Genomic DNA, 85,216 nt, shown 5'->3' on the forward strand with positions numbered 1-85,216 from the left:
AAAATAATCGCTTGTAGCTCTTCTTTTTTCATATTATCCTCCTCTGTACTTGTCTTTATGCCATTATTTGAATGCTTTTATTACATTCCATCATGTTAAAATACCGTTGATATTGTTCACTTTATCATAAAAATTTTTTCATCATTTATGATTCATGAATAAATTTTTCAAAAAAGAGAAATTACAGTCTTGCATTATGAAAGCCCTTTTATTACAATAGGTTTATGCAAACGGTTGCACTATCTTGGAAATATAGTTTATCAAAAAATAAAATGAAAACCCATACATAGGGGAAGGGGAAAAACTATGAAAAAGTTCTTTTCATTTGATTTTTGGCAGAAATTCGGTAAGGCTTTATTAGTAGTAGTAGCGGTTATGCCCGCAGCTGGTATTATGATTTCACTTGGAAAGCTAGTTGCAATGACTGGGGGAGACATCACTGCTGTACAAACAATCGCACGCGTGATGGAAGATATAGGTTGGGGTATCATTACAAATCTTCACATCTTGTTCGCTGTTGCCATCGGGGGGTCTTGGGCTAAAGAACGTGCTGGAGGTGCATTTGCTGCACTTATTGCATTCGTTCTTATTAACCGAATTACAGGAGCTATTTTTGGAGTTCAAGCAGAAATGCTTTCAGATCCAAAAGCAACGGTTCACTCACTATTTGGACAAGAGTTAGTAGTAAAAGACTACTTCACATCTATTTTAGGAGCTCCAGCTCTTAACATGGGAGTATTCGTAGGAATTATCGCTGGTTTTTTAGGCGCAAATTTATTCAATAAATATTATAACTATGATAAATTGCCTGAAGCCCTTTCGTTTTTTAACGGCAAGCGCTTCGTACCATTTGTGGTCATCGGTGGTTCAGTTGTAACAGCACTGCTTTTATCCATTGTATGGCCGTTTATCCAAGGTTCATTAAACAGCTTCGGACAGTGGATTGCAACATCTAGAGACACAGCTCCTATTCTAGCACCATTTATTTTCGGAGCATTAGAACGTCTGCTTCTTCCATTTGGTCTTCATCATATGCTGACAGTTCCTATGAACTACACGGAGCTAGGCGGAACGTACAAAATTTTAACGGGTTCTGGAGCAGGTTCCACGGTTGCCGGTCAAGATCCTTTATGGCTTGCTTGGATTGCAGATTTAAATAACTTCCGCGCTGCAGGAGATATGGAAAGCTACAAGCAGTTATTACATGACGTTACACCTGCACGCTTTAAAGTAGGACAGATGATTTTATCTTGTGCGTCGCTAATTGGAATCGCTTTAGCAATGTATCGTAACGTAGATCCTGACAAACGTTCAAAATATCGTTCAATGTTCTTTTCAGCTGGACTAGCTGTTTTCTTAACAGGCGTAACAGAACCAATCGAATTTATGTTCATGTTCGCAGCACCTCTTTTATATGTCGTATATGCAATTATGACGGGACTGGCTTTTGCCATTGTTGATATTGTTCATGTTCGCGTACACTCATTTGGCGTAATTGAACTATTAACACGTACACCAATGATTATCAAAGCCGGACTATGGGCTGACTTAATGAACTTTGTCATCGCCTGCCTTGTATTCTTTGGCTTAAATTTTGGAGTGGCAAACTTCTTAATTAAACGTTTTAACTTCCCAACGCCGGGACGTAACGGAAACTATATTGATGAAGAAACAACTGCAGCAAGCAGCAAGCAGGTGAAAAATGATTCGCTTGCACCAGTCATTATTGGACTGCTTGGCGGAGAAAACAATATTGAAGACGTTGATGCTTGTATGACTCGCTTACGTGTAACGGTAAAAGATATACATGCCGTTGCAGGAGAAAGTGAGTGGAAACAAAACGGAGCCCTTGGTTTAATCTTGAAAGATAAAGGGGTACAAGCTATTTATGGACCTAAAGCGGATGTTTTGAAATCCGACATTCAAGATTTGTTAGGAGCTTAACATAATGAAGCTATTAACGTTAAATTGCCACTCTTGGCAAGAGGAAAATCAGCTAGACAAGTTATCTTGTCTAGCTGAAGTAATTAAAAAAGAAAAATATGATGTCATTGCTTTACAGGAAGTAAGCCAAAAAGTAGACGCACCTTATGTATATGACTACATTCGCAGCGATAATTACGCTTGGCTTTTAGCAAAAGAACTGGGTAAGCAAGGTGAAGACTATCAATTGGTATGGGATTTATCTCATATAGGCTATGAAGTGTATGAAGAAGGAATTGCCATTTTAACAAAACATCCGGTTATTGAAGAGCATTCATTTTTCGTTTCACAAACGTCAAATATTGACTACTGGAAAACGAGAAGAATTGTTGGAGCCACAATCGAATATGAAAAAGAACTTCTTACGTTTTATTCTTGTCATCTTGGCTGGTGGGATGACGAGGAAGAGCCGTTCAAGCAGCAAGTTGATACACTGCTAGCTCATGTACACAAAGATAATCCATTTTTCCTACTCGGAGACTTTAATAATGACGCTCATAGACGAAATGAAGGTTACGACTACCTGTTGAGCCAAGGCCTCTATGATACGTATACTCTATCGAACAAAAAAGACAGCGGTATTACAGTTAAAGGTAACATTGCTGGATGGGATGATAATGACCGGGCACTGCGCCTTGATCTAATTCTATCGAGTCATGCGCAGGATATTCAGTCATCAACTGTGGTGTTTAACGGCATACATTATCCCGTTGTTTCCGACCATTTTGGGGTAAGCGTTGAAGTGAAATAAGTGACATAAAGCGAACGAATAGCGTTCGCTTTTTTTCGTGTGATTATGATGATGTAAAAATCATCTTCTTTACCGCTTTATCTATCGTTTTAGAAGTGTCCGATAAACTTTCGCATTTTAAAAAGTAGGTGTGCTATAATATTGTGATGTTGGCGATATGCAACCCATTTTTGCATGTTTATCAATGAAATCGCTCAACTTAATAATAAGATGATACATGTAAGCTCTATTTAAATGAACACCCGTTGTCATTATCATAAACTAATAAAGAAAAATAGGTGTGAAACAATCATGAAAATTTTGTTGATTTCAAATATGTATCCTTCGGAAAAATTCCCGAGCTATGGTGTATTTGTTCAAAACACTGAAAAAATTTTAGTTCAACATGGTATTCAAGTTGATAAAATTGTCATGCAAAAAAAGACAAGCAAATTAAGCAAGCTTTTTAGCTATGCTTCTCATTATGCTAATGTCGTCTTGACGGGCTTGACAAAAAACTACGACTACCTTTACGTACATTATGCATCTCATAATGCTCTTCCGCTGCTGATTCTTAAAAAGCTAAAGAAGAATGTGAAGATTGTGACAAACGTGCATGGTTCAGACGTTGTACCTGAAGTACCTTCACAGGAAAAGTATCAGCCTAGAGTAAATGACTTATTGCACCATTCTACTAAAATTATTACTCCTTCTCCTTATTATAAAGGGCTCGTTGAAGAGAAATATAAGGTTCATAACCCAATCTATATTTTTCCAAGCGGAGGAGTGAATAAAGATCTGTTTCACCCTTATGCAGATAAAAGCAAAGCTTATCAAGAACTAAACTTGGACCCTACTATCCGTTATCTTGGATGTGTAAGCCGCATTGATGTGGGTAAAGGATGGGAATACTACCTGCAAGCAATTGCAAAAGCTGAACAACAAATGCCCACTTCTTACAAATACCTATACGTTGGAAGCGGAAAAGATGAAGCTGCATTTAAGGAAATGATCAAGACTCTAGGTCTAGAGGAAAAAGTCATCCATTTCCCTCTCCTTCCTCAGTCCTCTCTTGCTTACGTATATAATGCAATTGAAGCATTCGTGTTTCCGACCGTAAGAAAAGGAGAAAGTTTGGGCTTAGTCGGCCTCGAAGCTATGGCTTGCGGAGCACCCGTAATTGGGAGTCAGATTGGTGGTCTAAAAGATTACATTATAGACGGAAAAAATGGTCTATTCTTTGAGCCCAAAAATGTAGACGAACTAGCTTCACAGCTACAGGCTTTTATTAATCTTCCTGAAGATGTGAAACAGCAAATGTCTCAACAGGCGTTACAAACAGCAAACCGCTACACAGTAGATGTAATTGCTGAACAACTCCCAACAATTTTTTTTGATGAGGTGGAAAAATGAAAGTCGCAGTTTTAATTCCTTGTTATAACGAGGAAGTAACAATTGGAAAAGTAATTGACGATTTCAAACGCGAACTGCCTAGTGCAGATATTTATGTGTACGACAACAATTCAAAAGATCGCACAAGTGAAATTGCACTTGAACACGGGGCAATCGTCAAAAAAGAATTCAAGCAAGGAAAAGGAAATGTTGTACGTTCGATGTTTCAAGAAATTGATGCAGATTGTTATGTCATGGTAGATGGAGATGATACGTATCCTGCAGAATTTGTTCATCAATTAATTGAGCCTATTAGAAATCGAGAAGCTAACATGGTCATTGGAGATCGTTTATCAAACGGAACGTATCTCGAAGAAAACAAACGTGCTTTCCATAATTTTGGTAACAACTTAGTGCGTTCTTTAATTAATGGCCTGTACAAAAGCAACATTAAAGATATCATGACAGGTTATCGTGCGTACGATAAATTATTTGTAAAATCAATACCCGTGATGAGCCCGGGATTTGAAATTGAAACAGAAATGAGTCTTCACGCGTTAGATAAACGCTTCCGCCTAAAAGAAATCGCGATCGATTATCGCGATCGACCTGAAGGCAGCGAATCGAAACTTAATACGTTCTCTGATGGATTTAAAGTGTTACGAATGATTTTTACGTTATTTAAAGAGTACAAGCCGCTTCAGTTCTTCTCCATTTGGACAGTGTTATTTATTGTCGCAGGATTAGCTGTTGGTGCTCCAGTACTTTATGAATTTTTTGATACAGGCTTTATTACCAAAGTACCGTCATCTATCTTAGCAACTGGATTGATGGTGTTAGGTGTTTTATCTTTCGTCTGTGGATTAATTCTAGATACAATCGCTTCATTAAATCGCAAGCAATATGAATTAGAACTAAATAAAAAAATTGAACAGATTGAACAAGTAGGAGAATAACAATGATGAAGAATAGAAAAAGTATTTTACTGCTTACAGTAACAGCTTTAATTATTCTTATCGGTTTAAGTATTGGTAATCCAGACGGTGTTCACTATCTTTCCCTTTTTGCTGCACTTGTATTTACCAGCATAAGCTCTATTTTTATTTATAAAAATAGAGCTTATGCTTCATTTAAACCGCTAGAATGGCTATTGCTGATTGTTTTTTCGTTTATCGTACAGTTTTCACTTTTAGATAACTTACATATGACGAGCTCAACTATTTTCTTACTCGTTTTGTATGCCATCAGCCGTACTCTATTGGCAATGCTGCTGACGGCCGCTGTACTCAGCGCTATCAAACAGATAAACGATTTTCACTATACATTTGCACACCCAAAGCGTTACCTAGGAATTGTTACGATTCTTATTTTAGCTGTTAGTCTATATTACTGGTTCGCCTTTTTCCCAGCGGCCATGACTCCCGATTCATTAGCACAGTGGAGACAGGCACATAACGGAGAATTTAACGATTGGCACCCTATTATGATTACGTGGCTCATTATGCTGCTGACAAAAATATGGGATAATCCAGGCATTGTAGCGTTCACACAAATTGTTGTTGTAGTGAGCATATACGCCTATACGTTTGACTTTTTCATTAAACGCAAAGCACATCCTGTTATGATTGGACTTTTAACAGCTATTATTGTCATTATTCCAAGCTTTTTAATCTTTTCAATTATTATTTGGAAAGACATTTTATACAGTGCTTTTCTGCTGTTTTTTACGGTGAACATTGCAAAAATTTATCTGTCAAAAGGTACTTGGGTTAAAAGTAAAGCGAGCTTTTTCTTACTTTTACTTTCCGCATTTGGAGTAGCTTTCTTTAGACATAATGGTTTTCCTGTATTTGTTTTGACTTTCCTTTTAATGATCGTCTTATTCAGAAAAAATTGGAAACCTCTTGTCACGATTTTCTTAGTCGTCTTTATTTTACAAAAGATTGTTACAGGCCCTGTGTTCACGTGGCTTGATGTAAAACCTTCAGATCCAAATGAAGCTTTGTCTATTCCAACTCAACAAATTGCAAATATCATTTCAAATGATGGGGAGATGTCAAAAGAAGAGCGGGAATATTTTAATAAAGTGCTTCCTATTGAATTGTGGAAAGAAAAGTATAATCCATACAAAAGTGATCCAATTAAATTCACGTGGAAATACTATGACCGCGAATTTATTTTTAATGATTTAGGTCTTTACTTTAAGAACTATGCTAGCATTGTCATCAAAAATCCTTATCTAGCAACGGAAGGCTTTCTCAAACAAACGGCTTTAGTATGGCAAATCAATCCTTTTAAAGATGGCTACACGGATACGTATGTAACCAACATTTATTACGGCAATGATTTAGGTCTTAAAAATAAAGTAATCGAGCCGTTTATTACACATACTGCTAATGCTTACTTAGCTATTTTTAAGCACCCTGTTTTTACATTCTTATGGAAACCAGCTTTTTATCACTGTGTCATTTTATTATTTTCATTAATGCTAGTGATTCGAAGAGGAATTATGTCACTTATTATCGTCATTCCGTGGGCTCTTAACACGCTTTCTGTTCTTGCAGCATTGCCGGCTCAAGATTTCCGATATTTATTAGCAAGCGTATTTGTGTCTTTCTTCTTTATTGGTCTTCCTTTTATCCGATTTGATCAGAAAGAAAAGGATGTGACCTCCTGATGGAGAGCAATTACAACAAAAAGCTAGGAATCACACTCATTATTGTGGCTTCCCTGTTTACAGCTGTTGGACAACTTTTTTGGAAGTTGTCCGAAGCTTCATTTAACTTAAATTTAATTATTGGTTTTTTTCTTTATGGATTAGGAGCGGTGTTTATGATTGCCGCTTTTAAATTTGAAAGAGTTTCCTTGCTTCATCCATTTTTAAGCCTAGGATACGTCATCAGCATTGCTCTTGGTTTCTTTCTATTAAATGAAACCATTAGCCCTATGAAGCTGGTCGGTACTTTTATTATTATCGTAGGTGTAATTTTAGTAGGTGGCCAAGATGAATAGTATCCCACTTTTAATTATTATGACCCTTTTAGGTTCAGTTGGAGCTGTCTTTTTCAAGTATATTTCTACGTATTTAAATGAAAAAAAGATAAAGCTAGCGCTTATTTGCTTTGTAGGCGGCGGCCTTTTTTACGGGGCGGCAGCTCTGCTTAATGTGTATGTTTTAACACTGTTACCTTATTCTATTGTATTTCCGCTTACGTCTATTACGTATATTTGGACATTAACATTCGGTTACTTTTTAATTAAAGAAAAAGTTACAACAAAACAAGTTATCGGCTGTATTCTTCTAATTGTCGGATGCTTTTTTATTGCTAATAGTTGATGAGATAACTTGAAAAGGTAGGAGTTTCGCATGAAAAACTTAAAATTCGCGAGCATTTTACTGCTCATATCAACATTATTTTTGAAATTTTCTAGTATGATTCGTGATTTAGTTATTGCTAACTATTTCGGTACAAGTTATATCGTCGATTCATACAACGCAGCAATGATTATTCCAAACGCTTTTATTTTATTTATGTTAACGGGGATGAAGGATGCGTTTATTCCTAGTTATTTACGTTATGAAAAAGAAAATAAAGGAAAGGTTCATTTGACTAATATTGTTAAATCAACCTTTCTTATTTGTTTCATTATTTCGGTTCTCGGATCAATTGCCGCTTTCTTTTACTTTCCCGCTTCGTATTCTAATTTTTCCAAAGCAGCAATTGAACTAGGAATTTATACGGGCGTTATGTACTTCTTATCTCTTTCACTAGTTGGAGTGAATGCCGTATACGAAGGTGTATTTGATGCACGAAGTCAATATTCTTTCTCCGTGTTTTCTCAAACAGTTGTTGTACTATTTACGATTTTAAGTACAATCCTATTACATTCAATTATGGGCGGCTATGCAATTGCTCTTGGCTACTTTGTAGGAACAATTGCTTCTTTCTTAATTAAAGTTGTCTATTTTAAACCGCAGCATCTGCTGTTATGGAAGCAAAAAATTGACCGTGATGAAGTGGTGGCTTTTTATAAAGTATTCATCCCTGTTGGTGTGACCATTATGGTCGGTCAAATTAATTTAACTGTAAACTTCTTCTTTGCTGGCTCCTTTGGTGAAGGTGTTATTTCATACTTAAATTACGCCTTCAGACTTGTAAGTATTCCCCAGGCAATATTCGGGGTTACGGTCGCAACCATTATTTATCCGCTGATTGCAAGAGCCATTTCTGAAAAAGATGAAGAGCGCTTTAAATCAGGAATTGAAAAAGGGATTACGTTTATGCTGATGCTGCTGATTCCAACGATTGTTATCATGATCTTTTATATGAAAGACATTGTAATGATTGCTTACCAGCGCGGTGCATTTGACGCACAATCAACGTTAAAAACAACGGATGTATCTTATTATTACCTAGGTTCGGTGTTTTTCTATTCCCTGCAAGCTGTTCTTGCAAAAGGATTTTATTCTCTTCAAAAAGGTTATCTTATTATGAGAGCAGGCTTATTATCCATTGTGTTAAATATCATCTTTAACATGATTTTCACTAAATTTATGGGATACCAAGGATTAGCACTTTCCATGTCAGTAGTTGCCTTTTTCTATACGGCTATCGTATTCGTTATGCTGGCAAAACAAATCAATCACTTCCATTACGGATATCTAGTGAAAGAAACAGGAAAAATTCTTTTAGCTTCCGTACCTGTTGCGATCGTCATGTTCTTCTTAAAGGACATCGCATTTTTGAATTCATTACATGTTATCTTACGATTTGGTATTGTCTGTATTGCAGGTGGTTTAGTATACTTAATGTCGACGCTATTATGCAGAGTAGAAGGTGTTATGCTTTTAGTTAAAAGAAAACGTTAATTCACGTAAAACAGGAGAGTACTATATGAAGAACACATACTGGTTATTTTTTCTGTTCGTTGGTTTTATTTCAATTCAGCCGATTATTGATATGCTAACGACGTACATGGTTTTGAACATGGATAGTGGTCTCTCAATTGGGGTTGTTATTCGCTTTCTATATATGATTTTTGCAGGTGTCCTACTTTTAGTGTTTGCTAAACAATCAAAATGGGCTAGATATTCGATTATCTATCTTATTGTTTTTGCACTCTTTCTTGGACTCAATATCTACTTAAATCATCAATGGAAAGATCCTTATTATATTGGGCAAGAAATTAAATTTTTCAATAAGGTTGTTTATATGAACGTTACATTACTTGGAATGATTGTGATGTTTTCACATTATCGATCATCTGTGGATGTAAAAAGAATACTGAGCAAAAATTTATTGACTGCTTCACTCATCATCAGTATTGTTTTTATCGGTACAATGCTAACAGGTACAGCACTAGAGAGTTATCAGTATAATAAAATCGGATTCAAAGGCTGGTTTTATGCAGCGAATGAGCTAGGGGCAACCGTTGCTATTTTGCTTCCTCTCACACTGCTTTTAGCTTTAGATAAAGTACGTTCGTTTTCAAAAGCTTATTACTGGATTCCTTTTATCTTGTTAGCCGTTTCGTCCATCATGCTTGGAACGAAAGTAGGCTTAGGTGCCGTTATTCTTTCTTTAGTTGTAGCAACAGTTGTCTTATTTGCAAAATTATTTACGAATAAACGCAGCTTAATTAAAGCCAACTTAGTAATCTCAATTCTGCTTTTAATTGTAACCGGAGCAACTACTCCGATTTCTCCAGCTTATAAAAACACATATACGCACATCGATATGTTAGAGGCTAAAAAAGAGAAAACAGAGAAAGAAAAGCCGGAAAAGAAAGAAAAAGAAAAGCCGGCTAAAAAGAAAAAACAAAAGGAATCAAATTTAGATGACAAAGATATTCAAAATCTGATTCTAAGCAGCCGTGAGCAATTCTTAGCTCATCATAAGGAAGAGTATGCAAAAGCACCTATTGCACGAAAAATGATAGGTATGGGCTTTTCTGGTGACTATACAAAGCAGCTTCCGCCAAAGATGATTGAAATGGATTTTTATGATTTGTTTTTCTCTTTAGGTATCATCGGATTTTTACTATGGGTTCTTCCACTTCTAGTAGTTGGTTTAACCGTGTTGGTTCGATTATTTAAAGACCCATCACAGCTTCTTGATGAAAGCTTTATGATGTATAGTACAGCAATTGTATTAGCTCTTGGAATTGCTTTTGTAGCTGGGCATGTCTTCACGGCACCAGCCGTTACCATCTATTTTGCAGCAGCTGCTGCTTATCTGTTCGTCATTCATTTTAAACAAAGACAAGCATAAAAAAACAGGCCATTAAAGGCCTGTTTTTTTATCTTTTTAATGGCTGAAGGCTTAACACCGTGTCACCCGCATTAACGTTTATTTCTTGATCATGAGCAAAAAAACTCAATGCCTTTCCTTGCTTGCTCACTGCTAGTAAAAGAGAATCATCGCTTTTCTCCTCAAGATATGTTTTATACGTATATTCATCCGTAATTTTTGTATTGGAAATCGTATATCCGTGCTCCATTTTATGATGCAGAAACTCCCACGTAATTCCTTTCTTAAAGAGCATACGTCCTCTTACTGTGTGCATAATTTCATCGACATCTTCTCTTGAATCTTCTTGGTCACGAATGCTCAATTGAAAAACATTGTTCCGTCCCATATCTTGAAGAAAAGCAGTACAAACAAGCGCATTATATGCATCTAACTCAGTTGCAGCAATCACATATTCATAAGGAGTTAAATCTAGATGATATTCCGTTTGCTCAGCTAGAACTTCTCCGTGATACACATCTACTTCCGCTCTGCGCGCAACTCTTAACCGCTCCCACGAAGAATCAGCTACTAATACTGGATAGCCTAGCTGTTTTAACTTTGAAGCAAAGGCAACCGTAAAATCATTGCTTCCTACAAGCAAAATACCAGGTTCTTCTCCAATTGATAAATCAAGCTTCTTAGCTAGCCATGAAAGGGAAAAACCGTGTGCACAAACCGTAGCAAACACTAAAGCAAATGTCAGCGTTGTTAAGATCGAAGCATCTTTAAACCCTTCATCAATTAGTACTTTCGCAAAGTAGCTCGAGACCGTTAACGCCACAATTCCGCGCGGAGCAATCCAGCCAATCAGTATTTTTTCTTTTATAGATAAATCTGTCCCTACCGTTGATAAAAAGATGGAGACAGGTCTGACAATAAACAGCATAAGTAAAACAAACAAAATAATATTCCAATGAAAAATTTCAGTAATGGTCTTCATCGTCAGTCCAGCCGTTAACATGATAAAAATAGTAGAAGTCAATAGAACCGAAATGTTCTCTTTAAAATGTCGCATATCACTAATAGATGAAATATGCATATTAGCAAGGGTAATCCCCATCGCCGTTACTGCTAGAAGACCTGTTTCATGCTTAATTTCATCAGCTACTGTAAAGCAGGCAATAACAACAATAAATACGACCGGAGATTTTAAATACTCTGGAATATGCCCCTTTTGAAACATCCATCCTATTCCGCGGCCAAGAAGCCACCCTATTAAAACAGCAATAATAGAGGCTGCAAAGAAAAAGAGAATTGTTTTTCCACTCACTTCTCTAAGCACTAAAAATTGAACAATTTCAAACGAAAAAACGGCCAGCAGTGCACCGAATGGATCAACAATAATACCTTCCCATTTTAAAATCGCTGCTGGTTTTGGTTTTAATTTAGCTTGTCGTAAAAGAGGTAAAATCACGGTTGGACCCGTCACAATAAAAAGCCCTCCGATAACAATTGCCACCGCCCATGATAAATCCGCTATATAATGAGCAGCCAAGGAGCCTAAAATCCAAGCTAGCATGGCTCCGAGCGTCACAATGCGAAACACGGGCTTTTCGATTCCTCTTACCTCTCTCATGTCTAAATTCAAGCTGCCTTCAAATAAAATAACAGCTACAGCAATCGATACAAAAGGATCAAAAAGCTGAGCAAACTGTGCTTTAGGATCAATTAAACCTAAAATAGGGCCTGTTAGCAGTCCGATAATTGACATCACGACAATTGCTGGTAACTTAAATCTCCAAGCCAGCCACTGAGATAGAACTCCTAGTCCCACTACGAGCGTGATATGTATAAGCATAGGTTCCATTGTATCTTCCTTCTCTCGTTCGCATAATGTGTATATATTTTCCCTAAAATAAACCGATGTTATACAGGAAGAAACAAACACTACCTTGTTTTACCACTTTTTCAAAAATGCTAAACGCATACCCTTTCCTTTAAATACAAGCTGTTTTCTTTCGTTCGACACATATTTTACTCGTGTTTGTCGAATTTCACGTTAGTATAAAATAATAAAAAGCCTTTAGCTTCTGCTAAAGGCTTTTTGCCGGATGATCCAATTCATATAGCTTTTGATAGTGACTGTTCGTCTCAAGTAATTCGTCATGCGTTCCTCGAATGGCTATCTTCCCATCTTGCAAAAATAAGATTTCATCCATTTTTTCCATCCCAACTAAATTATGCGTAACCCAAATTAAGGTTTTGTCTTGAAGAGTTTCAAAGATAGTGGATAACAGATGCTTTTCAGTCATAGCATCCAACCCTGCAGTTGGCTCATCTAGCATAACAATTGGCGTATGCTGAAGCAGAACACGTGCTAACGCAATCCGCTGACGTTCTCCTCCCGAGAAACGCTGACCTGTTTCGAGCATCGGCGTTTGATATCCTTGGTGCAAACCTTCCACAAGGGAGTGCATATTCACTTGCTTCATGGCCTCAATTACTTCTTCTTTTGTGGCCTCTTCATTGGCTAGTAATAAATTGTTGGCTACGCTTGTATTAAATAAATAAGGATTTTGATTTAATACAGAGATGAGTTTTGGTACATCTTCACGAACTTCAGCAACAGACTGACCGTTTAGCTGAACTGTACCTTCTGTAGGTACTAAGGAGCCTTGCAGCAACTTTAATAGAGTCGATTTTCCAGCTCCACTCTTGCCAAGAATCGCAATTTTTTCCCCTTGCTCGACTTGAAATGAAAGATCATGAATTACTGACTCTTCCTCATTACTATAGCGAAAGCTTACATGCTCAACTTCTAATCTAACCGAATTCCATGAACCTTTATAAGGTAGAGAAAGAGTATGTTTTTTCTTTTCGTTCACATCTTCCCAGTTCTTTTCCATTGCCTGTACTCTATTTAATGATTCTTCAAACTGAGGAATCTTTTCTACTGCATTAGCTACTGGCAGCAGCGCTTCAGATAAAGGAAATACTACTAAAATAAAAGCAGCAATAAACACACCTGCAAGCTCTTTATCTGCAAAAAGAGAAGCCCCAAACCAAATCATTGTGACAATTAAACCTGCTACAATAAGTTGTCCAAACAATTCTCGGTAATACGTCCATAGTTTAAGCTTACGATCCATGCCGTCTAACTCATTTTCTGTTTTGTTATACGAATGAAAAAATGACTGCTGCTGACCGCTTAACACCCAATCAGCCACTCCTAAAAAGCCGTCTGTGACCTTGGCATATAACTGTGCTTTGCTTGATTTATATCGCTTATTGGCTGCCTTCATATGCCAAAGGGAAAAAAGCGGCATCACTACTACTAATAAAAATAAATAGATGGCAATCAAACATGCAAACTTTAGGCTAAAGAACCCTAAAGATACAATCGAAATAACGTATAAAATAACAGCTGAAATTGTTGGAAGAATGGTACGCAAGAACAAGTCTTGTAAACTTTCAATATCTTCCGCGAGAACTCCTAAAACATCTCCTGTTTGATAGCGAGATGTAGCAATTAACGGTTCAATCAAATGATAAAGACGTGTACGCATTTTAGCTAAAATACGAAGAATAAAATCGTGACTGACAAGACGCTCCGCATAACGGAAAGCGGCTCGGCTTAAACCAAATGTACGCACAAGTACAATTGGAACATACACCAATAAAATCGTTTCTGGCCGTAAGGAAGAAGCTGAAATCAAATAACCTGATGTGAACATTAGCGCGCCAGCAGAACCAATCGTTAACAAGCTTAGTAATAAGATAGAAAAGATACGATATTTATATGTTTTAAAGTAGGGCCATATCCAACTTTTATATTTCATCATATCTCCTCCCCTTCATGTAAAAATTGATAGTAAGCTCCTTTTTTTTGAATCAGTTCTTGATGATTACCGATTTCTGCAACCTTTCCGTCCTCTATTACAACAATGAGATCCATGTCTTTCATCCAATGCAGACGGTGCGTAGCTAAAATGAATAACTTGTCTTGAAACATCGTTAAAATATCTTGCTTTAATTCATATTCCGTTTCAATATCGACTTGCGCCGTTGGTTCATCAAGCATAATAATAGGGCGATCGCTTAGAAACGCCCTAGCTAGGGCAATCCTTTGAGCTTGGCCGCCGCTAAGCTGCCGTCCCCCATCCCCTATCATTTCATTTTCTTTCTTAGGCATCTGTTGAATCGTAGATAAAAGTCCTGCTTTCGTTAAAGCATCTTCATAATCATAAGAACCGCCTCTGTCCTGATAAAATTCAATATTTTCTTTCACTGTTCCATTAAAAATAAATGGATGCTGAGGGATATACGTAATCTGCTTTTGCCAAGCATCTGAGCGTAAATCAACCTGCACGCCGTTTACTTCAGCAGAACCTTCTGTAGATTGTACAAAGCCGCTTAGTATATCAATAAGCGTCGATTTTCCAGCTCCGCTTTTTCCGATGATTCCAATTTTTTTACTTCCTTTAACATGAAGCGACACATCTTCAAGAGAAGATGGCTGCTCTTCGTCATACTTGACGGTGATATGCCTTATTTGAAGTTCACTGCTTTCAGTCCAAGTAGGAACATCTTCTTCTTTAGCCGACGGTTTTTCAGCCTGCTTCACAACCTTAAGTAATGCATCTCCAGATTCTTTTCCGTCCAATGTTGCATGATAATCGTTTCCAACTTCTCGTATGGGCAGAAAATATTCAGGCGCCAGCAATAAAATCATAAGTGCAGGCTCTAATGTCATCGAACCATTCACCAGCCGCAAACCAAGCGTAACAGCCACGATGGCTACAGATAACATCGTAAAGAAATCGAGAGCAAACGTAGATAAAAAAGCAATTCGGAGGGTTCCCATTGTCGCTTTTCGATAACGGTCACTGACTCTCTCAATCGTTTCAGCATGTTCCTTACTTTTCCCGAGAAATGTTAAGGTTTCTAACCCTCGAAGCGAATCTACAAAGTGGTTGGACAACACGTGATATGTCTCCCATTGGCTATCTATTTTTTTTTGTGCAGCCAGTCCGAGCAAAATCATAAATAAAATTAAAATTGGCATGGTCACAAGTAAAATAATGCCTGAAAGCCGATCATGGTACCAAACGAAAGCAAGCACTAGCCAAGGTGTAACGCTAATGGCGGCCAGTTTAGGCAAAAACAGCTCGAGATAAGCGCGAAGCTTCTGTAGACCTGTGGTGATGAGCGTCACCAAGTTTCCTGTTCCTTCATCTTTGGTAAAACGCGGTCCTAATGAAAAAATGCTTTTCATGACTATCAAACGAAGTTCCTGAGTCGTTTTGACTCCAAATTGATATGCTGTTTTTTTTACTATAAAACCTACGATCTGACGAACCATAAAGGCAGACAAAAACAGTCCGATTGCTTTTGTCTGGGAAGTTAAACTTTCACCATGAAAAAGAGCGGTAATTACTTCGGCAAGCCACTTAGCTTGAAAAATAATGGCTACACTTTGAATAGTAATAAGCCCTATTAACATGGCAAGAACCATTTTTATTCCGTTGTAAACCATTAAATTTCTACCCATTAGTACTCCATATGCTCCTTATGATCTACACGTTTTCTGAAAACGTAGTAGCTCCAAATTTGATAACCTAACACAAAAGGCAGTAACGCAATAGCAGCGTAAGACATAATTTTCAAGGAATAATTCCCTGATGCTGCATTATGAATCGTTAAACTATAGCTGTCATTGATTGAACTAACCAAAACGGTTGGGAACAATCCTGCAAATATAGAGGAAATTGATAAAATTAAGATTAAGCCAGACATAGCAAATGCCCATCCGTCTTTTTTACGTGTAAGGAAAAATCCTGCTAGTAAATACACGAAAATACCGATAAAAAATGTATATAGCATCAAGCGGCTATGATTACTGAATAAATCTGTTTCAAAAAACGTCATGCCTGAAAAGATAAGAAGTAATAAGGCATTTATAGGCAGAAGCTTCATAGCAACCTTCCGTGAACGATCTCTAATATCGTCCATCGTACGGATCGTGGCAAAAATAAGTCCGTGCCATAAGCAAAGCATTGTTAACGTAACGCCGCCTGTGATGGTATATAGATTCACAATATCCGAAAAGCCGGCATTCATTTGCATGTTGCGCTCAACAGGCAATCCTTTCATTAGTGCTGAAAATAAGATGCCGAAAATGAGCGGTGGAAAAAGACTTCCAAAGAAGATAACCCAATCCCACGCATTTTTCCACGCTTGTTTTTCAACTTTTCCTCGAAATTCAAATGCTACACCGCGGCCAATCAGCGAAAGCAAAAGAAGAACAAAAAGAACATATGACCCGCTTAATAGCGTTGCATACCAGTTTGGAAAAGCGGCAAACATAGCACCGATTGCTGAAATTAGCCAAACTTCATTTGCATCCCAAAAAGGACCGATTGTATTAATAAAAGCTCGTCGCTCTAAGTCATTTCTCCCTAAAAAACGAGACACCATTCCAATACCAAAATCAAAGCCTTCTAAAAAGATAAAACCAACAAACAGAATGGATACTAGTAAATACCAGAATTCATTAAGAGAAAACATTGTATCCCTCCTTTGTAAACGGATCAGTTGATGTTACTTTTGTATGTGCTTCGTGATCGTGATCTGGACCTTTTTTAATTTCTTTAACGAACAAGAACACCATAATCACAGCTAAAATTAAATAAAAGACTGAAAACGAGATAATAGAAAACAGCAATTCACCTGCTGTGACACCAGGAGACACGGCATCTTCCGTTTTCATATAGCCAAATACAACCCAAGGCTGACGGCCAATCTCTGTCATAATCCAACCTGCTGAGCTCCCAAGGAACGGAAAGGCAATGGCAATCGTCATAATACGTAAAAATAGTTTGCTTTCTTGAAGTTTTTTACGAGAAAGCAAGTACGTGCCCCAAATGCCTAATGCACATAATACGCCACCTAGACCAGCCATAATACGGAAACTCCAAAATGTTGTCCGAACGGGTGGAATATAATTTCCTGCTCCATATTTCGCCGTATACTGCTCCTGCAGCTCGTTCATCCCAGGAACGGAGCCTGAAAATTTCCCGTATGATAAGAAGCTTAATAAATAAGGTATTTTGATTTCGCTCGTATTTTTCTTTTCATCGGGGTGAATATTTGCTGTTACCGTCCAAGCGCCTGGACTTCCGCTGTTTTCCCATAATCCTTCACTTGCGGCCATTTTCATCGGCTGTGTTTTAACTAAGTATCCAGCCTGTTCATGACCAGATAACGCAATTCCTACACCTGAAACTAACCCTACAATAATGGCAACTTGAAATGATTTTTTGGCAAAAGCCACATGTTTTTTCTTCAAGAGCATAACAGCACTGACACCCGTAATAAAAAAGGCGCCTGTTGCAAACGAACCTAAAATTGTATGAGGGAATTCAACCCACAGCTGACCGTTTGTTAACAATTTAAAGAAGTCATTCATTTCTAAACGGCCATTATTCAGCTCCATTCCGACCGGATGCTGCATAAAAGAGTTAGCCGTTAAAATAAAGAACGCTGAAAAAATAGTACCTAGACTAACAAGCCAAATACATAGACAGTGCAGCCATTTAGGCAAACGATCCCACCCGAAAATCCACAGCCCGAGGAACGTGGACTCCATAAAAAACGCTAGCAGTGCTTCAATAGCGAGCGGCGCACCGAATACATCTCCTACAAACCTTGAGTACTCTGACCAGTTCATGCCAAACTGAAATTCTTGTAAAATACCTGTTACGACTCCGACAGCAAAGTTAATCAGGAATAAGTGCCCCCAAAACTTTGCCATCTTTTTATACTGTTCATCTTTTTTTACTACGTATATCGTTTCCATGATCGCTACTAAAAAGACAAGGCCGATAGACAGCGGTACAAAGATAAAATGAAACAGCGTCGTTGATGCAAATTGAATACGTGATAGTATGACTGTATCCATCTTCTTTCTCCTTTCATATATAAGAACATTCATCATTTCTATAGATACTTTGCTCATTTCTGAGTATCTTTTACTTACATTGTGAAACATTGAGCATAATAATTCGAGAGATATGCTCAGTATTTCACATACATATGTAATATCTCTCTTTCTATTTACATAGTATAGTCTATTTTTTTAGCTGTGCACGTACATTTTTTGAACGTTTTTAGACTAAAACGTGACTTTCTTGTGACAAAAAAGTGAAGGATCTCTTTATTTTTTTCATAAAAAAAGCACGCTCTGATTTGAGCTTGCTTCCCTACGGTCGATATTTTGCTTTCGCATTTAATTTAGATTGACGAATGATTTGGTTGATGACTTCAGAAAACACAATACCAATGGCAATTGAACCTGAAATCATAAAGGCTTTCGCTGCAAGACTAATCGCTTCATTATAATTATTTTCTACAAAGTTACGCATGGCATCGTATGCTGTTCCTCCTGGAACTAGCGGAATAATACCTGCTACGGTGAAAATAATGATCGGCGTTCGGTAAATTTTTGCGTAAATTTGACTAATAATAGCAATAAAGAAGGCCGATGCAACTGTGCTTGGAATTTCATCTACGCCATAGAACGTTAGCAAATAGTAAATGAGCCAGCCAATCATTCCGACAAAGCCACTTTTTAATAATGATTCACGTGGAACATTAAAAATGATCCCAAATGCTGCTGAAGCAATAAAACTTGTAATTATCTGCTCTACGATATGCATATGATGCCTCCCTTCTATAGAAGCGTAAATACAATGGCAATACCTGCACCAATAGCGAATGCCGTCAGAAACGCTTCTGCTCCTTTTGATAATCCAGACAGTAAATGTCCCGCCATTAAGTCTCGCACTGCATTGGTAATGGATAAGCCAGGAACGAGAGGCATAACGGATCCAATAATAATTTTATCAATTTGCGTGCCTAGTCCTGAAGCGACTAAAAGAGCTGATAAAAGTCCAATAACTAACGAAGCGGTAAACTCAGCAAAAAAGCGAATCGGAATAAGACGGTGGAAATACACCACGGTTAAAAATCCGAGACCTCCTGAAAACATAGCTGGAATAAAGTCCGTCCATAAACCTTGAAACATGATTAAAAAGCATCCGCTAGAAATGGATGCAGCTGCAAGTTGAACCCATAGTGGAAAAGCTACGTTCGTTGCTTCAATTTCTTGTAGCATTTCATACGCTTCCTCTAAGGAGATGTTTCCTTGACTGATTGTTCTTGAGACGCTATTTACCATGGTTACTTTTTTTAAATCTGTCGTTCGTTCGGAAATACGAATTAACTTCGTTTTCGTCGGTTCTTTCGTTTCAAGTGAAAACATAATCCCTGTTGGCGTCACATAGCTGTGGGATTTTTTTATACCGTAAGACGCTGCAATCCGCATCATTGTGTCTTCTACTCGATACGTTTCTGCTCCGCTTTCTAACATAATTTTACCTGCTAGTAAGCTAACGTCCATAATTTCATATTTATCTAATTTTTGTTGTGTCATCAAATCGCTCCAAACATATTAAAGCTTGGTTTTTTTCCCTACAGCATACAGTGTATAAGAAAGAGGGAAGTGGACGCAATGGTTAATGCAAAAAAGTGTGGACTTTTTGTCTCACACTTTCAGGAATAGTATATACATTCCTTATCAATTCATACGTTTTGTGGTCTCACGCTCTACTAATACAGGTGCCATTTTATACTGTATCTGATCTATTTCTTGCTGATCCTGAATTTGCTGAAGTAATAGGTTTACTGCTTTTTCAGCCATTTTTTCCATCGGTTGACGGATAGTTGTTAGTGGAGGATGCGCTTCACTAGCTTCTGTAATATCATCAAACCCTATAACAGATAAATCTGCTGGAACGTGAATCCCGTTTTGCCACGCACAGTGTATCACTTTCAGAGCGATGTAATCCGTAGCACAAATAAGCGCAGTTGGAGGCTCTGGATGATGAGCTAGCTCATTTATAAACTGATATAGTTCATCTGAGTTATTCATATCTTCTTTCACAAACTTTGCGTTTGCTGACGGTACATACTGATAAAAAAGAGACAGACGGTGCTCGACTCCGCTTACAGCTTTTCCAACGAACCCTATATTCTTATGACCAAGGTCCGTTAAGTGAGCAACAGCTAATTGCATTCCCACCGCATCATCTACATGTACAATCGGCCAAAGTGCAGAAGAGGCGTCTCCTGTAAGAGAAACGTAAGGCGTTTGATATTGTTTTAATACATCTACAAACGGATGCTGAGCAGCTACATAGTCTAATAAAATGACCCCATCAAACCAATGGTTCATCATAACATTTAATTGACGCTCAGCCGTTGTTTCTTCGTAATCCGTGTGTCCAATAAGAACGTCCATCCCTCGACTTTGGACTTGTTGCTGTACCTTTTTTAATAGTTCAATTAGAAACGGATCTTTTAAATCTCTAATTAATATCCCGATAATCCCTGTTTTTTGGGCCCGCAGAGCTGCCGCAAATGGATTCGTCTGATACCCTAAATGAGCTGCTGCTTTTAGTACTTTTTGTTTAGTTTTTTCACTAATTTTAATTTTACCGTCTTTATTATTGAAGATTCTTGATACAGTAGCTAATGAAACACCCGCTTCTTTTGCTACTTCTGTAATCGTGACTTTTTTTCTCCCCATTCGTACCGACTCCCATTTCCTTTTAGTCTATCGACCATTTCTTTATTATACTACTAGAAGCCGGCACCACTGAAAACTATCTTCCCTACTTTTCACTAAACAGCCACTTTAACACATCTTGAATTTTTTGATCCCAATATGCCCAGTCGTGACTTCCTTTTCCTTCTTCATATGTAAAACAAATAGGCTCTTGCTTACAGCGCTCGGAAAAACGTTTATTTTCCTGATATAAAAAATCTTCCGTTCCACAGCATTGATAAATACGCGGAGTCACTTCTCCATAGCGCCGGCGATTTTCAAGCAGCCAAAAAAGATCATCCTCAGGTCTAATAACAGGCGGCATGCCAAAAATCAAAGGATAATCTAAGAGCTGAACTTCTCCTCGTCCTCCAAGCCCTTCAACGTCCATCACTCCTGATAAACTGGCAGCTGCAGAAAATTGATGTGGTTTGCGAAACGCCCATTTTAAAGCGCCGTACCCTCCCATAGAAAGACCAGCCACAAAATTATCTTCTCTTTTTTCCGATAAAGGAAAGAATGACCTAGCCAATTGAGGAAGTTCTTCTGTTACAAACGTCCAATACTTCTTTCCATAAGCCATATCTCTATAAAAGCTGCGATCTACATTTGGCATTACAACTGCAAGTCCTAATTCTGATGCGTAGCGTTCAATCGAAGTTCTTCTCATCCATATCGTATGATCATCAGAAAGACCGTGTAATAAATAGAGCGTAGGGTGTTTCTCACTTCTTATATTGGTTTGTAAACCAATCTGAGATTTTGTTTGCTGCGGTATCAAAACGTTCATTGAAGTACTTATTTGCAATACTTCTGAAAAAAAATCACATTGAATAAACGCCATATTTCTCTTCCCCCCTACTTTTTCTTCCCTATTGATTGATAACAAAACGTACATAATTCATATAAAAGTTAAAAAAATAGTTTGATTATTTATAATTTTTAGTTTAACATAAAAACATCTTTTATGAAAACGTTTTACGTATAACGTTTTTTCATTAAAATAGTGACTGCGATTCAAAGGAGGAATTTATATGGGGATAGTAAAAGTAACTTCTGACGAGTATAAGGAGCAAAAAGGAAATCTGTTTTTCGTGATTTTCATTTCATGTGCAGCTGCTTTTGGAGGGTTGCTTTACGGCTATGACACAGCCGTCATTTCAGGAGCTATTGGGTTGATGGAAGTGCATTTTAATCTTAGTCCAACGATGGTAGGTTTTGTTGTATCTAGTTTGCTGCTCGGTGGTGCTGTTGGGGTACTTGCTTCAGGAAAACTGAGTGATCGATTCGGTAGAAAAAGCATCTTGCTTTTAGCAGCTTCTTTATTTATCGTATCCGCAATTATGCAAGCGCTATCTTCATCCATCTCTTTTGTGATTATTTCTCGAATTATTGGAGGACTAGGCATTGGCATGGCTTCTGTTCTTTCTATTACCTATATTTCTGAAATAGCCCCTCCGCACATGCGCGGCCGCTTAGGCTCTCTTTATCAATTTGCTGTTGCCGTTGGGATTGTTTTTGTCTATTTTGTAAATGACTACATTTTATCTATTGGGGAAGACGCATGGCAGAATTCCACAGGATGGCGCTACATTATCGGTGCTTCTGGAATTCCAGCTCTTTTATTTCTTCTTATCCTTTCTCCTGTTCCTGAAAGTCCGAGGTGGCTGGTAAAAGCAAACCGCACTGTAGAAGCTATGGACATTTTAATTAAAATCAATGGTACACACATTGCACGCCAAGAGCTGTATCATATTGAGCAATCGTTAAAAGAAAATCAACCGGCTTCTCTTTCGCTTTTTAAAGAGGCAGGCCTTCGAAAAGCGTTGCTTATTGGTATTCTACTTGCAGCCTTTCAACAGCTTGTCGGAATCAATGCCATTATTTATTACGCCCCCCAAGTTTTTGAAGCAGCTGAAGCTAGAGGAGATTTATCGCTCCTTGTTACGTCTATGATTGGTGTAGCTGCCTTTTTAGGCGTTCTTTGTTCCATGTGGCTTATAGACCGGATTGGCCGCAAAGCTTTATTACTTATTGGCACAGCTGGTATGGCTGTTACGCAGCTTCTCGTTTCTTTTGGATTTCATTCACAGGGTACTGAAGGCTTGACTACTAGTTTACTTATTGTTTTTTATTTATTTCTTTTTAATATTTCTATGGGACCTGTTGTATGGGTTGTGATTTCTGAAATTTTTCCTAATCATGCGAGAGGCTATGCAATGTCTATTTCCACCTTTTTCTTGTGGATAGCTAATTGGTTTGTGTCTCAGTTTTTTCCTATTCTTTGGAACAAAGCTGGAGGATCTTTTACCTTTTTATCTTTTATGATTATGTGTATCGCTTCGTTTTTGTTTATATGGAAGTGGGTGCCAGAAACAAAAGGAAAGTCACTTGAAGAAATTGAACATATATGGAAATAAAAGAAGCCTGAGCATATATCTCAGGCTTCTTTTTTATCGAATTTGTCCATCTCCGTAAATAATATATTTTAATGTTGTTAATTCCTTTAATCCCATTGGTCCACGCGCATGAAGCTTTTGTGTACTAATTCCGATTTCTGCCCCGAAACCAAACTCTTCTCCGTCCGTAAACCTCGTTGAAGCATTCACATAAACAGCAGCTGAATTAACGCGCTGTAAAAAACGCTGAGCATGAGCATAATTTGTTGTTACAATCGCTTCAGAGTGATGTGAACTATGAACATTAATATGGGAAATCGCTTCATCGATATCATCTACGATTTTAACTGCCATGATGAAATCCAGATATTCTTTCTTCCAATCCTCATCCCCTGCTGGAACAAGGTCTGGAACGATCGTTAGCGCACGTTCATCACCGCGTACTTCTACATCTTTCTCTCGTAGCGCTTGAACAATAATCGGCAAAAATTCATGAGCCGCTCGTTCATGAATAATCAGCTTTTCGGCTGAGTTACACACCGCTGGACGAGATGTTTTTGCATTAATGACAATATTGGCCGCCATGTCACGGTCATATTCTTCATCAACATAAATGTGGCAGTTCCCGGTTCCTGTCTCAATAACAGGAACCGTTGCATTTTTTACCACTGCTTCAATTAAACCAGCACCGCCTCGAGGAATTAATACATCGATATATTCATTTAGTTTCATTAACTCCAGTGCTGTTTCTCTCGACGTATCTTCAATAAGCTGTACGCTATGCTCAGGAAATCCTGCACTTGCCGCAGCTTGGGATAATACAGAAACAATCGCTTGATTCGAATAAAATGCCTCACTGCCTCCGCGCAAAATAACCGCATTTCCTGCTTTTAAGCATAAGCCTGCTGCATCACATGTAACGTTTGGACGCGCTTCATAAATAATTCCTATGACACCAATAGGTACACGCTGCTGCCCAATTTGTAAGCCATTTGGTCGTTTGGCCATAGACAGCACTTCTCCTACTGGATCTGCAAGCGCAGCTACTTGGCGCAGGCCGTCTGCCATTCCATGAATCCGCTCTTCATTTAAAGATAGGCGATCTAACATCGCTTTTGACGTGCCTTTTTGAACGGCTTTTTCTACGTCTAATTCATTTGCTTTTAAAATAGCTTCTTGTTGATCCAGTAAAGCAGTCGCCATTTTATAAAGCGCCTGCTGTTTTTGTTCGCTCGTTACATTTCCTAAGAAATAAGAGGCTTCTTTTGCCTGCTTTCCTTTAAGCTGCAATTCACTCATTTCATTACTCCTTCAGCTTGTTTTAAGAATAACGTTCCAATTTCTTGGCCTTCAATAATATCTCGCAAAATACTTGGCTCTTTACCATTTGCTAAGATTAAGCTCACCCCTGCACTTGTAGCTGTTTTAGCAGCAGTAAGCTTTGTGACCATTCCGCCTGTTCCAACATCCGTTCCGCTATCTCCAGCAAAATTCTCAAGCTCCGGCGTGATGCCATCTATTACTTTCATTAATTTAGAGTTAGGGTTTTTTGTGGGGTCTGAATCAAAGAAACCGTCAATATCAGATAAAATAACGAGTAAATCTGCGTGAATTAAAACTGAAACAATGGCGGATAAATTATCGTTATCTCCGAAACGCACGATGTTTTCAATCTCATCGATGGCAACCGTATCGTTTTCATTCACAATAGGAATCACTTTGTCTTCAATTAATTTTTCAAACGTGTTCACAACGTTATTGCGCACATGTTCATCTTCGATTACATCTTTTGTTAACAGTACTTGACCAACAATGTGACTGTACTCACCAAAGAATTTACTGTAGATATGCATAAGCTCACACTGCCCGACAGAGGCTGCTGCTTGTTTTTCTCGAATAGAAGTTGGCTTTTCTTTTAACTTTAGTTTTTTTACTCCCACTTGAACGGCACCTGATGTAACAAGCACAACTTCTTTTCCTGCATTCATTAAATCAGATAACACACGCGCTAGTTTTTCAATGCGTGCTAAGTTAATATCTCCGTTATCATAGGTCAACGTAGATGTACCTACTTTGACTACGATACGCTTGCTATTTTGTAACTCTTGACGATGGTTCACTCTTTTCATCTCCCTAACTAAAAACACCTAAATGCGTACTAATTTTTTTAAAAATTATAGCAGAGATTATGCGAAAAGTCTTATAGTTTTTCAAAGGGGATTTGAACTTTCTAATTTTTTAAATAATTAAGGGAAAAACTGGTGATAAAAGCGCTTTCTTCTTTTATAATGAAAGTTGTAAGGGGAACACACAATTACATAACGTTGTGTAGTAGTACAAACATCATACAACTAAGGGATAGGGGGATTTGTAATGAATGCGGTTACGATTGTTATTGGATCTATCTGTATTTTAATGATTGCGTATCGGCTTTATGGAACATTCATGGCTGTTAAGGTCTTGAAACTAAACGATGCGCAAAAAACGCCGGCACATGAGCTTGAAGATGGAAAAGATTACGTGCCAACCAACCGATGGGTAACATTTGGTCATCACTTTGCAGCTATTGCAGCTGCGGGTCCGCTTGTTGGACCTATTTTAGCAGCTCAGTTTGGCTATTTGCCCGGACTGCTCTGGCTTTTAATCGGAGCTGTAATCGGAGGAGCCGTTCACGATGCAGTTGTGTTATTTGCATCTATGCGCCAAAAAGGTCAGTCGCTTTCAGAAGTGGCTAAAAAAGAGCTAGGACCCGTCGCTGGTTTTTGTACAGGTTTAGCTATGCTTTTTATCATTACCATTACAATGGCCGGTTTATCTATGGTCGTGTTACACGCACTTGAGAAAAATCCTTGGGGTACATTTGCTGTTGGAATTACTATTCCGATCGCAATGGGGGTAGGTATTTACCACAAAAAAACCGGTAATTTAAAAGCGGCTTCTACCGTCGGCTTCATTTTAATTTTAATCGCCGTATTTAGCGGTCCTTATATTCAAGGAACAGCTTTAGGAGATTTTTTAACGCTAGATATTAAAACACTTTCAATTATTCTTCCCGTTTATGCATTTTTCGCAGCGGCCTTGCCCGTTTGGCTGCTTTTAGCACCTCGAGATTACTTAAGCAGCTTTATGAAAATTGGTGTCTTTATCGCGCTGATTGTAGGCGTGTTTTTCGTAAATCCAGCAATTCCATTTCCTGCAGTTACTGAATTTATTCACGGAGGCGGCCCTATTTTAGCAGGACCTGTGTGGCCGTTCATTTCCATTACGATCGCCTGCGGTGCTATTTCTGGCTTCCATGCATTTGTTGGTTCAGGAACAACCCCTAAGATGCTCGATCGTTGGAGTGACATTAAAGTTGTAGGCTTCGGCGCGATGTTAGTCGAATGCTTAGTAGGAATTATGGCATTAATTGCCGCAACTGCTTTACATCCTGGAGACTATTTTGCAATCAACTCTACACCTGAAGTGTTCAAAACGCTTGGCATGAACGTAACAGCTCTTCCTCAGCTTAGCCAAGAAATTGGCCTAAACTTAGAAGGCCGTACAGGCGGCGCTGTTACACTGGCTGTAGGAATGACGTATATTTTCACGGAAATTCCTTGGTTCAGCCACCTGTCTTCTTACTTTTTTCAATTCGTTATTATGTTTGAAGCAGTGTTTATTTTGACTGCTATCGACGCTGGTACACGCGTTTCCCGCTATTTAATTCAAGACTTTTTTGGTGAATTTTATAAGCCATTGAAGCGAGTAGACTGGCTTCCTGGGTCCATTTTTGCAAGTGCCCTAGCCTGTTTTATGTGGGGATACTTATTGTTCTCAGGAGATATTGGCTCAGTTTGGGCGCTGTTCGGCGTATCGAATCAGTTAATGGCATCTATTGGTTTAATTATTGGTGCAACCGTTATTCTTAGAATTGCGGATAAGCGCTCCTATATGCTTACTTGTCTCATTCCACTAGCCTACCTTTACGTAACGGTTAACTATGCGGGTTATTGGATGGTTAAGAATGTGTATTTAAACGCGGCTGCGGCAGGTTACAGCATATTAAATGCGACTCTTTCGATCATCATGCTTATACTCGGTCTCATTATTATGATTGCCGCGATTCAAAAATGGACGCAGCTTTGGCGCACGCCTCAGGCTGAACTAGCGGCGAAAGCAAACTTATCACAAAATATATAAAACGAACACGCTTGCTTATAGAAGCAAGCGTGTTTTTGACGTAGTAATAGCCGGTCAAAATAATTGCACACCAAGCATTTTTATTATTAAACTAAATATACTATACAGAAAATTTTTAAAATAGTTCGTACATTTCACATGCGTATCCTCCCACTGATTACATCTCAAAATATCCAAGTTAAATTATAATAATTATAAATTAGTATTGATTTTTTATTTAAAGATGTTATTATTATTTCTAACATAATAAAATTCAAATAAGAGGTGGTTCTAAGATGACAACAAACAAGAATAACCTAACGACTAGTTGGGGAGCTCCGGTTGGAGATAACCAAAATTCGATGACCGCTGGTTCACGCGGACCTACTTTAATTCAAGATGTTCACCTTTTAGAGAAATTAGCCCATTTTAACCGAGAGCGTGTTCCTGAACGCGTCGTACACGCAAAAGGCGCCGGTGCCCACGGTTATTTTGAAGTGACAAACGATGTTTCAACCTATACAAAAGCAGCTTTCCTTTCTGAAGTAGGAAAACGAACACCTCTATTTGTTCGCTTTTCAACAGTAGCTGGTGAAAACGGCTCAGCAGATACTGTTCGCGATCCTCGCGGATTTGCTGTTAAATTTTATACAGAAGAAGGAAACTACGACTTAGTCGGAAATAATACACCCGTATTTTTCATCCGAGATGCGATTAAATTTCCTGACTTTATTCATACACAAAAACGCGATCCACGCACACATTTAAAAAACCCGACGGCCGTTTGGGATTTCTGGTCTTTATCTCCTGAATCTTTACATCAAGTTTCTATTTTAATGTCTGACCGCGGTATCCCCGCAACTTTACGCCATATGCATGGATTTGGCAGCCACACATTTAAATGGGTTAATGCCAAAGGAGATGGCGTTTGGGTAAAATATCACTTTAAAACAGAGCAAGGCGTAAAAAATCTGTCTCCAGACGTAGCCGCAAAGCTAGCTGGTGAAAATCCAGATTATCATACTGAAGATTTATTTAATGCCATTGAAAAAGGCGATTTCCCTTCATGGAAGCTGTACGTTCAGATTATGCCATTAGAAGACGCTGATACGTATCGCTTTGATCCATTTGACGTAACAAAGGTTTGGTCACAAAAAGACTACCCGTTAATTGAAGTAGGTCGCATGGTCTTGGACCGCAATCCAGAAAATTATTTTGCCGAAGTGGAGCAAGCTACATTCTCACCTGGAACGCTTGTGCCGGGAATTGACGTATCACCTGATAAAATGCTGCAAGGTCGACTATTCGCATACAGCGATGCACATCGCTACCGCGTGGGTGCTAACCATCAAGCGCTACCGATTAACCGTCCGCGCAGCGAAGTAAATAACTATCAGCGTGACGGCCAAATGCGCTTTGACGATAACGGCGGCCGTTCTGTTTATTATGAGCCAAACAGCTTTGGCGGCCCGACAGAATCACAGGAAAACAAACAAGCAGCATACCCTGTTTCAGGCGTTGCCGATAGTGTTGCATATGATCATAACGACCATTACACGCAAGCAGGTGACTTATACCGCCTTCTAAGCAAAGACGAGCGTACACGACTAGTTGCAAACATCGTTGAAGCTATGAAGCCTGTAGAAAAAGAAGAGATTAAACTGCGTCAAATTCAACACTTCTACAAAGCGGATCCAGAGTATGGAACACGCGTTGCAGACGGTTTAGGATTATCTGTTCCGCAGCAAGTAAAATAAATTTATCAGTTTTCTAAATGAAAAAATAAAGGTATTTTTCTCATTGTAGATTATCGTTTATTCTCAATTAGTTTAACATTTTATCACTAAATAAGTATCCATATTTTATGGATACTTATTTAAATTCTTGTAAAAAGAGGAAGGGATGAAGAAATGATTGGACAAGAAATAAGATGTAATCAGTGTAATAGAGAAATAAAAGTACTAAAGCACAGTACGCTTTGCGGTTGCGGAATAAAATTACGAACGCTAAAAAAAGAGAAGCAACCAGCATAATGAGGTTGCTTCTCTTTTTTTACTAGATATGCTGTTTATATTCACTCACATTAAAGAGTAATCGTTACTTTAAATAAATCTCCGTCAATTTCAATATTCAGTTCTCCTCCGTGCAAATCAATAATTGACTTAGCAATAGCTAACCCAAGTCCGGAACCATCGGTTTGTCTTGAAGTGTCCCCTCTTTTAAATCGTTCAAACAGCTCATCTGCCTGCTCATTTAATTCATATTTACTTACATTTTTAAATGTTAGTTTCACTTGTTCGTTTATTTCTTGAACAGAAATATAGACACGCGTTTGTTCAAGTGAATATTTCAATATATTCTCTATCAAATTGTCAAATACTCTCCATAATTTTTGACCATCTACAGTAGCAAATATTGGATTTTCGAGAGATTGAATACGAAATTGCAGAGTTGAATCTTCAATTGCTTCATTATATTCAGCTAAAGCCTGATGAAGAAGCTGGTTAATATCAATTTTGTCTTTATGCAATTCTACATTTCCACTTGCCATTTTTGACACTTCAAATAAATCATCAATAAGTGTCTGTAACCGTTTTGATTTACGGTCAATAATTTCAATGTAAGCATGTTGTTCGTCCGAAGTAAGATCTTGCGACTTTAGCAACGCTGTATATGTCATAATAGAAGTCAATGGTGTTCTTAAATCGTGACTGACGTTGGTAATTAACTCTGTTTTCAAGCGTTCACTTTTAACTTGAACATGCTGAGATGTTTGAATCTGCTGCTGGATATGATTTATGTTTAGCGCTGCTTGAGTCAAAGCTGATTTTCCTTTGATAGGTAACGGCTCTTTCCACTCGGCTGTGGCGATTTGATCAATTGAGATAATAATTTTATTTAAATAATTAACTCGTAGCATAAGCAGTATCAAAGTAACCACTCCTACAACACTTCCAACAGCTAAGTACAGTATGGATACTTGTTCTGCAAACATAGATCCACTAGTCAATAGAGCTGCAACAGCAAACACGGCAAACACTAAAAGCAGCACTACAACCATTATATGCATGCCAATATGTCTGATAATAAAAATAGATTGAAGAAAATAAATTACTTGATAAACACACGTTCTTTTATATTCTTCTATGTCATCTATTGTGCGCATACGCTGAAACAGTAGAAATACTTGAAGTGCCCATAGGGAAATAGCTATGGATATTGCTATCATATAAAAGAAGAACGTAGCAACATGCTTATATGATTCTAATAAAGAAGCAGGATAGCCGTTCAGAACTAGACTTAATGTAAAAAATGAATATAAAAGAAAAACAATTATACAAATATCTAAAGGTATTTTTTTATAAACCCTCTGTACTGCAGTTTGTTTTGTTATTTCTTTTAAATGTCCAGTTATTGTTTTTTTATAAATAAAGGAACCTATTAGCAGAGCTAGTATCCCTGACAATGCATACACGAGAAACGCTACATTTTGATGATGATAATAGTTATATTCATCAAATAAAGGACTAATGAAGGTTTCTTTTTCAGGAACAGCAATTATACCCGTAAACTTCTGCTTTAAATACCGGGTTGGGATCTCTGAGTCTACCTCACTGCTTAACGACGAATTTTTATATTCATCTGCTTGGAACACAAGCGGTGATTGAGCTGAATAAGTATGTTTATACAATATGTTTTTCTGTTTTACTAATTGATTAACATCTTCTTTGCCTGCGTTTTGGATGTTCGTGTATATTTTGTTCGTGTTCCTATCTTTTAAATAATACATGATGTCTTTTTTATATTGAGATAATGTTTTTTGTCTATCAAAAGCTTCATCATATAGTTTCTTCATTTCGAGTTTTTTGTTTTTCGCTATTTCTTCTCGAACGAATTGATCATCTTGAAACTTTTTTTGAATGTTTTTAACTTCTAGATCCTGCTGCTTTACATAGGCAGCTTCAACGTTTTTGCTCTTTGCCTGTTTAGCGTCTTCTATTTTTTCTTCATATTTATCGTGCACGTTTTTTATTTGTTCTGTTAATGTTCCTTCCGTATATCGATACGACTCAATCTCTTCTTCTGTTATCTTATTTGCATTAACGGTATTCTTATCTTTTTGTGTCAATTCTAAAAGGTAGAGATCATTTGTAAAACGACTTATTTGCTTTTTGAAGTCTTCTGATTTTACATAGCTGCTTTTTTGTAAATAGTTTGTTTTTAATAGATTATGCACGTTACTAATTGAAGAAATAGTTGCTCCTAAACCAAATAAAAACAAGATAATCCCTATAGCTGAAATGACGCTACTTTTCCATTTTGTATCCAAGTCCCCACACAACCTTTACATACCTCGGATTTTTTGGTTCAATCTCAATTTTTTCTCTTATTTTTCTAATGTGTACCGCTACTGTGTTTTCTGCGTTGTAGCCTGGTTCATTCCATACGCGTTCATAAATATCATGTATGGAAAAAACTCTCCCTGCATTTTTCATTAATAACTCTACAATTTTATACTCAATGGGAGTCAGCTTAATGAATGCCCCATCAAGAGTGACGGACTTAGCCTCAATATCAAGTACGAGACCTCGGATATCAATCGTCTTTGTTTCCTCATATGTACCTAATGTCACATATCTTCTTAACTGTGATTTAACTCTCGCTATCAGTTCTAATGGATTAAAAGGCTTTGTCACATAATCATCTGCTCCTACCTGCAGACCGAGCACTTTATCTGCATCTTCGCTTTTAGCGCTCAGCATAATAATCGGGATATTTTTTTGTTCTCGGATTTTAAACGTCGTTGAAATGCCGTCTTGCCTTGGCATCATAATATCAAGAATAATTAAGTGAACTTTTTCTTTATTTAGTATCTCTATGGCTTCGATTCCATCTTTGGCCGTAAAGACTTTAATACCTTCATTTTTTAAATAAATAGCAATGCCATTACGGATTTCTTGCTCATCGTCTACGACTAAAACCACATATTCGTTCATTGATTTCTCACACTCCTTTCAAAAGTATATCATGGGTCATTTCGTCTATGGGTTTTATTGTAAACTGCATTTCTTAAGAAAAAGGAAGGGGAAATCTTAAGATTTTCTTAAGCTTCATATGTTGAAAAAGGTTTAAAGAATAGGGATAACAGGAACGTTAAAAGAAAAAATATAATCAATTCCTCATTTGATTCTAAAGAACTATCCGTGAGCGATTATATCTTTTTATTTAAAAGGAGGATGATTTAACTTGGAACGGAATCATACAATTATGCAATTTTTCGAATGGCATGTGCCAGCTGATGGCGAGCATTGGCAACGCCTCAAAGAGCTCGCTCCTCAACTAAAAGAACAAGGAATTGATTCCGTATGGATTCCCCCGGTTACAAAAGGTGTTTCATCAGAGGATAATGGCTACGGCGTTTACGACTTATACGATCTTGGCGAATTTGATCAAAAAGGAACCGTTCGTACAAAGTATGGAACCAAGCAAGAGCTGCATGAAGCGATTGATGCCTGTCATAATCATGGAATTAATGTCTATGTGGATATTGTAATGAACCATAAAGCTGCAGCAGATGAAAAAGAAACGTTCCACGTCATTGAAGTGGACCCCATGAACCGAACAGAAGAAATTTCTGAACCTTTTGAAATTGAAGGGTGGACAAAGTTTACATTTGAAGGGCGCGGCGATCAATATTCTTCTTTCAAATGGAACTTTAATCATTTTAACGGCACTGATTACGATGATAAAAATGGAAAAGAAGGCGTTTTTCGTATTGCCGGAGAAAACAAAAGCTGGAACGAAAATGTGGATCAAGAGTTTGGCAACTACGATTATTTAATGTTTGCAAATATTGATTACGATCATCCTGAAGTTCGAGAAGAAATGATCAAATGGGGAAAATGGTTAGCAGACACTCTGCAGTGCGACGGTTATCGATTGGACGCCATTAAACATATTAACCACGATTTTATTAAAGAGTTTGCCCACGAATTGTCCTCTTCTCAAGAAAAGCCCTTTTATTTTGTGGGAGAGTTTTGGAATCCAGAGTTAACAGCCTGTCAGGAATTCCTAGACGTGATTGATTATCAAATCGATTTGTTTGACGTATCGCTGCACTATAAACTGCATGAAGCCTCTCAGCAAGGAAGAGATTTTGATTTAACCACGATTTTTGATGATACATTAGTCAAGACTCACCCGTTGAATGTTGTCACATTTGTAGATAACCATGACTCTCAGCCAAATGAATCTTTAGAATCTTGGGTAGAAGATTGGTTCAAACAAAGTGCTTACGCTCTAATTTTACTTCGTGAAGACGGCTATCCTTGTGTGTTTTACGGAGACTATTTTGGGATAGGCGGAGAGCACCCAATTGAGGGAAAAGAAAAAGATATTTCCGCTCTCTTGCATGTACGCTATGACAAAGCATACGGCCAGCAAGACGATTATTTTGATCACCCGAATACCATTGGATGGGTAAGGCATGGTGTAGAGGAATTTGAGAAGTCTGGATGCGCTGTGGTGATGTCAAACGGCGAAGATGGCGAAAAGAGAATGTTCGTCGGCCAACACCGAAGTGGACAAACGTGGATTGACTTCACAAACAACCGAGAAGATCAAGTTGTGATTGAAGAAGATGGCTACGGACAGTTCCCTGTAAACGGCGGCTCTGTATCCGTGTGGGCTGAAGCATAAAAAAACAGTGGCCTGCGCCACTGTTTTTTTACCATAGACCTAGCAGTTTCCACCACAAGCCGCCAATTCCAATCCAAATGATAATATGAATAATTGAAATTAAAAAGCCGAGCGACCACCATTTTTGCTGCGTTACATATCCACTACCGAAGAACACCGGTGCCGGCCCACTGCCGTAGTGAGTTAAACAGCCAAATAAATTGCTAAAGAACGCTAAAATCAATGCTGACAGTAACGGAGGCGCACCAGCGGCCACAATGACAGATAAAAATGCTGCGTACATAGCGCTGACGTGAGCCGTGTTACTTGCAAAAAAGTAGTGAGAATAAAAATATGCAATAGCTAGTACAATCAACGCCGTCATCCAAGACATATGACTAACAGTGCCTTTCATCAGATCACTGAACCAAGGAATCATGCCTAGATCATTTAAGAAAGTTGCCATCATAACCAAAACAGCAAACCAGACTAATGTATCCCATGCTCCCTGTTCTTTTTTGATGTCCGACCAGCTTAACACTTGCGTTAAAAGCAGCGCACATAGACCAATAAAAGCAGTTGTTGTTGCATTAATATTTAAATTAGCTCCAAAAATCCACAGCACAAGAAGAAGTAAAAATACGCCAATCATGTACCATTCTTCTTTCTTTAGCGGACCCATTTCATTTAGTTTTTTTGCTGCAATTTCAGATGCTTCCGGCGTTTCTTTTAATTCTGGCGGATAAAGCTTATAAATAACGAGCGGAATAACAATTAAACTAATAATTCCAGGTACGATTGCAGCCGCTGCCCAGCCAACCCATGAAATAGTCTTGCCTGTAATTTGTTCCGTCATTTTAACAGCAAGAGGATTGGCCGCCATTGCTGTTACGAACATAGCGGATGTGATCATATCTCCTTGAAACGATACTTTTGTTAAGAAAGCGCCGACTCTGCGCTCCGTACCGTCTCCAGTTCTCGATCCGTATGTTTCGGATAAAGAACGAATTATTGGAAGAATAATTCCTCCAGCTCGTGCTGTATTAGACGGCATTGCAGGTGATAAAAGCAAGTCACTTACAATAAGAGAATACGATAGTCCCAACGTCTTTTTACCAAACAAACGAACGAAGATATAGGCAACCCTTGTTCCTAGACCAGTCTTAATAAAACCTCTAGAAATAAAGAATGCAATAACGATTAACCAAATCGTCGTATTTTGAAAACCGCTGAGCGATTGTTCAAGTGTTAATGTATTAGTTAATACAATAATGGTTAAAGATAAAATAGCTACACTGCCTAATGGCAATGGTTTAATGATAAGCCCTACGATAGTAGCCACAAAAATAGCGAATAAGTGCCAAGCCTTCACATCAAGTCCGGACGGAGGTGTAATAAACCATAAAACAAGTCCGATTGCCAGACAAATTAATAAAGGAATAATTTTCACTTCGCCGGCAGGCTTTTTTGTTGTTTCAGCCATAATCTTTCTCCTTTCATGTTTTTAAATAATAGTAATAGTATGCTCTTTCCACTTCGTACCCAATACTTATCCCATTTAAAATAAAATAATTGTAAAAATACGTTTCGTAAGGATGATATTGTAAAATTGTGAAGTGTTGAGCATAATTCCTTTATTATTTTATCATATATATTGACAATATTTATCTCTTACCTTCATTTTATTCCCTTCAAAATAGCTTGTAAGCGTTATTTTATTAAAAATAAATAAACTGCATGAGTTCATCATGCAGCCTTGTATTTAGCGATTTACTTTTTGAATAAACACGACTTTGAGATAATCACCTGACTTAAATTCTTTTATTGTTTTAAAATCAGCTGGAAGAGAGAACTGCTCCATCATTTTGTAGCGTTCCCCTTTTTCGTTAAAAGCTTTTTCAATAAACGAATGAAACTTTTTCATATCAAAATTACTTGCATTCGTAGATGCTACAATGACACCATTCGGCTTTGTAAGCGCAATGGCTTCTTTTAATAAATCTTTGTAGTCTTTTGCCGCGCTGAACGTATGCTTTTTTGATTTAGCAAAGCTCGGCGGATCTAGCACCACAAGATCGAACGTCATATTCTTCTTGACCGCATATTTAAAATACTTAAAAACATCTTCTACAATAATGTCCTGTGCTTCGTGATCAATTCCATTTACACTAAATTGCTCAATTGTTTTTGCCAAGCTGCGATTGGCTAAGTCGACACTTGTTGTTTTCGCAGCTCCTCCAAGAGCGGCCGCCACTGAAAATGCGCCTGTATACGAAAACATGTTTAGAACGGTCTTTCCTTTTGCATATTTATCTCGAATCGTTTTACGGACGTCTCGCTGATCTAAAAAGACCCCAACCATCGCTCCGTCATTTAAATAAACGGCAAAACGAATACCATTTTCTTTTACAATTAAAGGGAATTCACCTTTATTTCCTGTGACAAAATCATCTTCTTCAATATACTGCCCTTTTACGTTGAAACGTTTTTTCTGGTACAGCCCTTTAAAGTTAGGCGCAGATTTTAAAGCTTCAATAACGTATTCTTTAAATTGATAAATTCCTTCACTATACCAACTCGTGACGTAATATCCGTCATAATAATCAATGATTAAGCCGCCAATTCCGTCACCTTCACTATTAAATACACGAAAAGCAGTTGTATCTTCAGACGCATAAAAATCGTGACGAGAGGCAATAGCTCGCTCAATTTTTCGTGCAAAAAATGCCGCGTCAACTTGTTCACTTTTCTTCTTCGTCAGAATCCATCCGTAGCCTTTGTTTTGTTTTCCATAATAGCCTTTGGCTAAGAATTGATTCTTTGGAGTGACTAAGTTAATAATAACGCCTTCTTCTTGCAGTTTATGACCATCAACAAGCGCATCTTTTTCAATGAGTGGATAACCTTTATTCACTTTTTTAATAAAAGCTTCTTTGGCTATAACTTGTACTTCTTTTCTCATGTGTACACCCTATCTATTTAATTTAGTTCATTCTAGTTTTATCCATTTTACGAGAATAATCTACATTTATCTTAACATAGATAACCGGTAATGTTTCCAGTTACAAAATAGAAAAGCAGAGGATGCCTTGAAGCACCCTCTGCTTGATATGAATGAAAAATGAAATGTATGTTTTATGTTTTAAGATAAAAAATTATGAGCACTCTTGTCCAGTATATGCATCGAACTTAAGCGTCTGCTGCTTGCTTCCGCTCACTAAAGTCACCACGTATACAGTTATTGAGTTTTCTGTTATAAGCTCAATATGCTCTACTTTTCCTTCTTGATGTTTTAAAGCAAGAACTTTTACAGCGTTCTCCGTTAACGGCTGAAGATTATCATGTTTTACATGTGTGATTTCACCCGAAACCGCATCGATTGTAACTGTGTATTCCGTATTATCTTTGATTATTTTCACTGTGAAAATCGCTGCGTTTTGATCATATTCTACTATTTTCACCTTACCTGCATATGTAGCCAATGCAAGATCTTTTGCATCTTGTCTCGTTAATACCTTCACTTCTTGCTGAGAAGTATTAACTACTTTTCCTGTGAAAGCATCTAACGTTACTGTATATTGAGTGCTATTTTTAAGAATCACTGCGACATACTGACTAGCGGATTCTTTAAACTCCAGACTATATACGTAACCACTATATTGTTTAACAATTGCTTCTTTTATTTTTTGCTCTGACATTAGCTGCAGCTCTTTTTTATTCTCATGAATGACTTTTCCCGTTAGACCATCTACAGTTAACGTATATTCTACTTTGCCATCTACTACAGTTAACGTATATTCACGCGTTTCTTTGTTAAAGGTAATAGATTGAATAGCGCCTTTATACTGCTTAAAAACAGATTCTTTCACTTGATTTTGTGTCCATAACTTCACTTCTCGCTTCTTTACTACTTTTCCAGTGCTCGCACTTACTTCTACAATTCTTTGCTCCAGGTTATTCGTTACAATTGTAATCACATACACACTCGATTCCTGCTTAAATTCTGTAGATGTGACCGTACCGTTGCAATCTTGCAGAGCAATACCTTTTGCCTGAGCTTGAGAGATACTCACATGTTCAGTTGCTTTCATTGTCTTCATTTCTGCAGCGTGACTCGTTGTAATAGAGCTAAATGCAATTGCAGTTCCTAAAGCAGATGTAGACAATACTTTTGTCCATTTAATCATCCTTAAATTTCCTCCTCTTTCACCATTAGACTTTCCGTCTAATTTATGGCGTTTTATCTAGTACGCCGTTCATTATGCAAAAGATTTCTGAGAATAAGACGAATAGAAGCTTAAAGTTAGCTGAAGATATAAGAATAGCTACTATTTTTCAGCTTGCTTTCAGCTATTATTCAGGGCTGTTTCAGATAAAAAAGCATAATAGAAAGTAGAGGAGCAAAGGAGTTTTCACCATGATGGATCAATTAAAAGGAATTAAAGTCTTGCTTATAGATGACGAACCCACTATTTTACAGTTTTTATCTTTAGGTTTAACGAATGAAGGATTTGATATCAAAACTGCCCAAGACGGAATTGAAGGAATTAATATAGCCAAAGAATTCAAGCCTCATATCGCTATTGTAGATGTTATGCTTCCTGGAATGGATGGATTTGAAGTATGCCGCTTGTTAAAGAAAATGGGGAATATAGCTGTCATCATGCTAACAGCAAAAGATCAAGTGGACGATCGAGTAAAGGGACTGACTATTGGAGCAGATGATTATATGGTCAAACCCTTCAGTTTTGAAGAACTTCTTGCGCGCATTCAAGCTAGAATCCGCAATCAATTTCCCAACCTATTAGACGAGGTATCAATCGGTCCATTTAAAATTGATGACCGCCGCAAAGAAATTAAATACCTTAATCACATACTTGATTTATCCCCTACTGAATATGCACTCTTGAAATTCTTGGTTATTAATCACGGTCTTGTACTAAGTAAATCCACCATTTTAGATCGAGTGTGGGGATATGATTTTGGAGGAGAAGAAAACATTGTTGAAGTATACATTCGATCACTGAGAGAAAAATTACAGGACCATAGCCGAACCGTTATTCGAACGCTTCGCGGTGTAGGATACCGGATTGATATTTCATGAAGCACAAACGTTTCTTTCATCTGAATTCTCTTCGCCTTCAGCTTTTATCTAGAAGTTTACTCGTTATTTTGAGCTTACTGATGCTGATAGGCGTTTTTCAATACGTATTTATGAAGCAATTTATTTACACAAATAAAATTAGAAGCATCGAAGACCAAATTCACTTGATTCCCGATGATGTCTGGAAGCACGATATTGAAACAAGCCAGAATGTAAAACAATCATCAAGACCAATGGTTTATTTCCCGGGCGTTAATATTACCTTTATCAATCAAAAAAGCACATTTTTACGGCTGGCTAAGGATCCACATCATTCTTACTTCCCTAAGCTTTCTGCATCTACATACAAACAAGTAATGAAAAAAAGCAACCAGCCGGACAACACGACGAGCCTCATAAAAAAAATGGATGGTCATCAAGAGCAAGTCATTGTTTTAAAACCCATTATCTTTGATGGAGAAATACAGGGAGTTATTCAAATTAATACTCCCACAGAATCATTAAGAGACCTCTTAATCAGACAAATGCTCATCTTTTTAATGCTTTCACTCACCGCAATGACCATTGCTTTTTTTGTTTTTTCTTCTGTTTTAAAACAGACGTTAGTCCCTTTGTTTACTACTACTAAAAAAGTGGAGCATATTAATGCCGGAAGCTTACATGACCGCTTGCCTGTTAATCAAGGACAAATCGAAATGGATCGCCTTTCTCTTTCTATTAATGAAATGCTTGAACGTCTTGAAAAAGCATTTAAAGCAGAAACAGAAGCCAAAGAACAAATGCGGCGTTTTGTTGCGGATGCTTCGCATGAACTGCGAACGCCGCTTACATCTATTCACGGCTTTTTAGAAGTTTTATTAAGAGGGGCTAGCAGTAATCCAGAACAATTAAACGACGCATTAAAAAGCATGTATGGAGAGTCCAAAAGACTGCACAAACTTATTCAGGATCTTCTGCTTCTTGCTCAGCTTGATCAACTTCCACCGTTTCAAAAAGAGTACTGTTTTATAGATGAGTTGATTTTAGATATGAAACCTCAACTCATACTGTTGGCGGGGAACAGAAAGGTTTTATTCGACTTTCCAAGCCGTTTGCCATCCGAAGTTAACAAAGATCAATTTAAACAAGTTGTTTTAAACTTATTTTCCAACGCCGTACAGCATACAAATCCAACCACAGGAGTTATTCAAGTGGTAGGAAAAATAAATGAGGAAGAACTTTCGTTGATAATACAAGATAACGGTCATGGTATTCCTCAAGAACACCTTCCTCATTTATTTGAGCGATTTTACAAAGCTGATGCTTCACGCTCTCGGGCATACGGAGGAGCAGGTTTAGGTTTGGCCATTAGCGCATCTATTATAGAATTGCACGGGGGGGAAATACGTGTAGAGAGCAAATTGAATGCAGGAACTGCTTTTGAAATCGTATTGCCCTTGACGTAAAAAAGACGATTGCCGTGAAGCAATCGTCTTTTTTATCAAATCAGCACACTTTTCCTGTTTGAGGACTGATTTTTACAGTATGTTGTACGTTGTCTGTTCCTTTAATGACAAACGTGTACGCTTGTTCACTGAATGAAACAGATTGAACCGTTCCTTTGTGCTGTTGAAGAGCAGCTTGTTTAGCTTGTTCTTGCGTAAACTTTACCGCTTCGACTTTGATTACTTTTCCTGTTTCAGCGTTTATTTTCACATGGTGATCTTTGTTATCTTTTCCGTGAATTAAAAATGTGTATACATCATTTGCATATGAACTCGATTGAATTGTTCCGCTGCAATTTTTTAATGCAATTGATTGAACCTGTGCTTTTGTAAATGCAGCGCTTTGAATTTGAATTACTTTTCCACTTTGTGCATTGACTTTTACGTGGTGGTCACGGCTATCGTTTCCATGAATTAAGAACGTATACACTCCATCGTTGAAGCCTACCGATTTAACCGTTCCTCCGCAGTTTTTCACCGCTACTGCTTGTGCCTCACTTTGAGAAAAAGATAGTTTTTCAACCTTTACCACTTTTCCGCTGTGTGCATTTACTTTCACATGATGGTCTTGATTATCTTTTCCGTGAATTAAAAACGTATAGGCGTTATTTTCAAAAGAAACCGATTGAACCGTTCCTCCGCAGTTCTTTAAGGCAATTGTTTTTGCTTGAGCTTGTGTATATGTGGCCGCTTCGGTATGAGCCGACGCTTTTGTTGAAGTAATGTGCTGGCCGTCTGAAGCAAATGCACTTGTCATTGAACCAAGAGCGATAGCTGTTCCAATTGTGGCACCTCCCACGGCTTTTGCTACTACTGCTTTTCCTGCTAATACTTTTCCAATCATGATTATACCTCCGCGTAATTTCCAATGTATTTACAGCACAAGCTAAAGGTTTTAACAGCGGTCATTTATCAAAATAGCGCCATTGGAGTAACGTTTTTTTCTGCTAAAATACCTTTCACTTTTGCTGTACGAGCCAAAGCGCTTCTTGTCCTCTTTAGCTATGTGTTTATTGTAAAAGCGGAACATGAATTCACTATGAAGCCCAGCTGAATGCTATCTGAACAAATTCTGAAAGATAGCTGAATAACTTCTAGTTAAACTTGTCATCTAAATGTTCAACGTTCTTAACAACAGCTCAACAAATCCAGTACTTCTCTTTATATTTCCTCAACAATCAAATGATTTAATAAGTGTATGAATACGATTTGGAGGTTATCAACCATGAAAAAACGAGTATCTCTTGGACTATCTCTCACTCTCTTAGCTTCTAGCGCCGCTTCTGCTTTTGCAGCAGAGCATCATACAGTTCAACATCCAAAACAAATAAAAAGCGTCGAGTTTCAGCCAATGAAAGCACCTACTACGATTGAAAATATGATTAAAACGTATACAGAGGCATCTGTAAAAGTAACGTATAAAGATGGAAGCGTTGAAGAAACGCCGCTTAACTATAATCAGCTCTTTCTTTCAAAAGATAAAATTGTCGATAACAAAGGGGAATTAATTGCCGCAGGTACACCGATCGATGCAAAAGGGGATCCAATTATTGACCGAAGCGTTCCTGATAAGCCATCACCATATGTATCAGATGCGCCGGATTCAAACAGCTTTATCACCATCAACGGAAAATCTTACATTGTGTCACACTATGAATATGACTCAGTTGATAATGCCGGAAATAAAGTATCGGGTCTCCCAGCTTCGATGACGCTTACACAAGTTGACCGAGATGACAAAACCGGAAAACTAACCGTCAATCATGCCAAGAAAATTGATTTTTCTAATGTAAATGGTTTGTGGACGCCATGTAATGGTTCTACAACCGATTGGGGTACTCATCTTGGTTCAGAAGAATACGAGCCTGATGCACGCGCTTTTGAGGACTCTTCTTCTAGTGCATATAAAGATGTAACAAACTTTGCGAAGCGCTACTTTGGAGATGAATCAAAAGCAAATCCTTATTACTACGGATGGATTCCTGAAATTTCAATTGATGACAACGGTGAAGCTTCAGTAGAAAAACACTATAGTACAGGACGCTTTTCACATGAAACGATGCAAATTCTCCCCGACAATAAAACGGCCCTGTTCGGAGATGATGGCACAAATACAATGATGTTTATGTACGTAGCCGACAAAGCAAAAGACTTCTCGAAAGGTACATTGTACGCCGCGAAGTTTAAACAAACAGGTACGGAAAACGGTGGTCAAGGAGACCTTCAGTGGATCAAACTTGGTCACGCTTCAGATGACGAAGTTAAAGCTATCATTAACAAAGGTACAAAATTTAGCGATATGTTTGAAACAGCAGACAAGCCTACAGAAGGATTCACTGCTGTAAAAACAGCTGCAAGCAAAAACGTGGAGTATCTAAAAGTTAAACCAGGCATGGAAAAAGCAGCAGCCTTCTTAGAATCACGTCGCTACGGAGCCATCTTAGGCGCTACGTCTGAATTTAACAAAATGGAAGGTCTTGCGGTAAACAAACAAGATAAAAAAGCTTACATGGCCATCTCTTATCAAGAAAGCGGGATGCTGAAAGAACCAGGTGCGGTACAGGATGACATACAACTTCCAAAACGAGAATCTGGTGTAACGTACCAATTAAACTTAGGATCACACCAAAAAGACCATACAAATAGCAAAATTAATAGCCGCTATGTTCCAGCAAGCATGGAAGGTCTAATCATTGGACAAGACCTAGAAAAAGCAGATGCATACGGTAATACAGCGGATCCAAATAAAATTGCCAACCCTGATAACCTTACGTATTCAAATGACTTAAATACACTGTTTATCGGAGAAGACAGCTCACTGCATACAAACAACTTCGTATGGGCTTATAATGTAAAAACTAAAAAATTATCACGCATCCTTTCAGTTCCAGTGGGAGCAGAAGCAACAGGACTTCGTGCAGTAGAAAACATTAAAAACTCTCGCTACGTACTAAGCAACTATCAGCACCCGGGCGAGGACATCAGCGACAAAAATATTACCGCTGTTGATAAAGAAGAGTTAGCTAATGCAATGAAAGAAAGCATCGGCATTCAAGAAACTGGTGGTGTCGGATACATTTCTGGACTTCCTTCTAAGGACGGCGCTCCTTATAAAAAACATTAATATGTAATGAAGCCACGTCTGTTGTGCAGTGACAGACGTGGTTTTTTATATAGTCGACGTTATTTATAAAATTGTTTATCATGATCATAATTATGGTGAATACTTTATAATATCCTTGGAGAAAGTGCCTAAACACAAACCAAATGCTTTATATTCGCAGGTATCCGGTACATGCCTTCAGGCTCGCTTTTAATTGCTTATCCCCCCGCTAATACTAGAGATAAAAGTTGTTTCAATAAGTATTTCCAGCAAAACAAAACCACTCGTTCCCTTGCACTTTTCGTTCCATACCATTAAAGTATATATTGGTTGAAGTTTATACTAGCATTCAACCTGATAAAAGAAATTACACTTTTTAATTTTGGGAATATGTTTTCCCTAAAAGAAAGGGTTTAGATATAAGATGAAAGATAATTTTTGGCATGAGTTGCCGCGTCCGTTTTTTATTTTGGCACCGATGGAAGCTGTGACGGATGTCGTTTTTCGCCATGTTGTGACCGAAGCAGCACGACCTGACGTATTTTTTACAGAGTTTACAAATACGGAAAGCTACTGCCATCCGAAAGGAAAAGATAGCGTAAAAGGACGTTTGACGTTTACAGATGATGAACAGCCAATCGTTGCGCACATTTGGGGAGACAAGCCTGAATACTTCCGTCAAATGAGTATCGGCATGGCCGAAATGGGATTTCGCGGTATTGATATTAATATGGGCTGTCCTGTGCAGAACGTTGCAGGAAACGGAAAAGGTTCTGGTCTGATTCGCCGTCCAGATACTGCGGCTGAGATTATCCAGGCAGCCAAAGCTGGAGGGCTTCCAGTAAGCGTAAAGACTCGTCTTGGCTATACGCAAGTTGACGAGTGGTACGACTGGCTGAAGCACATTTTAGAACAGGATATCGTGAACCTTTCTATTCACCTTCGTACGAAAAAAGAAATGAGCGATGTTGACGCGCACTGGGAGTTAATTCCGGAGATCAAGAAGCTTCGTGACGAAATTGCGCCTCATACGCTACTAACAATTAACGGTGATATTCCTGACCGCCAGAAAGGCCTTGAACTTGCTGAAAAGTATGGCGTTGATGGAATCATGATTGGACGCGGAATTTTCCATAATCCGTTTGCGTTTGAAAAAGAAAAGAAAGAGCACACAAGCGAAGAGCTATTAGAACTTCTTCGCCTGCAGCTAGATCTTCATGATAAGTATTCTGAAGAATTAGAGCCGCGCCCTTTCAAACCGCTTCGACGTTTTTTCAAAATTTATGTTCGCGGATTCCGCGGTGCAAGTGAATTAAGAAACCTACTCATGAGCACGGAAACAACTGACGAAGTGCGTGCGTTGCTTGATGAGTTTAAAGACAGAGCTGGAGTGAAAGAAGACGAAGGTTTTTCTGTTTCTTAAATAAGATTTCGTTTGCTTAAACTCAATTGTTCTAGCATTTTATTGGAGAGAAGAACCTTTTGTTCTTTTTTATAGACGTGTGCTATTTATCCACATATGATAAAAGCTGAGGCAGAAGGTTTCACATTTCCTTCTGCCTCAGCTTTTAATGAAAAAATATCCACACGTTCTATTTATGATAAGGTTCATTTCGAATAATACGAAAAGCTCGGTAAATCTGTTCTACTAATACTAGGCGCATAAGCTGATGAGGAAACGTCATCTTTGAAAAAGAAAGGGCTGCGTTTGAGCGTTTCATTACTTCGCTGCTTAAACCAAGCGATCCGCCAATGACAAACGCTATTTTGCTTTTTCCGTAGGTAGCTAATGAATCAATTTCTTTTGCGAGTTCCTCGGAAGATTTTTGTTTTCCGTTAATAGCTAATGCGATTACGTGAGTATCGTCTGAGATTTTCGCTAAGATGCGCTCTCCTTCTTTTTGTTTCACCTGTTCCATTTCAGATTCACTTAAGTTTTCTGGCGCTTTTTCATCTGCAAGCTCAATAATTTCTACTTTTGCATAGCTTGATAAACGCTTTAAATATTCTTGAATACCTTGTTTTAAGTATTTTTCTTTTAGCTTCCCAATGGTTATAATAGAGATATTCACAGGCTATTCTCCTCTCCTTTATCTCTTATCCACAGATATTATCCACATATCCACATGTTATATCCACATTTTGTATAAGAATATTAGTTCCCTACTACATATACAGCTTCATTGTCACAATATTCACAGCTTTTTTTGTCAGTGGAATTTTCTATTTTTTCAAAAACCGGCGCTAGCTCAATCTCATCTACCATTACATCCAGCGCTAGTTCTGTATGTTCTAAACAGCAATATATCTTCATGTATTTATCTTCCTCTCTCTATTCTTTTCATTAAAAAACCACAGGAGTTTATCCCCTGTGGATAACTTTTCTTTCACTTCATTTGACGCGTTAATTTTACTTCTGTGGATTTCTTTTTGCCATCGCGATAGAACGTTACGTTCATTTTATCGCCAATTTCTTTTTCAATGTAGAGGTGTTTGCGAAGTGTCGCAATGTCTCTTACTTTGCTGTGATCTAACTCAACAATCACATCATATTCCTTTAATCCGGCTTTAGCGGCTGGCGAACCTGGCTCGACTTTTAGAACAGCGACTCCGTTTACTACATCATGCGGTAACTTAAGGGTTTCTTTTAAATGATACCCTGATACCTCACTTAATGATAGTGTACTAACTCCAAGATACGGACGTCTGACTTCACCATATCGTTCCAAGTCATTAATAATGGGTCTAGCCATGTTGATTGGAATCGCAAGACCAATGCCTTCTACTGCTTCTTGGGCAATTTTCATGGAATTAATACCGATTAATTCACCATCAATATTAACAAGAGCACCCCCGCTATTACCAGGGTTAATGGCGGCATCTGTTTGAATAACTTCTGATTGCCAATCAGGATTTCCATCGCCATTCAAATCTTGAGGAATGACACGGTTAACCCCTGAGACAACTCCTTGTGTAACGGAGCCAGAAAATTGAAGGCCTAGCGGGTTTCCGATAGCAATCACTGGTTCACCAGCCTTAAGCTTATCAGAATTTCCGAAGGTAGCCACTTTTGTCACGTGGCCTGCGTCAATTTCAAGAACTGCTAAGTCCATTAAATCATCGCTGCCAAGAATTTTAGCCGATACCCTTGTACCGTTACTGAAGCTCACTTCAATTTCGTTAGCGCCTTTAATGACATGATAGTTTGTCACAATATAAGCTTTATTGCCTTGCTTTTTGTAAATAACACCTGAGCCCGTCCCGGCATCAGTTCGTTCATCATTCCAAAAGCTTTCAGAGTTCTGAATGTTTACAACTCCTACAACTGCTGCATTGGCTTCAGAAACAGCTTTTGTGACGGCCGTAGTGACGTCAAGAGATACTGACTTTTGAATGGTAGATCCTGTTTGTTCATCTCTATTTTCATCCGTCATCCATCCATTTGGCAAAATCCCGTTTCTCACCAAGGCTGGCATAAGAAGCAGTACAATAAGTGCACCTATAATTGCTCCAATCAGAGCAGAAGCGAAATATCCTCTGCGGCGTTTAGGCGGCCGACTATTTGGCTCTTGGCCTTCATCATAATGTTCCACACTATCACCGAACCCTTCATTTATCATCGTGAATGTCTGCATTCACGTACTAAATGAAGTTATTTTTCGCTTCCTTTCTAGAGACTATACATAAACAATATCAGTTGGTCTTTTTGGATCTGTATCACATAGGAGAATATTGTCCTCTACATTGATGTCTTTTTGTTGTAACACTTGCGCAACAGACATGCGGGCAATTTCCTTCATGTTATTGTCTTGACTCAAATGCGCTAAGTAAATGCGTTTAGTTTGATCTCCAATCACATCTGCCATTGCAAGCGCCGCATCTTCATTTGATACATGTCCTACGTCGCTTAGAATTCGTCTTTTAATGCTCCAAGGGTAGCGCCCCATTCTAAGCATTTCAACATCATGATTGCTTTCAAATACGTACATATCGCTATTTTTAATCGTACCTTTCATACGGTCACTTACATACCCGGTATCCGTAATAAGGGTTAATTTTTTAGATCCTTGATGAAAGACATAAAACATAGGCTCTGCAGCATCATGCGAAACGCCAAAAGACTCCACTTCCAATTGACCAAACGATTTCGTTTGGCCAATTTCAAAGTGAAACTTCTGTTCCGTATCAATGTTGCCGATCAAGCCATCCATTGCGTTCCACGTTTTTTCATTTGCGAAAATAGGGAGCTTATATTTACGTGCCAGAACACCTAGTCCTTTAATATGGTCACTGTGTTCGTGAGTCACTAAAATTCCTGATAAATCCGGGATATTGCGATTTACTTGTTGAAAGAGAGCTTCCATTTGCTTTCCGCTCAGCCCCGCATCAACTAGTAAGGAATGTTCTCCATCACTTACTAAAATCGCATTTCCTGTGCTCCCACTGGCTAGCACGCTGAAATGCAGGCTCATTTATCTCACTCCAAATACTTATTTATTTCCTTTTTTAATAATCTGCCCTTCAAAGGCATTTACAAAATAACTCGTATCGCCATTTACAACAATATGCCAAGTTGGTGCTAAAACTTGAGAATTTAATAACGGCAGATCAAACGTATAGTATCCAAACTCTACGTCTGTCACTTTATCTTTCTTCTTCAATTCATCCTTCAAAAACAAATTTTCTAATGCTTTTAAAGGGGACAAAACATCCTGCTCATCATCCAACGTTTTCACAGAACCTAGCATCGTTTGTTCATATGAAACAATTTCACCTTTATCATTTAAATGAGCAATAATCATGCCATTTTCATTGTCGTAGATTTTGTGCTTCTTATATTGTTGAAAGAATGTAACTGTTTTTTTCTCTTTATTAACATTCCATAGCTCATAATCTTCACCCGAGAGCACATATCGTTTTAGAAATTGACTTAGCTTTGCTTTTGTATTTTTTTCAGGCACTGAAAAAGGTTTGTCTAATACGCTTCGAATTGTTTTTTCCTCAAGCAGCGCTGCTTTTTGTTCTTTAAGCTTTTTTAAATCTTCATCTTTAAACAGTTTGCTTTTAGCATTTAACGATGAAGCTTCCTTCACATCTGTAGGTAAATGTTTATATTCAATACCTTCACTCGTTAATTGTTCTTCAACACTCGACTCTACAAATAGAGAGTACTGATCTTCTTGATGGGTTTTAAAAATCTGATAGCCTAAGTAAATATTAAGAACCAAGAAAGTGAAAATAAAGATGGTTTTTGTTCTATTCCAATCCATCGTTATCGCCTCCTTCGGTCGGCGGTGCAATTCGATACCACTTGCTATTATAATAATAGAACCAAGAAGGAACAAGTTTGACAGAATTAGAATTAAACTCAACCGTCTTTTCACCGGTTTTTGGCTGCTGTGAGACTTCTTCTAACTGATAGCCTATTGAAATATCTTTTAACAGATTCGGGTCAAAGTTTTGGTGTTTTTCGATTAATTGAATCACCTTTTGAGATGACTGCAGCTTTTCTACACTGGAATCCTGTACTCTTACAAAACGATAAAGAGGACGACGGTAATTTAAAATCTCTGCATTTCCCCATCTCTGATATATTTCAGTCATTCCCTGATTGCTGTACACGGGATAGTTATCTTTATAATAACGATAGCTAATTTCTTTTGTAATACGATTCCAGCTGTTGAACCTGTAATTAGATTCCGTCCAGCCGCCGTGGTCATTAACGAAGCTAAAGCTGCGATTTATTAAATTATAATCTTCCATTACCTCGGTCGTGGAATTTACAAGATTCACATATTCCATCACATCTGTCTTCGTATTAACATTAATCACTTTTGTACCTTCGGTGTAGACATCTCGGTTCGTAGACGTTTCTTTCCTTGCATAGTCTGGGTTGTTAAAAAGCGCTTCCTTATATTTCTCAATATCTAAATGCCTCATGCTCGTATAGTAGACTTCACTATTCATCGTGATATTGTTTTCCGGAAGGAAGATATACCGATTTTTGTTTTCTTTATATACAAAGCTCGGGGCATACGTACGTTTCATTTTGTCTTCTAATTCTTTGATATCATCTTTGGCCAAATTCTTGACTGTAACCGAATAAATCTTTTTTTGCTCATAATTCACAAGATACACGCTCACGAAAAAGGAAGGTGTACGCTTAATTTTAATGAGTACACGGTCAAATGTTTGATTAGGCAAAGACGTTTGAGAAAATGAAAAAAGCTGTTGAAATGTTTTTAACGGCAGCGCATCTGGATACAGCACTTCAATAGAATTACTTCCATGGACATAATTTAAAAATCCATCAGGAGAAATAGCATCCGAAACGTCCGTCACATTCGAAAATTTCCATTTTTTCATTTCATTTACCCATTTGTTTACATCATCTTCGTCGTGAGACATGTAGTGGTTATCGTTTCGATGATAGAGAACTTCTGTTGGAAGAATATGATCTTCTATTTTACTTTTTGAACTCACTTCAACTTCCTGTAAATGTTGATTTTTTGAAATGACCTTATAAGAAGGCTGATACGTCCATATATGATACGTCATAATTAAACTGGAAGCGACGAGAACAACTAAGATGGCCGTTTTGATATGTTCATATCTCATTCCCATTCGTCATCATTCTCACTTTCAATCGGAAGAGTAAAGTAAATCGTTGTTCCTTTTCCTTCCTGACTATCTGCCCAAATGCGTCCATCATGTGCTTCAATAATTTCCTTGGCAATAGCAAGCCCTAATCCTGTTCCGCCTAATTTACGCGTTCGTGCTTTATCTACACGATAGAAGCGTTCGAAAATTTTAGCTAAATTTGATTTTGGAATTCCCATACCTTGGTCTTTAATGCTCACAACAATTTCATGCGTATGCTGAGCAATTGAAAATGTAATGGTTCCGCCTTCAGGTGAATATTTTATTGCATTGGAAATAATGTTATCTAATACTTGTGTAATTTTATCTTGATCGATAGCGACATAGATTGCTTCATTTGGCAAGTCGCGCACGAACGAAATACCTTGTTCAATTGTCATTTCAAAGCGATCAATGATGTAATGATAGAACTTCACAAAATTGATTGGGTCACGACTAAATCGGTAGTCTTGGCTATCTAGCTTAGATAATTGAAGCAAGTCGTTAACGAGACGAATCATTCGTTCTGTTTCTGTTTGCGTTACATTTAAAAACGTTGGAGCTAAGTCCTTATCTTGCCATGCTCCGTCTGCAAGCGCATCTAAATAACTGCGCATCGTTGTTAACGGCGTACGCAATTCATGTGAAACATTTGCTACAAATTCTCGGCGATCTTGTTCAATTTTCTCCTGCTCTGTAATATCATGCAAGACAATGATAATTCCGTTAATAAAACCGGTCTCTTTTTGAATAGCAGAAATGGTAGCTCTTAAAATAAAAGGATCCGATTTTGTACTAAAGTCCAAAATTAATGACTCTTGATTAGCGAGCAAGCTTTCAAACGTATGCGTTTCTTCAAGATCTAATAGGGAAACAACTGGGTCAGATAAAACCGTTTCACGTGAAACATTTAGCATAGCTGCGGCTGGATCATTAATTAAAATTACTCTTCCCTTTCGATCCGTCGCAATAACGCCGTCCGTCATATGAGCTAATACTGAACTAAGCTTACGGCGCTCCCCTTCTGTAGTTGCCTGTGCTTCTTGAAGCTTTCTTGTTAAGTTGTTGAATGTGAGAGCTAGCTGACCAATTTCATCATATCCGTATACCTTAGCTTTTCTCGTAAAATTCCCTTTGGCCATCTCAAGTGCTTGTTTTCTCATTTCAGACATTGGACGAGTAATCGTCTGAGCTAAAAACACGCCTAAAACAGCTGTAATAAAAAGAGCAATTACCGTACCTGCTTTAAAGATCTGATTGATATTACTCATTTGATCGTAAACAGGCTCCATGGAAGCTGTTAAGTAAATAGCACCTAAGATTTCTTCGCTAGACTGAACTTTTCCATTTTTATTAGTTGAATTTGATTGACTGGCACCTACTTTATCCTGTAAACGAATAGGCTGTATCATAACTCTGATTCGCTGTCCGCTTTGATCAACAAATACATTATCAGAGTTCGTTCCTGCTAACAACGCATTTGTAATCGCCAAATCATTAGTCTTTTTACCTATGATCTGTTGAGGATTTGAGTTCGATGTAGCAATGATTCTTCTATTTTGGTCAATGACTCTTACTTCAGAGATGTCATTCATATCATTTGAAGCTAAATTGGGTCTTGAAGCAAAATCTCGTAAAATAGTCTTTAAGTCTTCCTCAAGAGTGGGTGAATCATCATCACGATTTTTCACCATTTCTTGTCCAATGTTATACGTCAGCAAGTCTGTCCGCTCTTGAAGAGACGTTCGAAAGTTGTTAACTAATTCTTTTTCTAATTGTCGTGCAAAATAGACCCCAATAATTTGCATCGCAATTAAAATGAGCAGCACATAAATCAATACAAACTTTAAATGAATAGATTGCAGGAGCCTTACTTTCTTCATCTAAAATTACTCCTGCTCTGGGCTGCGTAAATAATAGCCTACTCCACGTCTTGTTACAATCCACATTGGATGGCTTGGATTATCTTCAATTTTTTCACGTAATCTTCGAACTGTTACATCTACCGTACGCACATCACCAAAATAGTCATAGCCCCATACAGTTTGAAGCAAGTGTTCACGCGTCATAACTTGTCCAATGTGCTTCGCTAAATAATGCAGCAGCTCAAATTCACGATGAGTCAGTTCAATCGTTTCTCCGCGCTTAGACACGATATAAGCATCTGGGTGAATAACAAGTGCTCCAATTGTAATTTCATTCGTTTCGCTTTCTTCTGTTGGAACAGCTACTTGCTGATGTCTACGTAAATTAGCTTTTACACGTGCTAATAATTCACGCGTACTAAATGGCTTAGTTACATAATCATCTGCACCTAATTCTAGACCTAAAACTTTGTCAATTTCAGAGTCTTTTGCTGTTAACATGATAATTGGCATATCATATTTTTTGCGCACTTCTCGGCAAACTTCCATTCCATCTTTCTGAGGAAGCATAATATCTAATAAAATCATTTCAGGCTGTACTTCTTCCACTTTTTCAAGCGCTTCTACGCCATCATAAGCACAAAATACTTCGTAACCTTCTTTTTGCAAATTAAACTTTAAAATATCTGCAATCGGCTTTTCGTCATCTACGACTAAAATACGTTTATCCATGATCATCGTTCTCCTTTATTAGTTGAAGCAAAATATAAAAGATAGTATTCATACTGTTTGAATACCGTAGTTTTATTATACTTGATAACCCTTGAAACGTCACAAGTTCATCCTCTACTATACATGAAGATATATGATTTTCAACCACCTCTAAATACAAAAGTAATATATTACCACAAAAGAGATACAAAGCAAATAACGTTTTCTTTTAAATGTAAATAAAAGAAAAAAGCATGACTTTAAATAAAGTCATGCTTTTTGATGGCTCGGGACGGAATCGAACCGCCGACACAAGGATTTTCAGTCCTTTGCTCTACCAACTGAGCTACCGAGCCAAAATGGCGGTCCCGACGGGAATCGAACCCGCGATCTCCTGCGTGACAGGCAGGCATGTTAACCGCTACACCACGGGACCTCAGTCTATATGCTATGTATTAAAAATATTAAAAATGACCCGTACGGGATTCGAACCCGTGTTACCGCCGTGAAAGGGCGGTGTCTTAACCGCTTGACCAACGGGCCACGTTGTAACAAAAGTGAGCCATGAAGGACTCGAACCTTCGACCCTCTGATTAAAAGTCAGATGCTCTACCAACTGAGCTAATGGCTCATGTTATATCTCTTAGCGACGCTTATTATAATAACATGATATTTCATATGAATGCAATAGTTTTTTTAAAACTTTCTTTTTATTATTGAGCTTTTTTTAAAAATCTTGTTAACAAAGCACCAATTATAAATAAAAAAGGTTAGCTCACGAGGAGCTAACCTTTTTTATTTAGCTATATACACCACGTAATACATTTGTTTGTGTACGATCTGGACCTACAGAGAAAATAGATAAAGGAATACCTGTTAATTGAGACACGCGCTCTAAGTAGTGGCGAGCGTTATCAGGTAACTCATCTAATGTTTTCACACCCGTAATATCTTCTGTCCAACCTGGAAGCTCTTCATATACAGGTTCACATTCTGCAAGTGTTTTTAAGCTAGCAGGGAATTCTTCCATAACTTCCCCTTTATAACGGTAAGCTACACAAATCTTTAATGTCTCAATTCCCGTTAATACATCAATTGAGTTTAAAGATAAATCTGTGATTCCGCTAACGCGACGAGCATGACGTACAACTACACTGTCGAACCAACCTACACGGCGAGGACGACCAGTTGTTGTACCATATTCACGTCCTACTTCACGGATTTGATCACCGATTTCGTTTGTTAATTCAGTTGGGAAAGGACCGTCACCAACACGAGTTGTATACGCTTTTGATACACCTACAACGTGTTTGATTTTAGATGGACCTACACCCGAGCCAATTGTTACTCCACCCGCTACTGGGTTTGAAGATGTAACAAATGGATATGTTCCTTGGTCGATATCTAACATAACACCTTGTGCGCCTTCAAATAGTACACGACGTCCTTCGTCTAACGCATCATTTAATACTACTGATGTATCAACAACGTATTTTGCAACTTGTTGACCATACTCATAGTACTCATCTAAAATTTCTTCTAATGTAAAGCCTTCTACTTCATACATTTTTTCAAGAAGGCGATTTTTTTCTGCTAAGTTTTGTGTTAATTTTGCTTCAAATACTTCACGGTCTAGTAAATCGGCAATTCGAATACCGACACGTGCTGCTTTATCCATATAAGCTGGTCCAATACCTTTTTTCGTTGTACCAATCTTATTTTCACCTTTACGTTCTTCTTCAACTTCATCTAATTTTAAATGATATGGGAGAATCACATGAGCTCGGTTACTAATACGTAAGTTTTCTGTTGTTACACCGCGATCATGTAAGTATTTTAATTCTTGAACAAGCGCTTTTGGATCGACAACCATACCGTTTCCAATTACACACGTTTTGTCATTATAAAAAATACCTGAAGGAATTAAATGTAACTTATAAGTTTCACCATTAAACTTAATTGTGTGACCTGCATTGTTCCCACCTTGGTAACGTGCAATCACTTCTGCATTTTCTGATAGGAAGTCTGTAATCTTCCCTTTTCCTTCATCTCCCCATTGTGTTCCTACTACAACGACTGAAGACATATCTTAAGCACCTCCGCTTAGTAAGCAACAGCTCACTACGACATAATTTAACCATGGATAAGTGTATCAATTTATCACACTAAAGTCAATTAAATCCGAACGATTTAACAAAAGTTATTACAAATATATCGTATTTTGCGGAACGAATGCGATAACAATAAAATAAAACCTCTCATATTGAGAGGTTTTATGCACCAGGCGGCACTCCTGCGTCATCAAAGCGCCGCTCGAGATTAACGAATTTATTGTATTCTTTTACAAAGGCAAGCTGTACGGTTCCAACTGGACCGTTACGCTGCTTGGCTATAATAATCTCGATAATATTTTGATTTTCTGTGTCTTTTTCATAATAGTCTTCACGATATAAGAAAGCTACGATATCGGCGTCCTGCTCAATACTTCCGGATTCACGGATATCAGACATCATCGGTCGCTTATCTTGTCTCTGCTCTACGCCACGGGAAAGCTGCGATAAGGCAATAACAGGAACTTCTAATTCACGGGCTAAAGCTTTTAACGCACGTGAAATTTCAGATACTTCCTGCTGTCGGTTTTCTCCGCTTCGCCCATTACCTTGAATAAGCTGTAAGTAGTCAATTAAAATCATCCCAAGTCCGCCTTCTTGTTTCAAGCGACGACACTTAGAACGAATTTCACCTACTCGAATACCCGGTGTATCATCAATATAAATCCCTGCATTGGACAAAGATCCCATTGCCATCGTGAGCTTTCCCCAGTCATCGGCTGTAAGCGAGCCTGTACGCAGCCTTTGTGCATCAATATTTCCTTCGGCACACAGCATCCTCATAACAAGCTGCTGAGCACCCATCTCTAAACTGAATATTGCTACGTTCTCATCCGTTTTCGTTGCAACGTTTTGCGCAATATTTAAGGCAAAAGCCGTTTTACCTACCGATGGACGGGCCGCTACAATGATTAAATCATTTCGCTGGAACCCTGCTGTCATTCTATCTAAATCACTAAACCCGGTTGGGATACCCGTAATGTCACCTTTTCGATTGTGAAGAACTTCGATATCATCGTACGTTTGTACAAGTACATCTTTGATATTTTGAAACACACCGCTGTTTTTACGCTGTGCTACTTCTAAAATGTTTTTTTCCGCTTCATTTAATAAAACTTCCACTTCGTCTTCCCTTGCATATCCTTCTGAAGCAATATGCGTTGCAGTACGAATTAAACGGCGTAAAATCGACTTTTCTTCTACAATTTTACCGTAATACTCTACGTTTGCAGCCGTTGGAACAGAGTTAGCTAAATCACTTAAATACGATACGCCGCCAACTTCTTCTAAGATTTTTTGGTCAGCTAATTCAGACGTTACCGTTACCAAATCAACCGGTTCACCTTGGTCAGAAAGTTTCAGCATACATGTAAAGATTTTCTGGTGCGATGCCCGGTAAAAATCTTCAGGTATTAGCAGTTCAGATGCTAAGGTTAAAGAAGAAGGCTCTAAGAAAATGGCCCCTAATAGCGCTTGCTCTGCTTCAATATTCTGAGGCGGAAGACGATCAGCAAAAAGATCACTCATATTTCTATGCCCCTCTTATATTCTTTCGTATTTTCTTTCATCATAAATGTTGGCGCGAACAAATACAAGTCCGCGCCAACCCTTTATATTATTTACCTATTTTTCAATCGTACGTTTATTTTAGTTCAGTCACGTGTACCTTTACCGTAGCCGTTACTTCCGGATGTAATTTAACCGGTACATTTGTGTAGCCTAATGCGCGAATTGCATCATTTAATTCAATTTTACGCTTATCTACTTTAATGTTGTGCTTTTTCTTTAATTCTTCAGCAATTTGTTTGCTTGTGATAGAACCGAATAAACGGCCGCCTTCACCAGATTTTGCTTTTAATTCAACTGTTAGTTCTTCAAGAGTTGCTTTTAACTCTTTGTTTGCTTGAAGTTCTGCAGCTGCATCTTTTTGCTCTCTATTTTTTTGTGCTTCTAATACCTTCACATTACCGCCTGTAGCTTCAACAGCATAACCATTTTTTAATAAGAAGTTATGTGCGTAACCATCTGAAACATTTTTCACTTCACCTTTTTTACCTTTTCCTTTTACATCTTTTAAGAAAATTACTTTCATGATTTTTTACCTCCATCTAAGTACTCATCAATTGCTTGTTTAAGCCGTTCTTCAGCTTCATCCAAACTAATGTCTTGGAGCTGAGTAGCAGCATTCGTTAAGTGGCCTCCGCCTTGGAGACTTTCCATAATAACTTGTACATTGATATCTCCAAGCGATCTAGCACTAATACCAATTAGATTATCCCGCCGCTTAGAAATAACAAACGAAGCAACCACTCCGCTGATTGAAAGCAGCGTATCTGCAGCTTGCGCAATTAACACTTGATCATACATTTTGTTTGGTTCGGCTCGTGAAATGGCAATACCTGCTGTATAAATCTCTGCATGTTCAATAAAGCGTGCTCGCTGTACATATTGCGTAATATCTTCTTTTAAAAACTTTTGAACAAGAACCGTATCTGCGCCTTGAGAACGTAAAAAGGACGCTGCATCAAACGTACGAGATCCCGTACGTAATGTAAAGCTTTTTGTATCGACAATAATACCGGCTAAAAGTGCCGTTGCTTCTAGCATATCAATTTTAAATCGTTTTGGCTGGTATTCAAGAAGCTCAGTAACGAGTTCTGCTGTCGAGGAAGCATATGGCTCCATATAGACAAGAAGAGGATCTTCAATAAAATCTTCTCCTCGTCTATGATGATCAATGACCACGACATTTTCAATACGATGTAATAATCTTTCTTCAATAACCATGGACGGCTTGTGCGTATCTACTACTACTAAAAGAGTATCATCACTTACAAGATTTAAGGCTTCTTCAGGCGTAATAAATCGCTCCCACAGGCCTTCTTTCTTTTTAATTTCTTCTAGCATTCGCTGAACACCTGTATCGATATGATCAGGATCTAATACGATAAAACCGTCTTTCTGATTTACTTGGGCTACTTTTAATATTCCAATAGCAGCTCCTACAGCATCCATATCCGGATACTTATGACCCATGATAATCACTTTTCCACTCTCTGTAATGAGTTCTTTTAACGCGTGAGAAATAACTCTTGCACGCACGCGCGTCCGTTTTTCCATTGGGTTTGTCTTGCCCCCAAAGAATTTCACTTTTCCATTCGGCTGTTTAATCGCTACTTGATCTCCGCCTCGACCTAAGGCCAAATCCAAGCTAGATTGAGCTAAAGCACCCAGCTCAGGTAAATCAGCAGCACCAGCTCCGATACCAATGCTCAATGTAAGCGGTATATTTTGTTTAGACGTCTCTTCTCGAACTTGGTCTAAGATAGAAAATTTGCTTCGCTCTAAATGAATTAAGATTTGTTCATTCATAATCGCAATAAATTTCTCGGAAGACGTACGTTTAATAAAAATACCGTATTCTTGAGCCCAACTATTTAACATAGAGGTTACTTGGCTATTCAAGTTACTTTTAACTTGATCATCCATTCCTTGCGTTAGTTCATCATAATTATCTAAAAAGATAATACCTAAACTTGTTCGTTCTTCTTCATACAATTTTTCGATTTCTATTTGCTCTGTAATATCAAAGAAGTACAGTAAGCGCTCGTCTCGTTTAATCACCACTTTAAATTTCCGATCATGCAACGTGACAACTTCTGTTTCCACTTCTTGTTTGATCAGTGGAATAATACTTTCGGCTACATCGTATAATGATCTTCCCACTAGTGTGTCTTCACCGAGACAAGATGCTAGAAAAGGATTGGTCCATTCAATTTGATATTCATCATTAAACAGCATAATCCCAATCGGCATTTCCATTAACGCCTCTTCGCCTACTTTTTTCAGCCGATGAGACAGCATTGAAATATAGGTTTCAAACTCATCGGACAGCATTCGCTCCATTCTCATGTATAGAAAAAGACAGGCTAATAGTAATATAAAGCCTATCATTCCTATGATCCAATTATGATAGGTCACGATACCTACTAAAATCAGAGCTATACTATACAATGAGTAAAATGGATAGCGAATAACGTTCTTTTTTGTAAAGACAGGCATCCATTTCAGCTCCTACTTTTTTAAGTTCCACAATATCTACTTTTTTGTGTCTAATTGTTTTCTTAAATTAAATCCTAAATCAATTATACCTAAGATGCGCACAATTTGAAGGATAATTGGAATAATTAATGCTAAAATTGTTACAACAATTGGAATTGCTTTGGCATACCCTTTTTGATGTGAGAAATAGAAAATAAAAGAGATTCCTTGTAACACTACTAGCATTTGCAGTCCCATCACGATGTTGATAATAGCTACGTACATAAATGTACCTTGTTCAATATTAAAAGATGGGAAGGATAAGATTAATGCAATCAAATAATACCATAGAATACTTTTAGGAAGTTTAAATTCACGAAAAGGCGGGAATGCTTGCACCTCATAACCTGTTCTTTTAAGAATAGGCGTAGAAATAAGCTGAGAGAAAAAGGCCAGAATAACTCCACCCATAACAATTAATAGAGGCAACAGATTTTTAAACATATCAAATGCATCTCTCATTTGGTCAATTTGAGATTCCTTAACGTCTTGTCCTAAACTTTTCATCATTTCAATACTTTGATTAATCGATTGATCTAAAGCATTATTTATTTGCTCCATTAAATTAACATTAAAAATGACATTTGCTCCTACGAACAATAAAAGTAAACCTAAACTAAATGCAACCGTGCCGCCTAGTAAAATGGTATACCTTTTTTGTTTTTGTCGGTAAAGCATTCCTATTGCTAATCCACCAATACCAAATACAAATGTAAAAGGAAGAGTCAATACATTTCCAAATAACAAAGTCAATAACAACCCTACTACCAAAAATAATATTGCCTTTTTCCACCCATGACGAACGGTATACACAATAAACGGAACAGCTAGCGCTAGTTGAAAAATGGCTCCTACAACAGGTATGTATAGTGAAAAAAGCAAAAGCGCCACAAACAGCGCTAACAGAGCTGCTCCTTCTGTAATATATCGAATTCCTTTCACAACTTCACCTCGTTGATATAGACTATTATTTATTTTATCGATTCAATTCATAAGAAGCAACTATTTGGCAAAAGAGCACCTATGTAATGTAAAAAGAGGCAGTAAGGATTCCCTTACTGCCTCTTTTTATACCGTTCATTATTCACCAGAAACATATGGTAATAATGCCATTTGACGAGCGCGTTTGATAGCGATCGTTAATTTACGTTGGTATTTAGCGCTTGTTCCAGTTACACGACGAGGTAAAATTTTACCACGCTCTGAAACGAATTTTTTAAGCATATCTACATCTTTGTAATCGATGTGAGTGATGCCGTTTGCTGTGAAGAAACAAACTTTACGACGTCTGTTGCGTCCACCTTTACGTCCACCTGCCATTTTGATACGCCTCCTTCCGCTTAAAAGTTTCTATAAAATTTTATACTCCGGATAATCTACTGCGAATTAAAACGGTAAATCGTCATCAGAAATGTCAATTGTCTCGCCATTATTTGCAAATGGATCATCATCAACGCGAGTATAACCTTGATTACCTGAGTTACGGTTCTGATTATCTCCAAATGGAGAGCCTTGTCCAGATCCTCCAGTGTTAGCAAAGTTACTGCGTTGCGTATCCCCACCGCCACTTTTCGGCTCTAAAAATTGCACACTTTCCGCTACAACTTCCGTTACGTATACACGACGACCGTCTTGTCCTTCGTAACTGCGAGATTGTAGTCGACCATCAACACCAGCTAAACTTCCTTTTTTAAGGAAATTGGCTGCATTTTCAGCCTGACGACGCCATACAACACAGTTGATGAAGTCAGCTTCACGTTCACCTTGCTGATTTGTAAATGTGCGGTTTACCGCTAAAGTGAATGTTGCAACCGCTGCTCCACTCGGGGTATAACGTAATTCAGGATCTTTGGTTAAGCGTCCTACGAGAATTACGCGATTCATCATCAGAACCACTCCTTAAGGAAATAAAACCCAATTTATTTAAACGTTTAATTATGCTTCTTGTTTAACAACGATATGACGGATAATGTCTTCGTTGATTTTCGCAAGACGATCAAATTCAGAAACTGCTTCTGAAGTAGCCGCCACGTCAAGAATCATGTAGTAACCGTCACGGAAATCATTGATTTCGTATGCTAAACGACGTTTACCCCATTCTTTAACATTTGCGATTTCAGCACCATTATCAGTTAATACGCCGTTGAAGCGCTCAACTAATGCTTTCTTTGCTTCGTCATCAATGCTTGGACGGATGATGTACATTACTTCATACTTTCTCATCACTGTCACCTCCTTTTGGTCTAACGGCCCGAAACGGGCAAGGAGCAATAAAATATTACTCACGAATTAAAATTATAGCACACTACCATAGGCAAAGCAATACGCATCGCGGGCTGTTTCGTAAATATATGCTAATATTTTCGCCAACGACAAAAGCCGAAAGAAGATATCTTCTTTCGGCTTTTAATCTTATACGTTAAAGCGGAAATGCATAACGTCTCCGTCTTTTACGATGTATTCTTTTCCTTCTAAACGTACTTTTCCAGCTTCACGAGCTGCTCCCATTGTTTTGGCAGCTAATAAGTCCTCGTATGATACTGTTTCCGCACGAATAAATCCACGTTCAAAATCTGTATGAATAATACCTGCACACTCAGGAGCTTTCATGCCTTGTGTGAACGTCCATGCGCGTACTTCTTGCTCACCAGCTGTAAAGTACGTAGCTAATCCAAGTAAATCATAAGCTGCACGTACAAGCTGATCTAAACCTGACTGTTCAATACCTAGTTCTTCAAGGAACATTGCTTTTTCTTCTCCTTCAAGTTCAGCAATTTCAGATTCAATGCGTGCGCAAACAACAATTACTTCTGCGCCTTCACTTGCCGCATACTCACGCACCTTTGCTACATATTCGTTAGCAGATGCATCGGCTACTTCGTCTTCAGAAACGTTTGCTACATAAAGAATAGGTTTGATCGTTAGCAAGTGAAATTGTTTTACTAACTTCATTTGTTCTTCTGTAAATGATACAGCACGAGCTGGCTGATCACTTTCAAATGCATTCTTTAGTTTCTCTAGAACTTCGTATTCATACATTGCTTCTTTATCTTTTTGTTTAGCCATTTTTTGAACACGGCCGATACGCTTCTCTACCGTTTCTAAATCCGCTAAAATTAATTCTAAATTAATTGTTTCAATATCTGAAATAGGGTCTACTTTTCCTGAAACGTGCGTGATGTTTTCATCTTCAAAACAACGTACAACGTGACAAATTGCATCTACTTCTCGAATATGAGATAAGAATTTGTTTCCAAGACCTTCACCTTTACTAGCACCTTTTACGATTCCAGCGATATCTGTGAATTCAAATGCTGTTGGAATTGTTTTTTTAGGTTTTACAAGCTCTGTAAGTTTTTGAAGACGATGATCAGGTACTTCTACAATACCCACGTTAGGATCAATCGTACAGAAAGGATAGTTCGCAGATTCTGCGCCCGCTTGTGTAATTGCATTAAATAATGTTGATTTTCCAACGTTCGGAAGACCAACAATTCCAGCTGTTAAAGCCATATATTTATTCACTCCTCTTTATATATCCGAAACAAGTTAACCTGTCACAATTATAGTGAGTCAACTTTTGAAATACAAGTTTAATAAAGAACCTTTAGTCGCATCATGTTAAGATACTTCATTTTGTCCCACCTTACAGTATAAGGCATAAACATAGAAAATGCATGAGGTTATTCCTCATGCTTTACAAGAATTTTTTTCATTTTACGTGCAAAATCACGTCTTGGAATCATTACGCTGTGGCCGCAGCCTTCACATTTAATGCGGATATCCATTCCCATTCGAATGATTTTCCATTCATTTGTACCGCAAGGATGAGGTTTTTTCATTTCCACAACGTCATTTAAACCAAATTCTTTTTCCGTCATCAGCTCTCTCCTCCTTATTTCCCTTTCAACGTCGACGAATGCTGTGCTTCTTCTGTACGATTATACATAACCATACGAGGAAATGGAACTTCAATACCATGTTCATTTAACCTTGTACGCACTTCTTTACGAATCATACGGGAAATGTGGAAATGCCTCATTGGTTTTACTTCGCTGGTAATCCTCATCGTGACTTCAGTTGCATGAATATTTTGAACACCCAGCAATTCAGGCGTTTTAACCATATCTTCATAGCGACTTGGCAATTCTTCTAACAAATCTAAAATTACTTGTTCTGCTTTTTGTATGTTTTCTTCATAAGAAATGCTTACATCAACGAAAGCTACGCTGTTATGTAACGAAAAATTAGTGACCTCCACAATACTGCCATTGGGCAAAATATTAATTTCGCCTGTCCAACTCTTAATTTTTGTGGTTCGCAAACCAATTTCTTCCACAGTTCCCTCAAATGTTCCTACTCGAACATAATCGCCAACGGAGAACTGATCTTCAAAGATAATAAAAAACCCCGTGATGATGTCTTTCACTAAGTTTTGAGCACCAAACCCTACCGCGAGCCCTACAATTCCAGCCCCCGCTAGCAATCCACGGACATCTACCGATAATGTTTCTAAAATCATAACTCCCGCAACGAAATAAATAGCATAAGAAAAAATATTTTGAAGCAAACGGACCATCGTAGCTTCTCGTCGCTCAGAAATACGCAGAGGACTATTTGTGCGAACCTCTACAAATTTATTTAACGCTTGCTTTCCAATCCGAATTAAAAACATGGAAATAAGTAGAATCAACAGAATTTTTATAAATCCCTCTCCAATATGTGCCCACGTTTCTTCTTGAAAAAATGGCTCAAACACGTTCTTAAAAACTGACTTCAGCGAATTCATACTACATGTAGCTCCTATCGTAACATAATCTACATACGAGAAAGTTTTAATCTATTGTAGCAAGTTTCTACGAACTTTTGTAGCGATTTCGAAATGGATACAATAGAACGGCTGTTACTAAAAATAAATTGACGATTCCATACATTGGATACAAAACGGCAATCAAAGTAGAAAAACCTACCTTTGTAAAGGGAATCATTAAAAGTAGCCAGCAGGCTGCCAGTTTCCAAAGAGATTGTACCTTTTCAGTATGAAAACGCGCGGTCAGTCCTAAGATTCCCGATACAGCTGTTGTATAAATTGCGATAAGCAAAACAATGCTCATTAAAAACAGCATTATATAAGGAAAATCTTTAAGAATAGCGAATAATGGAATTTCATAAGAAGAAAGAAGGCCTGAAACTTGAATAAGCGATTCATTATAAATAAAGGAGAGCCCTCCTAATAAAAAACCACTGCCAACGCTTGCAATATAAATCTCTTTTTTGCTTTTAATTTCCTTTCCAATTGTAGATAATACCGCGACAAGAGGAAGAATATTTAAAGCCGTAAAGGTAAAAGCAGCAGGCCAATTATGCTGAAGATGCCAATCATTTGCTCCAGGATGACGTAAAATAAATGTAAGAAGTACCCCAGCTAGTCCAATCATTAAGATTGGCATAACGAAAGAATTGATAGAAAGAAGCCCGTTTAATCCTCTTGAAAAAACAAAAACGATTAACGCACTAAGAGCGCCAATTCCCCACCAGTAAGGAACATGCCACATTTCCAATGTCGCCCCGCCGCCCGCGATCATAATTACCGTCGTCGTGAACAAATAAAAAACGATTAAAACATCGTAGGCTGCAGCCCATCTCTTTCCTATTAATTCAATTAGTACTGGGTAAAATTGATTGGTTCGGTAGCGATAGCTGATTTGCATAATTACATTGCAAGAAATCGCAAAAATAATAGAAAATAGAAAAATAGCAAGTCCGCTTTCTTCACCAAAAAACTGCCATAGCTCTCTCCCTGAAGCATATCCAGCGCCTATCATGGTTCCCATAATTAAGAATATCCATTTACACCCGGCTCTCCACATCGATTTTCCCCCAATCCATGAAATATATGTATAGAATCTTCAAAATCTTCGTATACTGTTACTATTATGTATAAGGAGTGGACCCTATGAATTTAAAATCTCCCTTCTTTGAGAAGACACAACATTCAACCCGCGTATTTCATGATGAAGAATCTGCTACAAAGAAGCTGAGTACACAGTTACTATCTTTACTTCCAGCACAGAAAGACAGACCAATTGTTTTTGTATGTATTGGAACGGACCGTTCAACTGGGGACTCATTGGGTCCATTAGTCGGAACGAAACTGAACGAAAAAAAAGTTTCATCTTTTCACATTTTTGGAACGTTAGAAGAGCCTGTTCATGCTGTTAATTTGAAAGAAACGTTAAAACATATTCAAAAGCTTTTTCCAAATCCTTTTATTATTGGAATTGATGCTTGCTTAGGTCGTATGAAAAGTGTAGGCTCTGCATCACTTGCCGTTGGGCCCGTCAAACCTGGAGCAGGTGTTAATAAAGAATTGCCGCCAGTCGGAGATATTCATATAACAGGGGTTGTCAACGTGAGCGGATTTATGGAGTTTTTTGTCTTGCAAAATACGAGGCTTCACCTCGTTATGTGCATTGCCGATTTAATTGCGAGAAGTATTGAGACTGCGCACAACGAACGAGAGAAAGAGTTTAATAATTCTTCGGTTTACCAAACGGTAAGACAATATAAACAATAAAAAAGGTTGTCCTAAAACTAGGACAACCTTTTTTATACAGAAGATTTATTAGTCTGAGAAAGATCGTTAAATAATTCAAGAAGACGGTTTAAATCTTCTTTAGAGAAAAATTCGATTTCAATTTTTCCTTTTTTCTTACTTTGTGTAATGTGAACGGAGGTACCAAAACGTTCACGAAGCTGTGATTCACTTTGTTTTATAAATAAATCTTTATCTTTTTTAGTTTTTGATGTTTCACGTGGAACGGCTTTATTTAAGTGGGCAATATAAGCCTCTAACTGTCTAACATTTAATTGTTCCTTGCGTATTTTTTCAACGACTTTAGGTAGAAGCGCTTTATTTTTTAAACCGACTAGCGTACGCCCATGGCCCATAGACAATTCATTAGTAGAAATGAGGGTTTGAATTTCCTCAGGCAGTTGCAAGAGGCGAACATAGTTAGCAATATGAGGTCGGCTTTTTCCCAGTCGTGTAGCAAGTTGTTCCTGTGTCATATCGAGCTTATCCATAAGCAATTGATAAGCAGTTGCTTCTTCAATTGGCGTCAAATCTTCACGCTGTAAATTCTCTAACAAAGCTAGTTCCATCATTTGCTTTTCTGAAAAGTCTTTTATAATGACAGGAACAGTAGCAAGGTCGGCTTCTTTAGCAGCTCTAAATCGTCTTTCACCCGCTAAGATTTCATAGCCTTTAATGCTTTTGCGAGCTACAATAGGCTGTAAGATGCCATGATGTAAAATGGATTGCTTTAACTCATTAATTGCTTCTTTATTAAACGTTTTACGTGGTTGATAGGGGTTGGGTCTGAGTTCGTGAATAGCAACTTCCTGAATTGAATCATCAGCCTGTGCATCTAAGCCTGAAAATAAGGCATTAATTCCTTTCCCTAATCCTTTCGCCATTATAAATCACTTCCTTTGCAAGTTCCGTATAAACTGCGGCCCCTCTAGATCTTGCATCATATAAGATAATTGGTTCACCATGACTAGGTGCTTCGCTCAAACGAACATTTCGAGGAATAATCGTTTGATAAACGCGATCCTGAAAGTACTTCTTTACTTCTGCTGTTACCTGCAGTCCTAAATTTGTGCGTGCGTCAAGCATAGTCAGCAATACACCTTCGATGCGCAGTTGATTATTCAAATGTTTTTGGACTAATCTAACGGTATTTAGCAATTGACTTAACCCTTCAAGCGCATAATATTCACACTGTACAGGTATTAAAACAGAATCAGCTGCCGTTAACGCATTTAATGTCAGTAAACCAAGAGAAGGGGGACAATCAATAATAACATAATCAAAGTGATCTTTCACCGTTTCTAAAGCTCTCTTAAGTCGAACTTCACGTGAAATAGTCGACACTAATTCAATTTCTGCACCAGCTAATTGAATGGTCGCTGGAATGATTGATAAATTTTCGACGGCTGTTGAACGAACAACGTTCTTAGCTTCCATATCTTCCACGATTACATTATAAATACATTCATCTACATCTGCTTTATCTATGCCAACTCCACTCGTAGCGTTACCCTGGGGATCTCCGTCTACAAGTAGAACCTTTTTTCCTTGTTCAGCTAAACATGCTCCTAAATTAACAGCGGTTGTTGTTTTTCCAACTCCGCCTTTTTGATTCGCAACTGCCACAATTTTCCCCATGTTGTCACCTACTTTCATTTCCATCCCATTTGTCCAGACAGTTTAATTGTTCGTTGAATTTTCTGACGAAAAACTTTGATAAAAAAGCCTCATCAAAAAAAGATGAGGGCTATTTCTTTATTTTTTCGGAATCTTAATAGTAAACTGAAAATATTCATCAAACTCTTCTTCTTCCGTGTTTAATGAAATACCGCTGTCACTAACCATTGTCAAGGATTGACGAATTGTATTCATTGCGATACGCGTATCTTTACTAAACGCTTTTCTTTTTGCTTTTGGCTTTTTAACCTGCGTTTCTAACAATTTAACTACTCGATCTTCCGTTTGTTTTACATTTAATTGTTTTTCAATAATCTCAGCTAATACTTGAAGTTGTTTTTCTTGATTTTTGAGGGGAATGAGCGCTCTTGCATGTCGCTCTGTAATCAATTTTTGTTTGATTGCTTCTTGTATTTCAACAGGAAGCTTTAACAAACGAAGCTTGTTTGCAATTGTGGATTGGCCTTTTCCTAAACGTTGAGCTAATGCCTCTTGGGTAAGATTATGTAACTCAATTAACTTTGCGTAGGCTAGTGCTTCTTCGACAGCCGTTAGCTCTTCACGTTGTAAGTTTTCTATTAAAGCCACAGAGGCCGTTTCTGTATCGTTAAAATGTTTCACAATTGCAGGAACCGTATCCCACCCTAAGCTTTGTACAGCTCTCCACCGGCGTTCTCCAGCAATTAATTCGTATTCTTCGCCCTCAGTCGGTCGAACCACAATAGGTTGAATAATACCGTGTGTATGAATAGTAAGAGCTAGCTCTTCAATTTTTGCTTCATTAAACACAGTACGCGGCTGATAACGATTCGGAATAATACTTGAAACCCTAATTTGTTTTACTTCATCTCTTAAAACTTTTTCGACATTTTCATCTTGGACAGTTTCAATCTCTACATGAATATCCTCATCTTTTTCTTTTAAATTAAAAAAACGTGAAAAAGCAGATTTCATAGTCCCACACCACCTTCAGGAAAATCCCGCCTTAAACTAATTCGATGTTTTTTAATCATATCCTGCTTTCTAAACAGAAAATATAGAGAAGAAAATGTTTCATATGAAACATTTTCTTCTCTATCTATTTAATGCCTACTCTAGTGGAAGCTTAACTGGGGTACCAGGTTTTCTAGGATATTTTTTAGGCGTTTTCTTTATTTTGTCTATTAAAATAATGTAACGTTCACTTTGCTCCAAAGGCAATTGGAAATGTTCAATCGAATTCACTTTTCCACCTAATACTTGGAATGATTTTTCTCCATTTTTTAATTCCTCAGGGGCAGAAGCACCTTTCATTGCTAAAAAGCGTCCTTGTTCTTTAACAAGCGGTAAGCAAAATTCATTGAGAACCGAGATACGTGCCACGGCTCTTGCCGTTACAAGATCGAATGACTCGCGAATCGTTTCTTTTTTACCAAATGTTTCAGCTCGATCATGACATAGTGTGACATTGTCTAGTTCAAGCTCATTTACAAGATGCGTTAAAAACGTAATACGCTTTTGTAACGAATCAACGATTGTTACATGCAAATGCGGGAAGCAAATTTTGATCGGAATACTTGGAAATCCTGCTCCTGCACCTACATCACACATGGATTCAATTTCTGTAAAGTCTTGAAAAAAAGCAGCTGAAATAGAATCGTAAAAATGCTTTTCATACACTTCACCGTGATCAGTGATAGCAGTTAAATTCATTTTTTCGTTCCATTCCACTAAAACTTGATAATACTTTTCAAATTGATTCAGCTGTTTAGAAGAAAGAGAAATTCCCTTTTCTTCTAATAGCTGTTGAAACTGTTGAATATTCATTGAGTTTCCCTTTCTTCGCGCCTAAGAGTTTTAATCATTTGATACTTTAGCGATGCGCCCTTGTTCAATATAAACAAGCAAGATTGAAATATCAGCTGGGTTGACTCCCGAAATACGTGAAGCTTGCGCTACCGTTAGTGGACGCACTTGGTTTAATTTTTGACGTGCTTCTGTAGCTAAACCGTTAATTGCATCATAATCGATATAATCAGGAATCTTTTTGTTTTCTAACTTCTTCAAACGTTCAACTTGCTGAAGTGATTTCTGAATATATCCTTCGTATTTCACCTGGATTTCTACTTGTTCAGCTACTTCAGGATCTACCGTCTCATCAGCTGGTGCTAATTGATGAATATGAGTATATGTCATTTCAGGACGGCGAAGTAAATCTGTCGCACGAATGCCATCTTTTAATTCACTGCCGCCAGCTTCTTTAATCAGTTGTTGAACAGCTTCATTCGGCTTAATTATAAAGGAGAAAAGACGTTTCTTCTCTTGCTCGATTTCCGCTTTCTTTTGTTCAAATTTAGCATAGCGCTCATCGCTGATTAATCCTAGTTCACGACCAATTTCAGTAAGGCGTAAGTCAGCGTTATCGTGACGAAGCAATAAACGATATTCTGCACGAGACGTTAGTAGACGATACGGTTCATTTGTTCCTTTTGTTACTAAATCGTCTACCAATACACCGATATAAGCATCAGAACGTCCTAAGATGACTTCTTCTTGTTCCAGCGCTCTTCTTCCCGCGTTAATTCCAGCAAGAAGACCTTGGCCTGCAGCTTCTTCATAACCAGATGTTCCGTTAATTTGTCCAGCCGTATAAAGATTTTTAATTTTCTTCGTTTCAAGCGTTGGCCATAACTGAGTCGGAACAATTGCATCATATTCAATAGCATAGCCCGCACGCATCATTTGGACTTTTTCAAGGCCCGGAATTGTCGCAAGCATTTGACGCTGTACGTGCTCAGGAAGACTTGTTGACAATCCTTGAACATATACTTCTTGCGTGTTTCGTCCTTCTGGCTCTAAGAAAATTTGGTGGCGCGGTTTATCATTAAAGCGCACAACCTTATCTTCAATAGATGGACAGTAGCGCGGTCCAGTACCTTTGATCATCCCAGAATACATAGGAGATAAGTGGAGGTTCTCGTCAATAATTTGATGAGTTTGTTCACTTGTATATGTTAACCAGCAAGGCAGTTGATCTGTAATGTACTGTGTTGTTTCGTATGAGAAAGCACGAGGTACATCATCCCCAGGCTGAATCTCTGTTTTGCTGTAATCAATAGTGGAGCTGTTAACACGCGGTGGAGTTCCGGTTTTAAAACGGACCATGTCCAGTCCTAACTCCTCTAAGTGTTCAGAAAGCTTAATAGCAGGTTGTTGATTGTTAGGACCGCTTGAATATTTTAGTTCACCTAAAATAATTTCCCCGCGTAAGAATGTCCCTGTCGTAATAACAACTGTTTTAGCTTTATATACAGCTCCCGTTTGAGTGACAACGCCCGTACATACACCGTCTTCTACGATTAACTGTTCTACCATGCCTTGCATAAGCGTTAGATTTTCTTCATTTTCTAACGTTTTTTTCATTTCATGCTGATAAGCAAATTTATCCGCTTGAGCTCTAAGTGCTCGAACGGCTGGACCTTTTCCTGTGTTTAACATTCTCATTTGAATATGAGTTTTATCGATATTTCTACCCATTTCTCCGCCAAGAGCATCAATTTCACGTACTACAATACCTTTTGCAGGACCGCCTACAGAAGGGTTGCAGGGCATAAACGCCACCATGTCTAAATTAATGGTCAAGGTTAACGTTTTAGCACCCATACGCGCAGAAGCAAGTGCCGCTTCACAACCTGCATGACCTGCTCCAATGACAATAACGTCATATTGTCCACCTTCATATTGCATAATAGTAGCCTCCTTTAATAATCTATTTTCCTAAACAGAATTGAGAGAACAACTGATCAATTAAGCTTTCGTGAACAGCATCACCAATAATTTCACCTAATAGTTCCCACGTTCTTGTTAAATCAATTTGGACAATATCGATTGGAACACCATTTTCAATACCTGTGATGGCCTCATCGATAGCTCCTCTTGCTTGCGTTAAAAGCGCAATATGTCTCGTATTAGATAAATATGTTAAATCTTGAGATTCAATTGTTCCTCCAAAGAAAAGAGCTGCGATTGCTTCTTCAAGCTGATCTACTCCTTGTTCTTGAAGAAGCGAAGTCGTCACTATTGGATGATCACCAGCAAATTGCTGCACTTCCTCTAGATTAATTTTTTGCTCAAGATCTGTTTTATTCACAATCACGATAACGTCCATGCCTTTTACAGCTTCAAATAGCTTTTTATCTTCGTCCGTTAGTTCTTCATTAAAATTCAACACAAGCAAAATTAAATCTGCTTCTTTCAAATACTGACGAGAACGTTCTACACCAATTCGTTCTACAATATCTTCTGTTTCACGAATTCCAGCTGTATCAACTAATCGCAGAGGAACTCCTCGCACATTGACGTACTCTTCGATTACATCTCGCGTCGTTCCAGGAATGTCTGTGACAATGGCCTTTGCATCTTGCACTAAACTATTTAGAAGAGAAGATTTCCCTACATTAGGACGCCCAATAATAACCGTAGCCAATCCTTCTCTTAAAATTTTCCCTTGATGAGAGGTTTGAAGAAGCTTATCAATTTCTTGGCGTACATTTGAAGCTTTTTCAATCAATACTTGGTGAGTCATTTCCTCTACATCGTCATATTCTGGGTAGTCAATGTTTACTTCTACGTGGGCAAGTGTTTCGAGAATTTCCTGCCGTAAATGACGTACTAGCTTGGACAAACGCCCTTCCATTTGGCCAATCGCCATATTCATCGCTTTATCTGTTTTGGCACGAATTAAATCCATGACAGCTTCTGCTTGTGATAAGTCTACTCGACCATTTAAAAATGCTCGTTTTGTAAACTCACCCGGCTCAGCTAAACGGGCACCATTTGCAATAACTAACTGCAGCACACGATTAACGGATACAATTCCTCCATGACAGTTAATTTCAATAATGTCTTCTCTAGTAAATGTCTTGGGACCTTTCATAATGGAAAGCATCACTTCTTCAACGACTTGCTCTGTCTTGGGATCTACGATATGACCGTAGTGAATGGTATGAGAAGCTACGTCTGTTAATCGTTTATTCGAAACGCTTTTAAAGATACGATCTGCAATCGTAATCGCTTCTTCACCACTCAGGCGGACGATGGCAATAGCTCCTTCTCCCATTGGTGTAGAAATAGCCGCAATTGTATCAAAATCTAACACCAACTTCACCTCATTTCATTTTATAAACCTTTTATTTTAAACGATGTTATATACTATCATCGTTAACAATTTTCCACGAACAAAAACATCTATTTTAAGGCCCATGATTTGTATGAACCAAATAAATAGAATACCACAATTCACCGATTTGGAACATCTCTAACGTTCTTCTGTTATGCACAGCAAGAAAAACAGGCAGTATGTACTATTTTAACTTATCCACATGTGAATAACAACGTATGCATCCTGATTTTTTTGAACGCTGGATCGATAAAAATAAGCACATAAAAAAGCACTAGCTTATTTTGCTAGTGCTTTTTGGCAACTGGCTGAACCAAAATACTTCTTTTGGGTTCTTTGCCAACGGATTGTGTTTCAACTAAAGAATTTTTAGCTAACGCTTGGTGAATCATTTTTCTTTCATGAGAAGGCATTGGTTCTAGTTGAACAGATCGATTCGTTTTAATTGCCTGATTAGCTATTTTTAATGCCAGTTTTTCGACCATTTCTTTTCGTTTTTCCCGGTAGCCTTCTGGATTTAATACAACATTTAAAAATTGTTGACTGTATCGATTAGCTACCAATTGTGTGAGAAGCTGGAGCGCATTAAGGGTTTGTCCATGTTTTCCAATCAACATTCCCGCTGAATCGCTACTAATCTCAATTATGCAGTTTCTCGAGGTTTTTTTGACGTTCGTATGAATCGAAATCCCCATTTCACGGCTAACATTTGTAATAAAATGAACCGCTTCCTCTACAGGGTCAACTATTTTTGTAACTTTTACAACTGCGGGTTTTCCCTTAAAGATTCCTAAAAATCCTTTTTTTCCTGGTTCAATTATTTCTACATTTGTTTGATTTCGCTCTACTTCTAAAGCATCTAATGCTTCTTGAACAGCAGCTTCAATCGTCTGGGCCGTAATTGTGATTTCGTTCATTTTTTAACCCCTTCAATATTCGCTTGTTTTAAGTCTGGCCCTTTAATGAAGTAGGTTTGAATAATCATAAATAGATTTCCCACTACCCAATAAAGAGATAAGGCAGCTGGAAAATTGATTGCAAAAACCACAATCATGATCGGCATAACCCAAAGCATCATAGCCATTTGAGGATTTTGATTTGCATTTCCGGCCATCATCATCTTTTGCTGAATAAACGTTGTGATTCCTGCGACAATTGGTAAGATAAATAGCGGATCACGCGCACCTAAATCAAACCATAAAAAGCTGTTGTTTGCGATTTCCGACGTTCGTGTAATCGCGTGGAAAATCCCAATAAGAATGGGCATTTGAATTAGAATTGGAAAGCACCCAGCTAAAGGATTTACTCCGTAAGTTTGGAATAATGCCATCGTTTCTTTCTGCAATTGCTGCTGCGTCTGGGCATCTTTTGAACTGTATTTCTCCTTTAACTTCTGCATTTCGGGCTGAAGTGTCTGCATTGCTTTCGTATTTCTCATCTGTTTAATCATAAGCGGTAGAATAAGTAAGCGAATCAGGATTGTGACAACGATGATCGCAACTCCATAGCTTTTAAATACCTCCGCCAGATACGTAATGACTAATGACAGCGGATACACAACATACTCATTCCAAAAACCTTTACTATCATCTGTAATAGGTTGGTTAATTTCCGTACAACCCGCTAAAACAGTTAATAGAAAGATAAGCGTTATTCCTAAAAACAACTTCTTCTTCACCTGTTTTTCCTCCTTCTACATGTTCACCTTTCAATTCTGAAAGTGCGTCAAAATCCATTATATAAGGATGCGGTAGAAAAACAACAGCTATTAAAGGCTTTTCTTCTATTGTTTATTAATCGTTTTGTCTATGTGTAAGTAATTTGCCACGCTTAAAGACATGCTGCAAGCTGCTTTTAATTTCTTCATAGCTCATTGTTGCAGCAGGCTGCCTTGCAATTACAATATAATCTTTGTCTTGCTTTAAATACGGTGTGAATTCAAACATAATTTGTTTAGCAAGGCGCTTAACTCGATTACGCGTCACGGCATTTCCAATCTTTTTGCCCACGGAGAATCCTACGCGGAAATGTTCTTGATCCGGTTTGTCTAGAACATACAAGACAAATTGGCGATTCGCTACGGACTTGCCCTTTTTAAAAACTGTTTGAAATTCATCATTCTTTTTTATACGATATCTTTTTTTCATTTTTAACAACTCCTGCCCTTTTTCAGGTCATGCTCTTATGTAGTCCCTACAGGAACAGAGGTGATTTTAGCCTTATAAAGCGAAAAAAGACCACTGGCGTCAGTGGTCTATTATGCTGATAATACTTTTCTTCCTTTACGACGACGACGAGCTAAAACTTTACGTCCATTCGCTGAGCTCATACGAGCGCGGAAACCGTGTACTTTACTGTGCTTACGTTTGTTTGGTTGGTAAGTTCTTTTCATCTATAAACACCTCCTCGAGGAATAACTGAAAAAGACAGTCCTTGCAATTATAATGAAAAGACTAAGAAGATGTCAATGTTATTTAAAAAATAAAATTTTCAATCTCTTGGTTTCATTATCTGTTTTACTCAATCTTCTTCATTCTAATATCTTTATAACCCAATTGTCTATACCTAATCAATAAAATTCATTGATTTATTAAAGAAAAAATTTTTCCTTTTCATCACTTTTTCTTTCTCTAGCAGCTGCGATCGCATCGTTACTGAACAAAACTACAACAATAAATGTTATAAAAAGCCTCTTTTTTATTCAAATTCTGCTCTTAAACCTTTGTGGATAAGTTTTTTCGACATTTTTCTACTTTTCCATTCCTTATCGACAACTCATGCACACTATCTTGTGTTGTGGAAAACTTTTCTCCACAAGGTGTAGTGATTGTGGATAAGTTTCGAAAATTCATTGCATCATGCCGAATTCTTTGATATTATATTTTTGTTTTCACTCTTAATTACTTTTCCACAGTTGGTTTTTATCCACAAACTGTGGACAACTTGTGGACATCATTTCCACTATCACTGTATAAAGTTATCCACACCATGTGGAATCTGTCGAATAGTCGGCTTTCTTCTATAATATATATTTACCCACATAATAGCAATTGTATAAATATAATTTTTTTATGCATAAGGTTTTGTACAGGTTGTACAAGGGTTGTACAGAGTGCATAAAAGCTAGAAAAAGGAGGGATTGCTCGTTGGAAAACATTCATGATTTATGGAATAGAGCTTTAGATCAAATTGAAAAAAAATTAAGCAAACCTAGTTTTGAAACCTGGCTCAAATCGACAAAAGCTCACGCTTTACAAGGAGACACGCTCATTATTACTGCGCCTAATGATTTTGCACGGGACTGGTTAGAATCTAGGTATTCTAATTTGATTGCTGAAACACTTTACGATCTTACGGGGGAAGAGTTAGATGTGAAATTTATTATTCCTCCTAACCAGGCAGAGGAAGAATTTGATATTCAAACTCCTAAAAAGAAAGTCAATAAAGACGAAGGATCAGAATTTCCTCAAAGCATGCTAAATTCGAAGTATACCTTTGATACATTTGTTATCGGATCTGGAAATCGGTTTGCGCATGCAGCTTCTTTAGCAGTAGCAGAAGCGCCGGCTAAAGCCTATAATCCGCTTTTTATTTACGGGGGAGTAGGATTAGGCAAAACACACTTAATGCACGCCATAGGCCACTATGTGTTAGATCATAATCCTGCCGCTAAAGTCGTGTACTTATCATCTGAAAAATTTACAAATGAGTTTATTAACTCTATTCGTGATAATAAAGCAGTAGAATTCCGCAACAAATACCGTAATGTAGATGTTTTACTAATTGATGATATTCAATTCTTAGCAGGTAAAGAGCAGACACAAGAAGAATTTTTCCATACGTTTAATACGCTTCACGAAGAAAGCAAGCAGATTGTCATCTCAAGTGATCGACCGCCAAAAGAAATTCCTACACTTGAAGACCGACTTCGCTCTCGCTTTGAATGGGGCCTTATTACAGACATCACACCACCAGATTTGGAAACACGAATTGCTATTTTACGAAAAAAAGCCAAAGCGGACGGCTTAGTTATTCCAAATGAAGTTATGCTTTATATCGCCAATCAGATTGATTCAAATATTAGAGAATTAGAAGGAGCACTTATTCGTGTAGTAGCTTATTCTTCACTAATTAATAAAGATATAAACGCTGATTTAGCAGCAGAAGCATTAAAAGATATCATTCCTAGTTCAAAACCTAGGGTTATTACGATTCAAGACATCCAACAGATTGTTGGACAAGAATTTAATATAAAATTAGATGATTTCAAAGCGAAGAAACGCACAAAGTCAGTAGCGTTTCCTAGACAAATTGCCATGTACCTTTCTCGCGAACTAACGGATTTTTCGCTTCCTAAAATTGGAGAAGAGTTTGGCGGGCGAGACCATACTACTGTCATCCATGCCCATGAAAAAATCTCAAAACTTGTTCAAACAGATACTGACCTACAAAAACAAATTAAAGAAATAAGTGAATCACTAAAAATATAGGCTTTTTTTACTTGTATTTTGTGTATAAGTGAGTTAGGATTGTACACAGTCTGTCCACATGTGGATAGGCTGTGTTCTCACGTTTTTGGGGGTTATCCACATTTCCACAGCCCCTATTACTACTACTATCTTAAAATATAATAAATAATAAGCTTTTAAACCTACTTTTAAGGAGGATTAATTATTATGAAATTCATCATACAGAAAGACTATCTAGTTCAAAGCGTTCAAGATGTTATGAAAGCTGTATCTTCTAGAACAACAATTCCAATTTTAACGGGGATTAAAATTGTAGCGACTGAAGAAGGTGTTACCTTAACCGGAAGTGATTCCGACATTTCAATTGAATCGTTTATTCCAAACGAAGAAGAAGGAAAAGAGATTGTTGATATCCAAAAACCAGGAAGCGTGGTTCTCCCAGCTCGTTTCTTTAGTGAAATCGTCAAAAAGCTTCCTAAAGACATTGTAGAATTAGACGTCCAAAGTCACTTTTTAACAATCATTCGTTCAGGAAAAGCTGAATTTAACTTAAATGGTTTAGATGCAGAAGAGTATCCTCATTTGCCACAGATCGAAGAAAACAACATGTTTAGATTACCGACAGACTTATTAAAAAACATGATTCGACAAACTGTCTTTGCAGTGTCCACCTCAGAAACACGACCTATCTTGACAGGTGTAAACTGGAAGGTCGATGGCAAAGAATTAACGTGCATTGCCACTGACAGTCACCGTCTAGCTTTGCGAAAAGCGACCATTGAAACTGGAAATGAAGCAACGTATAATGTGGTTATTCCAGGTAAAAGTTTAAGTGAATTCAGTAAGATCCTTGATGATTCTCATGAATTAGTAGACATTGTTATTACGGAAAATCAAGTATTATTTAAAACAAAACATTTACTATTTTTCTCAAGATTATTGGACGGAAATTATCCTGATACTTCAAGATTGATCCCAGCTGATAGTAAAACGGATGTTATATTGAACGTAAAAGAATTCCTGCAATCGATTGACCGCGCTTCTTTATTAGCTCGTGAAGGAAGAAACAACGTAGTAAAACTATCTACGCTGGATGAAGGAATTGTTGAAATCTCTTCTAACTCTCCTGAAATCGGAAAAGTAATTGAAGAGGTACAAAGTCAGTCTATCTCAGGAGAAGAATTAAAAATTTCTTTTAGCGCAAAATATATGTTAGACGCATTAAAAGCGCTCGAAGGAACAGATATCAAAATTAACTTCACTGGTGCGATGCGTCCATTTGTCATTCGAACATTAGAGGATGATTCAATGCTACAGCTGATTTTACCAGTGCGAACATATTAAATCTCAGAAAGCTACTAGCATGCCGTACTAGTAGCTTTCTTTTCTCAGGGAGAATTATTTAGTAAAATAGAGATACATCATTAGAAAGTGAGAGAGTCGCATGAAAACAGAGGTTAAAATTTCAACTGAATACATTACGCTTGGCCAGTTTTTAAAACTAGCAGACGTCATTCAAACAGGTGGAATGGTAAAATGGTTTTTAAGTGAGCACGAAGTATATGTGAACGGGGAGCTAGAAGAGCGCCGCGGACGTAAATTATATGCAAATGACGAAGTGGATATACCGGCTGCAGGATCATTTGTTGTTATTACTTAAAGTTGGTGAAACGTTTGTATATTAAAGAAATTACTTTAACAAATTACCGAAACTATACGAAGACAACGATTCCTTTTGAAAATAAAGTAAACGTCATTTTGGGTGAAAATGCACAGGGTAAAACAAACGTGATGGAATCGATCTTCGTATTATCTATGGCTAAATCTCATCGTACATCCAACGATAAAGAATTAATTAAATGGGACTGTGAGTATGCAAAGCTATCGGGCATTGTAGAAAAGCATAGAGGGCCTGTTACACTGGATTTAGTCATCTCAACAAAAGGGAAAAAAGCAAAATATAATCACATTGAGCAGAAAAAACTCAGTCAATATATAGGATCAATTAACACTGTCATGTTTGCTCCGGAGGATTTGAACCTAGTCAAAGGGAGTCCGCAAGTAAGGCGCAAATTTATCGATATGGAAATTGGTCAAGTTTCGCCTGTTTACATGCATGATTTAAGCAGGTATCAAAAGATCTTGCAGCAAAGAAATCAATATTTGAAGCAGCTGCAGACAAAAAAACAAACGGATCTTTCACTTTTAGACGTACTTACGTTACAGTTAAGTGAAATGGCGGCGAAAATCTTAAAAAAACGTTTTGAGTTTTTACAGTTACTTCAACAGTGGGCAGAGCCTATTCATAAAGGGATCAGTCGAGACTTAGAAACATTAAAAATTGAGTATAAGAATTCAATTGATGTATCAGAAGATGCAGATTTGTCGAAAATGTTAGAAGCATATCATCAAAAGTTTGATAAAATAAAAAGTAGAGAAATTGATAGAGGTGTCACCTTAGCAGGACCACACCGTGATGATCTTCTTTTCTACGTTAATGAAAAAGACGTTCAAACATTTGGTTCACAAGGGCAACAGCGGACGACTGCTTTATCGTTAAAGCTTGCTGAAATTGAGTTAATTCATCAAGAAGTAGGTGAATATCCAATCTTGCTTTTAGACGACGTATTGTCTGAATTAGATGATTTTCGTCAATCACACTTGCTAAATACCATTCAAGGAAAAGTTCAGACGTTTGTAACGACAACGAGCATTGAAGGAATTCATCACGAGACCTTAGAAAAAGCCGCTACATATCACGTAGAAGCTGGCCAAATTCAAAAGGTCAAATAGTAATTGATCTGTCTAAAAATTTTTCACAAGGCAATCTAACTGAAATATGATATCATTATAGTTTTAAGTTATATATTTCAACTCGTACCCTCGATTATGAAATTTTGTGCATAAGTAAACAAATTGCAAATACATTAAAGGCTCCGTATTATTTCCACATAATATTCGAAAAACATAATACAAAATGATAAATACAGCAGTTTGCTGTTAAAAAAAAGTGTAGGTGATACATTTGACGATGGAACAAAAAGAAATACAAGCATATGAAGCTGATCAGATACAAGTATTAGAAGGATTAGAAGCTGTTCGTAAACGTCCTGGGATGTATATTGGATCGACGAGCGCAAAGGGTTTACATCATCTTGTATGGGAAATTGTAGATAATAGTATTGATGAAGCGCTGGCCGGCTATTGCGATGAAATTAATGTTATTATCGAAAAGGATAATAGTATTACAGTCAAAGATAACGGTCGTGGAATTCCGGTTGGTATTCAAGAAAAAATGGGCAGACCTGCCGTTGAAGTTATCTTAACGGTTCTTCATGCCGGAGGTAAATTTGGCGGCGGCGGCTATAAAGTATCTGGTGGATTACACGGTGTAGGTGCCTCAGTTGTTAACGCACTTTCTACCTCTTTGGAAGTGCACGTACATCGTGACGGTAAAGTTCATTATCAAAAATATGAACGAGGTGTACCGGCTGCCGACTTAAAAGTAGTTGGAGAAACAGATAAAACAGGTACTGTTATTCAATTCCATCCAGACGGTGAAATTTTTACAGAAACGCTTGAATACGACTTTGATACGTTAGCTAATCGTCTGCGTGAGTTAGCTTTCTTAAATCGCGGCATTAAAATTACGATTGAAGACAAACGTGAAGAAGATAAAAGACGTGAATATCACTATGAAGGCGGAATTAAGTCTTATGTTGAACACTTAAACCGTTCGAAAGAAGTGATTCACGAAGAGCCGATCTATATTGAAGGTAATCGAGATAACATTTCTGTGGAAATTGCTATTCAATATAACGATAGCTATACAAGTAATTTATATTCTTTTGCAAACAACATTCACACATATGAAGGTGGAACGCACGAAGCAGGATTTAAAACAGCGTTAACGCGTGTAATTAACGACTATGCACGTAAAAACAGCGTATTTAAAGACAGTGACGCCAATCTAACGGGTGAAGATGTTCGTGAAGGAATTACAGCTATCATCTCTATTAAGCACCCAGATCCGCAGTTCGAAGGACAAACAAAAACAAAGCTGGGAAATAGTGAAGCAAGAACAATTACTGACTCTGTATTTGCAGAACACTTAGAAACGTACTTGCTAGAGAACCCTATTGTGGCGAAAAAGGTAATTGAAAAAGGTTTAATGGCTGCAAGAGCAAGAATGGCAGCTAAAAAAGCTCGTGAGCTCACAAGACGTAAAAGTGCGCTTGAAATCTCAAACTTACCGGGTAAATTAGCAGACTGTTCATCAAAAGATCCTTCTATTAGCGAACTCTATGTAGTAGAGGGTGACTCTGCCGGAGGTTCAGCTAAGCAGGGAAGAAGCCGTCATTTCCAAGCTATTTTGCCTTTACGCGGTAAAATTATCAACGTAGAGAAAGCGCGTTTAGATAAAATTTTATCTAATAACGAAATTCGTACAATCATTACCGCTCTAGGAACGGGTATTGGTGACGATTTTGATATCTCGAAAGCACGCTACCATAAAATTGTGATTATGACAGATGCAGACGTAGACGGTGCACATATTCGTACGCTTCTTCTAACGTTCTTCTATCGCTATATGAGACAGATTATTGAGCATGGATATGTGTACATTGCCCAGCCGCCTCTTTACAAAGTTTCACAAGGTAAAAAGGTGGAGTACGCGTACAACGATCGTCAATTAGAAGAGGTATTAGCTTCTTTCCCTGAAGGCGCAAAGCCAAACCTTCAGCGTTACAAAGGTTTAGGAGAGATGAACCCTGAACAATTATGGGAAACAACAATGGATCCAGAGTTCCGTACCCTTCTTCAGGTGAACTTGCAAGATGCAATTGAAGCTGATGAGACATTTGAAATTTTAATGGGCGACAAAGTAGAACCACGCCGTAATTTCATTGAAGAAAATGCTCAGTACGTAAAAAATCTCGATATTTAAATGAACGGTAATACCCTTTATATTTTTTATAAAGGGTATATAAACGTCAGGATAGAGATAGGTTCTATCCTGCGTTTACATATATATGAATTACTATACTGAACTTCGCGAAGGAGGTTCTTATCGATGTCAGATAAACCAAACTCTCAAATAAGAGAAGTAAATATTAGTCAAGAAATGCGCGCATCTTTTTTAGATTATGCAATGAGCGTAATTGTATCGCGTGCTTTACCAGATGTAAGAGACGGACTTAAGCCTGTGCACCGTCGCATTTTATATGCAATGAATGATTTAGGTATGGGATCGGATAAGCCATATAAAAAATCAGCTCGTATCGTAGGAGAAGTAATTGGTAAGTATCACCCACACGGTGACTCAGCTGTATATGAAACAATGGTTCGTATGGCACAAGATTTTAGCTATCGTTATATGCTAATTGACGGTCATGGAAACTTTGGATCTGTTGATGGAGATGCAGCAGCAGCTATGCGTTATACAGAAGCAAGAATGTCAAAAGTTTCGATGGAACTGTTGCGTGACATCAATAAAGATACAATTGATTACCAAGATAACTATGACGGTTCTGAACGTGAGCCAATTGTATTACCTGCTAGATTTCCAAATTTACTTGTAAACGGTTCAGCCGGAATTGCGGTAGGTATGGCGACAAATATTCCTCCGCATCAGTTAGGGGAAGTCATTGACGGCGTTTTAGCTGTAAGTCAAGACCCTGATATCACAATTGCAGAGTTAATGGAGATTATTCCAGGCCCGGATTTCCCAACTGCAGGACAAATTCTTGGCCGCAGCGGAATTCGTAAAGCTTATGAAACTGGAAAAGGTTCTATTATTGTTCGCGCAAAAGTAGAAATTGAAGAACAAAGCAATGGTAAACAAACTATTATTGTTCATGAACTACCATACCAAGTAAATAAAGCAAAGCTAATTGAAAAAATTGCTGAGCTAGCTCGTGATAAGAAGATTGATGGAATTACGGATTTACGAGATGAGTCTGACCGTTCAGGTATGCGTATTGTTATTGAAGTAAGACGTGATGCAAATGCAAATGTTTTATTAAACAACTTATATAAGCAGACATCTCTTCAAACAAGTTTTGGTATTAATACCCTTGCATTAGTAGATGGACAGCCAAAAGTATTGAACTTGAAGCAATGTCTACAGTACTACTTAGACCATCAGGTAGTGGTTATTCGTCGTCGTACTGAATTTGAACTTCGAAAAGCAGAAGCACGTGCGCATATTTTAGAAGGTTTAAAGATTGCTCTTGATAATTTAGATGCTGTTATTGCTTTAATTAGAGGTTCTCAAACAACAGATATTGCACGTGAAGGATTAATGACTCAGTTTTCGTTATCTGAAAAACAAGCGCAAGCTATTTTGGATATGCGCCTACAGCGTTTAACAGGATTAGAGCGAGAGAAGATTGAAGCGGAATATCAATCTTTATTAGCGCTAATTGCTGAATTAAAAGCTATTTTAGCAGATGAAGAAAAAGTATTAGAAATTATTAGAGAAGAACTAATAGAAGTAAAAGAAAGATTCAATGACGGACGTCGAACAGAAATCGTAAGCGGAGGAGCGGAAATTATCGAAGACGAGGATCTGATTCCTCGCCAAGATATTGTTATTAGCTTAACGCACAACGGCTATATTAAACGTTTGCCTGTTTCTACGTATAAGAGTCAGCGAAGAGGCGGAAGAGGTATTCAAGGAATGAATACAAACGAAGATGATTTCGTTGAACATCTTTTAACAACTTCTACTCATGATACGATTCTCTTCTTTACAAATAAGGGAAAAGTCTATCGGACAAAAGGATACGAAATTCCAGAGTACGGAAGAACGGCTAAAGGGATACCTATTATTAACTTGTTAGAAGTAGACAAAGGTGAGTGGGTAAATGCCATCATTCGCGTCGATGAATTTGTAGACGATTGGTATCTATTCTTTACTACAAAACAAGGAATTTCTAAGCGTACACCTTTATCTTCTTTTGAGAACATTCGAAATAGCGGACTTATCGCCTTGAATTTAAGAGAAGAAGATGAATTGATTTCTGTTAAATTGACAGATGGTAAGCGCGATATGGTTATTGGAACGAAGAAGGGTATGTTAATTCGTTTTAATGAAAATGATGTTCGCTCAATGGGACGTACGGCTACTGGAGTTAAAGGGATCACTCTCGATTCAGAAGATGAAGTAATCGGTATGGAGATTCTCGAAGAACAATCAGATGTCTTGATCATTACGAAAAATGGTTATGGAAAACGTACGCCGATTGAAGAATATCGTGTACAAACAAGAGGCGGTAAAGGTTTAAGAACATGTAATATCACTGATAAAAATGGTGATGTTGTCGCACTGAAATGCGTATCTCAAGAAGAAGATATTATGCTTATCACAGTAAGCGGCGTTCTTATCCGTGTTTCTGTTTCAGATATTTCACAGATGGGCCGTAACACACAAGGTGTCAAAGTCATCCGTTTAGGAGACGAAGAGTTTGTTTCAACGGTTGCAAAAGTACAAACTTCAGAAGATGAAGACGAAGTATTAGATGAATTAGATGAACATGAAGAGACAGATATAGTAATTGAAGCTGAAGAAACGGAAGAATAAAAAGAGCCCCTGAAAAATCAGGGGCTTTTTTTATGTAAAAAAACCTTGCCATAGGCTTTTCATTTTGGTAATATATAAAAAGTCAGCAAAATACATATAACTTTTTTAGTAGTTTTAAAAAAGTTATATAAAAGTGTTGACAACGATTCTTATAAAGTGTTATTATATGGGAGTCGCTTTAAGACAAGAGTTCTTTGAAAACTGAACGAAATAGTAAACGTCAACGTTAATTTTTATTTTTTAAATGAGCAAGTCAAACATTTCTTCGGAGAGTTTGATCCTGGCTCAGGATGAACGCTGGCGGCGTGCCTAATACATGCAAGTCGAGCGAACTGATTAGAAGCTTGCTTCTATGACGTTAGCGGCGGACGG

General features: G+C 37.8%; 72 protein-coding genes, 4 tRNA genes and 1 rRNA gene (1 of these 77 running past the window's edge). 25 read left to right on the plus strand and 52 right to left on the minus strand.

Going from position 1 to position 85,216, the window contains the following annotated elements:
* Positions 1–32: the start of a beta-phosphoglucomutase gene (gene pgmB / locus MMB69_RS23015; RefSeq protein WP_221785891.1), read on the minus strand. The gene continues 676 nt to the left of window position 1, outside the view; 32 of the gene's 708 nt are visible here — the first part of the coding sequence; it begins with the start codon at positions 30–32; the stop codon falls past the left edge of the window.
* A gap of 274 nt (positions 33–306) precedes the next feature.
* Here pgmB and MMB69_RS23020 point away from each other — a divergent pair, with 274 nt between their 5' ends.
* From MMB69_RS23020 to MMB69_RS23060, 9 genes are all read left to right on the plus strand, one after another.
* The gene (locus MMB69_RS23020) at positions 307–1,944 is read left to right on the plus strand and encodes a PTS transporter subunit IIBC (RefSeq protein WP_221785892.1); all 1,638 of its coding nucleotides are present in this window, start codon (positions 307–309) and stop codon (positions 1,942–1,944) included.
* A gap of 4 nt (positions 1,945–1,948) precedes the next feature.
* On the plus strand, positions 1,949–2,734 hold the full coding sequence (locus MMB69_RS23025) for an endonuclease/exonuclease/phosphatase family protein (protein WP_221785893.1): 786 nt from the start codon (positions 1,949–1,951) through the stop codon (positions 2,732–2,734).
* Between the two features lie 291 nt (positions 2,735–3,025).
* On the plus strand, positions 3,026–4,126 hold the full coding sequence (locus tag MMB69_RS23030; protein WP_221785894.1) for a glycosyltransferase family 4 protein: 1,101 nt from the start codon (positions 3,026–3,028) through the stop codon (positions 4,124–4,126).
* Positions 4,123–5,061, plus strand: a complete 939-nt coding sequence (locus MMB69_RS23035) for a glycosyltransferase family 2 protein (RefSeq protein ID WP_013059871.1) — start codon at positions 4,123–4,125, stop codon at positions 5,059–5,061. Before MMB69_RS23030 ends, MMB69_RS23035 begins: the two co-directional genes overlap by 4 nt.
* A gap of 2 nt (positions 5,062–5,063) precedes the next feature.
* Complete coding sequence (locus tag MMB69_RS23040; protein WP_221785895.1) at positions 5,064–6,782, plus strand: DUF6020 family protein; 1,719 nt, start codon at positions 5,064–5,066, stop codon at positions 6,780–6,782.
* On the plus strand, positions 6,782–7,117 hold the full coding sequence (locus MMB69_RS23045; protein WP_221785896.1) for an EamA family transporter: 336 nt from the start codon (positions 6,782–6,784) through the stop codon (positions 7,115–7,117). The genes MMB69_RS23040 and MMB69_RS23045 overlap by 1 nt, the downstream gene beginning before the upstream one ends.
* The gene (locus MMB69_RS23050; protein WP_014457712.1) at positions 7,110–7,442 is read left to right on the plus strand and encodes an EamA family transporter; all 333 of its coding nucleotides are present in this window, start codon (positions 7,110–7,112) and stop codon (positions 7,440–7,442) included. Before MMB69_RS23045 ends, MMB69_RS23050 begins: the two co-directional genes overlap by 8 nt.
* A 30-nt stretch (positions 7,443–7,472) precedes the next feature.
* Positions 7,473–8,975 (plus strand): murein biosynthesis integral membrane protein MurJ, encoded by a 1,503-nt coding sequence (murJ, locus tag MMB69_RS23055; RefSeq protein ID WP_028411946.1) that lies wholly within the window; start codon positions 7,473–7,475, stop codon positions 8,973–8,975.
* A gap of 25 nt (positions 8,976–9,000) precedes the next feature.
* Positions 9,001–10,377 (plus strand): O-antigen ligase family protein, encoded by a 1,377-nt coding sequence (locus tag MMB69_RS23060; RefSeq protein WP_221785897.1) that lies wholly within the window; start codon positions 9,001–9,003, stop codon positions 10,375–10,377.
* 28 nt (positions 10,378–10,405) lie between these two features.
* Here the strand turns inward: MMB69_RS23060 and MMB69_RS23065 are convergent, their stop codons facing one another.
* The 9 genes from MMB69_RS23065 to MMB69_RS23105 form a co-directional block, all read right to left on the minus strand.
* Positions 10,406–12,205 carry a cation:proton antiporter gene (locus tag MMB69_RS23065; protein WP_221785898.1) on the minus strand — a complete coding sequence of 600 codons (1,800 nt, stop codon included), beginning with the start codon at positions 12,203–12,205 and terminating at the stop codon, positions 10,406–10,408.
* A 226-nt stretch (positions 12,206–12,431) separates the two neighbouring features.
* Positions 12,432–14,180 (minus strand): thiol reductant ABC exporter subunit CydC, encoded by a 1,749-nt coding sequence (cydC, locus tag MMB69_RS23070; protein ID WP_221785899.1) that lies wholly within the window; start codon positions 14,178–14,180, stop codon positions 12,432–12,434.
* Positions 14,177–15,889, minus strand: a complete 1,713-nt coding sequence (gene cydD / locus MMB69_RS23075) for a thiol reductant ABC exporter subunit CydD (RefSeq protein ID WP_277448485.1) — start codon at positions 15,887–15,889, stop codon at positions 14,177–14,179. Before cydD ends, cydC begins: the two co-directional genes overlap by 4 nt.
* The gene (gene cydB, locus MMB69_RS23080) at positions 15,889–16,905 is read right to left on the minus strand and encodes a cytochrome d ubiquinol oxidase subunit II (protein WP_269870918.1); all 1,017 of its coding nucleotides are present in this window, start codon (positions 16,903–16,905) and stop codon (positions 15,889–15,891) included. The genes cydD and cydB overlap by 1 nt, the downstream gene beginning before the upstream one ends.
* Positions 16,892–18,298, minus strand: a complete 1,407-nt coding sequence (locus tag MMB69_RS23085) for a cytochrome ubiquinol oxidase subunit I (RefSeq protein ID WP_277448486.1) — start codon at positions 18,296–18,298, stop codon at positions 16,892–16,894. The genes cydB and MMB69_RS23085 overlap by 14 nt, the downstream gene beginning before the upstream one ends.
* Before the next feature lie 301 nt (positions 18,299–18,599).
* Positions 18,600–19,055 carry a threonine/serine exporter family protein gene (locus MMB69_RS23090; protein WP_013059882.1) on the minus strand — a complete coding sequence of 152 codons (456 nt, stop codon included), beginning with the start codon at positions 19,053–19,055 and terminating at the stop codon, positions 18,600–18,602.
* A 14-nt stretch (positions 19,056–19,069) separates the two neighbouring features.
* Positions 19,070–19,831: a threonine/serine exporter family protein gene (locus MMB69_RS23095; protein WP_013085528.1), complete on the minus strand. Its 762-nt coding sequence runs from the start codon at positions 19,829–19,831 to the stop codon at positions 19,070–19,072.
* 144 nt (positions 19,832–19,975) lie between these two features.
* On the minus strand, positions 19,976–20,986 hold the full coding sequence (locus MMB69_RS23100) for a LacI family DNA-binding transcriptional regulator (protein WP_221785903.1): 1,011 nt from the start codon (positions 20,984–20,986) through the stop codon (positions 19,976–19,978).
* An 85-nt stretch (positions 20,987–21,071) separates the two neighbouring features.
* Positions 21,072–21,848 (minus strand): alpha/beta hydrolase, encoded by a 777-nt coding sequence (locus MMB69_RS23105; RefSeq protein ID WP_277448488.1) that lies wholly within the window; start codon positions 21,846–21,848, stop codon positions 21,072–21,074.
* Between the two features lie 190 nt (positions 21,849–22,038).
* Between MMB69_RS23105 and MMB69_RS23110 the strand changes: the two genes are divergently transcribed.
* A complete protein-coding gene (locus MMB69_RS23110) occupies positions 22,039–23,424 on the plus strand; it encodes a sugar porter family MFS transporter (RefSeq protein WP_277448490.1) in 1,386 nt (461 codons plus the stop codon).
* Positions 23,425–23,457: 33 nt separating this feature from the next.
* Here the strand turns inward: MMB69_RS23110 and MMB69_RS23115 are convergent, their stop codons facing one another.
* Positions 23,458–24,702, minus strand: a complete 1,245-nt coding sequence (locus MMB69_RS23115; protein ID WP_014457701.1) for a glutamate-5-semialdehyde dehydrogenase — start codon at positions 24,700–24,702, stop codon at positions 23,458–23,460.
* Positions 24,699–25,532, minus strand: a complete 834-nt coding sequence (gene proB / locus MMB69_RS23120) for a glutamate 5-kinase (RefSeq protein ID WP_014457700.1) — start codon at positions 25,530–25,532, stop codon at positions 24,699–24,701. Before proB ends, MMB69_RS23115 begins: the two co-directional genes overlap by 4 nt.
* Before the next feature lie 244 nt (positions 25,533–25,776).
* On the opposite strand from proB, the gene cstA reads away from it, so the two are divergent.
* On the plus strand, positions 25,777–27,585 hold the full coding sequence (gene cstA / locus MMB69_RS23125; RefSeq protein WP_221785907.1) for a carbon starvation CstA family protein: 1,809 nt from the start codon (positions 25,777–25,779) through the stop codon (positions 27,583–27,585).
* A gap of 275 nt (positions 27,586–27,860) precedes the next feature.
* Entirely contained in the window at positions 27,861–29,321 is a 1,461-nt protein-coding gene (katA, locus tag MMB69_RS23130) for a catalase (protein ID WP_221785908.1), read from the plus strand.
* Between the two features lie 326 nt (positions 29,322–29,647).
* Here the strand turns inward: katA and MMB69_RS23135 are convergent, their stop codons facing one another.
* Complete coding sequence (locus MMB69_RS23135; protein WP_264408722.1) at positions 29,648–31,894, minus strand: sensor histidine kinase; 2,247 nt, start codon at positions 31,892–31,894, stop codon at positions 29,648–29,650.
* Entirely contained in the window at positions 31,872–32,561 is a 690-nt protein-coding gene (locus tag MMB69_RS23140) for a response regulator transcription factor (RefSeq protein ID WP_221785910.1), read from the minus strand. Before MMB69_RS23140 ends, MMB69_RS23135 begins: the two co-directional genes overlap by 23 nt.
* A gap of 250 nt (positions 32,562–32,811) precedes the next feature.
* Between MMB69_RS23140 and MMB69_RS23145 the strand changes: the two genes are divergently transcribed.
* On the plus strand, positions 32,812–34,263 hold the full coding sequence (locus MMB69_RS23145; protein WP_221785911.1) for an alpha-amylase: 1,452 nt from the start codon (positions 32,812–32,814) through the stop codon (positions 34,261–34,263).
* Between the two features lie 28 nt (positions 34,264–34,291).
* Here the strand turns inward: MMB69_RS23145 and MMB69_RS23150 are convergent, their stop codons facing one another.
* The 3 genes from MMB69_RS23150 to MMB69_RS23160 form a co-directional block, all read right to left on the minus strand.
* The gene (locus tag MMB69_RS23150) at positions 34,292–35,725 is read right to left on the minus strand and encodes an anion permease (RefSeq protein WP_277448491.1); all 1,434 of its coding nucleotides are present in this window, start codon (positions 35,723–35,725) and stop codon (positions 34,292–34,294) included.
* A 279-nt stretch (positions 35,726–36,004) separates the two neighbouring features.
* Positions 36,005–37,204, minus strand: a complete 1,200-nt coding sequence (locus MMB69_RS23155; protein ID WP_221785912.1) for a class I SAM-dependent rRNA methyltransferase — start codon at positions 37,202–37,204, stop codon at positions 36,005–36,007.
* Between the two features lie 193 nt (positions 37,205–37,397).
* Complete coding sequence (locus MMB69_RS23160) at positions 37,398–38,429, minus strand: PepSY domain-containing protein (protein ID WP_221785913.1); 1,032 nt, start codon at positions 38,427–38,429, stop codon at positions 37,398–37,400.
* 233 nt (positions 38,430–38,662) lie between these two features.
* Here MMB69_RS23160 and MMB69_RS23165 point away from each other — a divergent pair, with 233 nt between their 5' ends.
* Entirely contained in the window at positions 38,663–39,346 is a 684-nt protein-coding gene (locus MMB69_RS23165) for a response regulator transcription factor (RefSeq protein WP_217028910.1), read from the plus strand.
* Positions 39,343–40,791 carry a sensor histidine kinase gene (locus MMB69_RS23170; RefSeq protein ID WP_221785914.1) on the plus strand — a complete coding sequence of 483 codons (1,449 nt, stop codon included), beginning with the start codon at positions 39,343–39,345 and terminating at the stop codon, positions 40,789–40,791. Before MMB69_RS23165 ends, MMB69_RS23170 begins: the two co-directional genes overlap by 4 nt.
* Before the next feature lie 40 nt (positions 40,792–40,831).
* On the opposite strand, the gene MMB69_RS23175 is transcribed toward MMB69_RS23170, so the two are convergent.
* The gene (locus tag MMB69_RS23175; RefSeq protein WP_221785915.1) at positions 40,832–41,674 is read right to left on the minus strand and encodes a PepSY domain-containing protein; all 843 of its coding nucleotides are present in this window, start codon (positions 41,672–41,674) and stop codon (positions 40,832–40,834) included.
* A gap of 381 nt (positions 41,675–42,055) precedes the next feature.
* Between MMB69_RS23175 and MMB69_RS23180 the strand changes: the two genes are divergently transcribed.
* Positions 42,056–43,954 carry a PhoX family protein gene (locus tag MMB69_RS23180; protein WP_221785916.1) on the plus strand — a complete coding sequence of 633 codons (1,899 nt, stop codon included), beginning with the start codon at positions 42,056–42,058 and terminating at the stop codon, positions 43,952–43,954.
* 403 nt (positions 43,955–44,357) lie between these two features.
* Positions 44,358–45,356, plus strand: coding sequence for a tRNA dihydrouridine synthase (locus MMB69_RS23185; protein ID WP_014457691.1), 999 nt, complete (start codon positions 44,358–44,360; stop codon positions 45,354–45,356).
* Positions 45,357–45,525: 169 nt separating this feature from the next.
* Here MMB69_RS23185 and rlmH read toward each other — a convergent pair whose 3' ends face one another.
* The 24 genes from rlmH to MMB69_RS23305 form a co-directional block, all read right to left on the minus strand.
* Complete coding sequence (gene rlmH / locus MMB69_RS23190) at positions 45,526–46,005, minus strand: 23S rRNA (pseudouridine(1915)-N(3))-methyltransferase RlmH (protein ID WP_013085547.1); 480 nt, start codon at positions 46,003–46,005, stop codon at positions 45,526–45,528.
* Between the two features lie 83 nt (positions 46,006–46,088).
* Positions 46,089–46,247 carry a CxxH/CxxC protein gene (locus MMB69_RS23195; protein ID WP_013059901.1) on the minus strand — a complete coding sequence of 53 codons (159 nt, stop codon included), beginning with the start codon at positions 46,245–46,247 and terminating at the stop codon, positions 46,089–46,091.
* 73 nt (positions 46,248–46,320) lie between these two features.
* Entirely contained in the window at positions 46,321–47,553 is a 1,233-nt protein-coding gene (locus tag MMB69_RS23200) for a S1C family serine protease (protein ID WP_260507036.1), read from the minus strand.
* A 57-nt stretch (positions 47,554–47,610) separates the two neighbouring features.
* The gene (locus tag MMB69_RS23205) at positions 47,611–48,405 is read right to left on the minus strand and encodes an MBL fold metallo-hydrolase (protein WP_014457688.1); all 795 of its coding nucleotides are present in this window, start codon (positions 48,403–48,405) and stop codon (positions 47,611–47,613) included.
* Positions 48,406–48,423: 18 nt separating this feature from the next.
* Positions 48,424–49,203 carry a two-component system regulatory protein YycI gene (locus tag MMB69_RS23210; RefSeq protein ID WP_221785917.1) on the minus strand — a complete coding sequence of 260 codons (780 nt, stop codon included), beginning with the start codon at positions 49,201–49,203 and terminating at the stop codon, positions 48,424–48,426.
* Positions 49,190–50,557, minus strand: coding sequence for a YycH family regulatory protein (locus tag MMB69_RS23215; RefSeq protein ID WP_028409756.1), 1,368 nt, complete (start codon positions 50,555–50,557; stop codon positions 49,190–49,192). Before MMB69_RS23215 ends, MMB69_RS23210 begins: the two co-directional genes overlap by 14 nt.
* Positions 50,548–52,455, minus strand: a complete 1,908-nt coding sequence (walK, locus tag MMB69_RS23220; RefSeq protein WP_221785918.1) for a cell wall metabolism sensor histidine kinase WalK — start codon at positions 52,453–52,455, stop codon at positions 50,548–50,550. The genes MMB69_RS23215 and walK overlap by 10 nt, the downstream gene beginning before the upstream one ends.
* Positions 52,456–52,461: 6 nt before the next feature.
* Positions 52,462–53,169: a response regulator YycF gene (gene yycF, locus MMB69_RS23225; protein WP_013085552.1), complete on the minus strand. Its 708-nt coding sequence runs from the start codon at positions 53,167–53,169 to the stop codon at positions 52,462–52,464.
* Between the two features lie 262 nt (positions 53,170–53,431).
* Positions 53,432–53,504, minus strand: a tRNA-Phe gene (locus tag MMB69_RS23230).
* Between the two features lie 4 nt (positions 53,505–53,508).
* Positions 53,509–53,584, minus strand: a tRNA-Asp gene (locus MMB69_RS23235).
* 35 nt (positions 53,585–53,619) lie between these two features.
* Positions 53,620–53,691: transfer RNA gene (locus MMB69_RS23240), tRNA-Glu, on the minus strand.
* 15 nt (positions 53,692–53,706) lie between these two features.
* Positions 53,707–53,779: transfer RNA gene (locus MMB69_RS23245), tRNA-Lys, on the minus strand.
* A gap of 168 nt (positions 53,780–53,947) precedes the next feature.
* The gene (locus MMB69_RS23250) at positions 53,948–55,234 is read right to left on the minus strand and encodes an adenylosuccinate synthase (RefSeq protein WP_013085553.1); all 1,287 of its coding nucleotides are present in this window, start codon (positions 55,232–55,234) and stop codon (positions 53,948–53,950) included.
* 187 nt (positions 55,235–55,421) lie between these two features.
* On the minus strand, positions 55,422–56,786 hold the full coding sequence (gene dnaB / locus MMB69_RS23255; RefSeq protein ID WP_013059909.1) for a replicative DNA helicase: 1,365 nt from the start codon (positions 56,784–56,786) through the stop codon (positions 55,422–55,424).
* A gap of 115 nt (positions 56,787–56,901) precedes the next feature.
* On the minus strand, positions 56,902–57,351 hold the full coding sequence (rplI, locus tag MMB69_RS23260; protein ID WP_221785920.1) for a 50S ribosomal protein L9: 450 nt from the start codon (positions 57,349–57,351) through the stop codon (positions 56,902–56,904).
* Positions 57,348–59,321 (minus strand): DHH family phosphoesterase, encoded by a 1,974-nt coding sequence (locus MMB69_RS23265; RefSeq protein ID WP_028409759.1) that lies wholly within the window; start codon positions 59,319–59,321, stop codon positions 57,348–57,350. Before MMB69_RS23265 ends, rplI begins: the two co-directional genes overlap by 4 nt.
* Before the next feature lie 36 nt (positions 59,322–59,357).
* Positions 59,358–60,302 carry a YybS family protein gene (locus tag MMB69_RS23270; protein WP_221785921.1) on the minus strand — a complete coding sequence of 315 codons (945 nt, stop codon included), beginning with the start codon at positions 60,300–60,302 and terminating at the stop codon, positions 59,358–59,360.
* A 138-nt stretch (positions 60,303–60,440) separates the two neighbouring features.
* Positions 60,441–60,680 (minus strand): 30S ribosomal protein S18, encoded by a 240-nt coding sequence (rpsR, locus tag MMB69_RS23275; RefSeq protein WP_013059913.1) that lies wholly within the window; start codon positions 60,678–60,680, stop codon positions 60,441–60,443.
* Between the two features lie 66 nt (positions 60,681–60,746).
* A complete protein-coding gene (gene ssb / locus MMB69_RS23280; protein WP_013059914.1) occupies positions 60,747–61,247 on the minus strand; it encodes a single-stranded DNA-binding protein in 501 nt (166 codons plus the stop codon).
* A 48-nt stretch (positions 61,248–61,295) separates the two neighbouring features.
* Positions 61,296–61,583, minus strand: a complete 288-nt coding sequence (rpsF, locus tag MMB69_RS23285; RefSeq protein ID WP_013059915.1) for a 30S ribosomal protein S6 — start codon at positions 61,581–61,583, stop codon at positions 61,296–61,298.
* Between the two features lie 189 nt (positions 61,584–61,772).
* Complete coding sequence (gene ychF / locus MMB69_RS23290) at positions 61,773–62,873, minus strand: redox-regulated ATPase YchF (RefSeq protein WP_014457678.1); 1,101 nt, start codon at positions 62,871–62,873, stop codon at positions 61,773–61,775.
* Between the two features lie 170 nt (positions 62,874–63,043).
* A complete protein-coding gene (locus tag MMB69_RS23295; RefSeq protein WP_013059917.1) occupies positions 63,044–63,241 on the minus strand; it encodes a DUF951 domain-containing protein in 198 nt (65 codons plus the stop codon).
* 14 nt (positions 63,242–63,255) lie between these two features.
* Positions 63,256–64,149, minus strand: a complete 894-nt coding sequence (locus tag MMB69_RS23300) for a mechanosensitive ion channel family protein (RefSeq protein ID WP_116741587.1) — start codon at positions 64,147–64,149, stop codon at positions 63,256–63,258.
* 67 nt (positions 64,150–64,216) lie between these two features.
* Positions 64,217–65,230 (minus strand): YkvI family membrane protein, encoded by a 1,014-nt coding sequence (locus tag MMB69_RS23305; RefSeq protein WP_277448492.1) that lies wholly within the window; start codon positions 65,228–65,230, stop codon positions 64,217–64,219.
* 86 nt (positions 65,231–65,316) lie between these two features.
* Between MMB69_RS23305 and yyaC the strand changes: the two genes are divergently transcribed.
* Positions 65,317–65,937, plus strand: coding sequence for a spore protease YyaC (yyaC, locus tag MMB69_RS23310; RefSeq protein ID WP_277448493.1), 621 nt, complete (start codon positions 65,317–65,319; stop codon positions 65,935–65,937).
* Between the two features lie 32 nt (positions 65,938–65,969).
* Here the strand turns inward: yyaC and MMB69_RS23315 are convergent, their stop codons facing one another.
* The 10 genes from MMB69_RS23315 to rpmH form a co-directional block, all read right to left on the minus strand.
* On the minus strand, positions 65,970–66,839 hold the full coding sequence (locus MMB69_RS23315) for a ParB/RepB/Spo0J family partition protein (RefSeq protein WP_221785923.1): 870 nt from the start codon (positions 66,837–66,839) through the stop codon (positions 65,970–65,972).
* Positions 66,811–67,593 carry a ParA family protein gene (locus MMB69_RS23320; protein WP_028409764.1) on the minus strand — a complete coding sequence of 261 codons (783 nt, stop codon included), beginning with the start codon at positions 67,591–67,593 and terminating at the stop codon, positions 66,811–66,813. Before MMB69_RS23320 ends, MMB69_RS23315 begins: the two co-directional genes overlap by 29 nt.
* 117 nt (positions 67,594–67,710) lie before the next feature.
* Entirely contained in the window at positions 67,711–68,586 is an 876-nt protein-coding gene (gene noc, locus MMB69_RS23325) for a nucleoid occlusion protein (protein WP_013059923.1), read from the minus strand.
* A gap of 135 nt (positions 68,587–68,721) precedes the next feature.
* Positions 68,722–69,438, minus strand: coding sequence for a 16S rRNA (guanine(527)-N(7))-methyltransferase RsmG (gene rsmG / locus MMB69_RS23330; RefSeq protein ID WP_014457672.1), 717 nt, complete (start codon positions 69,436–69,438; stop codon positions 68,722–68,724).
* Positions 69,439–69,468: 30 nt separating this feature from the next.
* A complete protein-coding gene (mnmG, locus tag MMB69_RS23335) occupies positions 69,469–71,358 on the minus strand; it encodes a tRNA uridine-5-carboxymethylaminomethyl(34) synthesis enzyme MnmG (RefSeq protein ID WP_014457671.1) in 1,890 nt (629 codons plus the stop codon).
* 22 nt (positions 71,359–71,380) lie between these two features.
* Complete coding sequence (gene mnmE, locus MMB69_RS23340) at positions 71,381–72,769, minus strand: tRNA uridine-5-carboxymethylaminomethyl(34) synthesis GTPase MnmE (protein ID WP_277448496.1); 1,389 nt, start codon at positions 72,767–72,769, stop codon at positions 71,381–71,383.
* Positions 72,770–73,077: 308 nt separating this feature from the next.
* The gene (jag, locus tag MMB69_RS23345) at positions 73,078–73,707 is read right to left on the minus strand and encodes an RNA-binding cell elongation regulator Jag/EloR (protein WP_074681904.1); all 630 of its coding nucleotides are present in this window, start codon (positions 73,705–73,707) and stop codon (positions 73,078–73,080) included.
* On the minus strand, positions 73,704–74,468 hold the full coding sequence (gene spoIIIJ / locus MMB69_RS23350) for a YidC family membrane integrase SpoIIIJ (RefSeq protein ID WP_013085568.1): 765 nt from the start codon (positions 74,466–74,468) through the stop codon (positions 73,704–73,706). The genes jag and spoIIIJ overlap by 4 nt, the downstream gene beginning before the upstream one ends.
* Before the next feature lie 115 nt (positions 74,469–74,583).
* A complete protein-coding gene (gene rnpA / locus MMB69_RS23355) occupies positions 74,584–74,937 on the minus strand; it encodes a ribonuclease P protein component (RefSeq protein ID WP_013059929.1) in 354 nt (117 codons plus the stop codon).
* A gap of 110 nt (positions 74,938–75,047) precedes the next feature.
* Positions 75,048–75,182 carry a 50S ribosomal protein L34 gene (gene rpmH / locus MMB69_RS23360; RefSeq protein ID WP_013059930.1) on the minus strand — a complete coding sequence of 45 codons (135 nt, stop codon included), beginning with the start codon at positions 75,180–75,182 and terminating at the stop codon, positions 75,048–75,050.
* Positions 75,183–75,936: 754 nt separating this feature from the next.
* Between rpmH and dnaA the strand changes: the two genes are divergently transcribed.
* The 7 genes from dnaA to MMB69_RS23395 all read left to right on the plus strand — a co-directional run.
* Positions 75,937–77,280, plus strand: coding sequence for a chromosomal replication initiator protein DnaA (gene dnaA, locus MMB69_RS23365; RefSeq protein WP_028409768.1), 1,344 nt, complete (start codon positions 75,937–75,939; stop codon positions 77,278–77,280).
* A gap of 186 nt (positions 77,281–77,466) precedes the next feature.
* Complete coding sequence (gene dnaN, locus MMB69_RS23370; RefSeq protein WP_013054821.1) at positions 77,467–78,603, plus strand: DNA polymerase III subunit beta; 1,137 nt, start codon at positions 77,467–77,469, stop codon at positions 78,601–78,603.
* 100 nt (positions 78,604–78,703) lie between these two features.
* Complete coding sequence (yaaA, locus tag MMB69_RS23375; RefSeq protein WP_013054822.1) at positions 78,704–78,919, plus strand: S4 domain-containing protein YaaA; 216 nt, start codon at positions 78,704–78,706, stop codon at positions 78,917–78,919.
* Between the two features lie 14 nt (positions 78,920–78,933).
* Entirely contained in the window at positions 78,934–80,052 is a 1,119-nt protein-coding gene (recF, locus tag MMB69_RS23380; RefSeq protein WP_013054823.1) for a DNA replication/repair protein RecF, read from the plus strand.
* Between the two features lie 238 nt (positions 80,053–80,290).
* Positions 80,291–82,207, plus strand: a complete 1,917-nt coding sequence (gyrB, locus tag MMB69_RS23385; protein WP_277448499.1) for a DNA topoisomerase (ATP-hydrolyzing) subunit B — start codon at positions 80,291–80,293, stop codon at positions 82,205–82,207.
* 126 nt (positions 82,208–82,333) lie between these two features.
* Positions 82,334–84,844, plus strand: coding sequence for a DNA gyrase subunit A (gene gyrA / locus MMB69_RS23390; protein ID WP_221785927.1), 2,511 nt, complete (start codon positions 82,334–82,336; stop codon positions 84,842–84,844).
* Positions 84,845–85,106: 262 nt separating this feature from the next.
* Positions 85,107–85,216 (plus strand): 16S ribosomal RNA (locus tag MMB69_RS23395); the annotation flags it as partial.

The organism is Priestia sp. P5 (assembly GCF_029522155.1).
Classification (GTDB): Bacteria; Bacillota; Bacilli; order Bacillales; family Bacillaceae_H; genus Priestia; species Priestia megaterium_E.

What these genes read in the sequence shown, in the direction of transcription:
- MMB69_RS23020 (WP_221785892.1), top strand. Translation starts at nt 307, where the DNA reads ATGAAAAAGTTCTTTTCATTTGATTTTTGGCAGAAATTCGGTAAGGCT.
- MMB69_RS23025 (WP_221785893.1), top strand. Translation starts at nt 1,949, where the DNA reads ATGAAGCTATTAACGTTAAATTGCCACTCTTGGCAAGAGGAAAATCAG.
- MMB69_RS23030 (WP_221785894.1), top strand. Translation starts at nt 3,026, where the DNA reads ATGAAAATTTTGTTGATTTCAAATATGTATCCTTCGGAAAAATTCCCG.
- MMB69_RS23035 (WP_013059871.1), top strand. Translation starts at nt 4,123, where the DNA reads ATGAAAGTCGCAGTTTTAATTCCTTGTTATAACGAGGAAGTAACAATT.
- MMB69_RS23040 (WP_221785895.1), top strand. Translation starts at nt 5,064, where the DNA reads ATGATGAAGAATAGAAAAAGTATTTTACTGCTTACAGTAACAGCTTTA.
- MMB69_RS23045 (WP_221785896.1), top strand. Translation starts at nt 6,782, where the DNA reads ATGGAGAGCAATTACAACAAAAAGCTAGGAATCACACTCATTATTGTG.
- MMB69_RS23050 (WP_014457712.1), top strand. Translation starts at nt 7,110, where the DNA reads ATGAATAGTATCCCACTTTTAATTATTATGACCCTTTTAGGTTCAGTT.
- murJ (WP_028411946.1), top strand. Translation starts at nt 7,473, where the DNA reads ATGAAAAACTTAAAATTCGCGAGCATTTTACTGCTCATATCAACATTA.
- MMB69_RS23060 (WP_221785897.1), top strand. Translation starts at nt 9,001, where the DNA reads ATGAAGAACACATACTGGTTATTTTTTCTGTTCGTTGGTTTTATTTCA.
- MMB69_RS23065 (WP_221785898.1), bottom strand. Translation starts at nt 12,205, where the DNA reads ATGGAACCTATGCTTATACATATCACGCTCGTAGTGGGACTAGGAGTT.
- cydC (WP_221785899.1), bottom strand. Translation starts at nt 14,180, where the DNA reads ATGATGAAATATAAAAGTTGGATATGGCCCTACTTTAAAACATATAAA.
- cydD (WP_277448485.1), bottom strand. Translation starts at nt 15,889, where the DNA reads ATGGGTAGAAATTTAATGGTTTACAACGGAATAAAAATGGTTCTTGCC.
- cydB (WP_269870918.1), bottom strand. Translation starts at nt 16,905, where the DNA reads ATGTTTTCTCTTAATGAATTCTGGTATTTACTAGTATCCATTCTGTTT.
- MMB69_RS23085 (WP_277448486.1), bottom strand. Translation starts at nt 18,298, where the DNA reads ATGGATACAGTCATACTATCACGTATTCAATTTGCATCAACGACGCTG.
- MMB69_RS23090 (WP_013059882.1), bottom strand. Translation starts at nt 19,055, where the DNA reads ATGCATATCGTAGAGCAGATAATTACAAGTTTTATTGCTTCAGCAGCA.
- MMB69_RS23095 (WP_013085528.1), bottom strand. Translation starts at nt 19,831, where the DNA reads ATGACACAACAAAAATTAGATAAATATGAAATTATGGACGTTAGCTTA.
- MMB69_RS23100 (WP_221785903.1), bottom strand. Translation starts at nt 20,986, where the DNA reads ATGGGGAGAAAAAAAGTCACGATTACAGAAGTAGCAAAAGAAGCGGGT.
- MMB69_RS23105 (WP_277448488.1), bottom strand. Translation starts at nt 21,848, where the DNA reads ATGGCGTTTATTCAATGTGATTTTTTTTCAGAAGTATTGCAAATAAGT.
- MMB69_RS23110 (WP_277448490.1), top strand. Translation starts at nt 22,039, where the DNA reads ATGGGGATAGTAAAAGTAACTTCTGACGAGTATAAGGAGCAAAAAGGA.
- MMB69_RS23115 (WP_014457701.1), bottom strand. Translation starts at nt 24,702, where the DNA reads ATGAGTGAATTGCAGCTTAAAGGAAAGCAGGCAAAAGAAGCCTCTTAT.
- proB (WP_014457700.1), bottom strand. Translation starts at nt 25,532, where the DNA reads ATGAAAAGAGTGAACCATCGTCAAGAGTTACAAAATAGCAAGCGTATC.
- cstA (WP_221785907.1), top strand. Translation starts at nt 25,777, where the DNA reads ATGAATGCGGTTACGATTGTTATTGGATCTATCTGTATTTTAATGATT.
- katA (WP_221785908.1), top strand. Translation starts at nt 27,861, where the DNA reads ATGACAACAAACAAGAATAACCTAACGACTAGTTGGGGAGCTCCGGTT.
- MMB69_RS23140 (WP_221785910.1), bottom strand. Translation starts at nt 32,561, where the DNA reads ATGAACGAATATGTGGTTTTAGTCGTAGACGATGAGCAAGAAATCCGT.
- MMB69_RS23150 (WP_277448491.1), bottom strand. Translation starts at nt 35,725, where the DNA reads ATGGCTGAAACAACAAAAAAGCCTGCCGGCGAAGTGAAAATTATTCCT.
- MMB69_RS23155 (WP_221785912.1), bottom strand. Translation starts at nt 37,204, where the DNA reads ATGAGAAAAGAAGTACAAGTTATAGCCAAAGAAGCTTTTATTAAAAAA.
- MMB69_RS23160 (WP_221785913.1), bottom strand. Translation starts at nt 38,429, where the DNA reads ATGATTAAATGGACAAAAGTATTGTCTACATCTGCTTTAGGAACTGCA.
- MMB69_RS23165 (WP_217028910.1), top strand. Translation starts at nt 38,663, where the DNA reads ATGGATCAATTAAAAGGAATTAAAGTCTTGCTTATAGATGACGAACCC.
- MMB69_RS23170 (WP_221785914.1), top strand. Translation starts at nt 39,343, where the DNA reads ATGAAGCACAAACGTTTCTTTCATCTGAATTCTCTTCGCCTTCAGCTT.
- MMB69_RS23175 (WP_221785915.1), bottom strand. Translation starts at nt 41,674, where the DNA reads ATGATTGGAAAAGTATTAGCAGGAAAAGCAGTAGTAGCAAAAGCCGTG.
- MMB69_RS23180 (WP_221785916.1), top strand. Translation starts at nt 42,056, where the DNA reads ATGAAAAAACGAGTATCTCTTGGACTATCTCTCACTCTCTTAGCTTCT.
- MMB69_RS23185 (WP_014457691.1), top strand. Translation starts at nt 44,358, where the DNA reads ATGAAAGATAATTTTTGGCATGAGTTGCCGCGTCCGTTTTTTATTTTG.
- MMB69_RS23195 (WP_013059901.1), bottom strand. Translation starts at nt 46,247, where the DNA reads ATGAAGATATATTGCTGTTTAGAACATACAGAACTAGCGCTGGATGTA.
- MMB69_RS23200 (WP_260507036.1), bottom strand. Translation starts at nt 47,553, where the DNA reads ATGATAAATGAAGGGTTCGGTGATAGTGTGGAACATTATGATGAAGGC.
- MMB69_RS23205 (WP_014457688.1), bottom strand. Translation starts at nt 48,405, where the DNA reads ATGAGCCTGCATTTCAGCGTGCTAGCCAGTGGGAGCACAGGAAATGCG.
- MMB69_RS23210 (WP_221785917.1), bottom strand. Translation starts at nt 49,203, where the DNA reads ATGGATTGGAATAGAACAAAAACCATCTTTATTTTCACTTTCTTGGTT.
- MMB69_RS23215 (WP_028409756.1), bottom strand. Translation starts at nt 50,557, where the DNA reads ATGGGAATGAGATATGAACATATCAAAACGGCCATCTTAGTTGTTCTC.
- walK (WP_221785918.1), bottom strand. Translation starts at nt 52,455, where the DNA reads ATGAAGAAAGTAAGGCTCCTGCAATCTATTCATTTAAAGTTTGTATTG.
- yycF (WP_013085552.1), bottom strand. Translation starts at nt 53,169, where the DNA reads ATGGATAAACGTATTTTAGTCGTAGATGACGAAAAGCCGATTGCAGAT.
- MMB69_RS23250 (WP_013085553.1), bottom strand. Translation starts at nt 55,234, where the DNA reads ATGTCTTCAGTCGTTGTAGTAGGAACACAATGGGGAGATGAAGGAAAA.
- dnaB (WP_013059909.1), bottom strand. Translation starts at nt 56,786, where the DNA reads ATGAGTGATCTTTTTGCTGATCGTCTTCCGCCTCAGAATATTGAAGCA.
- rplI (WP_221785920.1), bottom strand. Translation starts at nt 57,351, where the DNA reads ATGAAAGTAATTTTCTTAAAAGATGTAAAAGGAAAAGGTAAAAAAGGT.
- MMB69_RS23265 (WP_028409759.1), bottom strand. Translation starts at nt 59,321, where the DNA reads ATGCCTGTCTTTACAAAAAAGAACGTTATTCGCTATCCATTTTACTCA.
- rpsR (WP_013059913.1), bottom strand. Translation starts at nt 60,680, where the DNA reads ATGGCAGGTGGACGTAAAGGTGGACGCAACAGACGTCGTAAAGTTTGT.
- ssb (WP_013059914.1), bottom strand. Translation starts at nt 61,247, where the DNA reads ATGATGAATCGCGTAATTCTCGTAGGACGCTTAACCAAAGATCCTGAA.
- rpsF (WP_013059915.1), bottom strand. Translation starts at nt 61,583, where the DNA reads ATGAGAAAGTATGAAGTAATGTACATCATCCGTCCAAGCATTGATGAC.
- ychF (WP_014457678.1), bottom strand. Translation starts at nt 62,873, where the DNA reads ATGGCTTTAACAGCTGGAATTGTTGGTCTTCCGAACGTTGGAAAATCA.
- MMB69_RS23295 (WP_013059917.1), bottom strand. Translation starts at nt 63,241, where the DNA reads ATGACGGAAAAAGAATTTGGTTTAAATGACGTTGTGGAAATGAAAAAA.
- MMB69_RS23300 (WP_116741587.1), bottom strand. Translation starts at nt 64,149, where the DNA reads ATGAATTCGCTGAAGTCAGTTTTTAAGAACGTGTTTGAGCCATTTTTT.
- MMB69_RS23305 (WP_277448492.1), bottom strand. Translation starts at nt 65,230, where the DNA reads ATGTGGAGAGCCGGGTGTAAATGGATATTCTTAATTATGGGAACCATG.
- yyaC (WP_277448493.1), top strand. Translation starts at nt 65,317, where the DNA reads ATGAATTTAAAATCTCCCTTCTTTGAGAAGACACAACATTCAACCCGC.
- MMB69_RS23315 (WP_221785923.1), bottom strand. Translation starts at nt 66,839, where the DNA reads ATGGCGAAAGGATTAGGGAAAGGAATTAATGCCTTATTTTCAGGCTTA.
- MMB69_RS23320 (WP_028409764.1), bottom strand. Translation starts at nt 67,593, where the DNA reads ATGGGGAAAATTGTGGCAGTTGCGAATCAAAAAGGCGGAGTTGGAAAA.
- noc (WP_013059923.1), bottom strand. Translation starts at nt 68,586, where the DNA reads ATGAAATCTGCTTTTTCACGTTTTTTTAATTTAAAAGAAAAAGATGAG.
- rsmG (WP_014457672.1), bottom strand. Translation starts at nt 69,438, where the DNA reads ATGAATATTCAACAGTTTCAACAGCTATTAGAAGAAAAGGGAATTTCT.
- mnmG (WP_014457671.1), bottom strand. Translation starts at nt 71,358, where the DNA reads ATGCAATATGAAGGTGGACAATATGACGTTATTGTCATTGGAGCAGGT.
- jag (WP_074681904.1), bottom strand. Translation starts at nt 73,707, where the DNA reads ATGAACGAAATCACAATTACGGCCCAGACGATTGAAGCTGCTGTTCAA.
- rnpA (WP_013059929.1), bottom strand. Translation starts at nt 74,937, where the DNA reads ATGAAAAAAAGATATCGTATAAAAAAGAATGATGAATTTCAAACAGTT.
- rpmH (WP_013059930.1), bottom strand. Translation starts at nt 75,182, where the DNA reads ATGAAAAGAACTTACCAACCAAACAAACGTAAGCACAGTAAAGTACAC.
- dnaN (WP_013054821.1), top strand. Translation starts at nt 77,467, where the DNA reads ATGAAATTCATCATACAGAAAGACTATCTAGTTCAAAGCGTTCAAGAT.
- yaaA (WP_013054822.1), top strand. Translation starts at nt 78,704, where the DNA reads ATGAAAACAGAGGTTAAAATTTCAACTGAATACATTACGCTTGGCCAG.
- gyrB (WP_277448499.1), top strand. Translation starts at nt 80,291, where the DNA reads ATGGAACAAAAAGAAATACAAGCATATGAAGCTGATCAGATACAAGTA.
- gyrA (WP_221785927.1), top strand. Translation starts at nt 82,334, where the DNA reads ATGTCAGATAAACCAAACTCTCAAATAAGAGAAGTAAATATTAGTCAA.